The sequence below is a fragment of the Aeromonas salmonicida genome (genome assembly GCF_028355655.1).
GTDB classification, from domain to species: Bacteria; Pseudomonadota; Gammaproteobacteria; order Enterobacterales; family Aeromonadaceae; genus Aeromonas; species Aeromonas salmonicida.
Map to the genome: position 1 here is coordinate 3,695,798 of NZ_CP110645.1, position 113,301 is coordinate 3,809,098.

Sequence of the window (113,301 nt, forward strand, 5' to 3'; positions counted from 1 at the left end):
CAGCGACGGATGAAAAACCTAAACTATTGACACCTAAATACGCAAGCTGGATGAGGAAGATGCCACCTTGCCCAAATAACACCCCTGCTTTCATCTGCAAGAGTGTTTTTTCCATGCCACTTATCAGTGGATCTTGGCTAGCCTGCCAACTGTCCAAGGCTTCAAGCCCTGCCGCAGCCAAACCTAGACTAGAAAACGCCAGCATCCGTAAAGAGAAGGCTTTAACCCAGACCGCATGCTCACCATCTTTTATCGCTGCTTTTATCGAGATTGCTGTCAGGGCTCTCTTACCTCCATCGGCAGTGAGTGGCTTTAACTGCCCCCACGCAGCCCCCTGGTAGAGCGCGGCGATGGCATTGCCCGTCCAGGCAAAGGCCGAGCCCAGCTGCATATTTGCCCGTCCCCGACCGATGGACTGGGCGTTTTGCGCCGTCCCTGCAATGACCACAGTCAGGTTCCAGAGATTGAGCAGGGCCACCAAGCCACCAAAGGTCGCTAGGTTGGGGACTCTCTCGTTCATGGCAGTGATGCGTTGATTCACTCCACTGCGCACGCTCGCCAGATAGTCACCGACATATTGTCTGGCCTGCTGCTGGTAAAGATCGCCTTTCAGTTTGACCAGCATGGGCATCTCGCTGGCAATCAGGGTATCCAGCCGTTGCTGCAGGGTTTTTAGCTGGCCATTGATGGCTTGCACCGTGGTATTGCGCCCGGGTGGTGGCGAGCTGATTGCCGACATCTCTTTGACAATGGACCAGACCCTCTGCTGGAAACTGTTGTGGAGCATCCGATAGCCGCTGTTGACCTGCAGCGGCTGGTCGCCGAGCAACGACTCCAGCAGCACCAGCCTCAGATTGCCTGCCAGGCTGTTCTTCCAGGCGTGGGGCAAGATAGCCGCCATGATCTGGGCGTGAGCCCCCTTGGCCATGGATTTTCCCGCCACCTTCATGGCCTCGATCACGGCTTCGGCAGTCTGGAACCAGGATTTCTGCTTGAGCCTCTCATCCCCTAATAGCGTTTCCAGATCGGCCGTTCTACCAAAGAGGGCCGTCATGTCGCCAGACGAAGTGCTGAGCCAGGCATTGTCTACCGTCTGTTCGCTCAGTCCCTTGTACAGCGCAATATCAAAACCATAAGGGGCCAGCGCCAGCAAGTTGTCACGGCTCATTTCGCCAAGCAGTTTTTCCAGCGCCTTTTTCCTGGTCTCAGTGCTGCAACTGAGGGAGAGCGCCTGCCCAGCCTCGGCAAACAGGGTCTGCAGATAGGCTTGCCCTTTGGTCGTTCTGTTGTCCAGACCAAAGGGCAGCGGCTCGGCCTTGAGGCGGGTCACGCCATTGAACAAGTCCTCATGGGCTCGACCCAGAGCCAGTTCCAGCTCATTGAGTGGCACCTGATACTGCTTGATAAACGCATTGAGCCCAGTCCAATTGACCTCATCCTGAAAGGCGGCGCGCTCTTTCCACTGCCTTACCTGCTTTTGGGATGGGTTGAAACCATATTGTTCCCGCAAGAGTTTCAGCTTGGCATCTGCTTGCTTCTCCATGGGGGAGTCGAACCTCACCACGCCAGGCTCTGCTGTCATGCTCTCCATATCCGCGAGATAACGATCCCCAAGATAATCATCCAGCGCCTCTTCAAAGGCCTGGGTCCTGGCCACATTGCCCCTGACGGAGGCGGGCAAATCTTTCTCATCAAGTCGCACCCTGGCCAGATTGCGCGTCACCTCGGCCATCATCAGCTTGTGCGTGTTTACCTTGCGTAGTTTCTCATCTTCACCCATCAAAGCTTCCCGCTTGGCCAGCAGTTGATTGACCTTCATGGAAAGGTCGGCAAGATCGGCCAGCGGATCCTCCAGAGCGACCACCATGGCGCTTTGGGGATCTGGCATTCCCGCCTTGTAGGCGGCGGGTGAAGCCGCAGGCTTGTGTGCCAACAGTTTGATCCCTTGCTGATCCTCTTCTGTCGGCTTGGCCAGTGGAGCACAAGAGAGCACGAATCCCTGATTCGACATCCCCAGATCCGCGACTTTGTCGAGTAAATCAGGCAGGCCGCAATGGGGTGCCTTCATGGAGCTGGCAAAGCTGCCCAGCTTGACTTGTCGCATCCAGGCACTGCGCAAGCTGCTGCTCTTTTCCATCTCTTTCTTGATGCGCCCCGTCCAGCGCTGGGGAGAATAAATGAGGGAGAGAGTGTGACTCGCCGGGTAGAGCAGATGACCCTTGCTCCCCTTGCTTTGACTGATGAAAGTCGCGCCCTTTATTTCATATTCATCGAACGTCTTGGCCTTTTCGTCATAAACATAGAGCCAGCCATCACGCAGTTGGCGCAAGGCATAGTCGCTCTCTTTAAACTTGAGCGGGGCCATAAAGCCAGCGCCGGCAGGCACTGGATGGGGCTGCTTTTGTGGCAGGGAAAACGGCTCATCGAGGGCGTAACGCACAGGGATGATGGCAATCTTCTTGTTCTTGAGCGGACAGACTCCTGCCGGGCTCTTGCTGTTGTTTGGACTTGCACACTGGGCGGCTTGATTGGGCGTACTCATGCGTCTTGATCCTTTTTGCTCAGTGCTTCCGCCAGCTCAGCGGCTTGCTCAATACGTTGCGATGGGGTTTGTGCCGAAGGCTGAGTGATCAAGGCCTTTATACGGGGATATTCATCCTGCTCAAACCAGCCACTGCCGAGGTAGCCAAGCACATTGAAAAACAGCAGCAAATCCCGTTCACTCTCGAACCCCTTGCCATAGGCCTGTTCGGCCCAACGGGCAATCCATGCTGCAGGCTCAATTTGTTCCTGCAAACGGGCCGGGAACCAGCTGGCCATGTGTTGCCGGATCACATCCAGGGTGTGCTGCCAGCTGACTTCCCCCAGCCGAGTCCACTGCGCATCCGAGAGTCTGAACCGTTTACCAACCGGCTCACCCAGCTCAGGTGACACTGTCTTGTGCCACCACACTGGCTGGTTGGCTTGCCGCACCGGGATCCAGACCTGCTCAACGTCTTGCCAGAGCCAGGGCTCGTCATCCATAAACAAACGCCACATGGTTTCAGGCATGGCAAGTTTGAGCAGGATCCGGCTGCCGTAAGGGCTTTCGACTTCGATTAGCGCTCTCAGTCGCTCAGCAAGAGGCAACAAGCCAAGCTGGGACGATAGCAGGTAACCCCATGATGGTTCACGGTTTTGCATAAACCAATCGAGCAGATTAGGCGTTGCACACACCAGACAGGGGCTCACCTCTCGCAGGCTGTCCCAGGGAGCATAAAGATAAATAGGCTGATAAACGGGAGCATCATCCTGTTCGAACAAAACCCTTTCCAGCTCGGGAATACGGGCACCATCGAGCAGCAAATAGAGCCGCTCAGCGTTGGCCAGCTCAATATCGGGCGTCATCTCGAGTGGGATAGCTCCCATCAATCGCCCCCTTCCTGCCCGGCCAACTGCTCACAAATTTCACAGACCGGCTCTGCCGATTTCAGCGTCGCAATCTGACGCACAGGCTCCATCGGCGGCGGCGGTGCTACCACTTCAACCTCACCGGGCTGGATCGGCATCTGGCCACCCCAGCCGGAGCCGGAACCCGGGCTGCCACCGGAGTTCATCTTGATGGAACCGCCGCTGAGGGTGACGCCGCTTGGGTCTATTTTGACGAAGCTGCCGCCCACTTTCAGGGTCAGCTCGGCGCCCGCTTCCATCACTATTTTCATACCCGCCTTGTGGTGTACCTCGCTCCCCGCGTCCACCAGCAGGGACTGACTCAGCTTATGGTGCATGCTGGCATCGGCGGTCAGCGACAGGTCACCCTTGATATGGTCCCGCTTCTCACCTTCCACGCTCAAATGGTCGTTGGCCTTGATGCGGGTGACTCGCTCGTTGTCGATGTCGGTGTGCTGGTCGTGCTTGATGTGCCAGGCCGCATCGTTTTCGATGAGCACGTTCAGGTCTTTCTGGCCATGGATATAAATCTCTTCCTTGCCTGCCTGGTCTTCAAAACGCAGCTCGTTGAAGCCCTCCCCCTGGTGGGTTTCGGTGCGCAGCACGGTACGGGTCTTGTTGGCAGGCAACTCGTAGGGCGGCCGGTTGGTGGCGTGGAAGGTGCGACCGGTGACGATAGGCTGGTCGGGGTCCCCTTCCAAAAATGAAACGATAACTTCATGGCCGATACGGGGGATGGCCATCATGCCGTATTGGCCACCGGCCCAGCCCTGACTCACCCGCACCCAGCAGGAGCTCTGGTCGTTGGAGCTGCCATATCTGTCCCACGGGAATTGCAGTTTTACCCGGCCATGTTCGTCGCAGTAAATCTCCTCCCCTTCCGGCCCCACCACGATGGCAATTTGCGGGCCGTCCACCATGGGCTTGTGGGGGGCTTGTTGGCTGCCAATGCGGGCACGCCAGGTGGTGCTCGCTTTGACCACCCCAAACTCGTTGTGGTAGACGGTCGGGCCGCTGCCCCCCTCCTCTTCCAGCGCCTGCGGCTGCAAACCGGTGTGGCTGATGCGCACGATTTGCCAGTCGGTATTGAGACTGCCGTTCGGATGCTCGGTCAGCGAAAAAAATTGGCCCGGCAGCAGGGCTGCACTGTTGGATTTGCCGCTGCCCGCCACTGCGTCATTGCGCAGCGCATCGAGCCTGTGCTGGGCAAACGCCTTGCCGCTGCCGTCCTGCTTGTAACGGCCCGGGTAGTCAAAGTGCTGGTAAGTGTCGCGCTGGTGCTCCAGCTCGCTGCCCTGCTTCTTGTGGGAGAGCCCGTAGGCCGGGGTCTTGAAGCTGTAGTCTTTCAGCTCCACATCGCTCGGGCGCACCGCCTCGCGGTAGTGGAACTGACGCACATAAGGGCCCTGCTCCAGCGAGCGGTTGCCGAGATTGAAAAAGAGTTCGGGGCCGGCGGTCAGCGCCGCCGCATCGTCGGCAAACACGATGCGGTGCTTGCCTGCGTCGAATTCATGGAAATAGAAGAGCCCCTCTTCGGCGGCAAGCCGGTTGACGAACGCAAGGTCAGTTTCCCGGTACTGCACGCAGTATTCCCGCTTAGCGTGCTCATTCTTGAGCGCAAAGGCGTAGTCGGTGATACCGTGCTCTTGCAGCAGGATGGAGAGGATTTCGTCGGGCTTTTGCGCCTGGAAGATGCGGGAATTGTGACGAAGCGAAAGCCGCCACAACGCCGGCTGCACCAGCAGCTGGTAGCGGGTGCGGCGAAAACCGCTGTCCCCTTGCGCAAAGTCACTCACTACCCCGCACACCCGCCGCTGCAACTCGCCGTTGTACCACACCAGGAGCTCGCACGGCTGGTCCAGCACATCGGCAAAGTCGACATCCGGCTGGGGGCTGGCCAATTCCAATCGCAACTGGAACGGGCTGTTCAGCGCCTCTTCCAGCGCAAACTCGGCCACCACGAAAGTGCTCTCGGGCAGCGCCCCTACCTTGACGGTAAATTGTAATCCTGTGCTGTCTGCCATAACGCTGTTCCTTATCCTGCCTGTCCGCTGCCCGAGCCAATCACAACCCCACCGCAACCGATGGCGGTACCGGTCACGGCGATGGGCTTGCCACTGCGCCGCAAAGAGCACAGGACAGTGCCGACGCCCCCCGAGATACTGCGCGGATGGGGGGGATTGTTTGGTTTGACGTGAGGGGCCAGCGGATCGCCCTGACGGGCTACCGGTTTGCCATCAAGGAACACATCGGGGCTGGCGGCAATCACGGGGGATGGGTGGAACCCATCGTGGTCGGTGCCTGTGTTACCGAGCACTGAAATAGTGGAACACATCTCGACTGGCCTCTGTTGTGCTTTGCAATAAGGCCGAGATCCTGGGCCATATGGCAAAACACAAAAGCTCCGACCACATCCAGATGAACAGGCCGGAGAAAATTTGCACGGGTCTGGCAACCGCTGACACTGCGAGTGCCAGAACCCTGGGTGTGCAACAAGGAATAACGTCAATAAGAGAACGGAGCTTACGCTTCGCTGGGTGCGCGCCAGTCGTCAGAGCCGGAGGTACCGGCAACTGTGTGTTCCCAGTCAATCTTGCGGTAGGCCAGAGAGACCTGGATTAGCTGGGTGAAGTCAGACTTCGCCGGATCCTGGCAGTGGGGCATCTGGCAGTCGATGTCGACTATGGTGGCATCGGTCAGCACGGTAGAGAAGAAGTGCTCCTGCTTGCCTTCCACGGAAGTGCGATACCACTTCAGGGTCACTTTCGGCAGCATTTCACCGGAGGCCAGGGCGTTGTACATCAGCGGTACGGCCTTGTTCAGGGCAACGGTGAATTTGAACGGCTTGTGGACACGCTGACCAGCCGGTTGACCGGATTGCGGGTCAGTCGGTACGGTCACAACGTGTTGGAACTCTTGTACCAGCATCTCGTCTTCGTGACCTTGCACGAAGATGTTGCCGACGGAATCGGAGGTGAAGGCACTCGCGGTGATGTTGCCCTGGGTTTTACCTTCGATGCTGATATAACATGGAGTTGGCATGTGTATGCTCCTGATTGGTTGAACGGTAATGACACTCGACCGAAACCATTAGCAGTGACCATGCCACTCTTTTTATTTCATATTTTTCAATGTATTAACAATATAGCTCTGCATTAGCCAGCTCACATGACGCAATAAGCTGCGCCCGACCACCGTTTACACCGGGAATGGTTGCCCAGCCAGCTGAATATTTCGCAGATTGCGCAATTTGTTGCGCGATACAAAGTGAATCACTGCCCTTCATCCACATTGGCAACCAATGCCATCTCTACATTCAACCTGACGACACCCTGCTTCAGGGCCCATGAGATGGCCTGGCTCTTGCTGCTGGCTCCCAGCTTGCTCACTACATTGTTCAGGTGAAACGTCACGGTACGAGGAGTGATCCCCAATATCTGGGCAATGTCACTCACCTGCTTTCCCTCCGCCGCCCATCGGCACACCTCCAGCTCCCGTACGCTCAGTGCATCCTGCGGTGACAGACCGGCCAGACAGACCCGGGCTACCGCCTCGAAGATATGCATGGAGAGCCAGCTGAGAAATGGCACAGCAGAGAGCCACTGTTGGCTACTACGTGGTGTACTGGTGATGAAGGAGAGCAGGCCCACATGGCCGTTGGCACCGTGCCAGGGAAAGGTCACGCCATCGCGAATGCCGAATTCGCTGGCCAGTTGCATCACCTCCCGGCCCTGCTCATCGCAACGCTCGTCATCGCGCGCCACATCGGCCCACAGAATGGGAGTGCTTTGGGTCATGCCGCGTTTGACGATGGGATCGATGGCAAAGAAGCCGCTGGCCGTGTAGGTATCTACCCAGGCTTGCGGGCAACCGTTGAAGATGATGACGTCGGGACGCTGGATGGTACTGGGGAAGATCAGGCCGAGCCTGAAATAATCGAAACCCATGCGCGCTGTCAGTTCACGCAACAGGGTTACTATGGTGCGCTCATCAGCGGCCGTCTCGAACTGGGCGATGAGATCCAGCGCATGCAGGGTGTTCATTTCTACGGTGTGAGGATCGTGCACAAGATAGGGTGGCCAAACATGGAAACGTATCGCATGTTAACAAGCGTCAACGGACGGCACACTTGGGCCTGTCACAAAATCGGAGATTGCCCACAGTTTATTCTGAAAATTCAGATATACCTGTATGAAAGTACCGTTGAAAGGGCACTGAGCACATAGCAAAAAGGCCATCCTTTCGGATGGCCTTTTTGGCTGAATAAATGGCGGAGGAGGTGGGATTTGAACCCACGGATGGTCGCCCATCGCCGGTTTTCAAGACCGGTGCATTCAGCCGCTCTGCCACCCCTCCGCGACAGTGCGGCGAATATTACCCATGGCGATCCGGCTTGTAAATCCCCTTTTAGTTCGTTTGCCGATTTATTGGGCTAAATGACGCATAAAGTCGATAAAACGGGCAGAAACAGCGCTTTTTCAACCAGATAACTTGACTTGAAAACAGACTCACCCACTATAGTGACCATCACGAAATTCCCATCAAGATGGACTTATGAGAATCAAACATGCCCTGCTTTGCGCCCTAACTGGCGCCACCCTGCTTGCGGCGCCGGTTCAGGCAAGCGAGCTGACCAAGAGCGATGTCGAGCAAATCGTGCGCGACTATCTGGTCAAGAATCCGGAGATCCTGGTCGAGATGTCCAATGCCCTGCGTGCCAAGCAGGAGAGCCAGCAGGCGGCCAACGACAAAAGCCTGATCGAGGCACACGCCAAGCAGCTCTATTCCAATAAGGATCCCGAGAGCGGCAACCCCAAGGGCAGCCTGACCGTGGTCGAGTTCTTCGATTACAACTGCGGTTACTGCAAGCGCGCCCATCCGCTGATCAAGCAACTGCTGGGTGACGACAAAGATATCCGCTACATCTACAAGCAGTTCCCCATCCTGAGCGAGACCTCCTACTTCGCGGCCCGGGCGGCGCTGGCAGTGCAACTGGGTCAGCCTGACAAATACCAGGCCTTCCACGAAAAGCTGTACGCCCATCAGGGCCCACTGTCCGATGAAGCCCAGGTGAAGCAGCTGGCGGAAGCGGCCGGGGTGAACTGGAGCAAGGTCGAGGCCAAGATCAAGGATGGCAGCATAGATCAGAACCTCGGCACCAACCGGGCGCTGGCCGAAGCCATGAGCATCTCAGGCACACCGGCCTTCATCATAGGTGACCAGATACTGCGTGGCGCACCCCGCGATCTGGCAAGTCTGAAAGGCTTCATCAAGGATGTGCGAGCGGGCAAGAGCATTCAGTAACCAGGCCCTTCGCACATAAAAAAACGCCCCGGCATTGCGATGCCGGGGCGTTTTGCCATTCAGGCTTTAGCCCTCAGAACTGATGGGCAGTCGCGAGGGGCTGTCAGCAAGGCGAAGAGCAACGCAGGGACCGGAGTTTATATGAATAAATGAGGCTCCCGAGCAGCGCATGATCCTTGATCACGGCTTCGCAGCAGGACCATAGCCATTCGGGTTCTGGCTTTGCCAGCGCCAGGTGTCGGCCATCATCTGCTCGAGCCCGCGCTCCGCCTGCCAACCCAGCTCGTCACGGGCCTTGTGCGGCTCGGCCCAGCATTCGGCTATGTCACCGGGGCGGCGCGGTTTGATCTGGTACGCTATGGTGCGACCGCTGGCCGCCTCGAACGCACTGATCATCTGCAGCACGGAATAGCCTTGGCCTGTGCCCAGGTTGTAGGTAAAGACACCGGTATCGGCAGCGATGCGGGCCAGCGCCTTGAGATGACCGAGAGCGAGATCCACCACGTGGATATAGTCGCGCACGCCTGTGCCATCCGGGGTCGGATAGTCGTTGCCAAACACCCCCAGCTCCTTGAGCTTGCCGACGCCCACCTGGCTGATATAGGGCAGCAGGTTGTTGGGGATACCGTTGGGATCTTCACCAATGAGGCCGCTCTCGTGGGCGCCGACCGGGTTGAAGTAGCGCAGCAGCACGATGGCCCAACGCGGATCGGATTTGGACAAGTCACGCAGTATCTCTTCCACCATCAGCTTGGAGCGACCATAGGGGTTGGTCGCGCTGGTGGGGAAATCTTCCCGCAGCGGCACAGAGGCAGGATCGCCATACACGGTGGCCGACGAGCTGAACACCAGCCGGAACACGCCCGCCTTTGCCATCTCCTCGCATAGCACCAGGGTACCTGTGATGTTGTTCTGGTAATAGGTGAGCGGGATCTGGCTCGACTCCCCCACCGCCTTGAGACCGGCGAAGTGGATCACGGATTCAATCTTGTGGGCGGCAAACAGCTGCTGCAGGCAGGCTCTGTCCAGCACGTCCCCTTCTACGAAGATGACCGGCTTGCCGGTGATCCGCTCGACCCGCTTGAGGGACTCGGGGGAAGAGTTGGACAGGTTGTCCAGCACCACCACCTGCTGCCCGGCACCCAGCAGCTCAACCAGAGTATGGGAACCGATATAACCGGCGCCGCCCGTGACCAATATTGTCATTTGTTATCCCGTGTTCTGGTGAAACTGGGTTGAGTCTACTCGCCAGGTTTCACCAGGAAAAGGCTGAGATACTCATGACACCATCAGTAATCGAGACTGATATCCCCCTTTGCTGTGCAGGAACAGGCCAGTGCGACGCCGCCCTCCAGATCCTGTGCACTCAGCGTCATCACGCTCTGGCGCTCAATTTCGCCGGTCGTGCTACAGCGACAGGCGCCACATACACCGGCGCGACAGGCGGCCATCATGGTCTCGCCAGCCCCCTCCAGTGCGGCCAACAGGGTCTGGCCCGGCAGTATCTTCACCTTCTTGCCGCTCTTCTTGAGGGTCAGCCAAAAATGGTCGCTGGCGGCCGCAACCGGCGCCGCACCCGATGTAACAGCAGGCAGGCCGAACGACTCCTGATGCAACTGCTCCGCCGGCAACCCCAGCTCCGCCAGCATGCTACTCACCGCCGCCATGTAAGGCGCAGGGCCGCACAGATAGACGTGGCGAGCGAGCAAGTCCGGCGCCAGCTCCTTGAGCATGGCGGGAGTGAGCCGGCCAACCCAGGGATGAGCCGTCGGTGCCTCTTCCAGTACTGTCTCCAGCACTAAAGCGTGGCGCACGCCGGGATGAGATTCAGCCAGCGCAGCCAGCTCATCCGCAAAGATCACATCCGCTGGCGAGCGGGCGCTGTGGATAAAGCGGATGTCCGCCTCAGGCCGTTTGGCAAGCTCGTCGCGCAACATGGCCCACATGGGGGTGATGCCGGAGCCTGCGCTGAGCAGCAGCGGCCGCTCGCAGGGCAGCGCAGTCAGGTTGAAGTCGCCAAAAGGGCCGTCGACCCGGATCTCGTCCCCCACCTGCAGACTCTGGTGCAGATGGTGGGAGACTAGCCCCACATCCTTGATGGTGACTTGCCAGAAATCATCCTGCGGGCAGGAAGAGAGGGTATAGGCGCGGCACATGGGCTGGCCATCTATCTCTGAGTGCAGGGTCACGCACTGGCCGGCCAACACGGGAGGCAGGCTGCCTGCGAGCGACATGAACTGCCAGCTCACCACATCATGGGTGTCGGCGCGACGACCGATGCAGCGCAGGGTGAGAGAGGTGGAGGTCATCACAAGGCTCCTCATTTTGAAAACATGCTTTTGACACACGAGTCTTTGAAAAAAGGCGAACCATCAGGCTCGCCAAAGGCTTACAACATGCTGAGATGATCAGGCCGGCACGGCCTGCGGTATCACCGGATTCAGGCAGCCAGGATCTCGGCCAAATCTGCCTCGGCCGTGGTGGTCCCTTTCAGGCCGAACTGCTCCTCCAGCACCTTGAGCAGGGCCGGGGTCAGGAAGGCTGGAGCGGTCGGACCGGTGCGAATGTCTTTCACACCGAGGGCCAGCAGGGTGAGCAGGATGACGATGGCCTTCTGTTCGAACCAGGAGAGCACCAGGGTCAACGGCAGGTCATTGACGCCACACTCGAACGCCTCGGAGAGCGCCAGCGCCAGCTGGATGGCGGAGTAGGCGTCGTTGCACTGACCCACGTCCAGCAAACGGGGAATGCCACCTATGTTGCCAAAATCGAGCTTGTTGAACTTGTACTTGCCGCAGCCCAGGGTGAGCAGCAGGCTGTCTTTGGGGGCGGCCTTGGCAAACTCGGTGAAATAGGCGCGCTCGGCCTTGTCGCCATCGCAACCGCCCACCAGGAAGAAGTGGCTGATTTCACCCGCTTTCACCTTCTCAATCACTGCCGGGGCGGCCTGCATCAGGGCATTGCGGGCAAAGCCGATGGTGATGAAGTGCTCGAGCTCTGTGTGCTTGAAACCGTCCAGCGACAAGGCTTTTGCCACCACTGCGGAGAAATCGTCCCCTTCGAGGTGAGTCACGCCCGGCCAGCCGACGATGGAGCGGGTGAAGATGCGGTCGCTATAGTCGCCCACGTTGGGATCTATGATGCAGTTGGAGGTCATCACAACGGCGCCGGGGAAGTTGGCAAATTCCTTCTGCTGGTTTTGCCAGGCGGAGCCGTAATTGCCCACCAGGTGCGGGTACTGCTTGAAGAAGGGGTAGGCCAGCGCCGGCAACATCTCGCCGTGGGTGTAGACATTGATGCCAGTGCCTGCGGTCTGCTCCAGGATCAGCTTGAGATCCATCATGTCGTGGCCGGAGACCAGGATGCACTTGCCCGGCACAGGGGTGACCCTTGCTTGCGTCGGTTCCGGGTGGCCGAAGGCGCTGGTTTCGCCCAGATCCAGCATCTCCATGACACGGAAGTTGAGCAGACCAATCTCCATGGCGCATTTGAACAGGGGATCCAGCTCGCTCGGGTCAGTGCTGAGCCAGCTCATGATGCGATGGAACTCGGCGGCTACCTCGCTATCCTGCTGACCCAGTACCCTGGCATGTTCCATGTAGGCGGCAGCCCCCTTGAGGCCGTAGAGGCAGAGCAGACGCAGTCCCATGATGTCTTCGTGCACCTCGCTCTTGCCGCGATTGACCGCGGTTTGCGACGCATGGGCCAGCTGGGCGAGCAGCTCGTCACCCGGCTCGAAGCCGGCGGCCTCGGGCAAGCCGGTGACTTGCACCGCCAGTGTAGCCAGACGGTCGGCCAGCTGCTGACGATGAGCCAGCACCTGGTTGACATAGCCAACGATGCGGGCGGAGTCGAAGTTGACGTTGGTGAGGGTGGCGAAGAAGGCCTTGGGCACGAAGGCATCGATCTCGTTGTCGATGACGCCATGTTCGCGGGCGGCCAGCGCCCAGGCGCTGAGGCCCTGCAGCGCATAGATCAGCACATCCTGCAGATCCGAGGTTTCGGCCGTCTTGCCGCACATGCCTTGTGCATAAGCACAGCCATTGCCTGCCGGGGTACGAATTGTCTGTTCACATTGCACACAAAACATCATGCCTCTCCTAATTGGACATTTCAGTTGCTTGTTTTGTGGCGATTCTATGCCCCTCGCCAAAAACTTAATAGGCATTAAATTTGCCAATTAAGTTTTCATTGATGCAGATCAAAAACAAAAAAGCCGCCCAAACAGGGCGGCAAGCGGGTGGATAAAAGGAGAGACAACTCAGGTTTACGACAAAGGTTTACAACAAAACTCACATCAACAAGCGGTCAGGCCAGATAGGCGCGCAGCATCCAGACCAGTTTTTCCTGCTGCTGCACATAGTCGGAGAGGATGGATGCCGTCCCCTCGTCACCGGCCTCGGCGGCTTGTCCCAGGATCCGGCGCTGGGCGACCAGCAGCTCGCGGAAGCTCTCGAGCAGGGATTCGACACAGGCACGACCGTCATGCAGCCCCTTCTGCTCCGGGATGGCAGAGACTTTCAGGTAGTCGCTGAAGCTGTGCATGGGTACCCCATCCAGGGTGAGGATGCGCTCAGCCAGGGCATCGACCTTCAGCAGCAGATCGTTATAGATCTCTTCAAATTTCAGGTGCAGTTCGAAGAACTGGTTGCCGCGGATATTCCAGTGGAAACCACGGACGTTCATGTAGAGGATCTGGTAGCTGGCCAGCAACTTGTTCAGCTCGGCGGCCAGGGCTTGTGATTGAACGGTATCAAGACCAATCGGACTTTTCATGTTTCACCTCCAGATTTGACAACGAAGCCAGATTAACGCCATTCAGACTCAAGAGGTAATCGTTGCTACCTGAGTGATTGATAGGGCATGGCTATCGCCTGGTGTGACAACCCGCTGATTATCCAGATTTATCACCCTTGGATGCGTTCTATATAGAGGATCACCTCGCCCAGATGAATGCCGAACTTGCTGATCTCGGCCCGATTGATCAGGCGATCTTCATCAAGCAGGTACATCCAGTCATCAAAGCTCACCCTCACCACCTGCTCATCCGGCAGTACCAGATCGAGCTGGTAGCGCCAGTTGAGAGCAAAACCTTCCGTCTTGCCTACCGCCTCCCCCACTACGTCGGATGCGGTACCGCGCCAGTGACCATCGGCCCCCTTGCTCAAAAACCAGGTCCGGGTCTGCTGACGGCCGTCATCAAAGTAGAACTGCTCAAACAGTTCGCCCTTGCCATCCTGCCAGCGCCCCATCATCTCGACCCGAAAGCGACTGGTCACTTCGCCGCTGCGGTCTGTCACCAGGCCATGAGCCACCAGTTTGCCATTGAAGAAACGGGCGAGATCCCAGTTCGGCCCCTGACCACGATAGTCATCCAAACTGGCACCACAACCAGTGAGCAACAGGAGTGGCAACAAGAGCAGAAAACGACAGCAACGATAGAAAGACATTGAGTACTCCAGCATCAGAGTTGGCCGCGCAGGCGGCGGGTAAGGGCAGGATCGCGACTGTTGTCGGCAAGCCAGATGGCCAGAAAGGCGACCGCAAATTGTGGGTCAGGAAGAGTGCCGAGGGGTTTGTCCTGCCACCAGAAGTGGCCAACCCCGGCTTCATCCACATAGAAGGTCAGTGTGTCCCCCGCCGCCACATCGGGCCAGAAGACTGCCAGTTGCCCAAGCCACTGCTGGCGCTGCGTCTCGCTGCCAAGCCCCAGCCGTTGCCACTCCTCTGCGGTGGCGGTCAGCAGGTCATCCCGTTCGATATCTCTGGCGTAGGTGAGGGTCAGTGCCTGAGGATAGTGGCCAGGCTGATAGCGGCCACTCTGGCTGTAGAGGGTGGCATCATAGAGTTTGAACCAGAGCCAGTTCATCTCCCCCTGTCCGACCGGACGCAGCTGTTGCCAGGGGGCGGCAGAGGCCTGTGCAGAGGGTGCCATCATGGCGCCAAGCGCGGCAATCAGGAGGCTAATTCCACCCCATGTGCCAATTCGCGGGATCTTCCAGTTCATGCCAATCCATCTCCTGTTCCAGCAAGGTGTTGATATCCTGCATCACCACACGAGCCAGTCGCCCCTGCGCATCACGCTGGCAGGCAACCACCAGATAGTAACGCTCGGTCAGCTCGTGCTGGCTCTCTTTGGTCCACTTGGAAAACAACAAGGCGTCGGTCGAAAAGGTGTTCATCTTGATTCACCCTCAAGCTTGACCGTTACCCACAGGAGTACGGGTAACCACCACATCCAGATCACCGCCAATAGTGCTGTGCTGATCCAGATGCCCCAGGGTAAGTGTACTGCGCCCATGGCCGCTCCCGCCACATAGGAGGAGGCGCCACCCGCCATGCCAAACAGCGCCTGCTGCCAGCGGGGCAAGGGGCGCAACCAGCGCAGTCCATGGCTGAGACTCAAGGCAAATCCCAGCCACAGCAGCACCAGCCAGAGAGGAAAGCCGGCCGGGAATTGAAACAGCCCCAGTTGCCAGAGCAGGCCATCAAGCAGACAGCCAGCCAGAGCCACCGGCAATAGCCGCAGATCCCCCTTGCGGCTTGGAGAGAAGATGAAGTGGAGCAACAGCATCAACAGCAGCGGACCCGGCTGCTGCCATTTCACCGCCAGCAGCCAGTAGAGGTTGAACCCCAGCAGATGGGCCCACTGCCACATGGTCAGTGACCGCTCACTGGCACATCACCCCGCCAGCCCGTTGGCCCTGGTTTGGCCGCCTCCAGCTGGACCAGACTGATGGCCCGCTCCCAGAAGCCCCCCTCGCAATAGGCGAAATAGAAGTGCCACAACCGGATGAAATCCTGGCTGTAACCCAGCTTGGGCAGCTCGGGGGCCAGCGCCAGAAAGCGCTCGCACCAGTGCGCCAGGGTGCGGGCATAGTGATGACCGTGATCATGCAGCCGCACCAGCTGCATGTCGGTCTCGCGGGCAATCAGTCCCGCCATCTGGGAGACACTCGGCAGGCAGCCGCCCGGGAAGATGTAACGCTGGATGAAGTCGACACTGCGCACATACTGGGCGTGGCGCTGATCGGCAATGGTGATGGCCTGAATAAGCAGGCGGCCACCGGGTTTGAGCAAACGTGACAACTGGCGGAAGTAATCGGGCAGGAAGGCGTGGCCCACCGCCTCTATCATCTCGATGGAGACCAGCTTGTCGAAGGTCCCCTCCAGCTTGCGATAATCCTCCAGCAGCAAGGTGATGCGATCCCCGAGTCCCTCCCGCTCGATCCACTCGCGCGCATAGTCATGCTGGGCCTGGGAGATGGTCGTCGTGGTCACCCGGCAGCCATAGTGACGGGCTGCATAAATGGCCAGCCCGCCCCAGCCTGTGCCTATCTCCAGCAGGTGATCGTCCGGCCCCAGCTCCAGGCGCTCGCAGATGGTATGCAACTTGGCCTGTTGTGCCTCCTCCAGAGTGGACTCTGTCCCCGGATAGATGGCACTCGAATACTGCATATGGCTATCGAGAAAACCCTGATAGAGGGTATTGCCCAGATCGTAGTGGGCGGCGATGTTGGATCGTGAACCTGTCAGGGTATTGCGATTGAGCCAGTGGCGCGCCTTGTTGAAGGGGAAACTCAGCCAACTGAGCCGCCGCTCCAGACTGTCGAGCAGTGTCATGTTGCGGGCCAGCAAGCGCACCAGCGCCACCGGATCCGGGCTGGTCCAAAGCCCTTCTACCCAGGTTTCACCGGCTGCAATGCTGCCTCCCAGCAGCAAGCGGCGATAGAAGGCCGGATCCTTTACCACCACTTCGGCGTGCAGGTCAGTGCCCGCCACCCCGAAACTATGACGATCGCTGCCGTCCCGCAGCAGCAGTTGACCGTGCTCGAGGCGCCCCAGCAGCTTGAGCAGCAATTGCCTTGCGCCTTTATCGATGAAAGAGGCCGAACTTGTTGATTGCACCAGTTCCATTAGCGAGTCTCCGGATGGCTGAAGAATAAGTGGCAGAGAGTCTGAATTGAATCTGCCTCATGAATTGAGCTGGCCTCCGGATAGAAAATTGAGGCTGCGGAAGTGGATTGTATCTGCTCCATTAGCGAGTCTCCGGATGGCTGAAAATAGGTGTTCGCTTGATAAAAAGACGCAGGGCCTGCCAGTAGATACCGAGCAGCACCTTCAGGGTCATCCAGGGCCAGCGAGCGAGCAGCGCCATCAGTCCCTTGCGGGACAGGGGCTCGCGGCTCAGCGCCAGGGTGGCGTCAAACAACTTGGCCTCGCCGGACCTGGGATGACTCTCGATATGGATCAGCGTCTCCTGCTCCGGTGGGCGAATGCGCCAGTGGTAGCGCATGGCCAGCCCCATAAACGGGGAGACGTGAAAATCCTTGTCGTGGGGCGTCAGCGCCGCCAGATCCAGCAGGTAATAGTGACGCTCATTCCAGGGGGTGTTCGACACCTCGGCCAGCAGGTAACGCGCCTCACCCTGCCGGTAGCAGAAGTAGAAGTTGACCGGGCTGAAGTAAAAGCCCATGCAGCGTACATTGCCGAGCAGCAGCACTCGCCCGTCCTGCTCGGCTGTGCCCCCCAGCTCTGCCACCTTGTGCCACACCGCCTGCTTGAGGCTCCCCTCGCTGCCTTTGAGATAGTCTTTGCGATGAAAGGAGAGCAACCCGGCCCGCTCCACGCCGAACCAGCGCCCCTGGCTGAGGCTCGGCAGCTCATCCAGATCCAGCCCCAGCATGAAGAGGCTGTAGGAGAAGGCGTGGGCCCTGGGTGCGAAGCGGCGATGGCGCACAGAGCCCTGCCAGATGGCGCTGACTGTCTGAACCATGGTGACAGTACTCATAGCTCGGCTCCGAAGCGTCTGGCAACGTCCAGTGCGCTGCGCACCCCGTCTTCATGAAAACCGTTGTACCAGTAGGCACCGCAAAAGTGGGTGTGATGCTGACCACAGATCTCCAGACGTGCCTGCTGCGCCTGGATGGATGCCTGATTGAACACTGGGTGGTGATAAACGAAGCGGCGCAGCACCTTGCTCTCGTCCACCTTTCCTTTGGGATTGAGGCTGACGCAGAAGGGCTGCGGTGAGTTCACCCCTTGCAATATGTTCATGTTGTAGCTCACCAGCGGCCGCGCCTCGTCGTCCCCGTCCAGCTGATAGTTCCAGCTGGCCCAGGCCTTGCGGCGAGTGGGCAAACAGCTGACATCGGTATGGAGCCAGACATCGTTGGCCTGATAGGCCATGTCGCCCAGAATCGCCTGCTCCCGCTCGCTGACATCCTGCAACAGAGCCAGCGCCTGATCGCTGTGGCAGGCGAGGATCACCTCGTCAAACTGCTCCTCGCCATAGCTGCTTTGGATCAGCACCCCCTCGGCCAGGCGCCGGATCCCCTGCACCGGGCAGGCGAGGCGGATCTGCTGTTGCCAACCTGCGGTCAGCGGGCCTATGTACTCCCGCGAGCCGCCCGGGATCACGTACCACTGAGGGCGATTGGCCACATCGAGCAGGCCATGGTTGGCAAAAAAACGCAGGAAAAAGCCAAGGGGAAAGGCGCGCATGTCTGCCAGGGTGGATGACCAGATGGCCGCCCCCATGGGCAGAATGTAGTGGCGGGCGAAGTAGTCACTGAAATCCCCCACCTGCAAGAAATCCCCGAGTGTCAGCTCAGGACTATCTTGCTGCCGTTGACTGTCGGCCAGCCAGGCGCGCGCTTCCCGGTTGAAACGCAGGATCTCGGCGACGAAGCGGTAAAAACCCGGGCTCAACAAATTGCTGCGCTGGGCAAACAGGGTATCCAGGTTGTGGCCGTTGTACTCGAGCCCCTCCGGGCTTTTCACCGAAAAGCTCATCTCGGCGTCCTGGCGCGCCACGCCGATCCGCTCCAGCAATTTGAGGAAATTGGGATAGGTGCGATCGTTGAATACGATAAAGCCGGTATCGATGGCATAGCTGCGGCCACCCTGGCTCACATCGACGGTCGCCGTGTGGCCACCCAGAGTAGGCGCGGCCTCAAACAGGGTCACGTCGTGCAACCTGTGCAGCAGAAAACCGGCGGTGAGGCCCGAGATACCCGAGCCGACGATGGCAATCTTTTTCTTCATGAATGGCGTCCTTTCGAAACAAGCGAGCTGCCAAGGCGCAGCCACAACCACACCGGCAGCGCCCCCAGCGCGCGCAGCAGCCAGATAAAGCGGCTGGGGAAGTGGATCTGATGCCGACCCGCAGCAAGCCCGGTCATGATGACCCGGGAGGCTTGCTCCACCGGCACCAGACAAGGCATGGGAAAATCATTCTTGGCGGTAAGCGGCGTCTGTACAAAGCCGGGGCGGATCAGGGTTACCGCTATTCCCCTGGCCTTGAGATCGAGTCGCAGGGTAGCGGCCAGATAGTCGAGTGCCGCCTTGGAGGCCCCATAGGCTTCGGCCCTTGGCAGCGGCAACCAGCTCACCGACGAGCTGACGATGGCGAGCCGCGCGCCCTCGCCAAGTAGCGGCAAAAAGGCGGCAAGCGCATGGCCGGTAGCGATGAGGTTGGTCTCGATCACTCGGGCAAACAGCTCGCCGTCAAAGCCGTCAGCCACATCCATGTATTCGCAGTTGCCCGCATTGAGGATCAGCAGATCGAGGGCTGGCAAGCTGGCCGCCACCTCTGCCATGGCAGCCGCATCCCGTGCATCGAACTGCAAGGGGGTGATGCCGTCCCGGGCCAACTGCGCCAGCCGCTCGCCATCGCGACCACAACCCCATACCTGCCAGCCCGCCTGCCGGTAATCCATCGCCAACTGGCGACCCAGCCCGGAGCTGGCACCCGTGATCAACACACGTCCGCTCATGATCCCAACCTCCCCTTGATGGTGCGCACCAGGGCGCCCAGCAGCGGCAACTGCTCGTAGAGCATGGCGCCGAGATCGAAGTAGTCGCGATGCAGACACACCTTGTCTGCGTCGTCGAACTCAAGCCGGGTGGCCCCCTCAACCCTCACCGGCTGACCCGAGGCCAGTCTTGGGTGAGAGAAGGTCATGACCCAGCTGATCCAGGCCTCACGACCCTGTTGCTGCTGGCTGGTTATCTCGAAGCGGCAATAAGCGAGGCGCTGGTACATGGCAGCAAAGTAGTCGGTGAGCGCGGCCAGCCCGTCGATGCGGTGCGCCGGATCGATGAAGATCACCTGCTCGGCATAAACCTCTGGCAAGCGGTGCAGTTGCTGCTTGTCCAGTTGCTGGTAAAGGGCAATAAAGCGGGCCAGCGGCTCCTTCATCCTATTTCTCCAGATTTCGAAACATCTCGATGGCTTTCACCCGTGCAAGGGCGTGATCCACCATGGGTGCCGGATACCCCCTTCCTCCTTTGAGTCGCAACCAGTCATGGGGCTGATGCACGTAGGCGGCGGGAATATCGGCCAGTTCAGTTACCCAGGTACGGATAAAGTCTCCTTGTGGATCAAATCGTTGCCCCTGAGTGGTGGGATTGAACACCCGAAAGTAGGGTGCCGCATCGGCGCCCGTGCCTGCGGCCCATTGCCAGCCACCGTTGTTGGCCGCCAGATCCCCGTCAATCAGCTGGCTCATGAAGTAATCTTCCCCGAGGCGCCAGTGGATATGCAGATCCTTGGTGAGGAAGCTCGCCACTATCATCCGCAACCGGTTGTGCATCCAGCCGGTGGCATTGAGGCAGCGCATGGCCGCATCGACGATGGGATAACCGGTACGTCCCTCGCACCAGGCGGCAAAGGCCACGGGATCCCAGCTCCAAGGCAGAGCCGCGGTCTCGGGTTTGAAGGGCAGGTTCATGGAGAGGGTTGGTACCAGTACCAGCAGATGACGATAAAATTCGCGCCAGACAAGTTCGTTGAGCCAGACGAAACCGGGTTGTGCCTTGGATTGAGGCCGGTGGCCGAGCCGTTGTTGTAGCGCCCCGACGCACTGGCGCGGACTTATGATGCCAGCGGCCAGATAAGGCGAGAGGATGGAGGTGCCTGCCTGCGCCGGAAAGTCCCGGGTCTCCTCATAGTCAAGCACCGCCTGTTCCAGAAAAGCGTGCAGACGGCGCTGAGCTTCCGCCTCTCCCACTGGCCAGCGGGGATCCGGCGTTACTTCGCCGAGCGCCCCATAGCTCCATTCCCTCTCGGTCAACGGTTGCCACGGCAGCGGCTCGGCGCGCGGAGCGGGAGCGCGATGAATGACGAAGCCATCCTCCTCCAGCGCCTTGAGCCAGGCGCGGCTGAAGGGGGTAAAGACCTTGAACATCTCCCCCGACCCGGTCAGCACCCGTCCCGGTGGCAGCACGCAGCAGCCGTTGAACCAGTGGCAGCTCACCTCCTGTTCGGCCAGCATGGCGCTGACGGCCAGGTCGCGGCGCTGCTCGTCGATCTCGATGGCCTGATTGGCATACAGCTGGCTGACACCCAGCTCGCGGCTGAGGCTCGCCAACGCCGTTGGCATCTCGGCAAAGGTCTCCACTCGCAGCAGATGGAGCGGGATGCCGAGCGCCGCCAGCGCCCTGCCCAGCTCATCCACCTGCGCCAGCAGGAACTGCTGACGGATAGGGGCCATCTTGTGCTGCTGCCACTGGGTCGGAGAGATGACAAACAGGGCGGCCACCTCTCCCGCCTCGGCGCAAGCGTGTCGCAAAGCCGGATTGTCGGCGAGGCGCAAGTCATTGCGAAACCAGACCAGCTTCATGATGCCTTCCTCCCGCGAGTGCGCTTGCTCTGGACTGGCGTCTCTGCCGACTGTGCAGCCAGCCAGTCGGCAAGGGTGGGCTGCCACCCTTGAGTCGCCAGCCACTGGGCGTCATAGAGACTGCCCAGCTCACCAAACAGACAAGTACCATCGGGCCAGCTGGCAGTCAGCTCCTGCTTGCCAAGTCCAGCCCCCAGCAACACCAGCCAGGGCGTCATGGCACGTCCTTCGAGCAAGGTGGCCAGCCTGGGCTCGACGGCCCCCAGCAGTTGCACCTCATAACCCTGGCTTACCAGCTCATAGGCGCTCCAGACCAAGTCGAGGGGACCAAGCTGCCCCCAGCTTGCGAGGGTAACCGGGCGTCCCTTCTCTTGTTCGATGAGGTGGCGAGCGAAGCGGGTATGGAGCCAGCCCAGCCAGACCTGTTGCAGCAGCTCGCCATCGGGCCGCTCACGCCACAGGCCGAGCAGTTGATCCACCAAGGGTTGCAGCACCCGGCTGCGCACCAGCTCGAACGGGTAGCTCGCCAGCAGTTCGTTAAGCTGCGCTTCGACCTTGCGCTGATTGAAACCAAGCACAGCCTGACTGATCTGCTCCAGGGTCTGCTGCCAGTGATCGCTGACCAGTTGGGTCTGAGGATCACTCAACAGTCCCTTGACCTGACCTATGCTCACCCCCCGCTCCAGCCAGCTCAGGATCTCGCCAATCTGGCGAATATCCTGCTCGCTGTAGAGGCGGTGCCCCTTCTCGGTACGGGCCGGTTGTACCAGACCGTAGCGGCGCTGCCAGGCACGCAGGGTGACTGGGTTGACACCGGTCAGGCGTGAAACGTCGCGGATGGGATAGATCCCCTCATCCGGTTGGGTGACATCATCTTGTTTGGGTAGGTCAGACATAACGACTTCCATTCAATCTATGGGGCGCCCCGGCCCAGGGGGCCGGGGTCGCAAAACAGGGATCAGAGCCCGTAGCGCAGCTTGAGCGTATCGGGATGCAGGTCGGGATAGACCTGCTCGACCATACCAAGCCGCACTTTCAGAGCCCGTAGCGCAGCTTGAACGTATCGGGGGGCAGGTCGGGATAGACCTGCTCGACCATACCAAGCCGCACTTTCAGAGCCCGTAACGAAGCTTGAGCGTATCGGGATGAGGATTGAGATAAACCTGCCCGGACAGATAGGGATTGGGGTATTCGCGGAGGTAGTGGCGGATCAGGGTCAGCGGCACCAGCAGCGGGAAAATGCCGGTGCGGTACTTGTCGATGGTCTCGGCCAGCTCCTGCTTCTGGGAAGGAGTCAATACCCGCTTGAAGTAACCCTGCAGGTGCATGAGCACATTGGTGTGGCTGCGGCGATTGGCTCTCAGGGTCAGCGCTGTCATCAGCCCCGTGATGTAACTGTCGGCCACCTCCTGCAAGTTGGCCTTGCCGAGGTTGCCAAGCAGTTTGCCCAGCGCCCGATAGTGGGTAGTGGCGTGAGATAGCACCAGATACTTGTAGCGGGAGTGGAACCGGATCAGCGCCGCGGCCGTCAGCCCCTGAGCACAGAGTTGCTGCCAGTCGTGGTAGGCGAAGACCCGCAGCACGAAATTTTCCCGCAGTATGGGATCGCACAGCCGACCGTCTTCCTCCACCGGCAGCAGGGGATTGGCTTCCATCAACGCCTTGGCAAACAGGCCAATCCCCTCCTTGGCACTCCCCTCGTTGTTGGCGCCATAGATGCGCACCCGTTCCATGCCACAACTGGGTGACTTGGCGCAGAGGATATAGCCGGAGATGAAGTCAAGCTGGCGAGCCTTCTGCTCGCTGAAGGCGATCAGCTGCTCGGTGACGTCGAAGCTGCCGTTGCTCGCCTCGGCGCGTATTTCGCCGTTGCGCTTGACCAGACGGATGGCTGCGCGGGGCGATCCCAGACCAATGGCCATCTCGGGACAGACGGGGTGATAGTCAAAGTGAGCGCCAAGATCCCGTTCGCAGAAACTGGAGCGCTTGTGACCCCCATCGAACCGCACTTCCTGTCCCAGCAAGCAGGCACTGATACCGACTTTAATCTTGTACATGTTGGCGCTCCTTGTATAAGCCTTGATTCAGTTATAGCAGTTATACAAAATAATGGAAGCTGTATAACTATTGCGGACTGAATACGGCGCAAGGGCGACATCTGGATCACCAGAAACCAAAAAGCCCATGACTGACGTCATGGGCAAGCAATCAAGACACTAAGGGAGGGAAGATCAGAAGCTGTACTTCACACCCAGGCTGGAGATGGAACCTTTTTGCAGATCCCAGTTGCGATAGGTGTAGTCGGCGGTGAGGGCCAGGTTCTGGCTCACCTTGTAGGCGGCGCCCACTTTGAAGTCCTGCATGTCGTCGGTCATGTTGGCGTAACGGTAGCCGGTGGAGAGCTCGACGGCGCCAATGTCATAGCGCAGGCCCACTTCACCATACATGCTGCCGCTGTTCTTGCGGGTGATCACGTCCCAACCGCTGTCCTTCACGTTGGCGGCCACTTGGCGCTCCATGGTGTAACCCATCAGACCCGCTTCACCGTACAGGTTCAGACCTGTGCTGAGCGGGGTGTAGACACCCAGACCCAGGCTGGAGATGCCCATGCTGTCATTGCCGTCGTTGCGGGAGGTGTATTCACTGCCCATGCGGCCATAGAAATTGGAACCGAAGCTCTTGGAGACGTCCAGGTTCAGACCACCGAAGTCGCGGTTGTTGCTGTCTTTGCCACCGATGTAGTCGGATTTGGTGTGGGCCCAGGTCAGGCCGCCCTTGGCGTAGCTGAAGGCATCCTGTGCCAGAGCGGAAGTAGAAGCGAAACCGGCCAGAACCAGAACAGAAAGTGCAACTTTTTTCATTTTGATGACTCCTCGTGTTGAGCTAGTTGAGACCTAGCTGGAATGGAGTCATTGTGCCGAGGGGCGTGCAGAATGCCGAGCGGCAAGCTGTTGCCAAATCATGTCAGATGTAAGCAACTGTTGCTGGCGGTTACCGGGTTAACAATTGAACTGAAACAGGCTCCGTTATGGAGCCTGTTTGGCAAGGGCTTAGCGAAACTCCACTTCCTCAATCTCGACCCGCACCAGGGGTTTGCCGGTCAGGCCGGCCGGGCGCGACATCTCGAGCACCAGGGAGGGGCGCTGCTGCCCCTTGCGCAGATAGGATTCCGGCAGACGGTTCTCGCCGACCCAGAAACGGGCCTCCTGTCTGGCCAGCTGCGCACCCTGTTCGCTGAACAGGGTGACAGTGCCACGAACCCGCACCACGCTGCGGGTGCCGGTGTTGCTCACAGTGAATTGCAGCAGCAAGGGATCCGAACCCTCAACCTTGTCGAGCTTGACGCCGATGCCGTCCTTGACCGCCTGAGCCAGCAGATCCGGATTGGTCATCGCCTGCTCGGTCAGCACAGGCACGGCCACCGCGCCCGTGGCCCTCTCGCCGCTCGCCGTCGGCTTGATCAGCAGATATTCCCAGGTGAAGTCATCGTTGAGCTGCACCTGGCGGCCATCCGGCAGGGTCACCTGGGTCATGGGGGCGGCCTGGGCCAACACGGGGGACAGGCAGAGGGCAACCAGCAGGCGGGACAAGGGTTTCATAGGGTGATGGCTCGGCGTCGATGGAAAAGGGCGTCAGTATAAAGAGTCGGCTCCAGCTTGCCTATGACCCGACTCACGTTCTTGCCCTCTGCCGTGGCGCTCGTCTCAGCGCAGAGACTCCTGTCGATCCTCTTCCTGCACCATGTCCAGGGTCACCAGATCGAACTCTGTGCTCTTGAGGGCATTGAGGATATCCGGTTGCAGGTCAAAGGCCTGAGCACGAAGCTTCGGTGGCACTCTCACCCGCGCCAGTGTGGTCGCCTGATCGGAGAGGGTATGAAAGAACACCTGCGCCTCCTCTAACCCCATGTCGGCCAGCATCTGCTCCGCCATGTCCACCATCCGCAGATGATGCTTGTCCACCAGCTCGGGATCGGAGAAACGGCGGCTCAAACAGCCATAGGCACTCTTGCCCCAGCGCCCCAATTGTCGCTTGTTGAAACCATAGCGAAAATCCCTGTGGGTCATGCCCTGCTCGGCAAACAGCCAGAGGGTGTTGGCCGGCAGGCTGCCAAAACGACGCAGGTACTCCTGTTGCTCCTCGACGGGTGCGGGCAACAGCATGGGCAGATGGCTCCAGTCGGTTTCCTGCGCCATGAGGTGGCAGATATAGCGCACAGGGTCGATGACCTCGTTGAGGTGACGCAAATGATCGCAGAAGATCATCTCGTCGGTCTTGATGACGATCTGCTCGATACTGTAGCGCTGGCAATAGCGCTTGGCCCGCGCTATCTCCTTGCGGTGGCGGGTCGGGCTGTCCAGGGTGATGGCCCGGATCCGGACGCCGCTGGCACGGCACAAATCCATGCTGTAGCAGGATTCCAGTCGGCCAGAAAAGGAGACCACCAGCTCGCCGTAACTGGCCAGAGTCTCGATAAGTGACTGTTCCCTGGTCTGAAAGGTCTGATCGTATCCTCGATTCAGCACAACTATATTGGCAGCCATAACGACAGCACCGGATGATGAATTGGCGGCCATTGTGCCGGTGCAATCCTGAATACACCCTTAAAAAACAAGTTTAATCAGAATTTAATTATAATTTCATGACAATTATCTTCATTTTCATCTTGGATGGAGTCATAAATCCGCAGTTTCGCCTGATGCACTCTGTGTGCTCGCAAAAAGCCTTCGGCCTGTTCGAGGGAGCCGAATGTCAGCCGTGCCCCCTCACTGTCGGTGAGACATTGCATCTCGCCATCCACATCGACGCAGAGCTGGTAACCGCTGCCATCCTTGCAGGCAATCAGCAAGCCGGCATCCGGATAGTGACTCAACCAATTGCGAAACCGGCCATGCTCCATGACTTCTCCTCGAGCATTCCTGACAGTCAGCTCAACCGGGCAGATAGCCCAGTGATAACAGCTGCTGACGACAGCTATACGCATCGGTAAACAGCATACACCTGATCCCCAGCGCTTCGGCAGCGGCCACATTGGCGGGGCTGTCATCGATAAACAGACACTCGTCGGCCTTCAAATCAAACGACACCAGCAGGTAGCGGTAAATATCCGGCTCCGGCTTTATCATCCGCACCCGCGCCGACACCACCTTGCCGCTGAAGAAGCGCCAGAACGGCTGCTGCTCCAGCCAGTCGATGCTGGCATGACCCATATTGGAGAGCGCATAGAGAGTGTGGCCTGCGCCATGCAGCTCGGCTATCAGGGTCAGCATAGCGGGATCCGGCAAGAGCGAAGCGGGCACAGCCTGCAAAATGGTGAGATTCTCTGCCGCTGACAAACCTGTACGCTCCTGCGCCTGACGGGCCATGGTATGCAGTGACAGCGTGCCCCTGTCTACTTCCAGCCAGTCCGGGTGGTTGAACAGCCGCTCCGCCAGCGCCTCAGCGCCGCCCGGCCCTCGCACCGAACTCACTATGGCCACAGGATCCCAGCTCACCACTACCCGCCCCAGATCGAAAATAATCGCCATGTTCACTTCCTCCATATGCCTCTGCCGCCAGGCTGACAGTACCAATCCAGCTCTTTAGCGCCCCGGCCAGCGCCAGCAAATACCCTGCTCCGTTCGCACCCCACGGGCAAGTTTTACTTGCATCCCGGGTCCAAATCCCTTAATGGTTATGACGATATTTTCAGGACAAGACCCATGCACGCACCATTCTTCTTTGCTTTCTCGTTTATCCGGCCCACATGAGGGAAGGCCCTGTCGTCGCGTGAACAGCAACCAAAGACGAATCGAGCCTCCCCTAGTGGAGGCTTTTTTTTGCAGCTACAACAATCGATTACTTGGATAGGGAACAATCATGGCTACGCTCGACGAGATCAGACAAGACATCACCCGGTTGGATCAGGAGCTGCTTGCCCTGCTGGCCAAGCGCAAGACTCTCAGTATCGAGGTCGCCCGTGCCAAGCAGGCCAATCCCCGTCCCATTCGCGATACCCAGCGCGAGCAGGACTTGCTGGTCGCCCTGATCCAGCAGGGCCGGCTGCTGGGGCTGGATGCCCAGTACATCACCCGCATCTACCACACCATCATCGAAGATTCGGTGCTCTCCCAGCAGGCCTATCTGCAGAGCCTGCTCAACCCGGAGCAGCAGGAGCCCATGACCAGCGTCGCCTATCTAGGCCCGCGCGGCTCCTACTCCAGCCTGGCGGCCCGCAAGTATCTGGCCCGCTACAAGGATCAGGTGATAGAGGTGAATTGCCAGAACTTCCGCGAGGTGCTGGATGCGGTGGAGTCAGGGCGCGCTGCCTTTGGCGTCTTGCCCATCGAGAACACCAGCTCGGGCTCCATCAACGAGGTGTATGATGTGATGCAGCACACCAGCCTCTCCATCGTCGGTGAGCTGACCTATCCCATAGAGCACTGCATCCTCACCGCAGTGCCGACAGAGCTGGGTCGCATCAAGACTTTCTACGCTCATCCCCAGGTGTTCCAGCAGTGCTCCCACTACCTCAGCAAGCTGGAAGGGGCGCGCCACGAGATCTGCGATTCTTCTTCCAGCGCCATGATGAAGGTGAAAGAGCTGGCCAGCCCCGATGCCGCCGCCATCGGCAGCGCAGCCGGCGGTGAGCTCTATGGCCTGAACGTGCTGGCCGAACAGCTCGCCAACCAGAAGGAGAACTACAGCCGCTTCATCGTAGTGGCGCGCAAGCCCATCGACGTAGCGCCGCAAATTCCGGCCAAGACCACCCTCATCATGTCCACCTCCCAGAAACCGGGTTCCCTGGTGGAGGCGCTGCTGGTGCTGCGCAACAACGAGATCAACATGACCAAGCTTGAATCCCGGCCGGTACAGGGCAACCCCTGGGAAGAGATGTTCTATCTGGATGTCTCCGCCAACCTGCAGACGCCGGCCATGCAAGCCGCATTGATCGAGCTGACCAAACTCACCCGCTACATCAAGGTGCTGGGCTGCTACCCGAGCGAAGACGTCAAGCCGACCACAGTGCCGCCGGTCCTGATGGGCAACTGACCGTAACTGCAAACAAAAAAGGCGAACATGATGTTCGCCTTTTTGTTTTTACCTCAGCTCGGCACGTCGTCAGAACTGACCCGCCATCAACTGGTTGATGTTGTAGAGGGCACGGGTATCGAGCTCCATCTCGGTGGCATAGGTATTGCCACGGGGATAGGAGGCCACCACCCGGGCGCCGCGCACCATCCCGGCCACGGACACATCCAGCGAGTTGGAGGTCTGGGTCAGGTCCTTGTAGCTGCTCTGCCCCCGTACCTGCTGGCCATTAAGCTGTTCAGCCAGCTCGCGGTAGGCATCCATCTTGGAAGCCCGGATGGCTTGCAACATCTTCTCTGACTGGGACGGGCCGGGCTGGATATCGATCACCGCATAACCGACCGCCTTGAGCACCGGGAAGTCATCGGGCTTGTTGTTGCTACCGTAGTTGACCACCCGATTGCCACTGCATGCGGTCAGCAGCAGGGCCAGCAGGCATCCAAACAGGATTTTCATTGTAATCACTCCTATATCAGGGCGTCAGGTTGACCAGATGGCCGCCGGGACGCGCCTGACTATCGCGCATCAGATAACCACGGTTGATGGAGGCCCGGCCGAACGAATTGTTGGCGCCAAACAGGTATTTTTGCGGTATCAGGCTCTGGGCTGTGGTCTCCACCATCTTGGTCCGCAGATCTATGATGCGGGCATTGACCAGGATCCCATTGCCATTGCGGCTGAAGGTGCCGGTCAGGATGCGGGAGATGGGCAGACGGGGGGAAAGATCCTTGTAATTGCGGCTCATCACGAAGTCACCCTGAGGGGTTACCTTGATGCTGCCGGTCATCTTGAAGTCCACCACCACTTCCCCACGGCGGTTCAGCTCGTAAATAAAGCTCTCCTCAATCTGCTGCCCCATCCAGTTGGTGTCCTGCAGGGTATCGAGATCGACGAAGGAGGAGACAGCGATGGGCTCGGTCAGGGTCGTGAGCGACTTGCGCTCCATCAACTGATCGGTCATGCGGGCCACCAGCCAGTTGAGCTCCATGCCAGCAGCGGCCTGGCGAGGATCACCCTGATCCCGATTGATGGGGTCGGAACTACAGCTGGTCAGGGCCAGCGCAAGGGCCAACGCCGTGATGAGTTTGTTCATGGATACCTTTCCTGTATCTACACCTGATTCGTTATCGGTTCGACCGGCCAAAGCTTGAGTCAGGAATGAGGCATGAATCTTGCTTTTGATTTGCAGTGTGCTGTGCAACTGACACGGTTCTGTGGTCTGTATCGGCCGGCGCCGTCACTTCGACAGGAGTGAATGCGCCGACCCGCATATTCAAGGTGTTTGTCATGAAATTACCGCTGCTGTTAATCCTGCTGCTGGCCAGCCTGTCAGCCCGGGCCGAGCTTATCGAAGCCCAGGGCAGTGCCGCCATTTTGGGGGGCGACGAGGCCTATGCCCGTGAGCAGGCGACCCGCGACGCCCTGCGCCAGGCCCTGCTGGCGAGCGGTGCTGCCGTCTCCAGCATACAGCGCCTGGAAAACGGCAGCCTGCGCTCCGAGCAGATTCAGATCCGCTCCGGTGGCGACATTCGCCAGTACCGGCTCAAACGGGAAGAGGTGCGCAACGGCCGCATGTACATCACGGTACAGGCCGATATCCAGGCCGAACGTCAGATCTGCCAGACCCAGCATTACGCCAAGGATTTGACACTGGTCAGGCTGCGGCTGCGCTATCCGGATCAGGCGAGCTATGGCGCCCTCGATGACATGCCTGCCAACCTGTCACGCCGCATGTTCGAGACCCTGGCCAACGCACCGCAAGGCGTGGCAGCCCGTCAGTGGCTGGACGAGAACCTGCGCATCGACCCGCTCCACCTGCAACAGGGGGATCGCAGCGCTCTGGAGGAGATCAAGGCCCTCAGCCTGCGCACCGACAGCCAGTATCTGGTGCTCGGCAGCATAGATGACCTCTCCCTCGAGCCTCAGGGCAACCAGCTGACCAGCTGGTATGAAGACCCTATCCGCAATTTTCGCATGCAGCTCTACCTGTTCGATGGCATCAACGGCAGCCTGATCAGCCGCAAGGAGTATCAGGGGCGTGCCAACTGGACCTTCGGCAAGCGGGATCAGGTCGGCAGCAGCAGCGGCCAGTTCTGGCAATCGAGTTATGGCCAGGAGGTGAATTATCAGTTGCAGGAAGCGGTGCAGGATCTGGTTGCCCAGCTGAACTGCGCCCCGGTTACCGCCCGGGTGATAGGCCAGAACGAGCGGGGCCCTCACATCAATCTCGGCCGGCGCAACGGTGTCAGGCTGGGGGATCAGTACCGGATCCAGCACAGCGCCGACTTCATCGATCCTTACGGCAAATCCCGCATGATGCGCAACCCGGCCGATGGCCTGTTCGAAGTGGTACAGGTATTCGAGGATGGCGCCATCATCAGCAGCCAGAACAAATATTCACCGTTTAACATCCAGATCGGGGATTTGGCAGTATTGGAATAAGAATCAAGGGTTTAAAAGGGAGCGGCTTCTTGTATAATGCCCGCCACAAGGCTCCCGTAGCTCAGTAGGATAGAGCGGTCCCCTCCTAAGGGACAGGCCACTGGTTCGACTCCAGTCGGGAGCACCATATAAAACAAGGGGTTGGCATCGTCATGGTGCCAACCCCTTGTTGTATGAACTCTTCATCGTCAACCCAAAAGCGCAAACCTTTCACTCCCCTTCTTCGTCAACACACACCAGAACACACCAGACATCTGACAGACACTCCCGAATCCCGGCTCGTACAGGGGCACATTACTCCCGATGCTTCTGTCACGTCTCTCTATACTTCAGCGATCTTCAGCGATATTGACCCAATCCGGAAACTTGTATTTCGACCGCTCACTGTAGAGGAGGCCCACATGTTCAGGCTGCTGGTAGTGTTGCTCTGTCTGATAGCGCCTGTCCGGGCCATCACCCTGATCCCGCTGGTCGAGGGGCTTTCCCATCCCTGGGGTCTGGTGCTGTTGCCGGGTGGGGAGTTTCTGATCAGCGAACGGACAGGCCGTTTGCTGCGCATCGACCGGCAAGGGAAGCACCATACGGTGCAGGGACTGCCGCCCATCGCCAGTGCCGGTCAGGGAGGATTGCTCGACCTGGCCCGGGACAAGGAGGGCTGGATCTATCTGAGCTACAGCGAACCTGGTCAGGGCGGTGCTGGCACGGCAGTGGCCCGTGCCAGATTGCAAGATGACCGGCTGCACCAGTGGCAACAGCTGTTTCGCCAGCAGCCGAAAATGGGCGGGAGTGCCCACTTTGGTTCCAGGCTGCTGACGGGGGACGATGGCTACCTCTATATCACGCTGGGAGATCGCTATCGGGGGCGGGATCAGGCCCAGTCCCTCGATAACCACCTGGGCAAGACCATACGCCTGCATCTCGATGGCCGGGTGCCACAAGACAACCCCTTTGTGCAGAAAGCCGGGGCCCTGCCCGAGATCTGGAGTCTGGGTCATCGCAACATGCAGGGGGCTGCCCTGCACCCCGTCACAGGGCAGTTCTGGGCACACGAACACGGTCCCCAGGGCGGCGATGAGGTAAACCTGATCCAGCCCGGCCGCAACTATGGCTGGCCCAGCGTCAGTTTTGGCGAAGAGTATGGCGGCGGCAAAATTGGTTCGGGCACTGCGGCCCCTGGCATGGTGCCGCCGAAGTGGATCTGGGTCCCGTCCATCGCCCCCTCCGGCATGACGTTTTATCAAGGCACCCTGTTCAAGGAGTGGCAGGGGGACCTGCTGGTCGGTGCCTTGCGGGGTCAGGCCCTGTTACGCCTGAAGATGGAGGGAGACAAGATAGTCTCGCAAGAGCGTTTGCTGACCGAGCTGGGTGCCCGGATCCGCACCGTCAAGGAAGGACCGGATGGCGCCATCTATCTGCTAACCGATACCCCTGACGGACGCTTGCTGAAACTGATGCCCTAGCTCACCCGGGAGGAGTCAAGATGAAACAGATGAAATATGGGCTGCTGCTCTGCTGCGCCCTCTTGATGGGCTGCAACACCGTTAGTGGTGTCGGCAGGGATATCGAAAAAGCGGGGGAAGTGATCCAGCGCTCCGCCAGTAAATAGTCGACAACCAGACCAAAACAGGGATGGTCAGGAGGGAGGGTCGGTCTGCTAGACTGGCCCTCTTTTTATTCATCTTATTCATCTTGCAAAGGAGTGTTGGATGTCGGGTTCTTCGTGGTGGGACAAGTCCACCGGCCTTGCGCTGTTGACCATACTGCTGTGGGCCTCGCTGGCGGCGCTCACCTCCCGGGTCACCAGCGTGTCGCCACTGGTGCTGGTGGGCCTGGTGCTGTTTTTCTGTGGCGTCGGCGCCCTGCCGTTCTGGCGCCAGTGGCGGGCCCGTCCGGTCAGCTGGCTGGTGACCATCACAGCGCTGCTGCTCTATCACCTGCTGCTGTTCATGAGCTTTCGCCACGCCCCCGTGCTGGAGGCGAACCTCATCAACTACCTCTGGCCCCTGTTCATCATATTGTTCACCCCCTTGCTGCTGCCCGGTCACCCGCTGCTCAGCCGTCACTTGCTGGCCGGCGCGCTCGGTCTGGCCGGATCCGTACTGGTGATGGTCAACGGCGAGTTGCAACTGCAGGTCGCCTATCTGCCGGGCTACTTGCTGGCACTGGGTGCCGCCATCATCTGGGGGGCCTATTCGGTGCTCTCCCGCCGTCTGCCACCTGCACCGGCCGTGGTGACGGCGGCGGCCTGCCTGCCCGCTGGGCTACTGGCGTTGCTGCTCGCCTGGTGGCTGGAAGGGCCGCTGCCCATTGCACAGATCCCCGCCGACGACTGGTGGCTCATCGTCGGGCTCGCCCTCGGCCCCATGGGTGCGGCCTTCGTTACTTGGTATCTGGCATTGCGGGACGGGGATCCGCGCCGCATCGGGGCGCTTGCCTACCTGACACCGCTGCTGAGCACACTGTTGCTGGTGCTGCTCAACGGAGAGGAGCTGACTTCCCGCCACCTGCTGGCCGGGGCCTTCATCATGGGTGGGGCCCTGCTTGGCATGCTGGGCAAGTCACCTGCGGCCCGCAAGCAGGAGGAGCCCGCTGCACCGTCATTGTCATGACTTCGCAGTCATGAACCGGATGTCATAAAAACGCCATCTTTCCTGCTTAAGCTCACGGCGACTTCCAGTCCCCTGGCTCAAGCAGGAATTCTGACGTGAAAATTGCCCACTATGCCTCCCTCTCCTCCCTGGTACTGCTGCTGGTCGCTGGCGTACAGGTCGGCGCCCTGTTTCATGGCTGGCAACAGCTGGATCAGGCCGAGCAAGCCCAGCATCAACATGAACGGCTGCAACAACGGCTGACCGATACCCTGCAAGGCACCTTGCGCGACTACCTGAGCAGCGGCGATCCCCTGCGCCTGGCCGAAGCCCAGACGGTGCGCCAGCTGGCGCTCGGCCAACTGGCACAGCAGGACGAGCAGCTGACAGCCCCGCTGCGCGCCCTGCTCGAGAAGATGGGAGAGCGTATCGATGGCGATTATCTGGCGGCGGGCAAGCTCTCTGGCAACAGCCAGTGGCTGTTGCAAAATGCCGAGAACGAACTGACCACCCAGGCCAGGGCGCTGCTGCGCTACGGCCAGCAGGGAGCCATGGATCCGGGTACGGATCAGGCCAGTGCCGAGGCTTACCGCAAAGGGGCGGCCGATCTGCTGGCTGCCCTGCCGGGGCTGGGCCACCTGCGCCAGAACTACATGGAGCAGGCCAGCCCCAAACTGCTGGAGGGGCTGCAATTCGAGCTCGCCGCCTTGCAAAAACAGGCTGAGCAACTGGCCGCCCTGCCGCTGCTTGGCCTGTTTGAGGCCCCCCCCGCCGACGAGTTCACCCTGGGCGAGCCGGTGCGCAAAGAGCTCGGCGCCCAGCCGCGCAGCGAACTGCTCTCCCTGCTCAAGCGCTATCCGCAAGAGCTGGAAAACAGCCGCAAGGCGCTGCAACAACAACAGGCTGCCCACCAGGCGGTGCAACAGGACATCACTCGCATGCTGCAAGCAAGCGGGGAGATGGGAGAGCAGCTCACCGCAGGGCGGCAGGCTGTCAACCAGGAGCTGGCTCTCATCCTCGGCAGTCTGGCGCTCTGTCTGGTGCTGGTCGCCCTGCTGTTTGCACTGGTGCAGCGTCGCTGGCTGGTCAAACCGCTGCTGCGGCTGCGCGGTGCTTTTCTGCAACTTGACGAAACAGGCCAGGCCGAAACCCTGCCCCCGGGGCGCGAGCGCAACGAACTCAGCGACATAGTCGAGAGCTACAACCGGCTTATCGTTCGCCTGCAACTGGATCAGCAGCAGAAAGAGGGCCAACTGTCGGCGGTCTCATTGAGCCTGCAGGGCATGGTCAATCAGGTCGAAGAGATCCACCACAGCACCCGCACCACCGAGCAGGCGGTGGACGAGAGCGACCTGATGATGAGCGAGTTGAACCAGCTGGCCGGCGAGGTTCATCAGGTGGCCGCCGAGATAGCACAGCATGCCCAGCACAACGAACACTCCATGAGCCAGAGCGAGCTGCTGGTAGGGGGCATGTTGCAGGCCACCGCCCAGACCGGTCTTGCCATCGATGAAAGCGACGTCGCCCTGACCCAGCTCAAGCGTTCGGTGGATGACGTCACCGCCATCGTCGACGTGATCGGCCACATCGCCCAGCAAACCAACCTGCTGGCGCTCAATGCGGCCATCGAAGCGGCCAGGGCGGGCGAGCAGGGGCGCGGTTTTGCGGTAGTGGCCGACGAGGTACGCCACCTCTCCGCCGATACCCAGCGCTCCCTTGGCCAGATCACCGAGATCCTGGTGCGACTCACCCAATCCGGCGATCAACTCGGCACTGTGCTGGCGCGGATCACCACAGAAGCAGCCGCCCAGCGCCAGCAGGCGGAGCAGTTGCGCCAGACCACCCAGGCGGTGAGAGAGATGGCGCGCAGCACCGCCGTCATCGCCCTGCAGGGGGCGGACAATGCCAAGAGCCAGGAGCACAAGCTGGCCAGCTTCGCCGACCTGATTGCTCGCATCAGCCAGCATGCCCGCCAGGGCAGCCGGCTCTCGGTTCAGGTGTCTGAACACATCCATCATCAAGCCAGCCAGATCCCCCGTATTCTCGGCCATCAGGCCTGAATCAGCCGCTGGACTCCCCTCCCAAACGCCCTGCCCCTGCGTCCCGACGTGGGGGCATATCTTTTTTTGTGCCACAAAATTATCTGTTGCATACAGGTTAACGAAAAAAGTTATGCCCCTTGTAAGAGATCCGCCCTCATCGGCAGGTCATTTCACTTGAAAACGCTATCAGCTGCGATATGAGTGGGCTGGGAGTGTCCACACCAAGATCCATGATTATTTGCACTCGGTCATATTTTTGAAACTTGGTGGGAACTTTCCATTGATATTTCGCACCGCGAACGTACTCTTGGAATTGTCCGATAGCCAAGAATCGGAACATAAAAAATAAATGATGTGATGAACAGAACTGCACCACCGCAGATGTGCCAAGACGTCGCGGCCGCAGCCGACATAGAAAGAATTTTTTGCCCTACGGGGTCTTGATTGCAATGCCAATACCGAGCGGCGGGCCCTTGCCTGACTGCCGGACAAAAAGCTAAGTCCATAAAATCAGGAGCAATACAAAATGGAAAAAGTGATCTTCAAGCGTGCCGCATTGAGCGCAGCTGTTGTTGCCGCCTTGGTCGCCCCCGGTATGGCATTTGCTGCCGACGAAGCCGGTCCTGCCTATGCCGCCGCCGCCAGCAAATTCTATGAAGAAGGCAAACTCAACGGTGGCCTCTTCTACTTCCAGCGTGATCGTCAGCGTATCGATGGTGACCCGACTGCCGCCAAGAAAGAAGGCAAGTACCAGTCCAACCTGAGCCACGCCACAACTCAAGCCGCTCTCAACTTCAACTCGGGTTATGCTTGGGATATCGTCGGTATCGACGTGGGCGGTTTTGGTGCCTATGACCTGGCCGTGACCGAGAACCATGCGGTCAACCAGGAGAACGAATTCTCCTTCGCCGGTAACAAATGGGGCGAAAACTACAAGGATGGCTCCCCCAAAGGTGGCTTCAGCCTGGCCAATGCCTCCCTGAAACTGAAAGCGCTGGACGGTGCCGTCACCGCCAAGGGCGGTCTGACCCAGCTCTACGTACCGGGCGTGATCGGTGTGAACTGGTCCTATCAGCCGGGTACCTACCGTGGCGGCCAGATCGAGGGTAACGTCGGTGGTCTCTACCTGACCTACGCCATCGCCGACGAATACAAGTCCCCCTGGTACAAGGAGACCCAGAAGTTCTCCCGTGCCAAGGCATGGATGGATCCGTTCGCCGATGAAAACGTCATCGACTACATCCAGGGTGTAGCGGCACGTTATACCTTCGAAAATGGCACAGCCGTGACCGGTTCTTACGGCAACTCCGAAAACTACATGGACAGCTACCACTTCAAGCTGGCCCACAAGTTTGACGTGCTGAACGGCCTCTCCACCAGCTACCAGTTCTACGGTTCCGAAACCGACACCTATCAGAAGGGTGGTGCCGACATCGAAACTTATGACGGCATGGCATGGCAGCAAGCCCTGACCGCCGCCTGGGGCATGGGTCCGTACGGCTTCCGTGTGGAAGGTCTGTGGACCAAGGCCGAGGGTAGCGAAGGCAACTACCTGCCCCGTCTGACCCGTGGCTACGGCAACTCCCAGGGCGCGAACGAAATCTGGTGGGACTCCCGCTCCGACTGGAACGCAAACAACGAAAAAGCGCTGTTCTTCGGTGTGACCCGTTCCCTGGATGATCTGGTGGGTGCACCAGGCTGGTCCGTCGGTGTCTCCGGCGCCTACGGCTGGGATATCCAGAAAGGCGACGGCACCAAGGCCACCAACGGTGAAGATACCGAATGGGCAGCCAACTTCGACGTCATGTACACGGTGCAAGATGGCAAGCTGAAAGGCACCCTGTTCAAACTGCACTACACAGATTACAACAACGACATCAGCCAGGGCGGCGGTTGGACCGAATACCCCAACATCTTCGCCTCCGAGCATGACGTCAAGTTCCACATCATAATGCCGTTCACCATACTGTAAGCAGGCGGTGCAACCTCAGCAAACCGGGCCCCTTGGCCCGGTTTTCTTTTTGGTCGCACTCAGGCTACCATGCCCACCTTGGCCACACTCAGGCCGCCACCATGGATGATTTTTATGCCCAACCCCTTCGTGCTCATCACCGGCTGTTCCAGTGGTATCGGCCTCGCCGCCGCCAAGGCGCTCGGTGACCACGGCTTTACCGTGATCGCCTCCGCTCGCAAGGCCGACGATGTAGCACAGCTGCAACAGCAGGGTTTACTGGCTGTACAACTGGATCTGGCCGATACCGCCAGCATTGAGCAGGGTGCCGCCGAGGCACTGGCGCTGGCCGGAGGCCGTCTCTACGGCCTGTTCAACAACGGTGCCTATGGCCAGCCTGGCGCACTGGAAGACCTGCCCACAGAGGCGCTGCGTGCCCAGTTCGACACCAATCTGTTTGGCTGGCATCACCTGATCCGCCAGATACTGCCGACCATGCTGGCAGCCCGGGAGGGGCGCATAGTGCAGAACAGCTCGGTGCTGGGGCTGGTGGCCATGAAGTATCGCGGCGCCTACAACGCCAGCAAGTTTGCCCTTGAAGGCTATACCGACACCCTGCGCCTCGAACTTGAGGGAAGCGGCGTGCACATCAGCCTGATCGAACCTGGTCCCATCGATACCCGCTTTCGTGCCAATGCCCACGCCGCCTTCGTGCGCCATATCGATCCGGCCCAGAGTCGTCATCAGGGCGCCTATCGCCAGACCCTGACCCGGTTGGAAAAAGAGGGGGCCACCAGCGGCTTCACGCTGCCAAGCGATGCCTGCATTCCGCCACTGCTCCATGCACTGCAGAGCAAGCGCCCCAAGCATCGCTACCCTGTCACCTTCCCGACCCGGTTGTTTGCGATACTGCGCCGCCTGCTGCCAAGCAGCTGGCTTGACCGGATCCTCTCCAAGTCGGCCTGATCCTTGATTCACACAGGGTGAGTGGCACCGCCTGCTCGCCCTGCAGTTGATGCTGTGACCCCCGTCTGCCGCTCGCCCGCCATCTGTCCCGCAGCCAGGATGAACGTCGATACTCTCCTCAATAGTGCTGACCGTTGCTGTAATAGTGACTTTTTACGATGGGCAGCACCTGCACCACCACATAAGTTTGCTCCCCCAGCACCGCCTTCAGATGGCGGGTGATGAGCGCCGCGGCGGCATCTTGCATCGCCTGCGACCGCTCGAACCAGACCAGCTCCACAAACGGGAAGCCAGCTTCGATCGCACCATTGCGCACCCAGCTGCTGTCGACACACTCCAGGGTGACAAATTCAGGCTTGCCGCCAGTGAGGGCGCACAGCTCAGCCAACAAAGGGGTGCTGATCTGCTGGAGGGTATCGACTGAAACGGCCCTAAAACGAAGATGGGGCATGGGAAACCTCTTGGCTGTGACGAATGAGGACTTATCATAGAGAACTCAATCCGCTCACATAAGGTGCCTCATGAGATTTCATCGCACGCTGATTTCCTTCCTGCTCTGCCTGTTGCTGCCTTTGACCGCCTTTGCCGATCCCGCCTTCTATCGGGTGAACAAGGGCGACCAGCAGCACTGGCTGCTGGGCTCCATCCATGCGGGCAAACCCTCCCTCTATCCGCTGCCCGACCCCATAGAGCGCGCCTGGCAACAGAGTCATGCCCTGGTGATGGAAGCTGACCTGACCCACATAGGTGAGGAGCAGTGGCAGGATATGGGCACCATCACCCGCCTGACCGATGGCAAGACGCTCAAGGATCATGTCTCAGCCGATCTCTACCGACGCACCATCATAGCCGCCGGTCAGAACGGCCTGACCGAGACCATGCTCTCCCCGCTGCGCCCCTGGTTTGCCGCCATCACCCTGACCCAGGCCGCGCTCGAGCGCACCGGTTTCAGCAGTGCACTCGGGGTGGATCAGCACTTTGCCAAACGTGCCACCGAGAGTGGCAAGCCCATAGTGGGCTTCGAGACCCTGCTCGAACAGCTCGGCTATCTTGCCAGCGTCGGCGACAACCAGACGCTGATGCTATCCACCACCCTGGATGAGCTGCCCCAGCTGGAAACTGGCTTTCGCGATGTGATGAAAGCTTGGCAGGACGGGGATCAGGCCGCCCTCGTCAGCCTGCTGAAAGCAGAGATGGCGCCGCCCAAGCTGCAAGCCTGGCTGGAGCAAACCCTGCTGGCGGAACGCAACCACAACTGGCTGAAAAAGTGGCCAACCCTGCCAAACGAGAGCTTTATCGTGGTAGGCGCCCTGCACCTTTACGGCGACCAGGGCCTGATCGCCCTGCTGGAGCAGCAAGGGTGGCGCGTCACGCCGCTCACCAATCCAGCCGCTAAGTAAACGACCAGGGTATGACGTGAAGGCCCTGCCAAACCGGGGGACTGTCCCCACACGCACTGGGCCGAATGGGAGGCGGCTCACAGATCAGGCTGCCGATTAAATAACCGCAAGGGGACTTGATCGAGATCATCCCATCAGGCCCAAAGAGGTATCTATCATGCCTGTCATCAATGGGATGACAGGAGTGTGTGAGATGGAATTCTGGATGAACCTGATGTTCGGCAACAGCGTGGGACTCATGTCCATGTTGGTGATTATCGGCACCTTCCTGCTGATCAGTTCCTATGCGGTCTATTTCATCTACAAGGTGATGAGCGCCAAGCCGCCGCAAGAAGAGCAGTAACGCCCCTGCGTCAGGCGATCCCACCGATCGCCTGCCCATGTCTCCTGGCTGGCATTGTCTATCGGCCAATAGTGCCTGCCTGTCAGCCGGCTGATGCTGGCTGCCATTTTCTGACTCGCCCCCGCCCGCTATAATGCTCGCTCATTCCAATGCGGGGAGCCTGCCGTGTCTTGCAACGACGAACTCTCACTGTTTCGCAATGAAGTGGCCGATGTGCGCCCCATTCGCAGCGACAATATCCATTCCCCTGCGGGCAAACCCGTCCCGACGGAAGCGCAACTGGCCCGCCGTCAGGCGGCTACCGCCGAGCAACTGGCACTCGACCACCTAACCATGGAGGCGGTGGAGATACGCGATCCCCATGACATCATCGGCTTCAAGCGCGATGGGGTGCAAGAGGGGGTCTACAAGAAGCTGCGACTCGGTAAATATGAGTTGCAGGCGAGCCTGGATCTGCATCAGAAGACCCTCAATGAGGCGCGTCAGGCGCTGGTGCATTTCATTGCGGATTGCGAGGCGCGGGACATCCGCTGCCTGCTGATCCTGCACGGCAAGGGGGAACGCAGCACGCCGCGTGCCCTGCTCAAAAGCTATGTCAGCGCCTGGTTGCCGCAACTGCCCGCCGTCATGGCCATCCACAGCGCCAAGCGCCGCCACGGCGGCAGCGGTGCCCTCTATGTGCTGCTGCGAAAAAGCGAGCGCCAGAAGGCGGAGAACCGCGAGCGACACCAGAAGCGGCTCGGCTAGTCAGCAACCGTCATCTGGTCAGGCCCCTTCAGCCAGGGTGGTAAAACGCGCGATGGCAGTGTTAGCATCGATCGGCCCCGATCATGCCAGGTACGGGGTGCATACCATCAGGGACGATAACAAGGACAATCCCATGTCATATCAAAAACTTGAACAACATCAGCAACAGCTGCACCGGCTCTCCCACCTCAGCGCCATCTGCGGCTGGGATCAGGCAGCCATGATGCCGGAGGGCGGCAACGAGGCACGCGCCGAGGCCATGGCCGAACTCGGTGTGCTGATCCACCACAAACGCACAGCCCCCGAGCTTGGCGACTGGATAGCCAAGGCCGAAAGCGAGCCGCTGGATGCCGTTCAGCGCGCCAATCTCGCCGAGATAAAACGCCACTGGCAGGATGCGAGTCTGCTGCCCACGGATCTGGTAGAGGCCTTGTCCCTCGCGGGCAGCAAATGCGAGCACGCCTGGCGCAGCCAGCGCAAAAACAACGACTGGGCAGGCTTCGCCCCCAATCTCAAGGAGGTGGTGGCCCTGTCGCGGGAAGTGGCGCGCCTTCGCGCAGAGGCACTTGATGTGCGCCCCTACGACGCCATGCTGGCGCTGTACGAACCCGGCATGACGAGTGCGCGGCTCGATCAGATCTTCGGCGATCTCACCGGCTGGCTGCCCGGCCTGATCCAGCAAGTGAGTGAACAGCAGAAGCATGAATCCATCTTGATCCCGCAAGGTCCCTTCCTCATCGCAAATCAGCAGGCGCTCGGCCAGGAGGTGATGGGGCTGCTCGGCTTTGATTTTGCCCACGGCCGGCTCGATGTGAGCAGCCACCCCTTTTGTGGCGGCGTGCCGACCGACGTGCGCATCACCACCCGCTACAACGAGCAGGAGTTTGTCTCCAGCCTGATGGGCATAGTGCATGAAACCGGTCACGCCCGTTACGAGCAGGGGCTGCCGCGTCAGCTGCTGGGCCAGCCGGTGGCCGAAGCGCGATCCATGGGCATTCACGAAAGCCAGAGCCTGTTTTGCGAAATGCAGCTCGGCCACGATGCAGCCTTCCTGGCTCTGCTGGCGCCGCGCATTCGCGCCCACTTTGGCGAGCAGGCAGCACTTGACCCAGCGAACCTGGCCAAGCTCTACAACCGGGTCGAGCCCGGCTTTATCCGGGTCGATGCGGACGAGGTGACCTACCCGGCTCACGTGATCCTGCGCTACGAGCTGGAGCGTGACCTTATCGAAGGGCGCATCGAAGTGGCGGATCTGCCCGAGCTGTGGGATGTCAAGATGCAGCAGTGGCTCGGCCTCTCCACCAGGGGCAACTACCAGAATGGCTGCATGCAGGACATTCACTGGACAGACGGCTCGTTTGGCTACTTCCCGAGCTACACGCTCGGCGCCATGTACGCGGCGCAGTTGCGTTTTGCGCTCGAGAAAGAGCTGGGGAACATGAGCAGCGTGATCGAGGCGGGCCGCCTGCCGGAGGTGCTCGCCTGGCTTGGTCGCAACATCTGGTCACAGGGCAGTCTGCACAGCACGGATGAGCTCATTCGCCGTGCGACTGGCGAGGCGCTGAACCCGCGCTGGCTGCGCCAGCATCTGGAGCAGCGCTATCTGAAATAACGGATGCGGCGACAGCGAATGAAGAGGGCAACGGGGCAGCGAGACTGTCCCGTTTTTATGGGCAATCCATCACAGCGGGTCGGGGGTGGTGAGAAGCTCGCGCAATTGCAGGATATTGCCTTCCGGATCGAACGCATTGCGCAGCACCAAACCAGGTCCCGGCCACTGCTGCGGCAACAGGCCGCCACCGAGGTCGGCCGCCTTCGCCTCGGCCCAGGCGAGGCTTGGCACGGTAAAGAACAATTTGATCGCCCCCTCTTCCCGCAGGATCGGTGGCACCTGGATATCGATATCGCAGGCAATCGACTCGGGGATGGCGTGGATCAGCAACTGGATGTCGTGATTTTCCATCACCACGAAGCCGGCTTCCTGACTGCGAATGTCCATCTGCAGCAAGGTGCGGTAGAAATGGGTCAGCAGGCCGAGATCCTTGGCGTAGATCAGGGCGCCGGCGCGAGCGGGTCCGGGCATGGTGCAATCCTCCTTGGATGTTGTCACCCCAGATTCTCACACCTGCCCGCCCGGTTCGACCGCTTTCAACCTCGTCATCGGCTCTCTCCCGACAACAATTTTATTTCAATTCCTGTCCGTTTCTGGCTAGTCACTGCGCCCCCTCCCCCTTACTCTCAGCCATACACCCAATGCAGAGCTTGCATCCCATGACCCCACAGCCCGTCAGTGACAACCCTCAGGATGAGGGGATCCCGAGCCTCAGCCGCGAACAGTGCCATGCAGCCCGCCTCGCCCGCGATGCGCGCTTCGATGGCCGTTTCTTTACCGGCGTGCTCTCCACCGGCATCTACTGCCGCCCCGTCTGCCCCGCGCGGCCACCGCACGAGCACAACGTGCGCTACTTCCGAAGCGCAGCTGCCGCCGAGCAGCATGGTCTGCGCCCGTGTCTGCGCTGTCGCCCCGAGCTGGCCCCTTCCGCCAGCGGCGATCTGCCGTCCCAGCTCACCCGAGTACTCACGCGGATCGAACGTGGCGAGCTGGCAGACATATCGCTCGCAAAGCTCGCTCAGCAGGCCGGGATCACGGAGCGCACGCTGCGCCGCCAGTTCGAGCAGCACCTTGGCGCCTCGCCAAAACAGGTGGAGCAGACGCGCCGCCTGCTGCTCGCGAAACGGCTGCTGACCGAAACTGCACTGCCCATCACGGATATCGCATTTGCGGCAGGCTTTGCGAGCATCCGCCGCTTCAACGATGCTTGGAGCCAGGCCTATGGCCTCGCGCCCCGGGCACTGCGGCAGCAGCAAGGGAATGAGGCGGCGGCAGAAGGTGGCGCTGCACTCACGCTGCAATTGCCGTATCGCCCGCCCTACGATGTGGCGGCCATGCTGGCGTTCTACCAGCTGCGCGCGATACCCGGGCTGGAGCGGGTTGATGGAAATGTGTATGAACGGCGCCACAGGGTCGGCGATCAGTCTGGATGGATCCGCATCGAGCAGGGCAAGGGCCATAGCATCAGGCTCACAGTGCATGATCTGCCGCCCGCGGCACTGCCTGATCTCTTGTATCGCGTGCGCCGCATGTGGGATCTCGATGCCGACATGCAGCGCATCGGCGAGCGGCTCGGCCAGGATCCGCTGCTGGCCCGTTTGCAGTCACGCTGGCCCGGGGTGCGATTGCCCGCCGGTTGGGATGAGTACGAAGTGATGCTGCGCGCCATCGTTGGCCAGCAGGTATCGGTCAAGGGCGCCATCACCATCATGGGTCGGCTGGTGGCGCGTACCGAGGCGCAATTCGGTGTGGCCCAGCTGCCCACACCTGCGCAGCTGTGTGCACTGGATTTGGATGGCATCGGTATGCCCGGCAGTCGCATCCGCACGCTGCAAGGGCTCGCCGCTGCGCTCGCGAGCGGTGCGCTTTCCCTGACCACGGCCAGCGACGATCAACTGCTGGCCTTGCCGGGCATAGGCCCCTGGACGGTCGCCTACTGGCGGCTGCGCTGCGGGCAGGATCCGGACGCCTTCCCCGCCTCAGATCTCGTGCTGCAAAAGGCGCTGGGGGGCGGCGACAAGCTGCCGGTGAAGGAGGTATTGGCGCAAAGCGCAGCATGGCAACCCTGGCGCGGCTATGCCGCGAGCTGGCTGTGGCACGCCATGAGCGAACAACCGGCACTGCTCATCAAGCAGCCATCGACCCCCACTGCGAGCCTGGTTTCACCCACAACGGGGAGCAATCCGCCCCAAAGCCATGACGAGGAGATAACCCATGATCCGCTATGACATGTTGCCAACAGACTGCGGCGATCTGCTGGTCGCCATCAACGCCCGCGGCTTGGTGCACGTTGACTTTGTGGCTGGCCTGCGAACACTGCCCGATATGAGCGGCTGGCAACAAGACAGTGAGGCGCTCGCCCCTTATCTTGCCGAATTTGCCGCCTATTTCGCCGGGCGTCTGCAGCGCTTTACCCTGCCACTCGCCGCCCACGGCACGGCTTTTCAGCAGGCGGTATGGCAGGCGCTGTGCGACATTCCCTATGGCGAGACTCGCAGTTACGGCGATATCGCCCGCGCCATCGGCAAACCGGCGGCGGTACGGGCAGTGGGCGCGGCGAACGGTCGCAATCCGCTCTCGATCATAGTGCCGTGCCATCGCGTGATAGGCCAAAACGGCAGCCTGACCGGTTATGCGGGCGGACTGCCTATCAAGCAGCAGTTGCTGGCGCTGGAATGTGATCAGTCACGTTCAGCCAACCAGCCATGAAAACCGAGCGCCTGGAAATAGCGCCAGCCAGTGCCAAACCCGGCGGCCCCCAGCAGTTGCCGGGTTTGGTCCTCATTCAAAGGGCAAAAGTCCCGATCCAGACGCTGTATCATCTGCTCGCTGGCCGAGAGCGGTAAACCGGCCAGATGGGCCTGTAGGCCCATAACCGCTCGCTCGGTGTCATCTTGCGCCGCCATCAAGTCGGCCATCAGCAAGGGAGATCCCGCCCGGAGCTGACGGGCAATATCCAGCAGTAGCGCCGTTTTTTGCTCAAAGGGAAGGAAGTGCAGCACCAGCAGACAGAGCGCACCGTCACACCCCAGGCTCTGCGCCGGTAGCGGCCCCGCCCACCATGTGACCCGCTCGGCCATGTCTGCCAGCTCCGCCCGCTGGCGGGCCTGGGCCAGCATGTCCGTCGAGATATCCTGGGCAATAAACTGCCATTCGGGACAGGACTGTCCCAGCAGCAAGAGTTCACTGCCGGTGCCGACCCCCACCAGCAGCACACGGGCGCGAGGGCCCAGCCTCGTCATCAGCTGGGCCGCACTGAGCTGATGCAGCAGCGCATAACCGGGTACCAGCCGCGAGATGCGCTGATCATAATCTTGTGCCCCGTCACCTTTGAATCGTTCCACCATCTGCTCCTCCTTGCTCGTTGAAACCCTTGATACGGGCTCCTGTCGGGAGAAGGTAAAGCGCCATGATGATGCCAGGGTTCAGGGCTTGTACGCCGCCCACGAGACGACCCGAGAACGGCGACCAGGAGTGCAGCTAGCTATCTCTCTTGTTTCTCAGGGCCGGATTGAATATTCGCTTGATGGAAGCCGGACTGTTCGCCAGCTTGGCCGTGGGGCGGCGGGGACGCCTGACCAGTTCGCCGCCGCAGTTGGGGCAAGTCAGTTGCAGATAGTGCTCGCTGCAATCGGCGCAGAAGGTGCACTCGAAAGAGCAGATATAGGCAAGCCCGGTGTCGGCGGGCAGGTCCTTGTCACAACATTCACAGTTGGGCCTGAGTTCGAGCATGGTGGTTGGCCTCAGTGGCAGCGGAAGAAGGTGAGCGGCTCAGTCGACGATAAAGAGCCTGGCGCCCTGCTCGGTGAAGGATCTATGGGGCTCGGCGTTGTCGGCCACCTGATAGCTCATGCCCGCCGTCAGGGTGAAGACGCGGCCATCCTGCAGCTCTGTGTGCAGCTCCCCCTCGATGCAGAGCAGGACGTGGCCCTTGCTGCACCAGTGATCCGCCAGATAGCCGGCAGAATATTCCACCATCCGCACCCGCAGCTCACCAAAGGTTTGGGTATGCCAGCGGGCGACGCCGGTTTCCCCCTTGTGCTCGGTCGGTTCGATATCGGCCCAACGGGTCGTGCAAAACGGCAGGTCTTTGATTTCCATCACAACTCCATTTGTCGAAAAAACGGGGATCCCAAGGACGACTCGCCTGCCCCCACAGAAGGCATCGCCATGCCAGCTGTTGGCCGTGGCATCCAGGGCAAGCCAGCCCTCTCTCGCGCGTCTTATACTGCCATCAAACCCACTCCTGTGGCATGCCCCGTCTGGTCCCTTGATGGGCCATTAACGCTTGAGGCTCCCCATCACCTGCATTTCGCAGCGGTGACAGTCAAAGCGCAGGCGGAAGGTATCTTTACCCATCTTGAGCTCCAGCGGTTCGGCCTTGAGACCGGGCACCTCTTTCGGGCAGAGGTTCTGGCTGTAGCGGATGCAGTGCTTGGTGATCATCAGCACCACTTCTCCCTCCTCCTTGTTCGCCTCATAGGCGGGAGCGATGCGCTCGACCCCGTGCTCGCGGAAGAACTGCTCGGCGGCACTGTTCAGCACATTGCCAAGGTAGGAGAGACGGTGCTGGGGATAGCTGACATCCCGCAGGGCGATGCGCCGCTCGGGCCTCTGGTAGCTGGCAAGACGAGCCTCTTCCAGCGCGGCTATGCCGTCCCGACGCAGACCGTTGAGCATGGACGCGGCGATGAATAGCGGGTAAGTGAATGCCAACTCAATCTTGCGTGCCACAAACAGGGTATTGCCGAGTTTGCCAAGCTGGTCGTGCGCCTGTTGCAACGCCCGCTCCGGATTGTCGGCAGGCTGTTTGTCGCAGGCAAGCCGGACGGTGGCGCTGATGTTCTGCTCGTCGGTGAGCATGAGGCACAAGCCTTCATCGCACTCAGAGAGCTGCATATCGACCCGGATACGGCGATCCGCGCTCGCCTTCTCCAGCATCTTGCTGAATGCCTGATCGTGGTTGCGATATATCTCGGTGCCTACTTTCAGACCAGGAATGGACTCGGAGAAGAGTAACTGCTTACGTCCAGCCCTCTCTTCCACCTTGTTGAGGCGCATCCCCACCAGCTCCTTGTTCGGCTTGAAGAAGCCGAGACCGTCGCCGTTGTTGAGGGTGACCTGCTTGCCGTCTATCTCGATACCATCTCTGGTGATCTTCGTAACGCGCCCCAGCGGCTCGCCCACGTATTTCGGACTTTGGGTGGAGTCGATCCCCGGTTGACGACCATGGAGGAAATAGTCGGTGCTGCCACGGTTGAAGCTCTTTTTCGGCTCCGGCTCGAAGCTGTAGCTGCAACGACCCGCCGAGGCAGCCACCAGATCGGAGCGGCTATCGAGAATGGCGTCGAGCTTCTTGCGATACCAGGCGGTAACGTTCTTGACGTAATCGAGCCCCTTGAGGCGCCCCTCAATCTTGAAGGAGCGAATGCCCGCCGCGATCAGCGCCTCCAGATTGTCGGTCTGATCCATGTCCTTGAGCGACAACAGGTGACTGTCGGCCACCAGCACTTCCCCATCGGGCTTTTGCAGCGAACAGGGCAGCCGGCAGAGCTGGGCACACTCGCCACGATTGGCGCTGCGGCCGGTGCGGGCATGGCTGATATTGCACTGGCCGCTGTAAGAGACACAGAGCGCGCCGTGGATAAAGAACTCCAGCTGTACATTGGTCGCTGCGCTTATCTCGCGGATCTGCGCAAGGGACAGTTCGCGCGCCAACACCACCTGAGAGAAGCCCACATCCTGCAGAAACTTCACCTTCTGTGGCGTGCGGTTGTCGGTCTGGGTACTGGCATGGAGCGCTATGGGCGGCAGATCGAGCGCCAGCAGCCCCATGTCCTGCACGATAAGTGCATCGGCCCCCGCTTGGTAGATCTGGTGGGTCAGGCGCCAGGCCTGCTCCAGTTCGTGATCGTGCAACAAGGTGTTGAAGGCGACAAAGACCTGGGCGCCGAAACGGTGGGCATGGCGCGCCAGCGCTTCGATATCGTCGAGGGAGTTGCCCGCCGCGCTGCGGGCACCAAAGGCAGGGCCGCCGATATAGACGGCATCGGCGCCATGGTTGATCGCTTCGATGCCGTAGGCGAGATTCTTGGCCGGAGCCAGCAGTTCGAGGCGCTTCGGTGTGTGGTGATGAGTCTGTGGATGCATAGTCTCTGAATCTATCGGCAGACAGAAAATGCCCGTCACTCTAGGCCAGTCACCCTGGATTTGCCTTGATCCCGCTTAAGATCACCGCGAAATACAGGATTGAACGTCTGGCGCTCGCAGTCCCGCCTGTGAAGCCGGGAATTCGTTCAGCGGCCCTGCCCTCATGGCACGAGCCGCTGACAAGCGAACCTCAGAGCACCACTTTGAGCGCCAGTCCCAGCAGCACCAGACCGCTCACCTTGTCGATGACAACGGACTTGGCCTTGAGCCAGGCCAGCACTGGGCCTCGAGAGAGTACCTGCGCCACCAGCACGTACCAGACAGCATCTATGCCGCCTGCGGTGAGCATCATGATCCCCCCCTCGTTCCAGCCAGTGTCGGCCCGCACAAACTGGCTGAACAGGGCGATAAAGAAGATGGCGAGCTGGGGGTTGAGAAAGGCCACCATAAAGCCTTCGAATGCCCCCTGACGGCCACGCAATTGATGAACCACCTCCTCGGTCTTGGCGCTGACGGGCCTGGCAAGCAACGCCTTGATGCCGAGCCAGGCGAGAAACGCGGCGCCGCCGTAGCGGATCAGATCAAACAGCAGCGGCGTCTGGGTGATCAGCACCGACAGCCCCAGCGCAGTAATAAGCGCATAGATCCCCACCCCAATGCCGTGACCGAGGGCGGTCGCCACCCCGTGCCCCTGCCCACCCTGCACAGTGTTGCGAATGATCAACGCCAGACTCGGCCCCGGGCTGATGGCCCCCATTACACAGATCGCGGCCAGTGCCAGCCAACTCGTCAATTCCATACCCTTTCCTTGTCTGCACGCTGAATGTAAATACCTGGGCTCAGGGTAAGGGGCGGCTTGTTATGCCAGAAGTGAAAGTTGTGAATAGATTCCATAGCCAATGGCTATAGCCTGGTACAACTGACTGGGCTAGCGGGCGCGAACCAGCAGCCTGCGGCTCTCGGCAATGGTGCGCTGCAGGTGCTCCCGCAAGAAGGGGTAAGCCAGCTCGCGAAACCACTTGTGGGCAGGATCCTGATGATGGCGCTGATGCCACAGCAGATGATACTGCTGGGATCGAGTCGCAAACGGCAGATCCTGAAAGGTGAGCCCGTTCTCGCGGGAGAGCTGCCAGGCAATATGGGCAGGCGTCGTCATCAGGCAATCTGTGCGCAGCAACACCTCCACCGCAGCCTGAAAGAAAGGCACACGGGCAAACCAGCGCCGAAGCAGCCCCTGCGGCGCCAGCACCTGCTCTACCGGGCTGTCCTTGTCTCCGCCGCCACTCACCTGCAGATGGGGCCAAGCGAGATACTCATCCAGGCCTAGAGGATTGCCCGCCAACGGGTGGTGGCTGCCCATCAACACCACCAGCCGATCTTCTCCCTGATGCAGACCACGGATCTGCTCCGGCACCAGATCCGTGATAGTGGAGACCAGATCCAGCTCGGATTGCCACAACTGTGGCAGCTGGCGCTTGTCCCACAGACTGTATTCCAGCGCAGCCATGGGCGCTTCCCTGGCCAGTGCTGCACAGATATCCGGCAGAATATGCTGGGCCACGTAATCGGACGAGGCGAGTCTGAATACCCGCTCGCAGCGGCCAGGGTCAAACCCGGGCGCCTCATAGAGCCGCTCCAGCGCACAGAGGGAGTCAGACAGCTGAGCCGCCAGCGTCTCGGCCCTGGGCGTCAGCAACCAGCGTTGCCCTTCACGCACCAGCAGTTCATCACCAAACTCGTTGCGCAACTGGCCGAGCTGCTTGCTGATGGAAGGTTGGCTCAGGTGCAACAGCTCCGCCGCCCGGCTGATGTTGCGGGTCTCCAGCAACACCTTGAGGGTCGGCAACAGGTTGAGATTGGCTTTGTGCAAGGGGTGACCCCATCCGTGGTGGAAAGCCCTATCTTAGGGCAGAGGCGTCTTTCGTTTTAAGCAAAATTTCCCGCTATTTTCGGCCACAGACGCCACCTGTCGAGCCGCCTTGCAGCCAGATGACCACTCAGGTAACCCTTCAGATAACGATGACCACAAGATGACAGTGGTTGTCTCGTGCGGCATAATTGCGCGATTTTCCGCCCGCGGGCGATCCACTTTGAGAAGCGGTAACAAGATGAAATACGCCAATATCACCGGTTGGGGCAAATGTCTGCCTCCCTCTGTGCTGACCAACGATGACCTCAGCACCATCATGGATACGTCGGATGAGTGGATCTATCCGCGTACCGGTATCAAGGCCCGCCGGATCTCCCATGTCAGCACCTCGGATCTCGCCACCCTGGCCGGTCGTCGCGCCCTCGCCTGTGCCGGTCTCGACGCCAGCGATCTCGATGGCATCATACTGGCCACAGCCACCCCGGATAATCTGCTGCCGAGCGCGGCCTCTGCGGTGCAGAAGAAGCTCGGCGCCGTCAACGCCGCCGTGTTCGACCTCAACGCCGCCTGTACCGGTTTCGTCTACTCCCTCTCCGTCGCCACCTCTCTGGTGCAAACCGGCATGATGAAGAAGGTGCTGGTGATCGGCGCCGAGCGCCTGACCTATCTGCTGGACTGGGCACGCCGGGACACTGCCGTGCTGTTTGGCGATGGCGCAGGTGCAGTAGTGATCGAAGCAAGCGAGCAGGAGTGCGGCCTTATCGCCAACAAGCTCGGCTGTGACAGTGAAGCGCGAGAAATCTTGCACGTCCCGAACTTTGGTACCGATCGAGTGCGTTTTGCCGATGTCGATGGCCTCTTTACCTTCAACTTCGAAGGGCCAGAGATCTTCAAACGCGCCGTGCGCGGCATGGGTGAAGCCACCAGCTCAGTGCTGGCTCAAGCTGGCATAGACCCTGAACAGGTCGATCTCATAGTGCCGCACCAGGCCAACATCCGCATCATCGAGACTCTGGCCAAGCGCATGAACGCCCCCATGGAAAAGGTGATGGTCAACATCGAAAACTACGGCAATACCTCCGCCGCTACCGTGCCCATCGCCCTGTGCGAAGCGCTGGAGCAAGGCCGCGTCAAGCCGAACTCCTACCTGCTCACCGCCGCCTTCGGTGCCGGTCTGACCTGGGGTGCCGCCATCATCAAATGGGGCGATCGCGTTACTCCTGTCGGCCAATGCGATGCCGAACTGCCTCCATGCAACAAGAGTGCGCTGGAGCTGATTGCCCACGCCGTCGAAGGCTGCCAGAAGGCCCACGCCAACCAGGCCTGATCCTCATCGGGAGCCTGATCATCAGGCTCCTCTCTTCTCCCTTTACCGCCTTCCCGCTCGTGAGATCATCACCACGCTACCGCATCCATATTCCAGTTTTCTCAGTACTCCCCCCCGAATAAGACCAATTCGCAACCAAGTACTTTTTTTGCGCTAACCTTACTGAGCCATTTGTAACTATGGGTTCAGGCGCAGCTCATCCTTCTTGTCACCAGCGGGAGGGCGGCGGGTTCCCATCTCAACTCACGTGCAGGGATGAGTTCGCGTATGACAGATCACAAAACGGCAGAGACCACTGCATTCTGGGACCCGGTGAGCTGGGCATCTTGTCTGGGCATAGGCCTGCTCAGCACCCTCTTGCTGGTGCTGGCCGGCAGCCCCCTGCCTTATCTGCTTGCCAACGGCGCGCTAGCGCTGGGCGCCGCCGTGTGGAACTCACACCACTATCACAACAAGCAGGAGTCAAGACCCCACGAAGAGGAGCAGGCTCATACCTGGTCAGCAGCCCAGCTCAACCATTCCATCATCGGGCTCGAGCAGGTGTGTGAAAAGGCCGTCCCCATCTGGTCACAACAGATTGAAAACTCTCGGCTGCAAACCGAAGAGGCCATGATCGATTTGACCCAGCGCTTTGCGGGGCTCACCACCAAGCTGGAAGAGGCAGTAGCCGCCTCACACGATGCTGCCGGGGATCTGGGGGGGGCAAAGTCGGCAGGCATGGCCGCCGTACTGGCCGAGAGTCAGGCCCAGCTCAATCAGGTGCTCACCATCATGCATTCGGCGCAGGCCAATCGCGACGCCATGCTGGCAGAGATCAAGACCCTTACCGCCTACACCATAGAACTCAATACCATGGCGCTCGACGTGGCCAAGATAGCCTCCCAGACCAACTTGCTGGCGCTCAATGCCGCCATCGAAGCCGCACGGGCTGGTGAGGCAGGTCGTGGTTTTGCCGTGGTGGCCGACGAAGTCCGCACTCTCTCACGCCTCTCCAGCGAGACGGCCCAAAAGATGACGGACAAGGTCGACACCATCAACACAGGTATCGGCCGCGCCTTCCAGATAGCAGAAAGCGCCGCCGCACGAGACCAAGCCGCGGTCAGCGACTCTGAGCGTGCCATCGAGCAAGTACTGGAGCGCTTTCGTATGGCTACCACCAGCCTGTCGGAATCAGCCGCCTTGCTGCAGAGCGAGAGCGCAGGGATCCACAGGGAGATCTCCGATGTCATAGTGTCGTTACAGTTCCAGGATAGGGTCAGTCAAATACTCAACCACGTACGCCAGAACATGGACAGTCTCTATGACCACCTGGTTTCTTCCCGCAACCGGCCCCATCAATCCGGCCCCCTCCAGATCGATGCAGACAGCTGGCTGGCTGAGATGGAGCTCTCCTATGCCACCGATGAACAACGCAACATTCACCACGGCCGCCGCCAAGCCACTGTGGTCAACGCATCCAGCAATACAGACGTCACTTTTTTCTAGGAGACAACTATGCCCAAAACAGTCCTGATCGTGGATGACTCGGCAACTATTCGCCAAGTGGTCGGCATGACACTCAAGGGAGCCGGATACGAGGTGATGGAAGCCTGCGATGGCAAGGATGCCCTCAGAAAACTCGACGGCAAGAAGATCAATCTCATCATCAGCGACGTCAACATGCCGAACATGGATGGCATCAGCTTCGTCAAGGAGGCCAAGAAACTGGCCAACTACAAGTTCACCCCCGTCATCATGCTGACCACGGAATCCCAGGACAGCAAGAAGCAGGAAGGGCAAGCAGCCGGGGCCAAAGCCTGGGTGGTCAAGCCGTTCCAGCCAGACCAGATGCTGGCGGCCGTCGCCAAGCTCATCATGCCCTGAGCCTGGAGGCGACCATGCCGCTGCACATAGAGACAGGTGAGCACAAAACCCTGGTCAAAGTATCGGGGGAGATGACCATCTATACCGCCGCCGAGCTCAAGCAGGCGCTCACGCCCCTGCTCTACCGCCAGCAGGCGCTGGAGCTGGATCTTTCTCAGGTATCCGAGATGGATAGCGCCGGACTGCAACTGCTGCTGGCCGCCAAGAAAACGATGCAGCAAGGGGGTTATCCGCTGCATCTGGTCATGCATAGCCATGCGGTGCTCGATGCGCTGGAGCTGTGCCAGCTGGCTGCTTTCTTTGGCGATCCCACCCTTATTCCCCACGCAGATCACGCCTAGGCAGTCCCAGTGACAAGGAGGCATTCGTGAGCATCAATCTTGATCAGGCCCTGCAAACCTATATAGCCGAGGCACGCGAACTGCTGGAAGAGATGGAGTCTTCCCTGCTGACCCTGGAAAACGACCCGGAGAACAGCGAGCTGATCGGTGCCATCTTTCGGGCGGCACATACCATCAAGGGCTCCGCTGGTCTGTTCGGCTTGCAGCCCATCGTCAGCTTTACCCACATAGTCGAGGATCTGCTCGATCAGGTGCGCAATCAGCAACTGGGGATCACGACTGCGCTCATCAAGGATCTGCTGGAGAGCCGGGATCATATCGAGCGGCTGGTCTATCTGGTTGCAGAGCTAGGGTCGGCGCCAGGGGACGATGAACTGGCGCAAGACGCTCAGCTGAGGCTCAACTTGGCCAGACATCAAACTGCCAGCCAGAGCCAGCTGCCGGAGCGCACTGCGTCAACCATCCCAGACCCGGTCAGCAAGGAGGAGGGGCACACCAGCGCCACTTCCCTGTGGCACATCTCCCTGCGCTTTGGCCCGGATGTGCTGCGTAACGGTATGGATCCCACCTCGTTTTTACGTTATCTCGGCACCATGGGCACCCTCTGCGCCATCGAAACCCTCCACGATGCCCTGCCCGACTGGGAACATTTTGATCCGGAAACCTGCTACCTCGGCTATGAACTCGATGTCGATACCCAGGCCGACAAGAGCACCCTGAGCGATGTGTTTGAATTCGTACGTGACGACTGCCGCATCACCATACTGCCCCCGCATAGCAAGATTGCTGAATACATAGACCTCATCAATGAATTGCCGGAAGACAACGACATGCTGGGGCAACTGCTGGTCAAGACAGGAGCGTTGACGGCTAGCGAACTGGCACTGGGCCTGCAAACTCAGCATGACGACCAGCGAACAGAGAACAGTAAGCTGGGAGAAATACTGGTCGCTCAGGGCGCAGTCGACGGAGTCGTGGTGGATGCGGCGCTCAAGAAACAGAACCAGAACAAGGAGAACAAAAACAAGGAGGGACGCTATGTTCGGGTGCACGCCGACAAACTGGATGAGCTGATCAATCTGGTCGGCGAGCTGGTGGTCGCCAGCTCGGGTGCCAGCCTGCTGGCACAGCGCTCGCGGGACAGCCAGCTGCAGGAGGCCAACTCCACCATTGCCATGCTGGTTGAAGAGATCCGGGACGGAGCCTTGCACCTGCGCATGGTGCCCATCGGCGACACCTTCAACCGCTTCCAGCGGGTCGTACGGGATGTCAGCCACGAGCTGAACAAGGACATTGCGCTGGTCATCACAGGCGGAGATACCGAGCTCGACAAGTCTGTGGTGGAGAAGATTGGCGATCCCCTGATGCATCTGGTTCGCAACTCCATGGATCACGGCATAGAGTCGGCCGAGCAGCGCCTCGCGGCAGGCAAACCGGCAAGAGGCACCTTGACCCTCAACGCCTATCACGACTCCGGCAGCATCGTCATCGAGATCCTGGACGACGGTGCCGGACTCAACAAGGCAAGGATCCTGCAAAAGGCGCAGGAGCGGGGGCTGGTGGCCGCCGGCGCAACATTGACGGATCAGGAGATCTATCAGCTCATCTTCGAGGCAGGCTTCTCTACCGCCGAGGCCGTTACCAACCTCTCGGGCCGGGGCGTCGGTATGGACGTGGTCAAACGCAACATCACGGCCCTGCGCGGCAGCGTCGAGCTGGACAGCAAGCCGGGACAAGGCACCCGGGTTCAAATCAGGCTGCCACTGACTTTGGCCATCATCGACGGCTTTCTGGTTCGAGTCAGCACCACCCATTACGTCATCCCGCTCGACATGGTGATCGAATGCGTGGAGCTGACCCAGAGTGCACTGGATGACACCCAGGGACGCAACTACATCAATCTGCGTGGCGAGGTACTGCCATTTGTCCGGCTTCAGCACTACTTCGACGTCGAGGGGGCAAGAGGACGCAGGGAAAACATCGTCGTCGTCAGTCACGGCGGCAAGAAATCCGGGCTGGTGGTCGACGAGCTGCTGGGGGAGTTCCAGACCGTCATCAAGCCGCTCGGCAAGCTGTTTCAGCGCCTGCAAGGGATCAGTGGCTCCACCATTTTGGGGGGTGGCGAGGTCGCCCTGATCCTGGACATCCCCTCCCTCATTCAACATGCCATCGATCAGGAGCTGGGCCAGCTGAGCCAGTACGCCATTCCTCGCATGCAAACCCAACCAAGAGCCAATTAACGCCAGGAGCCAGTCATGTTCAAAAACTCCACCATTAAAATGCGCCTCACCATCTTGCTCTGCCTGTTATGCGTGCTGCTGCTGGCGGTGGGCGGGCTGGGACTTTACAACATGCAGAGCAGCAACAAGGGTCTGCAGCGGGTGTATAACGACCGGGTGGTGCCGCTCAAGCAGTTGAAAACCATCTCCGACAATTACGCCGTCGCCATCATAGACAACGTCAACAAGGCCAATGCGGGTCTCACCAGTGCCGAAGAGGCGCTGCAACATATCCAACAGGCCCAGCAGCAGATCAAGCAGGAGTGGCAGCACTATCAGTCCACCGAATTAACGGGTGCAGAACAGAAACTATCAGCAGAGGCGGGCAGCCTGTTCAGCGCGGCGGATCGCGATATCTCCCAGCTGGAGCAATTTCTTTCGACCCAACGCGGTGTCATCACTGGTACGCTCAATGACTTTGACGGCAAACTTTATGGCTCCATCGACCCCATCGGCAACAAGATAACCGAGCTGGTCAACCTGCAACTGGATGTCGCCAAATCCGAATATGAGCAGGCCCAATCCTGGTATGACACCATGCTGCTCACCATGATGGGGGTGATAACAGCAGGCATAGTGGCAGCTGCCTGGTTTGGCATCGTCCTCATTCGCAGCATCATTGCCCCCATCAATCAGGCGCTGCAGGTAGCCAACCACCTGGCAGAAGGCAATCTGGATGTCACCATCACCATTGGTGCCCATGATGAAGCAGGCCAACTGCTGATGGCCATGCAGAACATGGTCAACAAGCTGACCTCTCTCATCAACGACATTGAAACCCTGGTCACTGCGGCCGTCGAGAAGGGGGATTTCAGCTACAAGATAGCGCTGGACAACCGGCAGGGGTACATCAAGCGCCTGTCCGAATTGCTGAACCAGTTGTCCAATGTTACTGACACCAGCCTCAAGGATGTGATGCGCATCGCCACCGCCCTGTCTCAGGGAGACCTGACCCAGAAAATTGAGCAACCCTACCCGGGCATTTTTGGTCAGACCAAGGATGGCCTCAACAGCACCATAGACGCCTTGACCGCCATTATCGAAGAGGTGCGCAACGCCGCCGACAACCTCACCAACGCCTCCAATCAGGTCAGTACCACGGCCCAATCCCTGAGCCAGGCCACCAGCGAACAGGCCGCAAGCGTCGAGGAGACCAGCGCCTCCATCGAACAGATGAGTGCCAGCATCAACCAGAATACCGACAACGCCAAAGTCACTGACAACATGGCGAGCGGCGCCGTGCTTGAAGCCACCGAAGGAGGCCGCTCGGTGCAACAAACCGTGGCGGCGATGCAACAGATCGCCCGCAAGGTGAGCATCATCGATGACATCGCCTACCAGACCAATCTGCTGGCACTCAATGCTGCCATTGAGGCGGCACGGGCCGGTGAACACGGCAAGGGATTTGCCGTGGTGGCCGCCGAGGTGCGCAAACTGGCCGAACGCAGCCAGATAGCGGCGCAGGAGATAGGCGAGCTCTCTTCCAGCAGCGTCGATACCGCGGAAAAGGCAGGCAGCCTGCTCGACAAGATAGTGCCTTCCATTCGCAAGACATCCGATCTGGTGCAGGAGATCAATGCGGCATCCGGCGAACAGGCCAGCGCCGCCAACCAGATCAGCATGGCCATGAGTCAACTTAACCAGGTGACCCAGCAGAATGCGGCCAGCAGCGAAGAACTCGCCGCCACCGCCGAGGAGATGAGCTCCCAGGCCAATGAGCTGCAGCAAACCATGGATTTCTTCTCGCTGGCAAACCTGGCCAAGCCCTCAAAGCCGAGTGACAACTCACACAGAGGCTCGGCCCCCAGAGGTAAGTTTGTGATGCCCGCCCAACACCCGCTGCACGGCAACACGGCGCCGCAACCCCAGGTTGACGAAGCCGACTTTGTCCGCTTTTAACCGGAGAGACCCATGAGCATGTCAACCGAAGTGGCCGCGCCCCCCAGCACACTGGCCCATGACAATCAGGGCGACGCCCAATACCTGACATTCCTGATCAATGGCGAGATGTTTGCCATCAATATTCTCGGGGTCAAAGAGATCATCGAGTACGGCAACATCACCCCTATCCCCATGATGCCAAGCTTCATCCGGGGCGTGATCAACCTCAGGGGAGCTGTGGTATCAGTGGTAGATCTCAACGCCCGCTTTGGCAACGCCCCCTCCAGCATCACTCGCCGCAGCTGCATCGTCATCATCGAAGGAATACACCCGGACGACTCGGAGCATGGCAATCAGGACATCGGCGTCGTAGTGGATTCGGTATCTGAGGTGCTGACCATTCCCTGCGACGAGATAGAGCCGCCCCCCAGCTTCGGGGCTCACATCCGGGCCGACTTCATCAGCGGCATGGGCAAGGTGAATGGCAAATTCGTCATTCTCATCAATACCGAGAAGGTGCTCTCCATCGACGAAATGGCACAACTCAGCGAACTGACCCAGCAGCAGGAACGGCAGCTGGAGCACAGAGTGAAAACCCCTTAAGCAGGGTATTAAAAACAGCAAGGGTGACGCTCACACCACACAGCAATGGCATGTCGCACAAGGATAAGGCTCATGACTCAATCATTCTTTGGCAATCTCTTCGGCAACGGCAGCGCGCATGCCTTGCTGCAAACAGAACTGACCCAGCTGATAGGCGCCACACGCACCCTGCAGCAAGGGATAGCGCAGGGTGACCTGCCAACCCAGCTTGAACCGGGCACACTCAGCGGCCCACTGCGGGAGCTCTGTCAGGAGTTCAATGCCGTGATCACGCTGCTGGGGCAGCGGCTCAGCAGCAGCCTCACTACCATCAGTGACAATCAGGCGCTCTATGACGAGAACCTGCGAGTACGCAAGGCGCTGGATGGAGCCTCGACCAATGTGATGATCGCCGATAACAACCTCGACATCGTCTACATGAATGAAGCCGTGCTCGCCATGCTGGGGCAGGCGGAATCCGACATCCGCAAGGATCTACCCAACTTCGACACCAGACAACTGATGGGCAAGAACATAGATACCTTTCACAAGGATCCGTCCCACCAGCGCAGCATGCTGGCCAAGCTAGACAAGACCTACCGCGCGCAGATCTCGGTCGGTGGCCGCATCTTCTCCCTCATTGCCAACCCTGTCTTCAACGACAGCGGAGAGCGACTCGGTTCAGTGGTGGAGTGGGCCGACCGGACCAAGGAAATCGCCATCGAAAACGAGGTGAAAGCGGCAAACACAGCGGCCAAGCTCGCCGCTGCCGAAAGCCTGCGGGTCAAGAAGGCGCTCGATGGTGCCAGCACCAACGTGATGATTGCCGACACAGACCTCAACATCATCTACATGAACGAGTCAGTCAGGGCAATGCTGAGCGAGGCCGAATCCGACATTAAAAAAGAGCTCTATAGCTTCAACTCCGCCACCCTGATGGGTGCCAACATCGACAGCTTCCACAAAAATCCCGGCCATCAACGCAGCATGCTGGCCAAGCTGAACAACACCTACCAAACCCAGATACTGCTCGGCGGGCGCACCTTCTCCCTCATCGCCAACCCTGTGTTTGGCGACGATGGCGAGCGGTTGGGATCCGTAGTCGAGTGGTCGGATCGCACCAAAGAGGTCTCTATCGAGCGGGAAATGTCGGAGATAGTGCAGGCAGTGATCAAGGGCGAGCTGCACCGCCGCATGGATCTGACCGGCAAGAGCGGCTTCTTCCAGACACTGGGGGAAGGCATCAATCACATTGCCGAGGTAATAGACACCAGCCTCAACGACGTCATCAGGGTGGTGCAATGCCTGGCCAGGGGCGATCTGACCCAGACGATAGAGGCTGACTATCCTGGTGTGTTCGGCACCACCAAGGACTCCCTCAATCAGACCATAGTCTCGCTGACCAACATAGTCACAGAGGTAAGAGGGGCTTCTGACAACCTCTCCAGCGCCTCTGAGCAAGTCAGCGCCACCGCCCAATCCATCAGCCAGTCGAGCAGCGAGCAGGCATCCAGCATGGAGCAGACCAGCGCCTCCATAGAGCAGATGAGTGCCAGTATCAACCAGAACACAGACAACGCCCAGATCACCGATGGCATGGCCAGCAAGGCCGCCAAGGAGGCGATGGAAGGGGGGGAAGCGGTCAAGCTCACGGTCGATGCCATGAAGCAGATCGCCAAGCGGATCGGCATCATAGATGACATCGCGTACCAGACCAATCTGCTGGCCCTCAACGCCGCCATCGAAGCGGCGCGGGCGGGAGATCATGGCAAAGGCTTTGCGGTGGTTGCCGCCGAGGTACGAAAGCTGGCGGAGCGCAGTCAGGTAGCCGCCCAGGAGATAGGCGAGCTGGCTTCCAGCAGCGTCGACATGGCGGAAAAGGCAGGTCGCCTGCTCGACCAGATGGTGCCCTCCATCAATAAGACCTCGGATCTGGTGCAGGAGATCAGCGCCGCCTCCGCCGAACAATCCACCGGCGTCAGCCAGATCAATATCGCCATGAATCAGCTAAGCCAGGTAACTCAGCAAAATGCCTCCTGCAGCGAGGAGCTGGCCGCCACCGCAGAGGAGATGAGCAGCCAGGCAGAGCAACTGCAACTGGCCATGGAGTTCTTCACCCTGGAGCAACACAAAAGCGGCGCGAGTCAGAAAGCCGCGCCCCCCCGTGCTGCTACGCGAGGACGATTCGTGACTGACGGCAATGGGCAGGATGGATTCGGCACCTCCCCTCGCCCCCGCAACGATGGGGATTTTGTCCGGTTTTAATCGAGGGGCCGGGTGAGCATGGCTCCCCCGCCCCAACCCTATCGCCACAGGGAGTCCGACCGTGTATCAGACCCAGTTGCATGATGATGAATTTGCGCAGTTTCAACGCTGGATCCACCAGACGGCGGGCATTGATCTGTCACCGGCCAAGAAAGCCCTGGTCGCCAGCCGGCTGTCAAAACGGCTCTGCCACTATGAGCTGGAGAGCTATGGTGACTATTTCAGCCTGATCATGAACCAGAGGGGGGCAGAGCTGCAGGTCGCGCTGGATCTGCTCACCACCAATGAGACCTACTTTTTCCGGGAGCCAAAGCACTTCGAGTTTCTCAGCGAGAAGGTACTGGCACGACTGCCAAAAGAGAGGGGAGTGAGAGTCTGGAGCGCGGCCAGCTCATCGGGCGAAGAGCCTTACAGCCTGGCCATGACCCTGGCCGAGACATTGAGCCAGGGCAATTGGGAAGTAATCGCCTCGGATATTTCGACCAGGGTGCTGGAACAGGCGAGAGCGGGGCAATATCCCATGGAGCGAGCCCATAATATTCCGCTCTCCTTCCTGATGAAGTACTGCCTGAAGGGCGTGGGGTTTCAGGAGGGAACCTTCATCATCGATCGCAAGCTCAGGGACAAGGTACAGTTTCGCCACATCAATCTGAATCAGGAGCTGCCCGACATCGGCATGTTCGACATCATTCTGATCCGCAATGTGATGATCTATTTCAACCGGGACACCAAGGGACAAGTGCTGCAGCGTCTGGTGCCGCGCTTGAAGAAGGGGGGCTACCTCATCGTCAGCCATGCGGAAAGCCTGAACGGCCTGCCCCACGGTTTGCAACTGGTGTCGCCGTCCATCTATCTGAAACCATAAGGGTTTCAGAATGAAAGAGATCATGTTGCAACCAGGAGAGTTCTTTTTTGGCCAGGATGACACCATCATTCGCACCCACTTGGGCTCCTGTGTCGCCATTACCATGTGGCATCCGGAGCAGAAACGGGGTGGCATGTGCCACTACATGCTGCCAAGCCGAGCTCGCAGCGATGACCCACTGGATGGCCGCTATGCCGATGAAGCAATCCAGTTATTTATCAATGAAATAAGCAAGTACCCCGCCCCCATTCACGACTATGAGGTCAAACTGTTCGGCGGCGGCAACATGTTTATCGAACAGCAGACACTCACCACCATGAATGTGGCCATCAAGAACATCAAGGCAGCCTGGCAACTGACGCAGCACCTGGGCCTGACCATCAAGGCCCATCATCTCGGACATGCAGGACACAGAAGCCTGATCTTTGAACTGGCCAGCGGCAATGTCTGGGTTCGTCATCATCGGCTGCCACATCGTTAAGGGAACGGGAATGAAACAGATCAAGGTCATGCTGGTGGACGACTCCGCCGTGGTCAGGCAGGTGTTACAGGCCATTCTAGAACAGGAGCCGGATATCAAGGTGATAGCCACCGCCTCGGATCCGCTGTTTGCACTGGAAAAACTGAAAAAAGAGTGGCCCGACGTGATAGTACTGGACGTGGAGATGCCACGCATGGATGGCATCACCTTCCTCACCAAGATCATGGCCGAACACCCTACCCCGGTAGTCATCTGCTCGTCCCTGACAGAGAAAGGCGCGGAAACCACGCTGCAGGCCATGGCCGCCGGAGCGGTGGACATCATCACCAAGCCCACTGTCGGCCTCAAAAGCTTCTTGCAGGAGTCGGCACAAGCCTTGGCCATGGCGGTACGCGCCGCCGCCCAAGCCAATGTCAAACGGCTGGGCAAGGCGCCCCCGTTAATCGTGGCGGCCAAACTCAGCGCCGATGCCATCATGCCGCCGGCAAGCCAGCATGCCATGGCCCAGACCACGGAGCGGATCGTGGCGATCGGTACCTCTACCGGCGGTACCCAGGCACTGGAAGCCGTGCTGACGAACCTGCCGCGGGTCTGTCCCGGCATCGTCATAGTGCAGCACATGCCGGAGAAGTTCACCGCCTCCTTTGCCGAGCGGCTCAACAGCCTTTGCCAGATCGAGGTGAGAGAGGCCAAAAGCAATGACAGGGTCATTCCGGGTCTGGCACTCATAGCCCCCGGCGGCAAGCACATGCTGCTCAAGCGCAGCGGCGCCTATTATCACGTCGATGTCATGGATGGCCCCCTCATCAACCGCCATCGCCCCTCGGTGGACGTACTGTTTCGCTCGGTCGCCAAGTTTGCCGGCGGCAATGCCACCGGCATCATAATGACGGGCATGGGAGATGACGGCGCTCGCGGGTTACGGGAAATGCTGGAGGCGGGGGCCAATACCTTCGCCCAGGATGAGGCATCCTGCGTGGTGTTCGGCATGCCCAAGGAGGCCATCAAGCTCGGGGCCGCCCGTCACATACTGCCGCTGCAGGATATTCACCACGCCATAGTGGGTCGATAAAGCGCGCGTTCAGCCACTTGCGAAGTGTGCCCGGCCTGCCGGGCACAGCTGTTTCAGGCGGGCATGTCGTCGAGCAGGGCAAACAGCCGGTCGACCTCGGCCGACGTGTTGTAGTGCATGCAGCCTATCCGCAAGACTCCCTCGCTCACCCCCAACTGTTCCACCAGGGCCAGCGCATAGAAGTGGCCCGCCCAGCTACAGACCTGATGCTGACCGAGAAATTCCGCCATCTCGACCGGCGTATGACGGTTCGAGGTGAGGGCGAAGGTGGGGGTGCGCCCCTTGCTGTCGTTGATGCCATGCAGGGTCAACCAGGGACGCTCGGCCAGCTTGGCCAGCAGATGGGCGCTGAGCTGTTGCTCATGGGCATGGCTGCGGGAAAATGCCAGATCGAGACGGGCCTCCAGATCATGTTCGGCCGCATCCAGCCCGGAGAGGGAAGCCAGATACCCGATGGTGGCCTCGACTCCGGCCAGCGCTTCCCAGCTCTGGGTGCCGGTTTCCCACTTGCCGGGTGCCACATTCTTCGCAGGCTCCACCTTGTAAGGGGTGAAATGCTCCAGATGGCGGTGCTTGCCATACAGGATACCAAGGTGCGGACCGAAGAACTTGTAGGCGGAGCAGCCGAGAAAGTCACAATCCCAGGCCTGCACGTCGATGCGCTCGTGAGGGGCAAAATGAACAGCGTCCACATAGAGCAGCGCCCCGACCCCGTGCACGGCATCGGCGATGCGAGGGATATCGACCAGAGTACCCGTCGTATTGGAAGCCGCCGTCACCGCGACCAACCGTGTCTTGGGGCCCAACAGGCTGAGCAGATGCCCGTAGTCGAGCCCGCCGTTCGCCACATCCACCCGCACCTGATGCACAACAACACCGCGATCAGCCGCCGCCTGCTGCCAGCTTGACACATTGGAGTAGTGATCCAGCCCGCTGACGATGATTTCGTCCCCCGCCTGCCACTCACGTGACAGAGCACGGCTGACCGCAAACGTCAGGGTGGTGAAGTTGGCGCCAAAGACGATCTCCTCAGCTCTGTCCGCCCCAAGCAGGGTCGCCACTGCCTCTCTGGCTCGCTGTGCCTGCTGCTCCGTGGCTCGGGCCGAGAAAAAAGGCCCCCCCAGATTGGCGTTGAAGCGGCCGAGATAGTCAGTCATGGCGGTGAGCACAGAGTGAGGCACCTGGGCGCCGCCCGGGCCGTCGAAGAAGATGGGGGTCTTGCCATCAACCAGTTGATTGAGGGCGGGAAACTGGCCGCGCAACACGGCAATATCGAGAGGCTGCATAGAAGAGTCCACAGTCCATGTTAACAGTTGAATAACATGGTGAGAGTAAAATGGCGCAGCAGCAATGTCCATCTGTGAACCGGTCAGCCATCACAGTTACATGATGAGGCCATATTTTCAGTATAAAATGCTGGGAAGCTCTCCATGGCATGCTTCTCCATCAAGGCTGGGACGCGCGGGCGACTTGCCGCTTTCATGCCGGCAATCAGCGTAGAAGTCGTTGATAAGGATGAAAAATGAGCGAAAGATATCAAAAAATGACCGACTCGCACTTTTTTGTCGCCAGATATCACCAGAAGGGGTTCACAAAGCTGCCGGATCTGATAGTATGCGCCTCGCACTTGGGGAGGGGTTCCCGAGCGGCCAAAGGGATCAGACTGTAAATCTGACGGCTCTGCCTTCGAAGGTTCGAATCCTTCTCCCTCCACCATTCAAGTGCAAATGTAGTGACAATCAGGAAATACCCCGTGGAGGGGTTCCCGAGCGGCCAAAGGGATCAGACTGTAAATCTGACGGCTCTGCCTTCGAAGGTTCGAATCCTTCTCCCTCCACCATTTTCCCGATTGAAATGGCTGAATAACCTATGCTTTACCCCTGTGGAGGGGTTCCCGAGCGGCCAAAGGGATCAGACTGTAAATCTGACGGCTCTGCCTTCGAAGGTTCGAATCCTTCTCCCTCCACCATCATTTAGAAGACCCGGCCTGGTGCCGGGTTTTTGCTTTTTAAAATTGCATCCATTTGACACTGTCAGATCTGACAATTGCATCATCCGCTACTTTTAGAAACAGTAGCCTTCATACCTTTCAGGGACATAGCACGCCATGTTTGAGATTTGGGATGAAACAGGACAAGCAAGCGGCTTGACCTTGCCACAGCTGCAACAGCGGCTGGTCAGCTATCAGGGCGACGTCATGGTGCGCTACACCAACCGCATCGGCCTGCCGACCACGCTGTTCCTGACCATAGCCAAGGGTCAGGCCTACCAGCGCTTCAAGGCGGATACCCCCCTGCTCGACTGGTCGTGGCTGGCGCAAGCCGTGCATTCGAATGCCATCCGTGAGCCCCGGTTCTCCTATCTCAGCTCAGTCTCTTCCTGATCCCTCTTCCCGGGGGCTGGCAAGCAGCAGAGTCAACTCATCGACTATCTGCTGCAACACAGCTCTGAACCCGGCCAATTCGGCCCCACACAGCTCGGCCCCCTCCTCGCGGATCTTCTCCTCCAGATGCCAAGCCTGCTGCGCCAAGTCATCTACCATCATCATGGAGATGGTGCCGGCCTGACGATGCACCCAGTTAGCCAGCCCCTTGTCGTCGTCATGTACCAAAGCAAGGGATTGTTCCAGCTCCTGACCAAACAGCGTCATCATCTGCTCAAAAGGCTCTCCAACTCCGAAAAACGTCTGCAGGGATATCACATCAAGCAGTTTGGGGACGGACAATATGCGCCACTTCATCAATATCTGGCGAAGCCCGTCCAACAGCACGGGTTTGCCCAGCACATCATTCATGCCTGCCGCCAGGCAGCGCTGCGCCTGTTCCGGCATCACATTGGCCGTCATGGCGATGATGGGGAGCCGCGCCAGTCCCTCGACAGTGCGTACCTGGCGGGTAAAGTCGTAGCCATCCATCACCGGCATCTGGCAATCACACAGGATCAGGTCGTAACTGTGCTGTGCCAGCATGGCGAGCGCCTGCTGGCCATTCTCGGCCAGATCGCACACCAGATTGAGCTGCTTGAGCTGGCGCTGCACCAATACCTGATTAAGATGATGATCCTCGACCACCAGCAGCCGGTATGGCAAAGGCCGGGAAGTTGGCGCCACGGGAATAGGGTCGGGCAGCAGTTGCTCACCCTGGCCCAGCTGCCGATAGCACACCTCACGCACCGCTTGCCAGGTCAAGGGATTGCTGTTGAGCCAGTAACGCCCTTCACGCAACTGATAACCCAGCGCATTGCCCAGTGGGGCAACAGAGATACAGGGCTCCGAGTGATCCGCCCCATCGACAAATAGCAAGTCGGCCCCCTGCCGTTCATCGCTTGTCTGCACGCCCAACGACAGCAGGTGCAGTCGCAAGGTATGGCGCAGCTTGCCATCCTCCAGTGCCATAAAGGCACGCAACCCCATGAGGGTGGGGTCATATTCACGGCGCAGCTCAAGAGGTAACGTGATCGAGAGCCCGATGAAAGTCCCAAGCCCGGGGGCGCTTTCCAGCCTGATCTCTCCCCCCATCAATTCGGCCAGGGTATGACTGATGCTAAGACCAAGCCCGGTCCCGCCATAACTGCGGGTGGTGGCGCCATCTGCCTGCTCAAAGGCATCGAAGATACGGGCCTGCGCCTCGGTACTCATGCCGATGCCGGTATCCTGCACCCCGATCAGCAACCGCTGCTCCCCGTCTGTTTGCGCCTCCAGCTTGATGGAGAGTTCGATAAAGCCGCGCTCGGTGAACTTGATGGCATTGCTGACCAGGTTGAACAACACCTGCTTGAGTCGCAGCACATCCCCAGTGAAGCGGGCGCCCACCTCATCATCGACACGCAGGTAACACTGCAGACCCTTGTGTTGTACCTCGCAGCTGATCATGGTCAACACGCTGTCGATGAGTTCGCGCAGCAAAAAAGAGCTCGGCGCCAGCGCCATCTTGCCCACATCCAGCTTGGAGTAATCCAGCACATTGCCGATCAGTTGCAACAGTCCCTCGGCCCCCCGGTTGATGATGGCAACCATCTGCCGCTGCTCCAGGTCGAGCGACGTAAAACTTAGCTGCTCCGCCATGCCGACGATGCTGTTCATGGGGGTACGGATCTCATGGCTCATGGTGGCCAGAAATTCAGCCTTTTTGCTGGCCGCATGCTCGGCGCACTCCTTGGCTCGCGCCAGAGCCTCCTCCACCTGACGGCGGTGCAGGATCTCCTGGCGCAAACGCCAGTAGGCGATGGAGAGCGAGAGAATAAACAAGGTGACACCCGTGCCAACGGGGATCAGGGTTTGTATCAGCTTTTGCCACGGGATCCCTTCGCTGTAGTTCACCGCCAGCCAACTATTGCGGATCTGCTGCTTCTCCTTGTCACTCATGCTGGCCAGGACCCGATTGATCAGCGGCAGCAGGGGAGCATAGGTGTCACGCACTGCAACAGCCAGTTCATCCTTGAAGGGGGTGGGCGCCACTATATGCAGGCTGTCATCGAACCGCTCATTGATAAGCCGTGATATGACGGCCAGATTGCCCATATAGGCATCCCCTGCCCCAGCTGCCACCATGGCCAGCCCCTCTTCCGGACCAGGTACCACTGTGATCTGGATATCCGGGATACGCGCCTTCAGCCCGGCAGTCAGCATGCTGTCGGTCACGATCAGATGCTTGCCAGCCAGTTCTGCAAAGCCACCGATAGTGTTGCTACCACGGGCCATGGCAATCACCACGGGAAAGGAGGTAATGGGCTGACTCAGCTGCCAACCCACCAGCTGTTGACTGATGCGGGTGGGAATGATGGTCAGATCGACCTCTTGATGGAGCAGCGCCTGCAGCAGCTCGGACCAACTCTGGTCAGCGTGGTAGAGATAGGCCAGCCCCAGCTTGTCCTTGAACAGCGCAAGATAGTCACCGATAAGGCCGGTCAGTTTGCCACTGCTGTCGGCGTAGGAAAAAGGTACCCAGCCAGGGATCAAACCCAGTGTCAGCGGCGGTAATCGGGAGAGCCATTCCCGCTCATCGGGCCGCAGCAAAAAAGCACTTTGGCCCAGAAAACTCAGGCTGTTGTCACCCAGCCAGCGCTGCTCCAGGGTGCTGCGCTGCTCCACCGTCAGCGCCTGAATGGCAGTATCAAAGCGGACCCCCAACCTGGACTTATGGTTGCTGATACCCAGATAGAGACTCTCCATCAGCAAAGGGGACTGGGCCACCACGGCCAATTCGGGGTGCAGGGCAATAAATTGATTGGCAACATGCAGGTTGCCGATATAGGCATCGGCCTGCTTGTCGAGCACAGCCTGCAAGGCAGCACCGGAGTCCTGAAACAGGATACGGGAGACATCAGGATAATGGAGCCGGACCAGTTTTTCGGTCAGAAAACCGGCTTCGATGGCAAGACGAGATTGATTCAAGCCACTGACATCACGAAAGAAAGGAGAATCATGGCGCACCACGACCACAGTCGGTGACGAATAATAAGGGCGCGTGTATGAAATACATTCCCGTTCTTCCGAGCGAAAGGCATCCAGCAAAATATCGACCTCACCTTTGCAGCTGGCCGCATATAACCGGTTCCAGTCGGGATATGCTTTCCACTCAATCTGGTAGTCAAGGTTCTTGGCCAAGATACTTATCAGCTCGACACTGAAGCCGCTGCCATTATGACCATCCCACTGCTGAAATGGCCCCCAGCCGCCCACCAATAACCCGACTCTTATTACCGGTATGGGAGATTTATTTGCGGCGAGGAGTGGCTGACAGAATATACACATATTAAATACCGATATGACGACCATGCATCGAAATATCGCCACGAGAGGACACCTCATCGTGCCAATCCGGAAGGAAATGACATCATATTAACGCTCGAAAAAATGCGGTGCGCAAAGTAGTATAGAAATGAGATGTTTGATAGTTTAAATATTATTCGCTGTTTTATATGGGGCTCACCTATGTCTTTCAAGATCATTCTTGCCGATGACCATCCACTCATACTGACCGGGATCCGCAGCCTTATTGCACACAACCAACCTGGTTGCGAGGTTGTTGCGGAGGCGCATCAAGTCTCCGAACTATTAAACACATTGCAGCAACATAGTTGCGATCTGTTGATCACTGATTTCAGCATGCCAGGGGATGAACGCAGCGATGGCTTGAGCATGATCCAGCAATTAAAACGAGATCATCCCACCCTGCCTATTCTGGTGCTGACCCAGATCCACAATGCCGGTATCTTGCAGTCGCTGCTCCAATTGGGGGTGAGCGGTGTCCTGCTCAAAAAAGCGGTGATCAGCGAATTGTCCGATGCCATTCGTCAGATATTATCCGGGCACAGCTATATCGGCAGTTCGGTGAAAACTCTGCTGGCCGAAGCCGGGCTGGATCATCACACCACCTCGATTCAACTCACCCCCAAGGAGAGCGAAGTGGTACGACTCCTCGCCAGCGGCATGTCAGTCACCCAGGTGGCCGAGTACCTGCACCGCAGCGTCAAGACCATCAGCACCCAGAAAAAGAGCGCTATGCTGCGGCTCGGCCTGCAAAGCGATAGCGCCCTGTTTCACTATGCCAAGGAACAAGGGCTGGCCTGACCCTTGACCAGAATGAACCACCTGGGCTTTAAATCGCTGCATCATAAATAAGGGTCACATTGCCTTTATAAGTGCTCCCCGGATATTCCATCATCAAGGTCAAGGCAGGTTTCCCCACTTTAAATATGATGCTTCGTTCTTCATTTATGAAATATGGGCCTCCTAAACTTGCAGAAAATAGCCTCTTGACGCCATGTTTCAAGGGGAACTCTCCTTTGGATTTATTTACATAAATCACCTCAAGTCTGACTTGTATCCCGAGTCTTTCATTATTCAGCATACAGACTTCACCATAGGCATACTGGCAGTTCAGCCAGACATTATAATCCGAACTTACCCATAGTCGATATGGCAATTCTGCAATCAAATAGGGAGGTTGATGTGATTTACCACGATAAATCCAGTCATGCCATCCACCAGGTGGTTGTAATACAACTTTATCGCTACCAGGGGGAAACTCCATTTTTATTTGATGACGAACTGTCATGGTAAAATTAATAGTTAGCTGATTGTCTGAGTAAGTGCCATTGCCAAAATCTAGATCCTTGTTCCGACCAATCGATAAGACCAAACTTCCTTTATAAACACCATTCTCCATTTTCAATGGATCAGGTGTATGTAGTTTATATCCAAGATATATCTTTGATAAAGCGGTCCTCTTGCTGGAAAAAGTAGTTTTGAATTTATTGTGGTAGCATTTCCCACCAGCCAACTGATTTTCAGGCTTTATATCATAAAGATAATGAACCCTAGATGGACTAGCCCAAGAATTCAGCGTTCTTTGACAATCTCCATCAATGTGATCCAACCAGTCTGAGTTATTTACAAGCGCTTCTTTTGCAAGGTTAGGGCTCATCAAAGCACCAATCTTAGTAAAAAGAAACTTCATCGAATATGATTTATTACTGCCCTGATTAACAAGAGATACATCACGAGCACCAACAAACCCCAGATAAGTAAGAGCATCTGCCAAATTATTATTATTATTTACCACACGATCTATTGTTATAGATATAAATAATGGTTGCGACTCGTCTACTGTCGAAGTGCCACTACACCAAAATCCTGGCAAAGGCTCACCATTACAAGGTGTTGTATTTATAAATTTTCCCCTACCTACTTCATAAGCCGCTGGCTTATATTCTGCGGTCACATTGATAGATGCAGCCTGCACCGGCAGCCCAAATAGCACGACCAACCACAACCAATAATACATCACACCGGCTTTCATTATCTCTTCCTGCTTAAGCTCTTATTGACTGGCCCAGGCCTGGGCACTGCAGACCAGATCGCCCAGTAGCAACACTTCCTGCTGGCGTTCGGCTCGGACCGTATCCAGCGCCAGATCGCACTGCTGAGAACCCTGATACTCCACCTGCAAGCTGGGATTGTGCTCGCTCATCTCCACCGCAAAGAAGCCATCTGCCTCGCTGACGGTGCGGCCCGCATGGTTGACCACCATGGCCCCTTTCAATGGCACCCCCTGCCCATCCAGCAGGCGGCCTATCACTGTCACTGTCTTCATCACACGGACCTGGTGATAGGCCACGCCGCCCTTGTTGAGGTGATAGGGCAAGACGTTGGGACGAATGGTCATGGAAGGGGCATTCTGCCCGGCCATATCCAGCTGCACGGCGCCACTGCGATAGGCGGTGACGGGCACCAGATTTCGACCTGGCCGTAACCTGATATTGCCCCCCTGATCGTCATCGGCGCGCAGGGTCAGCTCGGGTATATCGGACTCCACATCCACTATCATGCCCGCTTCCTGCCCTTGCGACTGGCCTGTCATGATCAGGCGGCCCTCATCGCCAAACGCCAGGGTACTGTCAAGGTTGATCCCCCCGCTCAGGGCCCGGTTATAGGAAGACGACTGCAGGTGAGCATCACCGCTGACCAAGGCCCCCTGAAACTTGGCGTAGCCCGCCGTGCCGACACCATAGCTATCGGTGGTCAGGTTGGCCCCCACGCTCTGCAGGGCACCCCACTCCAGCAACTGCTGGTAACTGAGGGAGGCATTGCGCTCCTGGCCGCCGGAGCGGGAGGTCCGGCTGCCGATGCCGATGGCCAGCAGGCTGCGATCTCCCCCCAGGTTCATGCTCAGGGAGAGCATGCCCCCCCTGTCCCTCGCATTATCGGTACTGATGCTGCCCGGGCGGTCAAACACCGTCAGGTTCCAGCTCACCGTCTGACCAAGCAGATCGCCGTTGTAGCGCCAGCCCAGATCGGCCCCCAGCCCGCGACCCACCTGATGGGCCAGATAGAGGTTGGCGGAGTGGCGCTCATCGAGCCGCTGCTGCAACGACAGGTTGCTCTGCTTGAGGTCGCGGCTCTCCCCGTCGACTTGCCCCTGCTGGCGCTGCTGCTGATGGCTCAGCACCAGACTGCCCTCACCATAGTGATACAAGGCCTGCAGATCGAAGCCGCTGCCCAGGCCTTGCGTCGCCATCAGGTTGCCAAACAGTCGCCACTGGCTATCCAGACTCCAGTCGGCCGAGAGGCCATGCTGCCAGCGCTGGTCGATATACTGGCTGGAAGCCCCGACGATCACCGAGGGGGTGAGCAGATGGTTGAGCATGACGCCGCTGCTCAGAGGCCGGACCGTCTCCTCTTCCCAGTTGCTGAACAAGCGGGTCTGCTGGCCCACAAACAGGTTGAAGCGCCAGCTTTCATCCGGGTTTTGCCAGTTCATCGGCTTGTAGATCATCTCTCTGCGCCGCTCGGTCACCTGACCATCTTCCAGCACCCGCAGCTCCACCTCGTAGATGCCGGCGGGCAGCACCTTGGTATCGAGGGCCTGCAAGCCCGAGATCACCTGCTGCGAGTTGATGAGCTGCCCATCCCGATAGATCTCCACCATGCCGGGCCGGCTTGGGGTGACATAGAGCGGCGTCGTACTGGCCTGGCCTTGCTCTATCAACAGGGTGTCAGAGTCCCCCAGCATGACCCCCAGCACGGTCGGGGTTCCGCCGCCAAACAGGGTGGGCTGACGCACCAGACCTTGGGCATAGGGCGAGAAGTAGCCCAGCCGGTAGAAACGCCCCTCTCCCTCACGCTCGGCATAAAGTTGCTGCACATGGTGCTGCGCCGCCTGCCCGTTGCCGGACTGGCTCACTTCCCCCTCCAGCAGCGGGGTCCACTGGCCTATGCTGCCCTGGGCCATCAGGTTGTAACGGCCACTGCGCTGCTCCCCTTCCCCCTGGGTCAGGTTCAACTGGTGGCGCAGCAGGGCGCCATAGCTGCCGGTTGTGGGCAAACTGTAATAGCGGCTAGCGTGCACTCCCTTTTCGGCCCCCGCCGTCAGCACCGACAACTGGGAGTTTTCCAGGCTGTACTCCAGCGCCAACACCTCGTCAGCGCACCGATTCTGGCAAGGGCCCAGCAAGTGAGGCTCGCTCAACACCTTGCTCCATCGCTGGCGGTCTCGTTCTTCCAGCTCGCTCTCGTGGCTGTCGGTCAGAGCCAGCAGTTGCACGCTGGTGTCTTTGCCCAGCACTATCTCGCCTTCCCCCAGCAGTTGCCCATCCACCAGGATGCGCACCGCCAGCGGGACGCCGAAGAAGTGATCGGCAAAGCCATCAGGCAAATCTTCTGCTTGTTGCAGCAGATCAAGGGGTTGTGCAACGCGCCCTCCCGTGGCCCAGGCAGGTACGCACAACACAACCAGGATCAACAGGAAAGAGAAATATGGCACGACCTGTCTCACTCTTCTAAGCGCAGACAAAAAGGCTCCCCGTAACAGGGAGCCTCCACCAATCGGCTTATGCGCCGCCTTTGGGGGCTTCCGATTCAAATATCATGTTCACCACCCCCTGGTAGTTGCCTGGCTTGTAGCCGGCGGCCGGGGCATCCGCCGGGATCACTTCCAGCCCCAGCAACTTGCCGGTCTTGGCATCATCGGCCTTCATCACTTCTGCCGAGGTGGTCCCCAGAGTGACGCCACCAATCTTGACGGTCAGGGGGATGTTGTCATTGCCGCTGGCCATCACGGCCGGGTTGGTCAGATAACCGGTGATGGCGCCTATGGTGCTCTTGGCATCCAGCTGCTTGCTCAGCTTGTCCAACTTCTTGGTATAAGGGTTGTAGGCCAGTTTCTGTGGCGTACTCATCCAGTTGTCCCCGCCGGTCGGCTGGATATAGAAAGACTCGGTCGGGATCTGGGCGGTCACGGTGACCTGATGTTCAACCCGTTCCGCCGCCATCAAGTTGGCCGACACCAGCATTGCCAGAGGCGCAGCTATCCATACTTTCATCACTCTCTCCTCTCTCGGATATAAGAAACATCAGTGACCAATCACCATGTTTCTGCTCTTGTCACCTTCGATCAATTCGAACCGATAAAGGTGATCGCTCTTTTTCATCAATTGCTTTTTCATATTCGGCAATAGATGAATTTTTCCGGGTGTTGAACAGTTTTTTCCCCGTCCATCACACTCCTCAAAAAAATCCAGCACTATGGTGGCATTGCCTTTATTCACGACAGTGGTCATGGTATCGGTCTTGATCAACTTGGTATCAAAGCGACTCTCTTTTGGCATCACAAAAATAATGGCACCGAAACCGGTCAATATATTTACCCCGGCCGAGACTTGCTGTTGATTCTCCTGAACCGTATTGGCATCCAGATCGAACCCGTCCTCCTGTTTTGGCAACACAGGAATAAAACGGACTCTGAAATAACGCTCATTGTCCCGTTCCCCCGTATACAACAGCCGTGTTGCCTGCACCCCATTGGCCGGAATAATCATGCGGGAAGGGCTGGCGATCAGCGCCCGGCGCCCCTCTGTCAGCTCCGGCAACTCATGGGGTTGACCGGCCTCGTCATAAGTTATTTCGTGAATCGCCACCTTGACAAAGGCGGTAGCGTCACCCTGATTTCGAATGCGTTTTAAATAGGTGCTTTGCTGGCCTGACATATAGTCATAAAGCGTCCCTATGCTGATCTCAGCCGATGCAAACAGGTTACCGCTGAACATCAGCAGCAGGATGAGATATATTCTTTTCATTTTTATTCCAGACTGGTTTTCACATGCCGACGTTCATTTAATGAATGCCATTTATTAAAAAAGGAGTCAGTTGCATATCGCTGGAGCCAGTCTAGGTAGAATGACGGGGGAAGTTAATCGGAATAGTCCTATATTGACTACGCAAAATCACGTCAATTATCAGACTATTCCTACGGTGTTTTGATCTTTTCCTCCTGTATTATGCGCAGCCATATCCGTCTATCAGGTGAGTGCCATGTTTGCGTTCAAAGAAGAGTATCCGATGAGTGACATGGCAACCGTGGCGGTGGCCGAGGTGGCCGTGCCCTTTTACCAGCCGATCATAGGTCGCGACCGTCAGGTCAAGGGTTATGAAGTTCTGGCCCGACGTTGGGATCCACAACGTCAGAGCTATCAGGGCATCGACTTTCTCTCCCTCAGCCAGGATGAGTCCCTGCATGTTGATATCGTCATGCTCAGGGCCATCATGCGTGATCTGCCTACGCTGGCGAAGGGCGGTCCCTATGCCCTCTCCATCAACCTCAACCCCATGCTGTGCAGCCCGACCTATCAGAATCTCTTGCTGCTGGTGCTGCTCCAGGCGAGCAAGGCAGGGATCGAGATCTGGTTCGAGGTGCTGGAACACGCGCCACTGCACAGCCAGCACAGAGCCTTGATCGAAGTGCTGCGGGATCATGGCGCCCATATCGCCTGCGATGATTTCGGCACTCTGGAATGCAACTTCCAGCGGGTGATGGCGTTGCCTTACGAGATCATCAAGCTGGATCGCTCCCTGCTGCTGCAGGCGGCGCGCACGCCCCATGCCCTCAAGATGTTGACCGGTCTGGTGGAATACCTGCAGCGACTCGGCATGAAAGTGGTGTGTGAAGGGGTGGAAACCCTGACCCATATCGAGGTCGCCAACCGGCTCGGCTGCGATTATCAGCAGGGCTACGCCTACGCCATGCCCTCCCCCCTCTCCCGCTGGGCCTGATCGGGCCCACACATTCATTGCGACTCGCACTGGCATCAGCTACCTGCCAAATTGCATGATGGCGTGGGGGCGAGTACAATCTCGCACCCCGTATATCAGGTGCATCCCCTGTGATCCTGCATAATGATGTACGCCATCGGGTAGTTGTGACGCGAGCGCCGTCTCGCACCACGGCTCAACCAATCCGGCGCCATCAGGTGGCGTCGTCCTGATTTGCAATCAGATACTAAGAGTCCAACATGTTCAGACCAGAATTGCTCTCCCCCGCCGGGACCCTCAAGAATATGCGTTACGCCTATGCCTATGGCGCCGACGCCGTCTATGCGGGTCAGCCACGCTACAGCCTGCGGGTGCGTAACAACGAATTCGATCACGAGAATCTGCAGCTCGGCATCAACGAGGCCCACGCGTTGGGCAAGCAGTTCTATGTGGTGGCCAACATCCAGCCCCACAACTCCAAGCTCAAGACCTTTATCCGCGACATGCGTCCCGTGGTGGAGATGAAGCCGGATGCGCTGATCATGTCAGACCCGGGCCTCATCATGATGATGCGCGAAGCCTTCCCGGAGATGCCCATTCACCTCTCGGTGCAGGCCAACGCGGTCAACTGGGCGACGGTGAAGTTCTGGCATCAGATGGGCCTGACCCGCGCCATCCTGTCGCGCGAGCTGTCACTTGACGAGATCGAAGAGATCCGCATGCATGTGCCGGAGATGGAGCTGGAAGTCTTCGTCCACGGCGCCCTGTGCATGGCCTACTCGGGTCGCTGCCTGCTGTCCGGTTACATCAACAAGCGCGACCCCAACCAGGGCACCTGCACCAACTCCTGCCGCTGGGAGTACAAGGTGCACGAGGGCAAGGAAGATGACGTGGGCCAGATAGTCCACCGTCAGGAGCCCATCGCAGTGCGCCCGGACAATACCCTGGGGCTCGGCAAGCCGAGCGATGCCCTGGTGCTGCTGGAAGAGTCCAACCGTCCCGGTGAATACATGACGGCGTTCGAGGACGAGCACGGCACCTACATCATGAACTCCAAGGACTTGCGCGCCGTCGAGCACGTCGAGCGCCTGACCAAGATGGGGGTGCACTCGCTCAAAATTGAAGGCCGCACCAAGTCCTTCTACTACTGCGCCCGCACCGCCCAGGTCTATCGCAAGGCCATCGACGATGCGGTTGCCGGTCGTCCGTTCGATCCAACCCTGATGGGCACCCTCGAAAATCTGGCTCACCGCGGCTACACCGAGGGCTTCCTGCGCCGTCACAACCACAGCGAGTACCAGAACTACGATTACGGCTACTCGGTCTCCGACACCCAGCAGTTCGTCGGCGAGATCACCGGTCGCCAGGGCGACATGGTGGAAGTGGAAGTGAAGAACAAGTTCCTGGTGGGCAACAGCCTGGAGCTGATGACGCCGCAGGGCAACGTCAGCTTCAATCTGGAGCAGATGCAGAACCGCAAGGGCGAGCTCATCGACACGGCGCCGGGCAACGGCCACGTTGTCTATGTGCCAGTCCCCAAAGAGATCGACATCAACTACGGCATATTGCTGCGCAACCTCGGCGATCGCCAGGACACCCGTCAGCCGCACTCGGCGGCCTGATATGTCCCTGCTCATCACCGACAAGTGCATCAACTGCGACATGTGTGATCCCGAGTGTCCGAACCAGGCGATCAGCTTGGGTGAGGAGATCTACGAGATAGACCCCAGTCGCTGTACCGAGTGCGTCGGTCACTATGAGAAGCCGACCTGCATCAGCGTCTGCCCCATCGATTGCATCATCTGGGATCCCGCCCACGTGGAAACCGAAGAGCAGTTGCTGGAGAAGTTTGTGCGGATGCACAGGCAGTAGCGTCTGCGTCTCACAGACTGCATCATCCGGGATCCCGCCCACGTGGAAACCGAAGAGCAGTTGCTGGAGAAGTTTGTGCGGATGCACCGGCAGTAATTGCTGGCATGTTGTCGAAAAAAAAAGCCCCTGACGGGGCTTTTTCGTACCCTGTGCAGCTATCGGCCGCACAGGGTATCAATCACTTAGCTACCACTATAGCCCTATATCACAGGGCAAAATGCCCCTAAACGTGGACACCTTGTGGTCACTCAATGCCAGCCCCTCCCCGTAGTGGATTGAAGGTGATCGCATCCTGCAAGTAGTCAGGTGCAAAGTGCGCATAGGTCATTGTTTGCTGGATGTTCGCATGGCCCAAAATCCGCTGTAGTGTGATGATGTTCCCCCCATTGGCCATAAAGTGTGTGGCGAACGTGTGGCGCAACACATGGGATGCTTGCCCTTGTGGCAAGTCCGGCTTCACCTCTCGTAACACCTGCCGCACCGTCAGGTAATCCACTCTCGGAAATAGCAGCCCTGACTTGCCATCAACCAGCCGTGACGATAGCTCTGCCGAAATAGGCACCACGCGAGTTTTGCCATTTTTGGTGGCCACAAACATGACCCGCTGATTGATAATATGTTCGGCCCTAAGTTCGGCAGCCTCTCCCCATCGAGCCCCAGTGCTCAAACACAACACAGCCAGATTGCGGTTATCACCCTCTAACCTTGCCAGTAAGCCTGTAATCTCGCTTTGGGATAAATAGCTCATGGCGGTGGGAGCCTCTCTGAGCTTCTTCATATCTCTCAATGGATGAGGTGCGTGATACATACCTGCGCTAATCAAGAAACTGAACATTCCCCCCAAGGTGATCAGCCGCCGATTCACCGTTGAGGCTTTAATCCCCTGGCTGAGTAGGCGAGAGCGAAACACGGCAATCGCACGATCATCAATCTGGAAAGCACAGGGATCCCCCATTAGCCGTTCCACAAGATTTAGGGTTTGGCGTGCAGTGCCCCCCCACTTCATATTCTGCCCGTGGTAGATCCACCAGATTTTGATGAGTTCGGACAATGGCCGAGCATCCTTTGGTTTCTCTATCCACGCCTTGTCATGCTGGTTTGCCAGCACATACCGCTCAAAGGCGGTTGCTTCATGCTTCTTGGCAAACTTCCGCCGGATGCGCTTTCCATTGCGCCCCTGCGGCCTCATGTCCACTTCATAACGACCATCATCGAGCTTCTTAATCGACATAGCGAAGCCCTCCGATGTAACCCAAACATAATGTTTCTATTTCGCTGAGAAATGCCTCATGCAGGGTTAGCCAGTTTTCTGGTCGGAGCGGGATGAATCCCCGCTTTCTTGCCCAAAGTGTGCGAGAGCCGGTGCTATCTGACCGGCTTCCGGAGCGACCTTATCGGTCATAAACCAGAGCGTGTATTTAGTGAATAAAGGGATGTTGAGAATCCTCATGGAAACGTCTGTCGGTGGCGTGGACCTCCCAGTTTCATAATAATTTAGAGTCCCAACAGGAACCCCCGTCGCTTCTGAAAACTGCTTTCTCGTCATGTATTCAGACTTTCGAATCAATACAAGTTTTTCACTTATGCTCGTTGACATAGTGATTTGATCTCCATAGCATGGTATCAAGATGTAAATAGTTAGCTACCTACAGGTAGTCAACAAACCATTATGATGCACTAAGGCCCATTGAGGCCCGCGAGGGAGAATATCAGATGACAGCAGCAAGCCAAACCCAACCGCCGACCGAGACAGACCCGCGTGTGTCGCTGGTGCTCGAACCGATGATAAATGCCTCTGATGCCGTGCCCGTTGAGGTGTTCGCCAAGATGATAGGTAAGACCAAGGGCGCGGTGCGGGGAATGATTGAAAAGGGCAAGGTGCCTGTGGTGCCGATGCGCAACCCGCTTAACCCGAGCGCCCCCGCCGAATACTGGATTTACCTTCCGGCGTGGAACGAGGGAATGAAGCTGGCTTTCGAGAGCCGCCCCCGTGAAATCCGTGACGGCTGGTTGTCCTGGCTGGGGCTGGGGTGTCCGGTATGAGCCAGACATGGGATGAACAAGCGGCCCTGAACATGGCGGGAGCGCAGTTGCTGCGCGAAACCGTGGAGCAGGTAAACCGCCGCCAGCAACGGGCCTGTCATGAAAAGGGGGCGCAGTGCCTGTCGCGCAAGCTGGCAGTGCTGCAAACCCTGAATGGCGGACAAAGAAAAACCCCGCTTAACGGTGTTGCAGCACCAAGCGGGGTTAGTAAATCAGCTTTCGAGAGCACGATTTAATGAGCATCTTATCTATCCCCTGCGCGTTGCGCAACCTGCGGCTACAACGCCGCAAGCTGGCGGGTTCTGCCTGCCAGCGCTTCATACACCTGCCTGACTATGTCGCCGCCGTTGAGCAGCCCAATGCTATCGCTTGGGGTGCCCTGTGGCAGCGCTTATCCCATCCCATCAACCCACATCATCAGGGGGACATATGCGCGCTCAGCGAGTGATGTGTACCGAGTGCGGCGGCAAAGGCCGTATCCAGAAAACCTATCGCATGAGCGCAGAGGTGGCGAACCTCTATTGCCAATGCATGGACCCGATGTGTGGGCATACCTGGGTTTCCACCCTGTCCTTTAGCCACACCTTGACCCCTTCCGCCAAACAGTGCGGCGAGATGGTGGCGAGCCTGTCTCGTGGCCTTTCACCAGATGCACACCGCAAGTTACATGAGTCAGTCGTCGAGCGGCAAAAAGTGCTCGACACCGAAGCCGAAATCGCGCGGCAAAAGCCTGTTGTGACCGTCAGGAGAGCACTATGACTACCCCCGTTAAAACTGGCTGGGTCTGCATCGCCTCGGCGGGGCCGACCGTTGATGGCCAACAGATAGCGCCTGAGTGGTTGCGCCAGATGGCCGAGAGCTATGACCCCGATTTCTATACCGCCTGCCTATGGCCCGAGCATGGCCGTAGTCGCCCGGTCGGGCATGTGGAAGCGCTCAAGGTAGATACCGAGCAAGGCATCCTCAAGCTGTTTGCCGTGCTCTGCCCCACGCTGGAACTGATAGCGCTCAACGCTAACGGGCGCCTGCAATTTTGCTCTATCGAGCCCAAGCCGGACTTTGCCGGAACGGGTAAGTGGTATCTGGGGGCGCTGGGCGTCACAGATGAACCCGCCAGCACAGGCGTTACCCGCCTCAAGTTCAGCCAAGCCCGCCCGCTTATCGGTCAGTCTCACCGCTGGGCGGCGCCAAGCCAACCCACCACTCAACAGTTCAGCACCCTGCATGACCACGCGATGCGCTTGGCAAGCGACCTTGACCGCATGCAGCAAACCCTCGACCGCGTCACCACGGGCGCTCACGCCACCCCCTCCCGAGTATGTTAAGGAGCCGTTCCCCCATGCTGATTTCTGACCTGTTGCGCGACATGCGCATGAGCTTTGTTCCCGCGCCTCAAGCCTGTTTTGGCACCCTGGACCCCACCGCCAGCAGCGCCTTGAGCGCCGCCATTGTGCAAGCGACCCCCTTTCTTAGCCTGCTGACCGTCTTAGGCGTCGACGACCCCAACGCCCCCCTGTTTGACCCCATTCAGGCCAAGCTGCGCACCGGGCGCAAAGCGCAAGGGCGTTTCCTTGTTCCGGCCTCGCCAACCAAGCAGAGCCATGATTATCAAGACTTCGACAGTAGCGTTATCTGGACATGGCAACAGTTATCGCAACTGCTGGCAGGGATGAACCAGCAGCAAACCAACAAGCTACTGGAGGGGCTAGCCCTTGCGGCCTTTGGGGATGACATCCTGCGGGTGGGCTTTCGTGGGCAACGTGCGGCCACCAATACCGACCCGGTCACAAATCCAAACGGCGAAGATGTGGCGCCGGGCTGGCCAGCACTGGCCAAGGTGGCTGACCCGGAGGGGAAACGGGTACTCAACCGGGCGGTGGTGTTCGATACCGCCGGGGGCGGCGATTATGCCGACCTCGATACGATGGCGTATGAGTTGGTTGCGCTGCTGCCAGAGGCCTACCGCAATGACCCTCGCTTGCGAGTGCTGGTCGGTTCCGACCTACTGCGCGCCCACAAACAAGCCTATCTGAAGCCCGGCGCCGTGCGGGATAAACAGCAGCGCATGAAGATTGCCGACCTGCCCACCCTGACAAGCCAGCACATGCCGGGCACCTATTTTGCGCTGACCTTCACGGAAAACTTGCAGGTGCTCACGGTCAACCATACCCACCGCCTGAGCGTAAGCGACCTCGGCGACGATGCCGCATGGGGAGTGCGCTACAACCGGGCGCAAGCTTATGGCTTGGGCGAGCCGACCGCCTATGCCGCCTTTGATGCCATCACCCTGGCCACTACCGAGGAGTAATCAAGATGTCGCAATCCACCTTGCAAGTTGTGTCTACTACCGCCGCCCCGATGGCATCTATTCCCACCAAAGCCAGCCGACTGGATGACCACATCGCCCAGTTTGTGAATGAGCGCGCCAAGCTGATGGCGCTCGATGATGAAGTCATGACCCTGCGCGAGCAGCGCAAGCACCTGCAAGAGCGTATCCCGCCCGCCAAGGCTCGCCTTGAAGAGCTGCGCCAAGGGCGGATTAACCAGCTGATGGGTGGGGCCACCTCGTTGGATTCGGCGCGGGAGTATCTCGAATTCAAAGAACTGCTGGGGGATGCCAAAGAAGCGCTCGCCCTGTCTCAGAGCCAAGAGCGGCGGCTAGCGCTGCCGCTCTATCAGGCACAACTCGCGGTGAACAACGCCCAGAGCATCGTGGCCGGATGTTATGAAAGCTACCTTGACCACAAGGTAGCGCCTCTCACCTTGAATCCCCTTAAACAGCAGCTGGCTGCTCTGGCCGCCCTGACCCACGCCAAGGCCAGCATCATGGGGCCGGAGGGGGCGCTACGCTGGGCGCAAAACGAATTAGCCCGCGCCCTCAAAGAGGCCATGAGCGGTGTGGCAGCCCCACTGGATGGCGACCACCCCGCCGCCCGTGATGCACTCAGCCCCCTCGCTCGACCACGGGCAAGTGACCTGTTCGCGCTGTGTGACAGTCCGGGCAAGCGTTACACCTTGCGCCAAGAGCTGGGCGAGTGACGAGGGCACATGAAAGAGGGGAGCCGATAACGGCTCCCCTCAGTGCTCACACGCTTATCACAACAGAGCAAGCGGGCGCAGATTAGCAAAGCTGACCGCGCCGAACAAATGGCCGGACGGGAGAGGCAAACAAGGAAGAGGAGAGCGAGAGAGGCAGAACGCCAGAAAAGACAAAGGGAGCCTCTGCGGGGCCCCCTTTAGCTAACCCATATCAAGCACGACAAGAGATAGCCAATGAACATTATCAAATTCAATGCCGCCCAGCAAGCGGAGGGACTCGCTTTATCCGCATTCTGGGGTGAGTCCCTACGCCAAGACCATCACCGCCTCTACATCCTGCAATCACGCCTTGCCGTGTTGCGTATCCGGCGACGGGTCAGGGGCCTACGTGACAGGGGCCAAGTGCGCACGCTGCTACACATGTGCAGGCTGACCCGCGCCACCTTGCGCCAAGCCCACACCAAGGCCACCGCCCACGCCAGGGCGCTGCGGGCAAGTGTAGAGGGGCTGGTATGAATAACCCCCTGAGCACCTTCACCGACAAAGGCCGCCCCCGCCGCAACCAGTCCGCCGCCGTCTTGCGAGCGCGGGTTACCAAGATGACCCACATCTTGCGCTTACACCGCCTGCCGTTTTACCCGCTCGACGAGGCCAATAAGCCCCTTCGCCAGCGCAACCACAACACCCCAGCCAGTGAGGAGGTGATCCGCTCCTACTTCATCAGTATTCCAGGTGCCTATGACCTTGATTGGGCGCTCGACCTGCTGATGTTCTCCATCAAACGCGGCAAAGGTGGATCAGTACAACTACCCGACGAGCTTATCGGCGAGCTGTTCGCTGGCTACTGTGTGCGTCGAGTGCCAGCCATCTTAAAAGGGAGCGCTTGCAAGGACGCCAATATCTGGTTGTCCGACCGAGTGAAAGTGTTCCGGCAGGTGCAAGCCGACTTCCCCGAACCGTTGGAGCTCTTGCAACGCAAAGAGCACCGCGAACGGTTGGCCATGAACTACGTGGAGCGCGTCCAGCGCCTGCTGGATGCGGCCACCAATGGCCATGCCGACACCGTCCCCGCAACCTACCTTTGGCGGGTCTGTGGCCAGCCGCTTAAACCCTGGGGCTTCTTGCCCACCCTGCCGCGCTTCAAGAGCATCGAGGCCCGCGATACCTTCATTGCGGCCCACCTTATCCGCTGGCTTGACCCGCAATGGTGGGCGCGCAAACTGCGCAAGCTCTGGGAACAATATCGGGAGCACTGCGCCATCCTGCTTGGCAAGGTGCGGCGCGGTGTCTCGCCCTACGTCTCTAGCTACGCCCTGCGGGCCTTCAACGAGCGCCAGTTGGCCGCCGAGCAGTGGCTCAAGAGCATGGAGGCGCACAACGAAGAACACGACATTACTATTTCCCTGGCCGATGCCGTGGCCAGCTCGATGGCCAACCCGTCAAACCGCCGTGATGAACTGGTGGTCAGGGCGCGGGGCTTCTCCGATGCAGCGGACGAAATGGGCTATGTGGGCCTGTTCTTCACCTGGACAGCCCCGAGCCAATATCACCCGTGGAAGACAACCCCCCAGGGATATGGCCAACCCGCCAGCACCACTGAAAATCCCAAGTATCTTGGCCACACACCCCGCGACACCAACACCTATCTCGGCACCCTCTGGAAGCGCTGCCGCGCGGCCCTTGCCCGCCGTGGTATCGAGTATTTCGGCTTTCGGGTAGTCGAGCCCCACCACGATGGCACCCCCCACTGGCACTTACTGCTGTTCGTCAATCCTGCCCAGCAGCATGAACTGATAAGCACGATGCAACGCTACGCCCTGAGCCATGACCAGGGCGACCTTGAGCGCAAGCGCCATCCGGTGAGCAAGCGGCCCTATAGCGACATCACCCCGCGCTTTGACTGGAAGGTCATGGATCCGGCCAAAGGTGGGGCCGTGGGCTACATAGTCAAATACATCGCCAAGAACATAGACGGCCACCAGATAGGGGACGAAGGCGACCTTGAGGCCGAGACCGCCGCCAGTGAAGGAGCAAGGCGGGTCAGGGCGTGGGCGTCCCTCTGGGGCCTGCGCCAGTTTCAGCAACTGGGCGGGCCGTCTGTGAGCGTATGGCGAGAGCTGCGGCGACTACCTGGGCGAGTGCAAGAGAAGGAAGGCCGCACGGTGGCACCGCTTGAAAGCGAAATCATGGAAGAGTGCCGCCGCTATGCGGACGCGGCGAACTGGAAGGAGTTTACCTATTCGATGGGCGGCCCCGTGTGTCCACGGGATGCGCGACCAGTACGGCTGCATCACCTGATAGACCCCGCCAAGAACAAGTACGGGGAAGACGTGATCCGGCTTGTGGGTGTGGCTGCTGGCAGCGCCGTTAAGGCCACACGCCTTGATGGCTGGGTGCTACGCCGCAAAGCGAGCGACAAGCCCGCAGAGAGCGCCGAGGAGGTGTTGAGCGAGCGAAGCGAAGCAGGGTTTGGCGAGCGTAGCGAGGTGCCCTCAAGCGGCGCCAGCTGCGCTCCTTGGAGCTCTGGCAGTAACTGTACGGCCTATCATCAGATTGATCGGCACGTTCATATAATGAACTTCAAAATACAGCAACTATGGGATCTAGAGCACAACAGTGAGTGATACCCAATTGACGCACGCTGCTTGCTATTGACATAATGCATCCTTTAAGATTTTAGGGGGATGTATGGATACACTTATTGGATTAATACTCAAAGCTAGTACCGGTTTAGCTGGTATATCAAGTGCAGTTTTTTTAATGGTTCATGCTGAATGGTTAAAGTTGCCAATTTTTTCAAAGTTATCCCAAGCTCAGACTTTCTATATATTGATTCTATCATTGGCGCTGACCTTTGTTTTTTCTCTAATTTTGCTTATTGCGCACTTAAGGAAATCAAATTTACAGAGCGGTTCTGCGACTGCAAATGGCAATGGTGTTGCAATTGTCAGCTCAGGTAGCGGCAATGTACAAGTTAACCAGTCCAGTAAGTAGGTATGGGTATGTTTCCAATAGGCAGCGCAAGTGCCAATGAAGATGGCGTTGCAATTGTTAGTAACGGTGCTGGCCCTGTAACAGTTAATCAAAATATTTATCATCAGACTCAAGCAGTCACTTCTCTTTTGACACCAATAATGGTGAGGATTATAGACGTCTATAACCCGTCTTGTGATGTGTCAGACTTAAGTATTGGTATGCCAGGGGTCGAGGATAAAATAAAATTCAATGCAGTCAAGGCATATGCGTATAACATAATAGAGTACTGTAATTACATGTCAGTAATCGAAATGGTCATTGATAATATTGATAGTGAAGAGCCTGGTTCTAAAGAAAAATTCTTATGGACCATAAATAAAAAATATAAAGATGTTAAGCGCAAAATAATTATGGAAAGTGGCATTGATCCATTTAGCGACGATGTCAAAGCGTTAATAAATAGTCATGCTGATAAAATCATAAGCATTGTATCTGAGAACATAATATCAAGTGCTACATCAGCGATATCTGCCCCGATAGAATTAATTGAAGCGGCACAAGAGCTCATTGTTTGCTACGGTTTTATCAATTGTCAGATCCTTGAGGCACCACAGTGATCTTATCGAAAGCATCCCCGCCAAACAAATATTTATATATTATCGGGGCGAATATAATTTCAATTTTAAACGACAATGAGAACAGGGCTATGCCTCCGATTTCATTATATGAAAGATACAATTCACAATATAAACCTATATCACTTTCATATATTATCTACGGTTTAGACTGGTTATTCATAATTAGCGTTATTTGTCTCAGTGAAACTGGCGATGTGAAACTATGCAACTAATTGAGCTTAATGTCTACGATCTCGACAAAGTCATTAGACATATCCCTTTTAGAGAAGGGATAAATATAATCACTCATGATGGCGACAATGGGAACCAAATAGGAAAGAGTACAGCATTAAGGGTAATAAATTTTTGTTTAGGTTCTGATGGTAAATCTATTTGGAAAGATCCAGAAAATAATAAAGTAAACCTTGATGTTGAATCCTATGTTACCTCAGGACGAATTACGTTTGAATTAATAATTAAAGTTGGCTCATTTACTCACACAATAAAACGAAATTGCACACTAGTAAATGAACGATTGAGATATGATAATTATATTGATGGAGAGCGCATTAAATCACAGTCTGCATTTCTTTCTGCAATTAGTGGTCTGTTTGGTCATAATGCAGAAAAGCCAACTTTCAAAATGATAAAAAGTAAGTTTTTTAGAATTTCTAAGCAAACTGTAAATAACGCTTATAGGTTCCTTGATATTTATAGTCGCGATGATGATTATGTCCTAATATATGCTTATTTATTTGATTTTTCTGAGTTAGATAAACTAAAGGCCAGTTTTTTCTTAAAAAAAGATATACAGAATTTGGATGCGAGGAGGCTTGCACTTCTTAATGGAAATACTCTGCTTGAATTCAAAGAGCGACTGGCAGAAATTGATCTAAAAATACAAGACCTGAAAGATCAAGCAGAGAGTTACAATATCGGCTTCTTCCAAAACAAATCAATAGAAACTCTTCGTAAATCGAGAGAGATCGGAGCTTCTTTGACAGAAGATATAACTAGAATAGAAACTAAATTACTCTACAGCAAAAAGACGATATCTGTATATGAAGGAAATATAACTGATGTTGATACATCAAAAATTGAAGCAATATATAAAGAAGCGAATATATTCCTACCAACAATATCAAAAAAACTATCTGAGGCCATAGATTTTCACAATTCAATTTTTCTAAAAAAAGCCGAGTATGTGAAAGAAAAAGTGTCTTTATTGGAAATAGATCTACAAAATAAAAAAAGTAAATTAGATAAGCACTTAGAAAAAGAAAAGGAAATAGTTAAGGTTTTATCAAAAGATGGGCATCTGAGTGGCTTCATTCTTATAGATAAAGAAATAGAATCTCTGGCTGAAATCAGAGGTAATGCCTCTTATGTTGTTCAGGAGGTTAGCAATATACTTGAAGAGATCTCAAATAAAGAATCTGAGCTGGCATTAATAAATAGAAAAATCAATGTGGGCCTGGCAACCTTAGATAGCAATATAAATGCATTTAATGTTTTTTATGAACGAATTACGCATAAAATATTTAAGACTTATAAAAACACATTTAAAGCTAATGCAAATGACCGTGGCGAGGTTGCATTTTCCATTATCAACGAGCATCTAAACACCGGAGATGGTGTTCCTCGTGTTGGAGCATTTGCCTTTGATGTTGCGATGGTTGAGTATATGAGGGAGAAGAAACTTAATAGCATCCATTTCACTATGCAAGATTACTTAGAAGCAATAGATGAATCTTCTTTGAGCACATTAATTGAATATGTTGAAGACAGGAAAATTCAAACTATTATATCTATCTTATCTGATAAATTATCCGCCCTAGAAAAGCCTAATGATTTTATCGTTGTGGAACTGTCAAAACAGAACAAGTTCTTCAAACTTGCATAGTTTATATTAAAATTTGAAGATAATAGTGCCAGACATGTTTATTCGGTCGACAACCAAGAGAGGATGTTCTATCCCTCTTGGCTGTACAGATGTTTGCATAACAGGCTCCTCTCTCACCTACATGCTGTGTTTATCACCTATCATTGCAAAGGCTTGAAGCTTACAACCAAGATGGTTTGAACGTGCCGAACTGCATGGGTTACACACCCTGCAGGGCCACTCAGTGGCCTTTACTAGTCAAGTTCAGGGCATGCATACACTCACACGACTTCTGAGATCGTAGAAAGGGATGCGGACGGAGTGATGTCACGGAATCCGCACTCCTCCCCCCCCACCTCCGCGCTAAAAATCTTGCGTTTTGTGAAATTTTTTTATGATGAAGATCTCTTATCCAGGCCGCGCCATTACTGGGGTCTTGGGGGTAAATCAGAATTTCACAAAATTTCATTTTGTGATCGTTTTCGGCTCAAATATTCACAAGACAACTCATATAGTAAAAACATAACACATTGAAAAATAATGATTAAATTAATTTTCCGTGGGATTTTATCAGCAAGCCACTAATCTGGCATGACCTCTCTGTAAGTCTTAAAAAACATTAATAATCAGGTGGTTAGCGTAGTTTTTCACGCCAGCAGATGAATTCGCGTGTGAACTTTTTAAGCCTCTTATGTTGTCCGTCATAGCTTGTCACAAGTAGGGGTTAAGGTGTGTGGGAGGTATAAAAATGCCGCCCGTAGGCGGCATCTGGCAAGACTCTGATATTAAATCAGGAAATCATCAAGGCTCTTGCCTTGCTCAACTTGCTCAGCGATTGCCTTTGGCATACGGCCCTGACCAGTCCAGGTTTTCTCCTGGCCATCTTCTTGATATTTGTATTTAGCTGGGCGTGGTGCTCGCTTCACCTTATTGTTGGCCTTGGTTGAAGCGGCAGGGGTTGAGCCGCTGATTAAGTCACGGGGGTCTACACCAGCTTGTTTCAGCATCTCAGAGAACTCAGTAAGCTTACGCTGATGCTCTACTTTCTCGGCCCGTTCTTTTTCAGTAGATTCAAAGAGTTCCGTATAGACCTGCTCGAATTTTTCTTTCGCCTCTTCCAGTTGTGCAAATGGAAGTTCGCGCAGGGCCACGCGAAGACTACGAATATTCAGTAGTGTTTTAAGAAAATCGTTCATGGTGTCCCCATTAAATGACAAATAAAGGTGTTCATCAATTTCATTGATAAACATATCATAGAACGCTGGGCTGGATATATAAATATCCTTCGGATAATTGGAGTAATAAAAAATAATAGCCCCGTGGAATGGGTAAGATAATGTTTGTTCATCTTGCCCATTCCACAGGGTGGCAAGCGTAGCGCGGCAGCATTGGTGGCCAAATTTATGTTTATGAGAAAAGCCCCGACTATGCGGGGCTTTGGTCATTTTCTCTCAATGTGGTCAACGTGTGGACATTGACTGAAACAAGTCCTTTTGTTTCATGTACTTACTTGCCTTATAAAAAAGACCTGACGGGGCTTTTTTACGTTTGGTGCTGACCGAGCCTAGACGTATTCCATAAACACGCGGGAAGTAAGCTTGGTGATGAGCTCGTAGGGGATGGTGCCAATCTCGTCTGCGACCCGCTCCACCGGCAGTCCCTCACCCCAGAGCACGGCTTCGTCACCGGCCTTGTCGGTGGCACCCGGCCCCAGATCCACTGTGGTCATGTCCATGGAGACACGGCCCACCAGCGGCACTATGCGGCCATTGACCAGCACAGAAGTGCCGTTGGGCGCCATGCGCGGATAGCCATCACCGTAGCCGATGGCGATGACGCCGAGCCGGGTATCCCGGTCCGACACCCAGTTGGCGCCATAGCCTACAGGCTCGCCCGCCTTGTGATCCCGCACCGCAATGAGCTGGGTCTTGAGGGTCATCACAGGCTGCAGGTCGTAATCCGCCGCCACCGTATTGGGGAAGGGGGATACGCCGTACAGGATGACGCCGGGGCGCACCCAGTCGCAGTGGGAATCGGGCCAGGCCAGAATGCCCGCCGAGTTCGCCATGGCCCGCTCGCCCAGGAGCGGTGCAGTCAACTTGCTGAACAAGTCGATCTGCTCGCGGGTGGTCGATTGTTCGAGTTCATCGGAGCGGCTGAAGTGAGTCATGATGTTGAACGGCTGCACCACGTTCTTGCACTTGGCCAGACGCGCGATAAAGGCGGGCATCTCGTCGCTGCGCACCCCGAGCCGGTGCATGCCGGTGTCGAGCTTGAGCCAGGCCACCACGGGAGCCGGCAGTTCGGCCTGCTCCAGCGCTTCGAGCTGCTCCCAGGTGTGCACCGCAGTTTGCAAATTATTGGCCGCCAGCACCGGCAGATCGGCGCTCGAGAAGAAACCCTCCAGCAGCACGATCGGTTTGACCACGGCGCAGGAGCGCAACATCAGCGCCTCTTCGATACGGGCCACTGCGTAGGCATCCGCATCCACCAGGGTGCGGGCGACCGGCAGCAGGCCATGGCCATAGGCGTTGGCCTTGACCACGGCAATGATCTTGCAATCGGGGGCATGCCGTTTGACCACGGCGAGGTTGTGGCGCAGGGCCGCTGTATTGATTTGGGCAATTGCCGCTTTCATCTGTTTTCCCTTACGAGGGCATGATGGCGCGTGAATGCGCCAGGCACCGTGTGGTGTCAGCCCTTAATTGTCATCGTCTAAGGCCGGACCGGCATAATTGTCGAACCGGGAAAACTGTGTCTTGGATCTGGGGGGACCCAGGCACCGATATGGGTGCGCAGACCGACCCCTACTTAGTAATCGTCATCAAACGCCGGACCGGCGTAGTTGTCGAACCGGGAGAACTGCCCCTGGAAGGTAAGGCGCACGCGGCCCTATTGGCACCGTTACGCGGTTGACCGATGAGAACTCGGCTACCTTTCAGGGCTTTCGTGGTGGTATCTAATCCGCCATCACCACGGGTTTTCATCAATAGTCGTCATCAAACGCCGGGCCGGCATAGTTGTCGAACCGGGAGAACTGCCCCTGGAAAGTAAGGCGCACACGGCCGATGGGGCCGTTACGCTGCTTGCCGATGATGATCTCGGCAATCCCCTTGTCGGGACTGTCATCGTGATACACCTCATCACGGTAGATAAACATGATCAAATCCGCGTCCTGCTCGATGGAGCCGGATTCCCGCAGATCCGAGTTGACCGGGCGCTTGTCCGCACGCTGTTCCAGGCTACGGTTGAGCTGGGACAGCGCGACCACGGGGCACTGCAACTCTTTTGCCAGCGCCTTGAGGGAGCGGGAGATTTCACCTATCTCCAGGGTCCGGTTGTCGGAAAGCGCTGGCACCCGCATCAGCTGCAGGTAGTCGATCATGATCATGGAGAGGCCGCCGTGCTCACGGGCGATGCGGCGCGCGCGGGAGCGCACGTCGGTCGGGGTGAGGCCGGAGGCGTCATCGATATACATCTTGCCCTTCTCGAGCAGCAATCCCATGGTGGAGGAGAGGCGTGCCCAATCCTCGTCGTCAAGCTGACCGGTTCGCACCTTGGTCTGGTCGATGCGCCCCACCGAGGCGAGCATACGCATGATGATCTGCTCGGAGGGCATCTCCAGCGAGAAGATGAGTACCGGTTTCTCGGCGGTGAGCGCCGCGTGCTCGCACAGGTTCATGGCAAAGGTGGTCTTGCCCATGGAGGGACGGGCCGCCACGATAATCAGATCCGAGCGCTGCAGACCGGCGGTCATCTTGTCCAGATCCCCATAACCGCTCGACACCCCGGTCACGCCGTTGTGAGGGGTCTTGAACAGCTCTTCAATCTTGTCGACCGTCTGCTCGAGGATCAGCTTGAGCGGCTGCGGCCCCTCGTTGGCGCTGGTACGCTGTTCGGCGATCTGGAACACCTTGCTCTCGGCCAGATCGAGCAGATCGCCCGAGGTGCGCCCCTGCGGCTCGTAGCCTGCTTCGACTATCTCGTTGGCGACCGAGATCATCTCCCGCACGACCGCCCGCTCACGCACTATCTCGGCGTAGGCATTGATGTTGGCGGCACTCGGGGTGTTCTTGGCGATCTCCACCAGATAGGCGAAACCACCGGACTCCTCCAGCTGCTCCGAGCGCTCCAGCTCCTCTTGCAGCGTGATGAGATCGATGGGATTGCCCGCGTTGGAGAGGCGGGTCATGGCCTGGAAGATCAACCGGTGAGGGCGGCTGTAGAAATCCTTGTCGATCACCCGTTCGGCAACCCGATCCCAGGCCTCGTTATCCAGCATCAGGCCGCCCAGTACGGACTGTTCGGCCTCAAAAGAGTGGGGAGGAACTTTCAGCTGTTGTGTCTTGGCGTCTTTTTTCGCCGTCACTTGCTCTGCCATACACATAAAAACCGCAGCGGGAAGGGGACGGGAATTTTACAAAAGAAACCCCGCCATCGCGAGTGCTAATGCACGCTATTCACTTCTGTCTGACACAAGCGCCCTCCTGATGGTCAATGGCGCCGCTTGCTGATGAAATATGCCGCTGTCTCATACCATGATGAAGGGCCAGACCAGGGTCTGATCCTGCTGCTTGGCTCTCGTTTTGTTGCGCAGCTTGCGCTCCTTGCGGCTTGGTCGTCGATTTTTCATTGCCATTCTCTCCTCTGATTGCCCCGGAATGGGGTGTAATCTGTTCATGAATAATTCATGCCAACGATGTTAATCATAGTCGCAAGCTGCACTACAACGAGGGACAGGCAGCCTGTCATGCACCTCGCTGAGCTTGCTAAAGCAGACCATGTCCCCATCCACTGATGAGAGTGAAAAGAGTCAAAATGAAAAAGATGCTGACCCTGTTTGCCGTGATCCTGGCCATTGGCCTGGGGGCACCCATTGCCGAGGCCAAGAAATTTGGCGGCGGTAAATCCTTTGGCAAGAGCTACAAAACAGCTCCGGCCCAACCGGCGGCCAAACCCGTCGACACCAAGAACCCGGCAGTCGGGGCTCAGGCCGCACCGAAGAAAGGCGGCATGATGGGCGGCCTGCTCGGCGGCCTGCTGGCCGGTGGTCTGTTCGCTTACCTGCTGGGTAGCGGCGCCTTCGAAGGTCTGCAAGGCATGGACATGCTGCTGATCGCGCTGCTGGCGCTGGGCGCCGTCTTCCTGTTCCGCGCCATGCGCAAGAGCAAGGCCCCCTCGCCTCAACCACAGACGGCCTACGCCGGCTATCAGCCGCCATCGGCTGCGCCGCAGCAGTTCGAACAGAGCAGCAGTGCGCCGCAAGCGACCGGCTTTGCCGACAGCGACGTGCCGTTCCGTCTGCCGCCAGGTTTTGACATGAACAGTTTCCTGTCCGGCGCCCGTGATCACTATCGCACCCTGCAAGAAGCCTGGAACACAAACGACTTGGAAAAAGTGCGTGAGTATGTGAGCCCTGAGTTGTTCGAACAGCTCAAAGCCGAACGCGCAGAGCTGACCGGCGAGCAGCATACCGAAGTCATGTATGTGGATACCCAGCTGGTGCGTGCCGACTACGGCAGCGACTGGGCCCAGGTCAGCGTACGCTTCAGCGGCCGCTACATGGACCGTCAGGAGCAGGTCGAGGAAGACATCAAAGAGGTGTGGCACCTCGAGCGTAACCTGGCCAAGGACAATGCACCCTGGCACATTGTCGGTATCGAGCAGCTGTAAACGCTCTTTAATCCTGCGAAGACAACAGAGGCGGCCCAGAGCCGCCTCTGTTATTTTTGACTCCCTGCGTGCCCTCTCCCACCCCTCCCCCTGCAAGTCCAGCCACAGCCCCTCAATATGGTCGCTATGAGAATGGTTCGTGATTGTGTAGTATGGCCGCCCTTTTTTTGTTCAATTTCCGTTCACCGAGGCGTGGTTCATGGCTCTCTCTTTTCTGCGTAGCGGCAACATGCCTCGTTTGCTGGCCAGCCTGCTGTGCTGCGCAACCCTGATCCTGGTTTCCCTCGCCACTCTCTATTGGCAGACCTGGTCCATGACCCGCCAGCAGGCGCAAAATGCCGCCGAGCGTGCCATGGTGCAGATAGACAGCGCCCTCTACCACTCTACCCAGGCGGCCCGGGCCGCACTGCCGCTGGTGGGCCGCCCCTGTCACGAGGTTGCCCGCGAGCTGAGAGTACTGGTTGCCACCTCCCCCTATGTACGCTCGGTCAACCTCTCACGCCATGGTCGCCTCTACTGCTCTTCCATCTTCGACGAGATCAACCTGAAAGATGAGCTGCAAAACGGCCAGCACCAGCAGCTCAAGCTCAAAGCCGTCACCCGGCTCGGACTCAAGCCCTCGCTGCTGTTCTATCGCCTGAGCGAAGGCGATCATGGGGTAGTGGTTGCCATCAACCCCTACCACCTGAGCAAACCGCTGCAATGGCGACTCGGCGGGCCCAACAGCTGGGTGCAGATAGGTGAGCAGTGGCTCGATATCAAGGGCCGGATCCACGACGGTGTCGCCCCTGTTTTTCGGGGGTTCAACTACCCGCTCAGTTCGACGGCATTCGGCTACAGCCTCAATCAGGGATTCCCGCTGGAAGCCGTGTTGCTGCTCACGCTGAAAAAGCAGAGCACCGTCATCATCTTGATCCTGACTCTGGGCGGACTGGCCGGCCTTGCCACCTATCGCTGGTGGAGCCATATCTCCACCCCGACCCAAGAGCTCAAGCGCGCCATCATCAAGCAGGAGTTCATTCCCTACCTGCAGCCCATCGTTTACAGCAAGAGCGGTCAGCTCCATGGCTGCGAGGTGCTGATGCGCTGGCAGCACCATCGTCAGGGGTTGATCCGGCCGGATCTCTTCATCCCTCTGGCGGAGGAGAGCGGCCTCATCATACTGATGACCCAGACCCTGATGCAGCAGGTTCGTCTGGAGTTTGCCCCCCATGTGGCGCAACTGCCGCCCCGCTTTCACTTCGGTTTCAACATCTGTGCGCAGCACTGCCAGGAGATGAGCCTGATCGACGACTGCCGCCGATTCCTGGCCGCCTTCGCCAGCAATCCGGTCACGCTGGTGCTGGAGCTGACCGAGCGGGAACTGATCACCCCCTGCCAACTGACCGACCAACTGTTCGGCGAGCTGCGCCAGATGGGGGTCAAGATAGGTCTGGACGACTTTGGCACAGGCCACTCCAGCCTCACCTATCTGCAACAGTTTCACGTGGACTACCTCAAGATCGACCAGAGCTTCGTCGCCATGATAGGCACCAATGCCCTCTCTCGTCATATTCTTGACAGCACCATCAGTCTGGCCACCCGGCTGGGACTGGAAACCGTCGCCGAAGGGGTCGAAACCCAGGAGCAGGCTGACTTCCTGACAGAGCGCAACGTCAACTACCTGCAAGGCTACCTCTATGGCCGTCCGCTCACCCCGGCCCAGTTCCTGCGACTGCTGCCCGCCCCGGTGCCGGAGCAGACAGACCCCCATCAAGCGGCATGATCCCTCAGCGACGCTCGGGTGCCGATACAACAATGTGAAACTTGTCATTAGTCTGTGGTGATGGCGTTAAACAATCTAGCAAACGTTTGTTTGCTTTATTAATGTGCAGTAGCTCAAAGGAATCAGCTCTCTTTATTTCCAATTACTGCTTTTTGCCTAGAATCGCCACACTCCTGTCATACAGGAACGATATACAGGACAATAACAACAAGAGGATTATTACCAATGAAGAAGACGTTACTGGCCGTCACCGTCTCTATTACTCTGCTCGGGCTGACCGCCTGCAATTCAGAAAACAGCAGCAAGGAGCATATTCCGCTGGATCTGACCATTGCCCATATCAATGATACCCACGCCCACCTCGACCCGACCGAAAATGCGCTGGCCATCCAGCCCACCGGCCAGGAGCTGTTCAAATTCTACGCCAAACTGGGCGGCTATCCCCGTCTGAAGTTCAAGCTGGACGAGCTGCGCAGCCAGGCCGCCAATGAAGGCCGCAACTTCATGGTGCTCAACGGTGGTGATGCCTTCCAGGGCACCCTCTACTTCACCCAGTTCAAGGGGGAAGAGGAGTCTCGCCTGCTCTCCGACATGGGTATCGATGCCATGGTGCTGGGCAACCACGAATTTGATTTGGGCAATCAGGCCATTAAAGATTTCGTCTCACGGGTGAATTTCCCTGTATTGGCTTCCAACATGGTGAAATCCAGTAGCGCCACCCTGAAAGACAGTGAAAATATTCATGAATATGTCATTAAAGAAATAAATGGCGAGAGCGTGGGTATTTTCGGGCTGGTGCTGGAAAATATGCATGATATCTCTTCACCGGATACCGATACCCAATTCCTGCCGATGATTGAAACCGCCCAGAAAATGGTCGACACCCTCAAGTCAAAAGGCGCCAACAAGATCATCATGGTCACCCATATCGGTCTGCAAAATGACCAGGCCGTCGCCAAGGCGGTCAACGGTATCGACCTGATTGTCGGCGGTCACTCCCAGACCTTCCTCGGCGACATCAACGAGATCAACACCATAGGCTACACGGCCCACAACCAGAATCCGGACGACGACAACACCTATGCCCAGCTGGTCGGCAATCCGGACGGTGGCAAGACCTGTATCGTGCAGGCCGGTGAATGGGCCAAAGGCTATGGCCTGGTCAATGTCTCCCTGAGCAAGGAAGGCCAGATCACCAAGTGTGAGGGGCGCAATACCCTGATGACGGGCGACGATTTCACCAAGGACGTGGCCAAGAAGAAAGAGCCCCTGAGTGGCAGCGAGCAGACCAATGTGGTCGACTTCATCACCAAGTCACCCGTCATCGAAATCGTGCCGGAGAACACCGCCATGCGCGATGTGATCGACACAGAGTACAAACCGGCCGTGGCCGAGCTCGAGGCCAAGATCATCGCCGACGTGCCGACCAAGTTGCCCCATGTGCGCGTGCCGGCCACCCCGGATGGCGCGGGTCTGATCGATCCCCTGGTGGCCGAATCCCTCTACTGGAAGCTCAACAAACTCAATACCAAGGTGGACTTCACCATCCAGAACGCCGGTGGTGTGCGCGCCGATGTGAACGCGGGCCCGCTCTCCGTCGGTTACGTGATGGGCACCTTGCTGCCGTTTGGCAACAAGATCGCTGCCTTCAACCTCAAGGGCAAGGACGTGCGCGCCACCCTGGAGTACGCCGTTGACTATTCCATCGGCCACGAGACCGGGATCGGCGCCTCCAGCGGTGCTTTCCCTTACGTCGGCCACCTGAGCTACACCTATGACGGCAAACTGGCCAAGGGTTCCCGCATCACCAAGCTGGAGCTGCTGGACGCCAATGGCCAGTGGCAGCCGCTGGACGACGACAAGGTATACCGCGTAGGTGCCAACACCTATATCGCCTCCGGCAAGGATGGCTACAACGGCCTGCTCAAGCGCGAAGAGCTGCCCAACAAGGGTGACTATGTCGATTCCGGCGTCGGTGAGAACGAGATGTTCATGGAGTATGCCGAGTCCCAGGGCACCCTCAATCCACTGCCCTATGCGACCGTGACCTACTTCAAGCCCTGATCAGGCTCACACGCTATTGCAACGGCGCCTGAGGGCGCCGTTTTTATGGCATACTCCCCGCCCATCGATGCCGAGGAGAATGTTTGATGGCCAAATACGACAAGATTTCCCCCGAGACCCAGCAAGAGGCGCAGAAAATTGCTCGCGCCAACCAGAAACCGGGACAGACCAAAGAACAGACCCAGCTGATCGCCCAGGGGATCCAGAAAGGCATAGACGAATACAAGAAGCAGATGAAGGCGCGGGCTCGCGAGGCCAGTCGCCAGAAGAAGTTGCAAACCAAGGCAAAACAGCAGCCGCAAGCCGGACATGAGGAGGAGGGCGACATTGAGCTTGTCGAGGTTTCCCGCCAGCATCCCCTGCCCTGGATCCTGTTGCTGCTGAGCTGGGTTGGCTTTGCCACTGCCTGGCTAGGGCTGCACTGAGCGCGCAAACCTTTACCTGGGATCCTCTTCACAGGCTGGGGACAGCATGCTGGTCATCTCCCCTTCCGACTGATTAAATCCCGCCTCTTGTCGTCTGGAGACTTGCCATGAACCCGGCACCCTTCTATCTGCTGGCACCCCTGGTGCTGTTTATCGTGACCCTGGTGCTCTATCGCATCTCTCCGCTGCGAGCCGTCGCCGCCGGCAGTGCCCGCTGGTTTATCCTGCCCGCCTTCACTCTGTTCATCCTGCTCATAGTGATCAACGGCGCCGCCGATCCCGCCCTTCGCAGCCCGGCCTTTCACTGGCTGATGCCGGGGCTTGGCTTTGCCCTGACCCTGTTTCCGGCCCTGCCCAAGGCGCTGGTGCCGCGTCTTGCCATCAAGGAGGGTGCCTTCGCCGCCCTCGGCCTGATGCTGATGAGCCTTGCCATGGTTTACTGATCGGCTGGCCGCTGGCGTTGACATGACTCAAGGGTCGCTCTGTGACGGGCGTCCCTTGTACAAACAATGGCCCGTAGGCATATTGGTGACAATATCACCGGCAAGGAGGCCAGATGGACAAGTCACCCGATTTCATGGCGCAGTGGAATTATCAGGATCCCGCCGCCAGTGCCCTGCGTTTTCATGCACTTCTTCCCGAGGCGCGTACGGCAGCCAACCTGCAACTCGAGCTGGAGTTGCTGACCCAGATCGCCCGCACCTATTCCCTGCAGCGCCAGTTTGCCGAAGCCCACCAGCTGCTCGACGAGATAGAACCCCGCCTCACCGATGCCACCCCGCGAGCACGCCTTCGCGCCCTGCTGGAGCGCGGCCGCACCTTCAACTCCGCCGGCGACAAAGCCACTGCCAGAACCCTGTTCGAACAAGCCTGGCAGTTGGGGCTCAAGAGCAAGGAGCTCTATCTGGCCATCGATGCGGCACACATGATAGCCATAGCCGCGCCACTGGAGGAGCAGAGCCGCTGGCATCAGCTGGCCATGGAGCTGGCGGAACGCAGCCAGGATGAAAAGGTGCGCGGTTGGCTCGCCAGCCTCTACAACAATCAGGGCTGGACCCTGTTCGAGCTGGGACGCTTTGATGAAGCCAGAGTATTCCAGCAAAAGTGTCTAGCCTGGCACGAACAACATAGCAATACGGCCAAGGCCTTCATCGCCCGCTGGAGTCTGGCGCGACTGACACGGGCACAGGGTCGGCATGAACAGGCGCTGGCCGAGCTGAAGCAGCTGCAGGTGGAGATGGCAGAGGCCGACGAGCCGGAGGATGGCTATCTGTTCGAGGAGCTGGGGGAGAATGCATTGGTGCTGGACGATCCGGCTGCGCCCGAATACTTCTCCCGCGCCTGGTTTCTGCTGTCACAGGATCGCTGGTTCAAGGCCAACGAGGCGGAGCGACTGGCCAGACTCAAGCATCTCGCCAAGCTCTAGACAGGCGCGGCCTCAGTCCCCTGCTCAGGCCAGACTCGTCTCTTCCCAGCCCTGCTTTTTGCGATAGATGGTGGAGGGACTGATCTCCAGCAGTGCCGCTGCCTTGGGGATGTTGCCGTCACAACTGGCGATAGCCTGCTCTATGGTCTCTTTTTCCACCAGCCAGAGCGGACGTATCGGCGCGTTGAAAGAAGGCAAGGTGGCACTGCCAGCCGTGGCCAGCGGCGCTGTCGCGGCCAGCATGCTACCCCGACTGCCATTCAGCGGCGGTGGCAAGATGTCAGGACTCACCAGCTCTCTGTCGTTGAGCACCACTATGTTGCGCACCACGTTTTGCAGCTCGCGCACGTTGCCAGGCCAGGGGTAATCGAGCAGCACCCGCGCCGCCTCCACATCGAAATCCTTGAAGCGCTTGTTCTCTTCCTTTGCGTAGCTCTGCAACAGGTTACGCGCCAGCAGCAGTATATCCTCGCCGCGCTCGCGCAGCGGTGGCAGGCTCAGCGGGATCACGTGCAGGCGGTAGTAAAGATCTTCACGAAAACGCCCCGCCTTCACCTCCACCAGCGGATCCCGGTTGGTGGCGCAGACAAAGCGCACATCCACCGTCTCCAGCTTGCCGCTGCCGACCCGTTGCAGGGTGCCGGTCTGGATGAAACGCAGCAGCTTGCTCTGCAGGTCGAGATCCATCTCGCAGATCTCGTCCAGGAACAGGGTACCGCCATCAGCCAGACTGGCCGCCCCCTTGCGATCCCCCTGGGCGCCGGTGAAGGAGCCTTTGACGTGACCGAAGATCTCGCTCTCCATCAGGTCATGGGGAATGGCGGCGCAGTTGAGCGCTATGAAGGGTTGCTCGCTGCGGGGGCTGCACTGGTGAATGGCCTCTGCGCACACCTCCTTGCCGGTGCCGCTCTCCCCCGTGATGAAGACGGTCGCCTTGCTCGGCGCCGCGCTCTCTATGATGCGATAGACGGCCTGCATCGGCATGGAGGCACCGATAAAGCCGGCGAACGAGCTGCGTTCGAAATTTTCCCGATACTGGGCCACCAGCGAACTCAGTTGCTGATGTTTCAGGGCATTGCGGGCAGTGGCACAGAGCCGCTTGCCATCGAACGGTTTGGTCAGGAAGTCGAAGGCACCGAGGCGCATCGCCTCCACCGCCACATCCACCGAGCCGTGAGCGGTGATCACCACCACGGAACAGGGCAACTGCTGTTCGGTGATCTGCTGCAAAATGTCCATGCCGGACATGTCGGGCAGTTCAAGGTCGAGCAGTACCACAGGTGGCGGGCTGGTCAGCAGCTGCGCCAACGCCTGCTGACCACAATCGGCCAACAGCACCTCATAGCCATCCTGGGCCAGATACTGTTCATAAACCACCGCCAGACTGCGGGTATCTTCCACCAACAGGACTCGAGGTTTGCTTTCAGCCACGGGAGCCATCCTTGCGATTGATTTCGTTGTCTATTTCAGGTCTTGCCCGCCATGTTACCACAGCTGGCGCGGCCTCTCTTTTATCCCGCCATTCGCAGGGAGATACAAGTAAAAACGGCTCCCTAAGGAGCCGTTTTTTCAACGATGGGCGCTTACTTCTTGGCGTTGTCGCCATCAGCAGCCGGCTTCTCGATAGCCAGCAGCTCAACATCGAACACCAGCACGGCATTGGCCGGGATGGAACCTGCACCGTGCTCGCCATAAGCCAGCTTGGACGGCAGGAAGAACTTGAACTTGGAACCGACTGGCATCAGCTGCACGCCTTCGGTCCAGCCAGGGATAACCTGGTTGAGCGGGAAGGTAGCCGGCTCACCGCGATCGACGGAGCTGTCGAACTTGGTGCCGTCGGTCAGGGTACCGGTATAGTGAACCTTGACGATGTCAGTGGCTTTCGGCTTGGCGCCGTCACCCATCTTCTCGACCAGATACTGCAGACCAGATTCGGTGCTCTTCACACCTTCTTTCTTGGCGTTGGCAGTCAGGTACTCTTCACCCTTCTTCTGGTTATCCACGGCATCCTTGTCAGCCTTGGCCTTGGTCAACTCGTTGATCTTGGCATCGTACTGCTGCAGAACCTTCTGGATCTCCTCGTCAGTCATGCTGGCTTCTTTACCCAGACCATCGGTCACACCCTTGAGGATGACGCTGTTGTCCAGTTTGATGCCGAGTTCCTGCTGACGTTCCAGGGTATTGGCGATATAACGACCCATGGAGAGGCCAATTGCATAGCCGGATTGCTCTTCAAAGCTCTTGGCATCAGCCTTGGGGGCCTCTGCCGGCTTGCTGGCTTCTGCCTTGACCTCTGCGTTGTTCGCAGCCGGCTTCTCATCTTTTTGGCAAGCAGTCAGACTCACGGCAACCGCCGCAGCCAACAGGGACACCTTCAGAAAATTGTTCATCAGTTTCTCCAAAACTCTAAATACCGCTCTCGGTTCCTTCGTGAAATGAGAGGTTTATCGTGATAAGCGCCTTATACTAACGCCGTGATCGCAGGTAACGAAAGCATGAGACAGGAAAAATGATAAAAAGTGCCATTTATCTCATCGGTATTTGTCTGATACTGACCGGTTGCGAGCAGAGCTCCCAGCCGGGCCAACAAGTCACACTCGCCAATCAGGGTCTGCTGAGTGCAGACCTTGCCAGCGATGGCAAGCAGGCCATCGTCTCCAGCCTGGGACAGGGCACTGTCGTGTGGGACCTGGAACAGGGCAAGGAGCGCTGGCGCCAGTCAGACAATCAGGACAACTTCGTCATCGTTACCCGCTTTTCGGCAGACAACAGCCACGCGGTGACCGCCACCCTGGATACCTTCGCCATCTGGCGCCTGCAAGATGGCCAGTCCCAAGGCTACTACTCGCTACCTGAATCCAAACTGAGGGACATAGCGCTGTCGGCCAATGGCCGCCAGGTGCTGATCGGGCGTGAAGATGGCAAGGCGGAGGTAGTCGATACCCAGAGCGGCCGCCGGCTGCAATTTCTCGGCCACACCGAGCAGGTCAATACGGTGGATCTCTCCGCCAATGGTCGCTACGCCCTCACCGGCGGCAACGACTACAGCGCCTATCTGTGGGATACCCGCTCAGGTCAGGTGGTATGGCGTTTCAACCACGCCGGTCGGGTGGTGATGGCAAGGCTCGATCCCCAGGGCCGTTTCGCCTTCACAGCGGACAGCCGCCAGGCCAGCATCTGGGATCTCAAGACAGGCAAGGAGGTGAGCCGATTGCAGTTCGCGCACCGCTTCGAGGTCTACACCAGTGCCCGCTTCGTCAACGACGGCAAATGGCTCATCACGGGTGCCCCCTCCCGCCAGCTCTCCCTGTGGCAGGTGAGCGATGGCACCCAGCTGCAAAGCTGGCTCGTCTCACCCCATCCCAAGGTGAAACCGCCGAGTGCAGTGGTCTACGGCGTGGCTTTGCGCGACAATAGTCACCTTGTCAGCGCCAGTTCCAGTGGTCTGGCCGAAATCTGGACTATCAAGTAAGGACCTAAAGGCCCATGAGTCAGCAACTTAACGATCGCATCGAAACCCTGGAAAGCCGTCTCGCCTTCGCCGAATACACGGTGGAACAGCTCAACGACGAGGTCACCACCCAGGGCCGTGAGCTGGATCGACTCAAGCACCAGATCCAGCTGCTGGTAGATAAACTGCAAAGCGTACAACCTAGCCAGATTGCCAGCATGGCCGAAGAGACGCCGCCCCCTCATTACTGAGTGGTTGTCTCTGCACCATAAAAAAACCCGCGATAAACGCGGGTTTTTTTATCGGGCCAGGCCCGGGGCACAGATCAGTGCTGGTGACCCTTGCCACCGCAGCCGCCGCCACCGCAGCAACCGCCATGACCCTGCTCATCGCCGTGGTCATGACCGTGATCGTGACCATGGCCACCACCGCAGCAACCACCGTGCTCATGGCCGTGATCGTGGTCATGGTCGTGACCATGATCGTGACCGCAACCACCGGCACCGTGAACGTGACCGTGAGCCAGCTCTTCGGCAGTGGCGGCACGGACGTCCTTGATCTCGACCTTGAAGCCCAGGGTCACACCAGCCAGCGGATGGTTGCCATCTACCTTGACGAACGCTTCGGACACTTCGATAACGGTCACCGGGCGGTGACCATCGTCAGTCTCGGCCACAAAAGTATCCCCTTCAGACACTTCCATGCCGTCAAACAACTCGCCAGGTACTTCTTGCACCAGGGTTTCGTCGTATTCGCCATAGGCCTGGCTCGGTGCCAGAGTAAGGTCGAACGCCTCGCCCACGCTACGGCCTTCCAGCTCGGCTTCGAGGCCGGAGACCAGATAACGGGTACCGTGCAGATACACCAGAGGCTCTTTACCGACAGTGGTGTCGATGACTTCACCATGTTCGTCAGTGACTGTGTATTCCAGCGTAACCACGCTCAGGGGAGCTACTTTCATGTCAGGGATCCTGCGGATAGAAAAAAACGGGCTCAGAATACCTCAAAAAGGTGGCCAAGCATATGGTCGGGCCCCCTCCGTCATGATGAAAAAGTCATCACTGCGAAACGGGATGAGCCTGACTTACGCCCCTTTTCTGGTACTGCTGATAACCTCACTCGGGACGAAACACCCCTATGACCTGTTCGGTCTCACGGGTTAGCTTGTCCACCTCGGCCTGAGTCTGCACCTGGGTATCCCCGCAGTCGACACAGGTCACCTTCTCGACTCCATGCTCCATATACAGCATCATGGTGTCCATTTTGCCGCATGCTGGGCACACAGCGCCGGCAATGAAGCGTTTTTTACGTCTGGTTTCCATTTTTGTTACCTCCAGGCAGCATCATATCAGGGTTTTTACATGCATCACGCCATCGAATGTCAGCATTTTTCCTCCCCTCACCTGCAGGTTGGCGGCCGCAAACGCGCGCCGTTGGGCCAGTTGCTGCGAATAACCCGGGGCGGGGCGCTGCTGCGACTCGGCCAGTATGAATTGCTGCTGACAGCGGGCAACAGTTTCTGGCTCTGCGCCGATGCCCTCGCTGCCTTCAGCCCGCTGGCAGGCTGCCATTATGATTTGCTGACTTGTTCCCCGCGGGTTGCCCAACCTGCACAGGCAGGCTGGTTGCACCCGACACCGCTACTTGATGCCCTGTTCGACAGCCTGGCCCAGTGGCAACGCCCACGCGACTGGCAAGGCGCCTATGGTTATCGCCTGCAGGTGATGCTCGACGAGCTTCAGGCCTGTCCTCTCGCGCAACATGGTGACCAGATGCTGCAAGGCGCCTGGCGGGCACTGGCAGGCCAGCAAACGGGCAGTGACGCCGCCTGGCAGGCGTGCCTCTCCCAGCGAGGCATGACAGATCCGGGCCTAGCGGCCGATGCCCTGAGCGCCCAGTGGCAGCTGCTGCAAGCTGTGCGCCTGCTCAAGAGCGGCAGCAAACGGGAACTGGTGATAGCCAAGCTCGGCTACCGGGACGAAGAGGCTCTCGCCCTGGCGTGTCAACACTGGCTTGGCGCCAGCCTGGACCAGCAAGTACCCGCCTGATCGCCCCTGATCGCCCCTGATTGCCATGACCCGCACAAACACGCCATAGGGTCAGCAAGGTGAATAAATGGGTGAAATGAGTCCAGTTTTACGGCGCGCGGTCGCTAATAACGGGAGGGCCATTTCGCCTATAATCCTTTATGCTAGGGGCCTGAATTGACTGATACCGTTTTGACTCACAGGACATCTGCCATGAAAAGCAAGGCCAACCAATCCCAGGGCATGTTGCTGTTTCATCTCTCGGCCAAACAATCCTTTGCCATCGGCACCCTCAAGGTGAAGGAGATAGTGCCTTACACCCAGCTCACAGCCATGCCGCACTCGCACCCGACCGTGCTCGGCGCCGCCAGCATGCGGGGCACCACAATCCCGGTGATCGACATGGCCATGGCGGTGGGTTATCGCCCTATCAGCAAGGAGGAGATGCCGAGCTGCTTCATCATCATCACCGACTGTCGCCGCACCCTGGTGGGCTTTCTGGTGCGCGGCATCGACAAGATCACCGAGTGCAACTGGCGCGATATCGAGTCCCCTCCCGCGGCTCTCGGCCATAACGTGTTCGTGACCGGGGTGACCCGGGTCAACGACCAGCTGATCCAGTTGCTGGATGTGGAACTGATACTGTCACGGGTCTACCCGGACGACCCCAGCCACCTCTATCCGGTGCTGACCGATGTGCAGCGGGAGCGGATCAAGCCGATGCGGATCCTGCTGGTGGATGACTCCTCCGTCGCCCGCCGCCAGCTGATGGCCGCCCTCGACTACATCAATATTCCCTACGAAGTGTGCACCAACGGCAAGGATGCACTGGCCCTGATGCAGGCTCGCGCCAGCCAGAAGACTCCCATCGACATACTGGTGAGCGACATAGAGATGCCGGGACTCGACGGCTATGAACTGGCCTTCGAGGTGCAAAGCGATGCGACGCTGGCGGGTGCCTACATCATCCTGCACACCTCGCTCTCCAGCGAGATTAGCGTGGAACGTGCCCATCAGGTGGGTGCCCACGAGGCGCTGACCAAGTTTGAGGCCAACGAAATGGTCCAGGCCATGTTGCGCGGTGCCGAGCACCACGACAGCCTGCTGGCCTGACCAAAATCGGCGAGAAGCGTCCCTTCTCGCCGTGCTTTTCATTGCCCTGATACCTGCTTCGGATCCCCATCATGCTCATAGAGAGTCACTTCCATGCCCCCTGGTGGGCGCGCAATCCCCATCTGCAAACCATATTGCCAAAGTGGCTGCGACGAGCCCCCGTCCGTTTCGTGCCAGAACGTTTTGAACTGGCAGACGGGGACTTCGTCGATCTCGCCTGGAGCGGTGACATCAGCCAGGGGGAGCGGCCACTGATAGTGCTGTTTCACGGCCTGGAGGGCAGCATTCACTCCCACTATGCCAAGGGGTTGTTTGCCCATCTGCAGCGCCAGGGGGACGAGGCGGTACTGATGCATTTTCGCGGCTGCAGCGGCGAACCCAACCGCCTGCTGCAGGCCTATCACTCCGGTGCCATCGAGGATGCACAGGCGCTGATCGCCGAGCTGGGGCGGCGTTTTCCCGGCAAGCCGATGATCGCCATCGGCTATTCACTGGGGGGCAACATGCTGGTCAATCTGCTGGCGCGGGCCTGCCCGAAGGAATTGAAGGCAGCCGTGGTGATCTCGGCACCGCTACAGCTCGACAGCTGCGCCGATCGGGTCAATCAGGGATTCTCGCGGGTGTACCAAAACTATCTGCTGCGCACCATGCGCCATAACCTGCAAAGCAAGATCCGTCGCCAGGCCGAGGCGGGCAAACGCTGGCAGCACCAGCAAGTACAAGCGATTGCTACCCTGCGCGACTTCGACGAGCAGGTCACGGCTCCCCTGCACGGCTTTGCCAGTGCAGACCACTATTACCAGAGCTGCTCGGGTCTGGGGCTACTGACACGCATCCCCATTCCTACCCTGGTGATCCACGCCGCCGACGATCCCTTCATGACGGATGCCGTGATCCCGCTGCCGGAGCAACTCTCACCCATGGTGCGTTACGAGTTGAGTCGGCGGGGAGGCCATGTGGGCTTCCTGCACGGCACGCCTTGGCGCCCCCGCTTCTGGCTGGAGGAGCGCATCAGCCAATGGTTGCAGGAGCAGACTCAGGAGGCTATCAGGTAGCCGTTGCGGCCCGTTTCCTTGACCCGATAGAGCGCCTCGTCAGCCCGTGCCAGCATGTCGGCAACCGACTCATCCTCACGCCACAAGGCAATGCCCTGACTCACAGTCACATTGGGGGAGACCTCTGACTGCGCATGGGGAATGGCACGGGCCGCCAGGGCGGCGGCGATCCGCCTGGCAATGTCTGCGGCGAGCAGGGCATCGGCGCCGGGCAGCAGGATCACGAACTCCTCCCCACCATAGCGAGCCACGACATCGGCCGGCTGTCGCACCGCCTCACGCAGGCAATCCGCCACCGCAATCAGGCAGTTATCCCCTTGCAGGTGACCGTAGTGGTCATTGAAGCGTTTGAAGAAATCCACATCCAGCAGCAGGATGGCAAAGTCACCATGCTGCTGGCGCACCTCGGCCAGGATCTGCTCGCTGACCCTGGTAAAATGGCGCCGATTGGCCAAGCCGGTCAAGGGATCCTGTTTGGCCATGCCATCGAGCTGACGGGCCAGCGCCAGATTTTCGTGTTCCCGAGAGACCGCCAGCACGAACCAGCCGTTCAGCATGCGCCGCCCTGTCTCCAGCAGTATGACGAGGCAGCCTACCGCCAGTCCGTGCACTATGGGAAACGGCACCCTGACAAACAAGGCTTCCAGCAACAGAAAGAGCAAGGGTGGAACGCTGAAACAGTAAAACAGCCGCGCCTCGCAATAGAGGGCGATCAGCGCCGTCATCAGCAGCAAGCTGATAAGGTCGAACGCCAGACTGAAGCCTCCCCTCAGCTCAACCAGGGCGATGGCATAGCCAAACAGTGCCCAGGCAAGGCCCCACAACAGCGCCCCGGCGCACAAGCAGGGCCGCCAGAGCGCCAGCGGCTGCCTCGACAACCAGCGCCAGCACAGGGGAAACAGCAGGCAGGCCAGGGTAAGCTGCATCTCATAACGCCAGGGCAGTATGCGAGCAACCACCAGATGGGCATCCTGATAGACATAGAAACGAGCAAGCAGGAACAGGAGTGCCAGCTGGTTGACGGCCCAGAACCAGAACAGCCCCTTGCTCAGGGCGTGGCGGCGCGATTCACACAGATGGTGATCAAAGCGAGTGGAGAGGCGACGTTGTTCATCAGTCAGCATGATCACACCCGCTTGCAGCCCGATAAACTCCTTGCGCTCGCTGACAACCAATAGACAATATCCACACGTTCGTAACTGAAGATGACCCCATGATTATCCCCTGGCAAGACTTGGACTCCGATACCCTCAACAACCTGCTCGAACACTTCGTCCTGCGGGAAGGCACCGAGTACGGTGAGCATGACGTCAGCCTAGCTGACAAGGTCGACGAGGTCAGACAGCAGCTGAAGCAAGGTCTGGCCGTTATCGTCTACAGCGAACTGCACGAGAGCATCAACATAGTGTCAAAAGCGACCTTCAGCAGCGCACCGATGGACGATATACCGGAATAGCCAGGTGATTGCCATCCCAATCTGGGCCTTGCCAGCGCAACTGGCATGATGGCGCAACAAACCTGACAGTTCCCGCCTGGGGTCAGGCCTTTATACCGGACATAAAAATGGCCCGCCGAATCATCGACAGGCCATTTGGGGCAAGTATGAGTACCTTTATAAGCATGTAATTAAGCGAACCACACCTTCCGAATAAATAAATTCGTACTGATGAAAGTCAGATAAATAAGATGCCGGTCATCCCGGGATAAACCTGCCCTCATATTTCCCGGTCAGGGGATAATCCATAGCAATTACATGAGTATAAAAAAGGCGTTCATATCACCCTATTTACAAGATGTGACCATGCCATAACCGCATAGAGTTTCACGCTCATAGCGTTATTAATCCAGGTCAGTTCAAGGTGCGTCTCTATTTATTTTTGACGGTAAAACCGACTCTGCTGGTTGGTAAAAAGACATGGGTGAGATGAGCGATAAATTTTCATTCAACGCCCGCCTCCATTATCTATTTACCGACTCGCCCCGCCCAATACCATAGTAATGAAAGCCATGATCCCGCATGCGACCCGGATCAAACAGGTTGCGGCCATCCACGATCAGCGGTTGCTTCAATGCCTGCTTGATGGTGGCAAAATTAGGGGCTTTGAAATGGTTCCACTCGGTGCAGATCACCAGGGCATCTGCCCCAAACACGGCGGCCTCCTTGGTCCCCATCAGCCTCAGGTTGTCACAATAGCCATAGAGCTGCTGGGTCTCCTGCATGGCTTCCGGATCATAGGCCTGCACTGTGGCGCCGGCGCGCCAGAGGGCCTCCATCAGGGCACGACTCGGGGCCTCGCGCATGTCGTCGGTATTGGGTTTGAATGCCAGCCCCCACAGAGCGATCGTCTTGCCTGCCAGGGATTCCCCCTGGGCGCTGAAGAAGTCTGACAATATCTCGTAGAGTCGCGATTTTTGCTGCTCGTTGATGCGCTCCACCGCCCGGATCAGCGGCGTGTCATATTGCAGTTCCTGGGCTGTTGCCAGCAAGGCTTTGACATCCTTGGGGAAACAGGAGCCGCCGTAGCCACAGCCAGGGTAGATGAACTGATAACCGATGCGCTGATCCGACCCTATCCCCTGACGTACCATCTCGATGTCGGCCCCGACCCGCTCGGCCAGGCCAGCCATCTCGTTGATGAAACTTATCTTGGTGGCCAGCATGCAGTTGGCAGCGTACTTGGTCAGCTCGGCACTGCGCACATCCATGAACAGGATGCGATCATGGTTGCGATTAAACGGCTCGTAAAGCTCGCGCATCAGCTGGCGGGACGCCTCGTTGCGAGTGCCGACCACGATGCGATCCGGTCGCAGACAGTCCTGGATGGCGGAGCCCTCCTTCAGAAATTCGGGGTTGGAAACCACATCGAAGGCAAACGACTTGTCCAGTTGCTGCTGAACCAGCTTCACCCTGGCTGTCACCTTGTCGGCTGTGCCCACCGGCACGGTCGACTTGTTGACTATGATGACGGGCTCATCACGATGACGAGCTATGGTGTCAGCCACCTCCAGCACGTGGCAAAGATCGGCAGAGCCATCTTCTCCCGGCGGGGTGCCCACCGCCAAAAACTGCACCTCACCGTGCTTGACAGCCAGGATTGCATCCGTGGTACATACCAGGGCACCACTCTTGATATTGCGCTGGAGCAGCGCCTCCAATCCGGGTTCATAGATGGGAACCTGACCAGCCATCAAGTCAGCCACCTTCTGTTCATCGACATCGACACAGATAACCTGATGCCCAATATCGGCCAGTACAGTGGCCAACACCAGCCCCACGTAACCACTTCCAAATACAGTAATGTTCATATTGATACAACCAGAATGTCAGAGATGATGCAGCGTTGAAAAATGAGCATTTTTCGGATTTTAAATATTTACCACACCCCTATAAATGGTCGCAGCGTTTAATTGTTACCAGCTGTTTCTGCCCCCTTGTCACCCCGCTTTTATATGGATTTTGACAGTGAATTGTTACCAGCTGTTGCTGAGCCATTGCGGAGCCATTTTTATATACGCTATGTTGAAATTAATGTTTAAAGCCGCCTGTTCTGATGGGCACTGATTAATATTCATTGTTGGATCTCTTATGCAAGACTTTCTGCCATTTTCGAAGCCAGCCATCGGCGACGCCGAAATAAGCGCTGTCTGTGAGGTGCTGAAATCGGGATGGATCACCACGGGCCCGAAGAGTCACGAACTGGAACAGCAATTCTGTGACACATACGGCTGCCAGCATGCCGTTGCGCTCAACTCTGCCACCGCTGGCATGCACGTCACCCTGATGGCGCTGGGCATAGGCCCGGGGGATGAGGTGATTACCCCGTCACAGACCTGGGTGTCCACCATCAACCTCATCACACTGCTCGGCGCCGAACCCGTTTTCGTCGACGTGGACAGAGACACACTGATGACCAGCGCAGAGCTTATCGCGCCGCTCATCACAGTCAACACCAAGGCCATCATTCCGGTTCACTACGCCGGCGCCCCCGTCGATTTGGACCCTATTCTCAAGCTGGCCAGACAATACGACATCCCCGTCATCGAAGACGCCGCCCATGCCATTGGCACCCGCTATCGGGATCGCTGGATTGGCGCCACCGGCACCGCCATCTTCTCCTTCCATGCCATCAAGAACCTGACCTGCGCCGAAGGGGGCATGCTGGTGACCGATGACAAGGCGCTGGCGGACAAGGTACGCATGCTCAAGTTTCATGGTCTCGGGGTGGATGCCTTCGATCGCATGACGCTGGGCCGCAAACCGCAGGCGGAGGTAATAACGCCGGGCTTCAAGTACAACCTGACCGACATCAACGCCGCCATCGCCCTGATCCAGCTGGCACGCCTGCCCGAGCTCAATGCCAGGCGCACCGGGCTGGTCGCCCGTTATCAGGAAAAACTGGCAGGGCTGCCGCTGGCGCCACTCGCCATCCCAACCTATCCCCATCTGCACGCCTGGCACCTCTTCATGGTGCGGGTCGACCCCGAGCGCTGCGGTCTCGACAGGGATCAACTGATGCAGGCGCTGCAAGAGCGCGGCATCGGCACCGGCCTGCACTTTCGCGCCGCCCATACCCAGAAATATTACCGCGAGCGCTACCCCGCCCTCAGCCTGCCTCATACCGAGTGGAACTCATCGCGCCTGTGCACACTGCCACTCTTTCCTGACATGACGCTGGCCGACGTTGACCGTGTGGTCGCGGCACTCACCGACATATTGGAGTAACGACACGTGAACAACACAGATATCAAGCTGGTTTCGGTGATCATCCCCGTTTACAACGAGGAGGCCAGTCTGCCCGTGCTGCTGAGCCGGGTCACCGCCGCCTGCGAGCTCCTGCCCCAGGATTACGAGGTGATCCTGATCGACGACGGCAGCCACGACGGCTCCACCGAGATCATCAGCGAGGCCGCCGCCAACAGTGACGGCAAGCTGGTCGGCGTGTTGCTCAATCGCAACTATGGCCAGCATGCCGCCATCATGGCCGGCTTCGAAACCGCCAAGGGAGATCTGGTGATCACCCTGGATGCGGACCTGCAGAACCCGCCGGAGGAGATCCCCCGTCTGGTGGAGGCCGCCATGCAGGGCTATGACGTGGTGGGCACAGTGCGCCGCAACCGCCAGGACTCCTGGTTTCGCAAGACGGCCTCCCGCCTCATCAACAAGTCGGTGCAAAAGGCGACCGGCGTCCACATGAGCGACTACGGCTGCATGCTGCGGGCCTACCGCCGCCACATCATAGACGCCATGCTCTGCTGCCAGGAACGCAGTACCTTCATCCCCATCCTGGCCAACAGCTTCGCCCGGCGCACCATAGAGCTGGAAGTCGGCCATGCCGAGCGGGCTCATGGCGAATCCAAATACGGCCTGATGCACCTCATCAATCTGATGTATGACCTGGTCACCTGCATGACCACCACACCGCTGCGCCTGCTCAGCATCGTCGGCAGCCTGGTGGCGGGGCTCGGCTTCACCTTCTCCATACTGCTGGTCCTGATGCGCCTCGTCATGGGCGCCGACTGGGCCGCCGATGGCGTCTTCACCCTCTTTGCCATTCTCTTCACCTTCGTCGGCGTGCAACTGCTGGGCATGGGGCTGCTGGGGGAATACATAGGCCGCATGTACACAGATGTGCGTGCCCGCCCCCGTTACTTCATCCATCAGATAGTGCGCACCGCCACCCCTTCGCAACAGGAAACTGAACAATGAAAGCTGTCGTCTTTGCTTATCATGATATCGGCTGCACCGGTATCGAGGCCCTGCTCGAGGCAGGTTACGAGATCCAGGCCGTCTTCACCCACGCCGACGATCCGGGCGAGAACCGCTTCTTCGGCTCCGTGGCCCAGCTC

Annotated in this window: 112 protein-coding genes, 5 tRNA genes, 1 pseudogene and 1 other annotated feature (2 of these 119 only partly in view); of the genes and pseudogenes, 62 read left to right on the forward strand and 56 right to left on the reverse strand. The window is 58.2% G+C overall.

From position 1 onward, the window contains the following. From ONZ54_RS17090 to ONZ54_RS17120, 7 genes are all read right to left on the reverse strand, one after another. Positions 1-2,542, reverse strand: partial view of a T6SS effector BTH_I2691 family protein gene (locus tag ONZ54_RS17090; RefSeq protein ID WP_271786752.1) — the 5' portion only. The gene continues 638 nt to the left of window position 1, outside the view; the window shows 2,542 of its 3,180 coding nt (coding positions 1-2,542); it begins with the start codon at positions 2,540-2,542; the stop codon falls past the left edge of the window. Next, on the reverse strand, positions 2,539-3,408 hold the full coding sequence (locus ONZ54_RS17095) for a DUF4123 domain-containing protein (protein WP_249276931.1): 870 nt from the start codon (positions 3,406-3,408) through the stop codon (positions 2,539-2,541). The genes ONZ54_RS17090 and ONZ54_RS17095 overlap by 4 nt, the downstream gene beginning before the upstream one ends. Beyond that, positions 3,408-5,453 carry a type VI secretion system Vgr family protein gene (locus tag ONZ54_RS17100; RefSeq protein ID WP_271786753.1) on the reverse strand — a complete coding sequence of 682 codons (2,046 nt, stop codon included), beginning with the start codon at positions 5,451-5,453 and terminating at the stop codon, positions 3,408-3,410. The genes ONZ54_RS17095 and ONZ54_RS17100 overlap by 1 nt, the downstream gene beginning before the upstream one ends. 11 nt (positions 5,454-5,464) lie before the next feature. Then, on the reverse strand, positions 5,465-5,764 hold the full coding sequence (locus ONZ54_RS17105; RefSeq protein ID WP_271786754.1) for a type VI secretion system PAAR protein: 300 nt from the start codon (positions 5,762-5,764) through the stop codon (positions 5,465-5,467). Between the two features lie 188 nt (positions 5,765-5,952). Next, positions 5,953-6,471, reverse strand: a complete 519-nt coding sequence (hcp1, locus tag ONZ54_RS17110; RefSeq protein ID WP_021140316.1) for a type VI secretion system effector Hcp1 — start codon at positions 6,469-6,471, stop codon at positions 5,953-5,955. Between the two features lie 230 nt (positions 6,472-6,701). Continuing rightward, on the reverse strand, positions 6,702-7,472 hold the full coding sequence (locus ONZ54_RS17115) for a LuxR family transcriptional regulator (protein ID WP_265431623.1): 771 nt from the start codon (positions 7,470-7,472) through the stop codon (positions 6,702-6,704). Positions 7,473-7,697: 225 nt separating this feature from the next. Beyond that, positions 7,698-7,785, reverse strand: a tRNA-Ser gene (locus tag ONZ54_RS17120). 198 nt (positions 7,786-7,983) lie between these two features. On the opposite strand from ONZ54_RS17120, the gene ONZ54_RS17125 reads away from it, so the two are divergent. Next, a complete protein-coding gene (locus ONZ54_RS17125; protein ID WP_271786755.1) occupies positions 7,984-8,733 on the forward strand; it encodes a DsbA family protein in 750 nt (249 codons plus the stop codon). A gap of 180 nt (positions 8,734-8,913) precedes the next feature. On the opposite strand, the gene galE is transcribed toward ONZ54_RS17125, so the two are convergent. From galE to ONZ54_RS17230, 21 genes are all read right to left on the reverse strand, one after another. Next, positions 8,914-9,939 carry a UDP-glucose 4-epimerase GalE gene (galE, locus tag ONZ54_RS17130; protein WP_271786756.1) on the reverse strand — a complete coding sequence of 342 codons (1,026 nt, stop codon included), beginning with the start codon at positions 9,937-9,939 and terminating at the stop codon, positions 8,914-8,916. Positions 9,940-10,022: 83 nt separating this feature from the next. Next, positions 10,023-11,042 carry an FAD-binding oxidoreductase gene (locus ONZ54_RS17135; RefSeq protein ID WP_271786757.1) on the reverse strand — a complete coding sequence of 340 codons (1,020 nt, stop codon included), beginning with the start codon at positions 11,040-11,042 and terminating at the stop codon, positions 10,023-10,025. A 131-nt stretch (positions 11,043-11,173) separates the two neighbouring features. Continuing rightward, on the reverse strand, positions 11,174-12,823 hold the full coding sequence (hcp, locus tag ONZ54_RS17140; protein ID WP_271788300.1) for a hydroxylamine reductase: 1,650 nt from the start codon (positions 12,821-12,823) through the stop codon (positions 11,174-11,176). A 218-nt stretch (positions 12,824-13,041) separates the two neighbouring features. Continuing rightward, complete coding sequence (locus ONZ54_RS17145; protein WP_021140949.1) at positions 13,042-13,509, reverse strand: Dps family protein; 468 nt, start codon at positions 13,507-13,509, stop codon at positions 13,042-13,044. Positions 13,510-13,640: 131 nt separating this feature from the next. Next, entirely contained in the window at positions 13,641-14,183 is a 543-nt protein-coding gene (locus ONZ54_RS17150; protein WP_271786758.1) for a DUF3833 domain-containing protein, read from the reverse strand. 14 nt (positions 14,184-14,197) lie between these two features. Further along, positions 14,198-14,740, reverse strand: coding sequence for a chalcone isomerase family protein (locus ONZ54_RS17155; protein ID WP_212541046.1), 543 nt, complete (start codon positions 14,738-14,740; stop codon positions 14,198-14,200). Further along, the gene (locus ONZ54_RS17160) at positions 14,697-14,915 is read right to left on the reverse strand and encodes a TIGR02450 family Trp-rich protein (RefSeq protein ID WP_005311934.1); all 219 of its coding nucleotides are present in this window, start codon (positions 14,913-14,915) and stop codon (positions 14,697-14,699) included. Before ONZ54_RS17160 ends, ONZ54_RS17155 begins: the two co-directional genes overlap by 44 nt. Next, the gene (locus ONZ54_RS17165) at positions 14,912-15,391 is read right to left on the reverse strand and encodes a DUF2878 domain-containing protein (protein WP_005311932.1); all 480 of its coding nucleotides are present in this window, start codon (positions 15,389-15,391) and stop codon (positions 14,912-14,914) included. Before ONZ54_RS17165 ends, ONZ54_RS17160 begins: the two co-directional genes overlap by 4 nt. A 2-nt stretch (positions 15,392-15,393) precedes the next feature. Next, complete coding sequence (locus tag ONZ54_RS17170; RefSeq protein WP_021140944.1) at positions 15,394-16,650, reverse strand: SAM-dependent methyltransferase; 1,257 nt, start codon at positions 16,648-16,650, stop codon at positions 15,394-15,396. Positions 16,651-16,771: 121 nt separating this feature from the next. Continuing rightward, a complete protein-coding gene (locus tag ONZ54_RS17175) occupies positions 16,772-17,524 on the reverse strand; it encodes a DUF1365 domain-containing protein (RefSeq protein WP_271786759.1) in 753 nt (250 codons plus the stop codon). Next, positions 17,521-18,780 carry an NAD(P)/FAD-dependent oxidoreductase gene (locus ONZ54_RS17180; protein ID WP_059112956.1) on the reverse strand — a complete coding sequence of 420 codons (1,260 nt, stop codon included), beginning with the start codon at positions 18,778-18,780 and terminating at the stop codon, positions 17,521-17,523. Before ONZ54_RS17180 ends, ONZ54_RS17175 begins: the two co-directional genes overlap by 4 nt. Then, positions 18,777-19,511, reverse strand: coding sequence for an SDR family NAD(P)-dependent oxidoreductase (locus ONZ54_RS17185; protein ID WP_271786760.1), 735 nt, complete (start codon positions 19,509-19,511; stop codon positions 18,777-18,779). Before ONZ54_RS17185 ends, ONZ54_RS17180 begins: the two co-directional genes overlap by 4 nt. Next, positions 19,508-19,936 carry a nuclear transport factor 2 family protein gene (locus ONZ54_RS17190; RefSeq protein WP_005311921.1) on the reverse strand — a complete coding sequence of 143 codons (429 nt, stop codon included), beginning with the start codon at positions 19,934-19,936 and terminating at the stop codon, positions 19,508-19,510. Before ONZ54_RS17190 ends, ONZ54_RS17185 begins: the two co-directional genes overlap by 4 nt. 1 nt (position 19,937) lies before the next feature. Then, a complete protein-coding gene (gene phrB, locus ONZ54_RS17195; protein ID WP_271786761.1) occupies positions 19,938-21,359 on the reverse strand; it encodes a deoxyribodipyrimidine photo-lyase in 1,422 nt (473 codons plus the stop codon). After that, positions 21,356-22,255 carry a MerR family transcriptional regulator gene (locus tag ONZ54_RS17200; RefSeq protein ID WP_271786762.1) on the reverse strand — a complete coding sequence of 300 codons (900 nt, stop codon included), beginning with the start codon at positions 22,253-22,255 and terminating at the stop codon, positions 21,356-21,358. The genes phrB and ONZ54_RS17200 overlap by 4 nt, the downstream gene beginning before the upstream one ends. 216 nt (positions 22,256-22,471) lie before the next feature. Beyond that, the gene (locus ONZ54_RS17205; RefSeq protein ID WP_087756312.1) at positions 22,472-23,416 is read right to left on the reverse strand and encodes a YbgA family protein; all 945 of its coding nucleotides are present in this window, start codon (positions 23,414-23,416) and stop codon (positions 22,472-22,474) included. Positions 23,417-23,590: 174 nt separating this feature from the next. After that, the gene (locus ONZ54_RS17210) at positions 23,591-24,220 is read right to left on the reverse strand and encodes an outer membrane beta-barrel protein (protein ID WP_125606225.1); all 630 of its coding nucleotides are present in this window, start codon (positions 24,218-24,220) and stop codon (positions 23,591-23,593) included. A 189-nt stretch (positions 24,221-24,409) separates the two neighbouring features. Beyond that, complete coding sequence (locus ONZ54_RS17215) at positions 24,410-24,958, reverse strand: DUF3157 family protein (protein WP_271786763.1); 549 nt, start codon at positions 24,956-24,958, stop codon at positions 24,410-24,412. Positions 24,959-25,063: 105 nt separating this feature from the next. Beyond that, entirely contained in the window at positions 25,064-25,936 is an 873-nt protein-coding gene (locus ONZ54_RS17220; protein ID WP_265431610.1) for an adenine nucleotide alpha-hydrolase family protein, read from the reverse strand. A gap of 44 nt (positions 25,937-25,980) precedes the next feature. Further along, complete coding sequence (locus ONZ54_RS17225; RefSeq protein ID WP_005311907.1) at positions 25,981-26,259, reverse strand: DUF6482 family protein; 279 nt, start codon at positions 26,257-26,259, stop codon at positions 25,981-25,983. A gap of 31 nt (positions 26,260-26,290) precedes the next feature. Beyond that, complete coding sequence (locus ONZ54_RS17230) at positions 26,291-26,887, reverse strand: HAD family hydrolase (RefSeq protein WP_271786764.1); 597 nt, start codon at positions 26,885-26,887, stop codon at positions 26,291-26,293. A 170-nt stretch (positions 26,888-27,057) separates the two neighbouring features. Further along, positions 27,058-27,180, forward strand: a sequence feature (Phe leader region). 38 nt (positions 27,181-27,218) lie between these two features. Here ONZ54_RS17230 and pheA point away from each other — a divergent pair. After that, a complete protein-coding gene (gene pheA, locus ONZ54_RS17235) occupies positions 27,219-28,391 on the forward strand; it encodes a prephenate dehydratase (RefSeq protein WP_021141201.1) in 1,173 nt (390 codons plus the stop codon). 69 nt (positions 28,392-28,460) lie between these two features. Here the strand turns inward: pheA and ONZ54_RS17240 are convergent, their stop codons facing one another. Then, on the reverse strand, positions 28,461-28,886 hold the full coding sequence (locus ONZ54_RS17240; protein ID WP_271786765.1) for an LPP20 family lipoprotein: 426 nt from the start codon (positions 28,884-28,886) through the stop codon (positions 28,461-28,463). A 16-nt stretch (positions 28,887-28,902) separates the two neighbouring features. Continuing rightward, a complete protein-coding gene (locus ONZ54_RS17245; RefSeq protein WP_271786766.1) occupies positions 28,903-29,523 on the reverse strand; it encodes a FlgO family outer membrane protein in 621 nt (206 codons plus the stop codon). 194 nt (positions 29,524-29,717) lie between these two features. Here ONZ54_RS17245 and ONZ54_RS17250 point away from each other — a divergent pair, with 194 nt between their 5' ends. From ONZ54_RS17250 to ONZ54_RS17285, 8 genes are all read left to right on the forward strand, one after another. After that, positions 29,718-30,872 carry a flagellar assembly protein FlgT gene (locus ONZ54_RS17250; RefSeq protein ID WP_021140531.1) on the forward strand — a complete coding sequence of 385 codons (1,155 nt, stop codon included), beginning with the start codon at positions 29,718-29,720 and terminating at the stop codon, positions 30,870-30,872. Between the two features lie 50 nt (positions 30,873-30,922). Then, positions 30,923-30,999, forward strand: a tRNA-Arg gene (locus tag ONZ54_RS17255). A gap of 274 nt (positions 31,000-31,273) precedes the next feature. Then, a complete protein-coding gene (locus ONZ54_RS17260; protein WP_271786767.1) occupies positions 31,274-32,332 on the forward strand; it encodes a PQQ-dependent sugar dehydrogenase in 1,059 nt (352 codons plus the stop codon). A gap of 20 nt (positions 32,333-32,352) precedes the next feature. Beyond that, entirely contained in the window at positions 32,353-32,478 is a 126-nt protein-coding gene (locus ONZ54_RS17265; RefSeq protein ID WP_021140529.1) for an entericidin A/B family lipoprotein, read from the forward strand. Between the two features lie 100 nt (positions 32,479-32,578). Next, positions 32,579-33,481, forward strand: a complete 903-nt coding sequence (locus ONZ54_RS17270) for a DMT family transporter (protein ID WP_271786768.1) — start codon at positions 32,579-32,581, stop codon at positions 33,479-33,481. A gap of 95 nt (positions 33,482-33,576) precedes the next feature. Beyond that, entirely contained in the window at positions 33,577-35,520 is a 1,944-nt protein-coding gene (locus ONZ54_RS17275) for a methyl-accepting chemotaxis protein (protein ID WP_271786769.1), read from the forward strand. Between the two features lie 508 nt (positions 35,521-36,028). Further along, positions 36,029-37,474 carry an OprD family outer membrane porin gene (locus ONZ54_RS17280; RefSeq protein WP_021140526.1) on the forward strand — a complete coding sequence of 482 codons (1,446 nt, stop codon included), beginning with the start codon at positions 36,029-36,031 and terminating at the stop codon, positions 37,472-37,474. Between the two features lie 114 nt (positions 37,475-37,588). Then, positions 37,589-38,419: an SDR family oxidoreductase gene (locus ONZ54_RS17285; RefSeq protein ID WP_021140525.1), complete on the forward strand. Its 831-nt coding sequence runs from the start codon at positions 37,589-37,591 to the stop codon at positions 38,417-38,419. A 118-nt stretch (positions 38,420-38,537) separates the two neighbouring features. Here ONZ54_RS17285 and ONZ54_RS17290 read toward each other — a convergent pair whose 3' ends face one another. Continuing rightward, positions 38,538-38,870 carry a DUF1904 family protein gene (locus ONZ54_RS17290; RefSeq protein ID WP_271786770.1) on the reverse strand — a complete coding sequence of 111 codons (333 nt, stop codon included), beginning with the start codon at positions 38,868-38,870 and terminating at the stop codon, positions 38,538-38,540. A 70-nt stretch (positions 38,871-38,940) separates the two neighbouring features. On the opposite strand from ONZ54_RS17290, the gene ONZ54_RS17295 reads away from it, so the two are divergent. From ONZ54_RS17295 to ONZ54_RS17310, 4 genes are all read left to right on the forward strand, one after another. Then, a complete protein-coding gene (locus ONZ54_RS17295) occupies positions 38,941-39,819 on the forward strand; it encodes a TraB/GumN family protein (protein WP_021140524.1) in 879 nt (292 codons plus the stop codon). A gap of 157 nt (positions 39,820-39,976) precedes the next feature. After that, the gene (locus ONZ54_RS17300) at positions 39,977-40,162 is read left to right on the forward strand and encodes a DUF3149 domain-containing protein (RefSeq protein WP_416995594.1); all 186 of its coding nucleotides are present in this window, start codon (positions 39,977-39,979) and stop codon (positions 40,160-40,162) included. A gap of 165 nt (positions 40,163-40,327) precedes the next feature. Then, complete coding sequence (gene smrA, locus ONZ54_RS17305; protein ID WP_271786772.1) at positions 40,328-40,909, forward strand: DNA endonuclease SmrA; 582 nt, start codon at positions 40,328-40,330, stop codon at positions 40,907-40,909. A 133-nt stretch (positions 40,910-41,042) separates the two neighbouring features. Next, positions 41,043-42,521: a carboxypeptidase M32 gene (locus ONZ54_RS17310; RefSeq protein ID WP_271786773.1), complete on the forward strand. Its 1,479-nt coding sequence runs from the start codon at positions 41,043-41,045 to the stop codon at positions 42,519-42,521. Between the two features lie 69 nt (positions 42,522-42,590). On the opposite strand, the gene ONZ54_RS17315 is transcribed toward ONZ54_RS17310, so the two are convergent. Further along, positions 42,591-42,992 (reverse strand): VOC family protein, encoded by a 402-nt coding sequence (locus tag ONZ54_RS17315; protein WP_059169596.1) that lies wholly within the window; start codon positions 42,990-42,992, stop codon positions 42,591-42,593. 170 nt (positions 42,993-43,162) lie between these two features. On the opposite strand from ONZ54_RS17315, the gene ONZ54_RS17320 reads away from it, so the two are divergent. Continuing rightward, a complete protein-coding gene (locus tag ONZ54_RS17320; protein ID WP_416995595.1) occupies positions 43,163-44,749 on the forward strand; it encodes an AlkA N-terminal domain-containing protein in 1,587 nt (528 codons plus the stop codon). Continuing rightward, on the forward strand, positions 44,736-45,230 hold the full coding sequence (locus ONZ54_RS17325; protein ID WP_021140519.1) for a methylated-DNA--[protein]-cysteine S-methyltransferase: 495 nt from the start codon (positions 44,736-44,738) through the stop codon (positions 45,228-45,230). Before ONZ54_RS17320 ends, ONZ54_RS17325 begins: the two co-directional genes overlap by 14 nt. On the opposite strand, the gene ONZ54_RS17330 is transcribed toward ONZ54_RS17325, so the two are convergent. The 6 genes from ONZ54_RS17330 to ONZ54_RS17355 form a co-directional block, all read right to left on the reverse strand. After that, a complete protein-coding gene (locus ONZ54_RS17330) occupies positions 45,203-45,868 on the reverse strand; it encodes a class I SAM-dependent methyltransferase (protein WP_271786775.1) in 666 nt (221 codons plus the stop codon). The two genes, ONZ54_RS17325 and ONZ54_RS17330, sit on opposite strands and share 28 nt — an antisense overlap. Positions 45,869-46,001: 133 nt before the next feature. Further along, positions 46,002-46,253 (reverse strand): DUF1272 domain-containing protein, encoded by a 252-nt coding sequence (locus ONZ54_RS17335; protein WP_058393546.1) that lies wholly within the window; start codon positions 46,251-46,253, stop codon positions 46,002-46,004. Positions 46,254-46,292: 39 nt separating this feature from the next. Further along, positions 46,293-46,622 (reverse strand): DHCW motif cupin fold protein, encoded by a 330-nt coding sequence (locus ONZ54_RS17340; RefSeq protein WP_096118880.1) that lies wholly within the window; start codon positions 46,620-46,622, stop codon positions 46,293-46,295. 180 nt (positions 46,623-46,802) lie between these two features. After that, positions 46,803-48,671 carry a peptidase U32 family protein gene (locus ONZ54_RS17345; protein ID WP_271786776.1) on the reverse strand — a complete coding sequence of 623 codons (1,869 nt, stop codon included), beginning with the start codon at positions 48,669-48,671 and terminating at the stop codon, positions 46,803-46,805. Positions 48,672-48,861: 190 nt separating this feature from the next. Next, entirely contained in the window at positions 48,862-49,470 is a 609-nt protein-coding gene (locus ONZ54_RS17350) for a LysE family translocator (RefSeq protein ID WP_271786777.1), read from the reverse strand. Positions 49,471-49,599: 129 nt separating this feature from the next. Then, a complete protein-coding gene (locus ONZ54_RS17355; RefSeq protein ID WP_271786778.1) occupies positions 49,600-50,541 on the reverse strand; it encodes a LysR family transcriptional regulator in 942 nt (313 codons plus the stop codon). A gap of 238 nt (positions 50,542-50,779) precedes the next feature. On the opposite strand from ONZ54_RS17355, the gene ONZ54_RS17360 reads away from it, so the two are divergent. From ONZ54_RS17360 to ONZ54_RS17410, 11 genes are all read left to right on the forward strand, one after another. Continuing rightward, entirely contained in the window at positions 50,780-51,868 is a 1,089-nt protein-coding gene (locus ONZ54_RS17360; protein ID WP_271786779.1) for a ketoacyl-ACP synthase III, read from the forward strand. Between the two features lie 267 nt (positions 51,869-52,135). Continuing rightward, the gene (locus ONZ54_RS17365) at positions 52,136-53,353 is read left to right on the forward strand and encodes a methyl-accepting chemotaxis protein (RefSeq protein WP_271786780.1); all 1,218 of its coding nucleotides are present in this window, start codon (positions 52,136-52,138) and stop codon (positions 53,351-53,353) included. A 9-nt stretch (positions 53,354-53,362) separates the two neighbouring features. Beyond that, positions 53,363-53,731, forward strand: a complete 369-nt coding sequence (locus ONZ54_RS17370; protein ID WP_017412489.1) for a response regulator — start codon at positions 53,363-53,365, stop codon at positions 53,729-53,731. Between the two features lie 14 nt (positions 53,732-53,745). Then, positions 53,746-54,072, forward strand: a complete 327-nt coding sequence (locus ONZ54_RS17375; protein ID WP_059113103.1) for an STAS domain-containing protein — start codon at positions 53,746-53,748, stop codon at positions 54,070-54,072. Between the two features lie 26 nt (positions 54,073-54,098). Then, the gene (locus tag ONZ54_RS17380; RefSeq protein ID WP_271786781.1) at positions 54,099-56,312 is read left to right on the forward strand and encodes a chemotaxis protein CheA; all 2,214 of its coding nucleotides are present in this window, start codon (positions 54,099-54,101) and stop codon (positions 56,310-56,312) included. A 15-nt stretch (positions 56,313-56,327) separates the two neighbouring features. Then, positions 56,328-58,250 carry a methyl-accepting chemotaxis protein gene (locus ONZ54_RS17385; RefSeq protein WP_058393554.1) on the forward strand — a complete coding sequence of 641 codons (1,923 nt, stop codon included), beginning with the start codon at positions 56,328-56,330 and terminating at the stop codon, positions 58,248-58,250. Positions 58,251-58,262: 12 nt separating this feature from the next. Next, the gene (locus tag ONZ54_RS17390) at positions 58,263-58,835 is read left to right on the forward strand and encodes a chemotaxis protein CheW (protein WP_265467375.1); all 573 of its coding nucleotides are present in this window, start codon (positions 58,263-58,265) and stop codon (positions 58,833-58,835) included. 72 nt (positions 58,836-58,907) lie between these two features. Continuing rightward, on the forward strand, positions 58,908-61,079 hold the full coding sequence (locus ONZ54_RS17395; protein ID WP_271786782.1) for a methyl-accepting chemotaxis protein: 2,172 nt from the start codon (positions 58,908-58,910) through the stop codon (positions 61,077-61,079). Between the two features lie 61 nt (positions 61,080-61,140). Beyond that, complete coding sequence (locus ONZ54_RS17400; RefSeq protein ID WP_021140865.1) at positions 61,141-61,944, forward strand: CheR family methyltransferase; 804 nt, start codon at positions 61,141-61,143, stop codon at positions 61,942-61,944. Positions 61,945-61,954: 10 nt separating this feature from the next. Then, on the forward strand, positions 61,955-62,425 hold the full coding sequence (cheD, locus tag ONZ54_RS17405; RefSeq protein ID WP_005311846.1) for a chemoreceptor glutamine deamidase CheD: 471 nt from the start codon (positions 61,955-61,957) through the stop codon (positions 62,423-62,425). A 10-nt stretch (positions 62,426-62,435) separates the two neighbouring features. Continuing rightward, positions 62,436-63,497 (forward strand): protein-glutamate methylesterase/protein-glutamine glutaminase, encoded by a 1,062-nt coding sequence (locus tag ONZ54_RS17410; RefSeq protein ID WP_058393557.1) that lies wholly within the window; start codon positions 62,436-62,438, stop codon positions 63,495-63,497. A gap of 53 nt (positions 63,498-63,550) precedes the next feature. Here ONZ54_RS17410 and ONZ54_RS17415 read toward each other — a convergent pair whose 3' ends face one another. Then, complete coding sequence (locus ONZ54_RS17415) at positions 63,551-64,783, reverse strand: cysteine desulfurase-like protein (RefSeq protein ID WP_271786783.1); 1,233 nt, start codon at positions 64,781-64,783, stop codon at positions 63,551-63,553. A 345-nt stretch (positions 64,784-65,128) separates the two neighbouring features. Between ONZ54_RS17415 and ONZ54_RS17420 the strand changes: the two genes are divergently transcribed. The 4 genes from ONZ54_RS17420 (at position 65,129) to ONZ54_RS17435 (ending at position 65,880) form a co-directional block, all read left to right on the forward strand. After that, positions 65,129-65,213, forward strand: a tRNA-Tyr gene (locus ONZ54_RS17420). A gap of 39 nt (positions 65,214-65,252) precedes the next feature. Next, positions 65,253-65,337, forward strand: a tRNA-Tyr gene (locus tag ONZ54_RS17425). Positions 65,338-65,381: 44 nt separating this feature from the next. Next, a tRNA-Tyr gene (locus ONZ54_RS17430) sits at positions 65,382-65,466 on the forward strand. Positions 65,467-65,604: 138 nt separating this feature from the next. Further along, positions 65,605-65,880: a hypothetical protein gene (locus ONZ54_RS17435; protein ID WP_271786784.1), complete on the forward strand. Its 276-nt coding sequence runs from the start codon at positions 65,605-65,607 to the stop codon at positions 65,878-65,880. Here ONZ54_RS17435 and ONZ54_RS17440 read toward each other — a convergent pair. Further along, the gene (locus ONZ54_RS17440; RefSeq protein WP_271786785.1) at positions 65,866-69,306 is read right to left on the reverse strand and encodes an ATP-binding protein; all 3,441 of its coding nucleotides are present in this window, start codon (positions 69,304-69,306) and stop codon (positions 65,866-65,868) included. The two genes, ONZ54_RS17435 and ONZ54_RS17440, sit on opposite strands and share 15 nt — an antisense overlap. Before the next feature lie 123 nt (positions 69,307-69,429). Between ONZ54_RS17440 and ONZ54_RS17445 the strand changes: the two genes are divergently transcribed. Further along, positions 69,430-70,068 carry a response regulator gene (locus ONZ54_RS17445; protein ID WP_271786786.1) on the forward strand — a complete coding sequence of 213 codons (639 nt, stop codon included), beginning with the start codon at positions 69,430-69,432 and terminating at the stop codon, positions 70,066-70,068. A 28-nt stretch (positions 70,069-70,096) separates the two neighbouring features. Here the strand turns inward: ONZ54_RS17445 and ONZ54_RS17450 are convergent, their stop codons facing one another. From ONZ54_RS17450 to ONZ54_RS17465, 4 genes are all read right to left on the reverse strand, one after another. Beyond that, a complete protein-coding gene (locus tag ONZ54_RS17450; RefSeq protein ID WP_271786787.1) occupies positions 70,097-71,299 on the reverse strand; it encodes a hypothetical protein in 1,203 nt (400 codons plus the stop codon). Positions 71,300-71,320: 21 nt separating this feature from the next. Continuing rightward, positions 71,321-73,762, reverse strand: coding sequence for a fimbrial biogenesis outer membrane usher protein (locus tag ONZ54_RS17455; RefSeq protein ID WP_271786788.1), 2,442 nt, complete (start codon positions 73,760-73,762; stop codon positions 71,321-71,323). Between the two features lie 67 nt (positions 73,763-73,829). Further along, positions 73,830-74,321, reverse strand: a complete 492-nt coding sequence (locus tag ONZ54_RS17460; RefSeq protein WP_131731302.1) for a CS1 type fimbrial major subunit — start codon at positions 74,319-74,321, stop codon at positions 73,830-73,832. 30 nt (positions 74,322-74,351) lie between these two features. Beyond that, the gene (locus tag ONZ54_RS17465; RefSeq protein WP_271786789.1) at positions 74,352-75,074 is read right to left on the reverse strand and encodes a hypothetical protein; all 723 of its coding nucleotides are present in this window, start codon (positions 75,072-75,074) and stop codon (positions 74,352-74,354) included. A gap of 235 nt (positions 75,075-75,309) precedes the next feature. Between ONZ54_RS17465 and ONZ54_RS17470 the strand changes: the two genes are divergently transcribed. From ONZ54_RS17470 to ONZ54_RS17480, 3 genes are all read left to right on the forward strand, one after another. After that, positions 75,310-76,047 (forward strand): EAL domain-containing protein, encoded by a 738-nt coding sequence (locus ONZ54_RS17470; RefSeq protein ID WP_096120053.1) that lies wholly within the window; start codon positions 75,310-75,312, stop codon positions 76,045-76,047. Between the two features lie 239 nt (positions 76,048-76,286). Further along, complete coding sequence (trhP, locus tag ONZ54_RS17475; RefSeq protein WP_271786790.1) at positions 76,287-77,648, forward strand: prephenate-dependent tRNA uridine(34) hydroxylase TrhP; 1,362 nt, start codon at positions 76,287-76,289, stop codon at positions 77,646-77,648. A gap of 1 nt (position 77,649) precedes the next feature. Next, complete coding sequence (locus ONZ54_RS17480; RefSeq protein WP_021140912.1) at positions 77,650-77,898, forward strand: YfhL family 4Fe-4S dicluster ferredoxin; 249 nt, start codon at positions 77,650-77,652, stop codon at positions 77,896-77,898. 244 nt (positions 77,899-78,142) lie between these two features. On the opposite strand, the gene ONZ54_RS17490 is transcribed toward ONZ54_RS17480, so the two are convergent. Both ONZ54_RS17490 and ONZ54_RS17495 read right to left on the reverse strand, forming a co-directional pair. Then, a complete protein-coding gene (locus tag ONZ54_RS17490; protein ID WP_271786791.1) occupies positions 78,143-79,129 on the reverse strand; it encodes a phage integrase in 987 nt (328 codons plus the stop codon). Positions 79,130-79,195: 66 nt separating this feature from the next. Continuing rightward, positions 79,196-79,495, reverse strand: a complete 300-nt coding sequence (locus ONZ54_RS17495; protein WP_271786792.1) for a helix-turn-helix transcriptional regulator — start codon at positions 79,493-79,495, stop codon at positions 79,196-79,198. Between the two features lie 116 nt (positions 79,496-79,611). Between ONZ54_RS17495 and ONZ54_RS17500 the strand changes: the two genes are divergently transcribed. The 12 genes from ONZ54_RS17500 to ONZ54_RS17550 all read left to right on the forward strand — a co-directional run bounded on the left by ONZ54_RS17500 (position 79,612) and on the right by ONZ54_RS17550 (position 88,476). Beyond that, a complete protein-coding gene (locus ONZ54_RS17500) occupies positions 79,612-79,941 on the forward strand; it encodes a Cox family DNA-binding protein (RefSeq protein WP_241325099.1) in 330 nt (109 codons plus the stop codon). Continuing rightward, positions 79,938-80,177 (forward strand): hypothetical protein, encoded by a 240-nt coding sequence (locus tag ONZ54_RS17505; RefSeq protein WP_271786793.1) that lies wholly within the window; start codon positions 79,938-79,940, stop codon positions 80,175-80,177. Before ONZ54_RS17500 ends, ONZ54_RS17505 begins: the two co-directional genes overlap by 4 nt. Continuing rightward, the gene (locus ONZ54_RS17510) at positions 80,177-80,389 is read left to right on the forward strand and encodes a hypothetical protein (protein WP_271786794.1); all 213 of its coding nucleotides are present in this window, start codon (positions 80,177-80,179) and stop codon (positions 80,387-80,389) included. The genes ONZ54_RS17505 and ONZ54_RS17510 overlap by 1 nt, the downstream gene beginning before the upstream one ends. Further along, on the forward strand, positions 80,371-80,700 hold the full coding sequence (locus ONZ54_RS17515) for an Ogr/Delta-like zinc finger protein (RefSeq protein WP_271786795.1): 330 nt from the start codon (positions 80,371-80,373) through the stop codon (positions 80,698-80,700). The genes ONZ54_RS17510 and ONZ54_RS17515 overlap by 19 nt, the downstream gene beginning before the upstream one ends. Next, entirely contained in the window at positions 80,697-81,266 is a 570-nt protein-coding gene (locus ONZ54_RS17520) for a GPO family capsid scaffolding protein (protein ID WP_271786796.1), read from the forward strand. The genes ONZ54_RS17515 and ONZ54_RS17520 overlap by 4 nt, the downstream gene beginning before the upstream one ends. Before the next feature lie 14 nt (positions 81,267-81,280). After that, complete coding sequence (locus ONZ54_RS17525) at positions 81,281-82,249, forward strand: P2 family phage major capsid protein (protein WP_271786797.1); 969 nt, start codon at positions 81,281-81,283, stop codon at positions 82,247-82,249. 5 nt (positions 82,250-82,254) lie between these two features. Further along, positions 82,255-82,980 carry a hypothetical protein gene (locus ONZ54_RS17530; protein ID WP_271786798.1) on the forward strand — a complete coding sequence of 242 codons (726 nt, stop codon included), beginning with the start codon at positions 82,255-82,257 and terminating at the stop codon, positions 82,978-82,980. 512 nt (positions 82,981-83,492) lie between these two features. Then, complete coding sequence (locus ONZ54_RS17535; protein WP_271786799.1) at positions 83,493-85,604, forward strand: replication endonuclease; 2,112 nt, start codon at positions 83,493-83,495, stop codon at positions 85,602-85,604. Positions 85,605-85,668: 64 nt separating this feature from the next. Then, entirely contained in the window at positions 85,669-85,974 is a 306-nt protein-coding gene (locus tag ONZ54_RS17540; protein WP_271786800.1) for a hypothetical protein, read from the forward strand. A gap of 8 nt (positions 85,975-85,982) precedes the next feature. Further along, a complete protein-coding gene (locus ONZ54_RS17545) occupies positions 85,983-86,573 on the forward strand; it encodes a hypothetical protein (RefSeq protein ID WP_271786801.1) in 591 nt (196 codons plus the stop codon). Beyond that, complete coding sequence (locus ONZ54_RS23220; protein WP_334312713.1) at positions 86,570-86,806, forward strand: ABC-three component system middle component 6; 237 nt, start codon at positions 86,570-86,572, stop codon at positions 86,804-86,806. The genes ONZ54_RS17545 and ONZ54_RS23220 overlap by 4 nt, the downstream gene beginning before the upstream one ends. Further along, entirely contained in the window at positions 86,797-88,476 is a 1,680-nt protein-coding gene (locus ONZ54_RS17550) for a DUF2326 domain-containing protein (RefSeq protein WP_271786802.1), read from the forward strand. The genes ONZ54_RS23220 and ONZ54_RS17550 overlap by 10 nt, the downstream gene beginning before the upstream one ends. Before the next feature lie 764 nt (positions 88,477-89,240). On the opposite strand, the gene ONZ54_RS17555 is transcribed toward ONZ54_RS17550, so the two are convergent. The 4 genes and pseudogenes from ONZ54_RS17555 to dnaB form a co-directional block, all read right to left on the reverse strand. Beyond that, on the reverse strand, positions 89,241-89,651 hold the full coding sequence (locus ONZ54_RS17555) for an H-NS family histone-like protein (RefSeq protein ID WP_271788301.1): 411 nt from the start codon (positions 89,649-89,651) through the stop codon (positions 89,241-89,243). Between the two features lie 368 nt (positions 89,652-90,019). After that, a complete protein-coding gene (alr, locus tag ONZ54_RS17560) occupies positions 90,020-91,093 on the reverse strand; it encodes an alanine racemase (RefSeq protein ID WP_131731298.1) in 1,074 nt (357 codons plus the stop codon). Positions 91,094-91,266: 173 nt separating this feature from the next. Next, positions 91,267-91,413 (reverse strand): annotated as a pseudogene (locus tag ONZ54_RS23300) (replicative DNA helicase); the annotation flags it as partial. A 28-nt stretch (positions 91,414-91,441) separates the two neighbouring features. Then, positions 91,442-92,836: a replicative DNA helicase gene (gene dnaB, locus ONZ54_RS17565; RefSeq protein WP_021140911.1), complete on the reverse strand. Its 1,395-nt coding sequence runs from the start codon at positions 92,834-92,836 to the stop codon at positions 91,442-91,444. A 437-nt stretch (positions 92,837-93,273) separates the two neighbouring features. On the opposite strand from dnaB, the gene ONZ54_RS17570 reads away from it, so the two are divergent. From ONZ54_RS17570 to ONZ54_RS17595, 6 genes are all read left to right on the forward strand, one after another. Beyond that, positions 93,274-94,128 carry a Tim44 domain-containing protein gene (locus tag ONZ54_RS17570; RefSeq protein ID WP_087756369.1) on the forward strand — a complete coding sequence of 285 codons (855 nt, stop codon included), beginning with the start codon at positions 93,274-93,276 and terminating at the stop codon, positions 94,126-94,128. Between the two features lie 199 nt (positions 94,129-94,327). Then, positions 94,328-95,893, forward strand: a complete 1,566-nt coding sequence (locus ONZ54_RS17575; protein WP_169046671.1) for an EAL domain-containing protein — start codon at positions 94,328-94,330, stop codon at positions 95,891-95,893. 225 nt (positions 95,894-96,118) lie between these two features. After that, entirely contained in the window at positions 96,119-97,957 is a 1,839-nt protein-coding gene (locus tag ONZ54_RS17580) for a bifunctional metallophosphatase/5'-nucleotidase (protein WP_021140908.1), read from the forward strand. Positions 97,958-98,043: 86 nt separating this feature from the next. Continuing rightward, positions 98,044-98,382, forward strand: a complete 339-nt coding sequence (locus ONZ54_RS17585) for a DUF2956 domain-containing protein (RefSeq protein WP_212540420.1) — start codon at positions 98,044-98,046, stop codon at positions 98,380-98,382. 107 nt (positions 98,383-98,489) lie between these two features. Next, positions 98,490-98,825: a hypothetical protein gene (locus ONZ54_RS17590; RefSeq protein ID WP_017412614.1), complete on the forward strand. Its 336-nt coding sequence runs from the start codon at positions 98,490-98,492 to the stop codon at positions 98,823-98,825. A gap of 113 nt (positions 98,826-98,938) precedes the next feature. After that, positions 98,939-99,808 carry a tetratricopeptide repeat protein gene (locus ONZ54_RS17595; protein WP_271786803.1) on the forward strand — a complete coding sequence of 290 codons (870 nt, stop codon included), beginning with the start codon at positions 98,939-98,941 and terminating at the stop codon, positions 99,806-99,808. A 24-nt stretch (positions 99,809-99,832) separates the two neighbouring features. Here ONZ54_RS17595 and ONZ54_RS17600 read toward each other — a convergent pair whose 3' ends face one another. Further along, positions 99,833-101,239 (reverse strand): sigma-54-dependent transcriptional regulator, encoded by a 1,407-nt coding sequence (locus ONZ54_RS17600; protein WP_058393571.1) that lies wholly within the window; start codon positions 101,237-101,239, stop codon positions 99,833-99,835. Between the two features lie 152 nt (positions 101,240-101,391). Further along, the gene (gene fkpA / locus ONZ54_RS17605; RefSeq protein WP_011899028.1) at positions 101,392-102,198 is read right to left on the reverse strand and encodes an FKBP-type peptidyl-prolyl cis-trans isomerase; all 807 of its coding nucleotides are present in this window, start codon (positions 102,196-102,198) and stop codon (positions 101,392-101,394) included. A 119-nt stretch (positions 102,199-102,317) separates the two neighbouring features. Here fkpA and ONZ54_RS17610 point away from each other — a divergent pair, with 119 nt between their 5' ends. Both ONZ54_RS17610 and ONZ54_RS17615 read left to right on the forward strand, forming a co-directional pair. Beyond that, the gene (locus ONZ54_RS17610) at positions 102,318-103,280 is read left to right on the forward strand and encodes a WD40 repeat domain-containing protein (RefSeq protein ID WP_271786804.1); all 963 of its coding nucleotides are present in this window, start codon (positions 102,318-102,320) and stop codon (positions 103,278-103,280) included. A 14-nt stretch (positions 103,281-103,294) separates the two neighbouring features. Further along, positions 103,295-103,510, forward strand: a complete 216-nt coding sequence (locus tag ONZ54_RS17615; RefSeq protein WP_005311800.1) for a SlyX family protein — start codon at positions 103,295-103,297, stop codon at positions 103,508-103,510. 74 nt (positions 103,511-103,584) lie between these two features. Here the strand turns inward: ONZ54_RS17615 and ONZ54_RS17620 are convergent, their stop codons facing one another. Together ONZ54_RS17620 and ONZ54_RS17625 are read right to left on the reverse strand one after the other, a co-directional pair. Continuing rightward, on the reverse strand, positions 103,585-104,220 hold the full coding sequence (locus ONZ54_RS17620; protein WP_021138314.1) for an FKBP-type peptidyl-prolyl cis-trans isomerase: 636 nt from the start codon (positions 104,218-104,220) through the stop codon (positions 103,585-103,587). Between the two features lie 154 nt (positions 104,221-104,374). Next, positions 104,375-104,581 (reverse strand): YheV family putative zinc ribbon protein, encoded by a 207-nt coding sequence (locus ONZ54_RS17625; RefSeq protein ID WP_034523471.1) that lies wholly within the window; start codon positions 104,579-104,581, stop codon positions 104,375-104,377. Positions 104,582-104,620: 39 nt separating this feature from the next. Between ONZ54_RS17625 and ONZ54_RS17630 the strand changes: the two genes are divergently transcribed. The 3 genes from ONZ54_RS17630 (at position 104,621) to ONZ54_RS17640 (ending at position 107,454) form a co-directional block, all read left to right on the forward strand. Then, entirely contained in the window at positions 104,621-105,307 is a 687-nt protein-coding gene (locus ONZ54_RS17630) for a hypothetical protein (protein WP_271786805.1), read from the forward strand. A gap of 192 nt (positions 105,308-105,499) precedes the next feature. Further along, on the forward strand, positions 105,500-106,399 hold the full coding sequence (locus ONZ54_RS17635; protein WP_005311791.1) for a chemotaxis protein: 900 nt from the start codon (positions 105,500-105,502) through the stop codon (positions 106,397-106,399). A 71-nt stretch (positions 106,400-106,470) separates the two neighbouring features. Beyond that, entirely contained in the window at positions 106,471-107,454 is a 984-nt protein-coding gene (locus tag ONZ54_RS17640) for a hydrolase (RefSeq protein WP_271786806.1), read from the forward strand. Here ONZ54_RS17640 and ONZ54_RS17645 read toward each other — a convergent pair. Then, complete coding sequence (locus ONZ54_RS17645; protein ID WP_334312740.1) at positions 107,436-108,578, reverse strand: sensor domain-containing diguanylate cyclase; 1,143 nt, start codon at positions 108,576-108,578, stop codon at positions 107,436-107,438. The two genes, ONZ54_RS17640 and ONZ54_RS17645, sit on opposite strands and share 19 nt — an antisense overlap. A gap of 89 nt (positions 108,579-108,667) precedes the next feature. Here ONZ54_RS17645 and ONZ54_RS17650 point away from each other — a divergent pair, with 89 nt between their 5' ends. Continuing rightward, complete coding sequence (locus ONZ54_RS17650) at positions 108,668-108,910, forward strand: YheU family protein (RefSeq protein ID WP_021138320.1); 243 nt, start codon at positions 108,668-108,670, stop codon at positions 108,908-108,910. Between the two features lie 503 nt (positions 108,911-109,413). On the opposite strand, the gene ONZ54_RS17655 is transcribed toward ONZ54_RS17650, so the two are convergent. Continuing rightward, positions 109,414-110,760 (reverse strand): UDP-glucose dehydrogenase family protein, encoded by a 1,347-nt coding sequence (locus ONZ54_RS17655; RefSeq protein ID WP_021138321.1) that lies wholly within the window; start codon positions 110,758-110,760, stop codon positions 109,414-109,416. 280 nt (positions 110,761-111,040) lie between these two features. Here ONZ54_RS17655 and arnB point away from each other — a divergent pair, with 280 nt between their 5' ends. The 3 genes in view from arnB to arnA are tightly spaced (at most 6 nt apart) and all read left to right on the forward strand, a layout consistent with a single transcriptional unit that may run on beyond the window. Next, positions 111,041-112,177, forward strand: a complete 1,137-nt coding sequence (arnB, locus tag ONZ54_RS17660; protein ID WP_271786808.1) for a UDP-4-amino-4-deoxy-L-arabinose aminotransferase — start codon at positions 111,041-111,043, stop codon at positions 112,175-112,177. 6 nt (positions 112,178-112,183) lie between these two features. After that, the gene (gene arnC, locus ONZ54_RS17665) at positions 112,184-113,161 is read left to right on the forward strand and encodes an undecaprenyl-phosphate 4-deoxy-4-formamido-L-arabinose transferase (protein WP_059168506.1); all 978 of its coding nucleotides are present in this window, start codon (positions 112,184-112,186) and stop codon (positions 113,159-113,161) included. Further along, positions 113,158-113,301 carry the 5' end (the start) of a bifunctional UDP-4-amino-4-deoxy-L-arabinose formyltransferase/UDP-glucuronic acid oxidase ArnA gene (gene arnA, locus ONZ54_RS17670; protein WP_271786809.1) on the forward strand. Its footprint extends 1,848 nt past the window's final position, so 144 of the gene's 1,992 nt are visible here — the first part of the coding sequence; it begins with the start codon at positions 113,158-113,160; the stop codon falls past the right edge of the window. Before arnC ends, arnA begins: the two co-directional genes overlap by 4 nt.

Bases quoted from the DNA above. Each gene is read 5' to 3' on its own strand.
- ONZ54_RS17095 (WP_249276931.1), bottom strand. From the start codon at position 3,408: ATGGGAGCTATCCCACTCGAGATGACGCCCGATATTGAGCTGGCCAAC.
- ONZ54_RS17100 (WP_271786753.1), bottom strand. From the start codon at position 5,453: ATGGCAGACAGCACAGGATTACAATTTACCGTCAAGGTAGGGGCGCTG.
- ONZ54_RS17105 (WP_271786754.1), bottom strand. From the start codon at position 5,764: ATGTGTTCCACTATTTCAGTGCTCGGTAACACAGGCACCGACCACGAT.
- hcp1 (WP_021140316.1), bottom strand. From the start codon at position 6,471: ATGCCAACTCCATGTTATATCAGCATCGAAGGTAAAACCCAGGGCAAC.
- ONZ54_RS17115 (WP_265431623.1), bottom strand. From the start codon at position 7,472: ATGAACACCCTGCATGCGCTGGATCTCATCGCCCAGTTCGAGACGGCC.
- ONZ54_RS17125 (WP_271786755.1), top strand. From the start codon at position 7,984: ATGAGAATCAAACATGCCCTGCTTTGCGCCCTAACTGGCGCCACCCTG.
- galE (WP_271786756.1), bottom strand. From the start codon at position 9,939: ATGACAATATTGGTCACGGGCGGCGCCGGTTATATCGGTTCCCATACT.
- ONZ54_RS17135 (WP_271786757.1), bottom strand. From the start codon at position 11,042: ATGACCTCCACCTCTCTCACCCTGCGCTGCATCGGTCGTCGCGCCGAC.
- hcp (WP_271788300.1), bottom strand. From the start codon at position 12,823: ATGTTTTGTGTGCAATGTGAACAGACAATTCGTACCCCGGCAGGCAAT.
- ONZ54_RS17145 (WP_021140949.1), bottom strand. From the start codon at position 13,509: ATGAAAAGTCCGATTGGTCTTGATACCGTTCAATCACAAGCCCTGGCC.
- ONZ54_RS17150 (WP_271786758.1), bottom strand. From the start codon at position 14,183: ATGTCTTTCTATCGTTGCTGTCGTTTTCTGCTCTTGTTGCCACTCCTG.
- ONZ54_RS17155 (WP_212541046.1), bottom strand. From the start codon at position 14,740: ATGAACTGGAAGATCCCGCGAATTGGCACATGGGGTGGAATTAGCCTC.
- ONZ54_RS17160 (WP_005311934.1), bottom strand. From the start codon at position 14,915: ATGAACACCTTTTCGACCGACGCCTTGTTGTTTTCCAAGTGGACCAAA.
- ONZ54_RS17165 (WP_005311932.1), bottom strand. From the start codon at position 15,391: ATGTGGCAGTGGGCCCATCTGCTGGGGTTCAACCTCTACTGGCTGCTG.
- ONZ54_RS17170 (WP_021140944.1), bottom strand. From the start codon at position 16,650: ATGGAACTGGTGCAATCAACAAGTTCGGCCTCTTTCATCGATAAAGGC.
- ONZ54_RS17175 (WP_271786759.1), bottom strand. From the start codon at position 17,524: ATGAGTACTGTCACCATGGTTCAGACAGTCAGCGCCATCTGGCAGGGC.
- ONZ54_RS17180 (WP_059112956.1), bottom strand. From the start codon at position 18,780: ATGAAGAAAAAGATTGCCATCGTCGGCTCGGGTATCTCGGGCCTCACC.
- ONZ54_RS17185 (WP_271786760.1), bottom strand. From the start codon at position 19,511: ATGAGCGGACGTGTGTTGATCACGGGTGCCAGCTCCGGGCTGGGTCGC.
- ONZ54_RS17190 (WP_005311921.1), bottom strand. From the start codon at position 19,936: ATGAAGGAGCCGCTGGCCCGCTTTATTGCCCTTTACCAGCAACTGGAC.
- phrB (WP_271786761.1), bottom strand. From the start codon at position 21,359: ATGAAGCTGGTCTGGTTTCGCAATGACTTGCGCCTCGCCGACAATCCG.
- ONZ54_RS17200 (WP_271786762.1), bottom strand. From the start codon at position 22,255: ATGTCTGACCTACCCAAACAAGATGATGTCACCCAACCGGATGAGGGG.
- ONZ54_RS17205 (WP_087756312.1), bottom strand. From the start codon at position 23,416: ATGTACAAGATTAAAGTCGGTATCAGTGCCTGCTTGCTGGGACAGGAA.
- ONZ54_RS17210 (WP_125606225.1), bottom strand. From the start codon at position 24,220: ATGAAAAAAGTTGCACTTTCTGTTCTGGTTCTGGCCGGTTTCGCTTCT.
- ONZ54_RS17215 (WP_271786763.1), bottom strand. From the start codon at position 24,958: ATGAAACCCTTGTCCCGCCTGCTGGTTGCCCTCTGCCTGTCCCCCGTG.
- ONZ54_RS17220 (WP_265431610.1), bottom strand. From the start codon at position 25,936: ATGGCCGCCAATTCATCATCCGGTGCTGTCGTTATGGCTGCCAATATA.
- ONZ54_RS17225 (WP_005311907.1), bottom strand. From the start codon at position 26,259: ATGGAGCATGGCCGGTTTCGCAATTGGTTGAGTCACTATCCGGATGCC.
- ONZ54_RS17230 (WP_271786764.1), bottom strand. From the start codon at position 26,887: ATGGCGATTATTTTCGATCTGGGGCGGGTAGTGGTGAGCTGGGATCCT.
- pheA (WP_021141201.1), top strand. From the start codon at position 27,219: ATGGCTACGCTCGACGAGATCAGACAAGACATCACCCGGTTGGATCAG.
- ONZ54_RS17240 (WP_271786765.1), bottom strand. From the start codon at position 28,886: ATGAAAATCCTGTTTGGATGCCTGCTGGCCCTGCTGCTGACCGCATGC.
- ONZ54_RS17245 (WP_271786766.1), bottom strand. From the start codon at position 29,523: ATGAACAAACTCATCACGGCGTTGGCCCTTGCGCTGGCCCTGACCAGC.
- ONZ54_RS17250 (WP_021140531.1), top strand. From the start codon at position 29,718: ATGAAATTACCGCTGCTGTTAATCCTGCTGCTGGCCAGCCTGTCAGCC.
- ONZ54_RS17260 (WP_271786767.1), top strand. From the start codon at position 31,274: ATGTTCAGGCTGCTGGTAGTGTTGCTCTGTCTGATAGCGCCTGTCCGG.
- ONZ54_RS17265 (WP_021140529.1), top strand. From the start codon at position 32,353: ATGAAACAGATGAAATATGGGCTGCTGCTCTGCTGCGCCCTCTTGATG.
- ONZ54_RS17270 (WP_271786768.1), top strand. From the start codon at position 32,579: ATGTCGGGTTCTTCGTGGTGGGACAAGTCCACCGGCCTTGCGCTGTTG.
- ONZ54_RS17280 (WP_021140526.1), top strand. From the start codon at position 36,029: ATGGAAAAAGTGATCTTCAAGCGTGCCGCATTGAGCGCAGCTGTTGTT.
- ONZ54_RS17285 (WP_021140525.1), top strand. From the start codon at position 37,589: ATGCCCAACCCCTTCGTGCTCATCACCGGCTGTTCCAGTGGTATCGGC.
- ONZ54_RS17290 (WP_271786770.1), bottom strand. From the start codon at position 38,870: ATGCCCCATCTTCGTTTTAGGGCCGTTTCAGTCGATACCCTCCAGCAG.
- ONZ54_RS17295 (WP_021140524.1), top strand. From the start codon at position 38,941: ATGAGATTTCATCGCACGCTGATTTCCTTCCTGCTCTGCCTGTTGCTG.
- ONZ54_RS17300 (WP_416995594.1), top strand. From the start codon at position 39,977: ATGCCTGTCATCAATGGGATGACAGGAGTGTGTGAGATGGAATTCTGG.
- ONZ54_RS17310 (WP_271786773.1), top strand. From the start codon at position 41,043: ATGTCATATCAAAAACTTGAACAACATCAGCAACAGCTGCACCGGCTC.
- ONZ54_RS17315 (WP_059169596.1), bottom strand. From the start codon at position 42,992: ATGCCCGGACCCGCTCGCGCCGGCGCCCTGATCTACGCCAAGGATCTC.
- ONZ54_RS17320 (WP_416995595.1), top strand. From the start codon at position 43,163: ATGCAGAGCTTGCATCCCATGACCCCACAGCCCGTCAGTGACAACCCT.
- ONZ54_RS17325 (WP_021140519.1), top strand. From the start codon at position 44,736: ATGATCCGCTATGACATGTTGCCAACAGACTGCGGCGATCTGCTGGTC.
- ONZ54_RS17330 (WP_271786775.1), bottom strand. From the start codon at position 45,868: ATGGTGGAACGATTCAAAGGTGACGGGGCACAAGATTATGATCAGCGC.
- ONZ54_RS17335 (WP_058393546.1), bottom strand. From the start codon at position 46,253: ATGCTCGAACTCAGGCCCAACTGTGAATGTTGTGACAAGGACCTGCCC.
- ONZ54_RS17340 (WP_096118880.1), bottom strand. From the start codon at position 46,622: ATGGAAATCAAAGACCTGCCGTTTTGCACGACCCGTTGGGCCGATATC.
- ONZ54_RS17345 (WP_271786776.1), bottom strand. From the start codon at position 48,671: ATGCATCCACAGACTCATCACCACACACCGAAGCGCCTCGAACTGCTG.
- ONZ54_RS17350 (WP_271786777.1), bottom strand. From the start codon at position 49,470: ATGGAATTGACGAGTTGGCTGGCACTGGCCGCGATCTGTGTAATGGGG.
- ONZ54_RS17360 (WP_271786779.1), top strand. From the start codon at position 50,780: ATGAAATACGCCAATATCACCGGTTGGGGCAAATGTCTGCCTCCCTCT.
- ONZ54_RS17365 (WP_271786780.1), top strand. From the start codon at position 52,136: ATGACAGATCACAAAACGGCAGAGACCACTGCATTCTGGGACCCGGTG.
- ONZ54_RS17370 (WP_017412489.1), top strand. From the start codon at position 53,363: ATGCCCAAAACAGTCCTGATCGTGGATGACTCGGCAACTATTCGCCAA.
- ONZ54_RS17375 (WP_059113103.1), top strand. From the start codon at position 53,746: ATGCCGCTGCACATAGAGACAGGTGAGCACAAAACCCTGGTCAAAGTA.
- ONZ54_RS17385 (WP_058393554.1), top strand. From the start codon at position 56,328: ATGTTCAAAAACTCCACCATTAAAATGCGCCTCACCATCTTGCTCTGC.
- ONZ54_RS17390 (WP_265467375.1), top strand. From the start codon at position 58,263: ATGAGCATGTCAACCGAAGTGGCCGCGCCCCCCAGCACACTGGCCCAT.
- ONZ54_RS17395 (WP_271786782.1), top strand. From the start codon at position 58,908: ATGACTCAATCATTCTTTGGCAATCTCTTCGGCAACGGCAGCGCGCAT.
- cheD (WP_005311846.1), top strand. From the start codon at position 61,955: ATGAAAGAGATCATGTTGCAACCAGGAGAGTTCTTTTTTGGCCAGGAT.
- ONZ54_RS17410 (WP_058393557.1), top strand. From the start codon at position 62,436: ATGAAACAGATCAAGGTCATGCTGGTGGACGACTCCGCCGTGGTCAGG.
- ONZ54_RS17415 (WP_271786783.1), bottom strand. From the start codon at position 64,783: ATGCAGCCTCTCGATATTGCCGTGTTGCGCGGCCAGTTTCCCGCCCTC.
- ONZ54_RS17435 (WP_271786784.1), top strand. From the start codon at position 65,605: ATGTTTGAGATTTGGGATGAAACAGGACAAGCAAGCGGCTTGACCTTG.
- ONZ54_RS17440 (WP_271786785.1), bottom strand. From the start codon at position 69,306: ATGAGGTGTCCTCTCGTGGCGATATTTCGATGCATGGTCGTCATATCG.
- ONZ54_RS17445 (WP_271786786.1), top strand. From the start codon at position 69,430: ATGTCTTTCAAGATCATTCTTGCCGATGACCATCCACTCATACTGACC.
- ONZ54_RS17450 (WP_271786787.1), bottom strand. From the start codon at position 71,299: ATGAAAGCCGGTGTGATGTATTATTGGTTGTGGTTGGTCGTGCTATTT.
- ONZ54_RS17460 (WP_131731302.1), bottom strand. From the start codon at position 74,321: ATGAAAGTATGGATAGCTGCGCCTCTGGCAATGCTGGTGTCGGCCAAC.
- ONZ54_RS17465 (WP_271786789.1), bottom strand. From the start codon at position 75,074: ATGAAAAGAATATATCTCATCCTGCTGCTGATGTTCAGCGGTAACCTG.
- ONZ54_RS17470 (WP_096120053.1), top strand. From the start codon at position 75,310: ATGTTTGCGTTCAAAGAAGAGTATCCGATGAGTGACATGGCAACCGTG.
- trhP (WP_271786790.1), top strand. From the start codon at position 76,287: ATGTTCAGACCAGAATTGCTCTCCCCCGCCGGGACCCTCAAGAATATG.
- ONZ54_RS17480 (WP_021140912.1), top strand. From the start codon at position 77,650: ATGTCCCTGCTCATCACCGACAAGTGCATCAACTGCGACATGTGTGAT.
- ONZ54_RS17490 (WP_271786791.1), bottom strand. From the start codon at position 79,129: ATGTCGATTAAGAAGCTCGATGATGGTCGTTATGAAGTGGACATGAGG.
- ONZ54_RS17495 (WP_271786792.1), bottom strand. From the start codon at position 79,495: ATGTCAACGAGCATAAGTGAAAAACTTGTATTGATTCGAAAGTCTGAA.
- ONZ54_RS17500 (WP_241325099.1), top strand. From the start codon at position 79,612: ATGACAGCAGCAAGCCAAACCCAACCGCCGACCGAGACAGACCCGCGT.
- ONZ54_RS17505 (WP_271786793.1), top strand. From the start codon at position 79,938: ATGAGCCAGACATGGGATGAACAAGCGGCCCTGAACATGGCGGGAGCG.
- ONZ54_RS17510 (WP_271786794.1), top strand. From the start codon at position 80,177: ATGAGCATCTTATCTATCCCCTGCGCGTTGCGCAACCTGCGGCTACAA.
- ONZ54_RS17515 (WP_271786795.1), top strand. From the start codon at position 80,371: ATGCGCGCTCAGCGAGTGATGTGTACCGAGTGCGGCGGCAAAGGCCGT.
- ONZ54_RS17520 (WP_271786796.1), top strand. From the start codon at position 80,697: ATGACTACCCCCGTTAAAACTGGCTGGGTCTGCATCGCCTCGGCGGGG.
- ONZ54_RS17525 (WP_271786797.1), top strand. From the start codon at position 81,281: ATGCTGATTTCTGACCTGTTGCGCGACATGCGCATGAGCTTTGTTCCC.
- ONZ54_RS17530 (WP_271786798.1), top strand. From the start codon at position 82,255: ATGTCGCAATCCACCTTGCAAGTTGTGTCTACTACCGCCGCCCCGATG.
- ONZ54_RS17535 (WP_271786799.1), top strand. From the start codon at position 83,493: ATGAATAACCCCCTGAGCACCTTCACCGACAAAGGCCGCCCCCGCCGC.
- ONZ54_RS17540 (WP_271786800.1), top strand. From the start codon at position 85,669: ATGGATACACTTATTGGATTAATACTCAAAGCTAGTACCGGTTTAGCT.
- ONZ54_RS17545 (WP_271786801.1), top strand. From the start codon at position 85,983: ATGTTTCCAATAGGCAGCGCAAGTGCCAATGAAGATGGCGTTGCAATT.
- ONZ54_RS17550 (WP_271786802.1), top strand. From the start codon at position 86,797: ATGCAACTAATTGAGCTTAATGTCTACGATCTCGACAAAGTCATTAGA.
- ONZ54_RS17555 (WP_271788301.1), bottom strand. From the start codon at position 89,651: ATGAACGATTTTCTTAAAACACTACTGAATATTCGTAGTCTTCGCGTG.
- alr (WP_131731298.1), bottom strand. From the start codon at position 91,093: ATGAAAGCGGCAATTGCCCAAATCAATACAGCGGCCCTGCGCCACAAC.
- dnaB (WP_021140911.1), bottom strand. From the start codon at position 92,836: ATGGCAGAGCAAGTGACGGCGAAAAAAGACGCCAAGACACAACAGCTG.
- ONZ54_RS17570 (WP_087756369.1), top strand. From the start codon at position 93,274: ATGAAAAAGATGCTGACCCTGTTTGCCGTGATCCTGGCCATTGGCCTG.
- ONZ54_RS17575 (WP_169046671.1), top strand. From the start codon at position 94,328: ATGGCTCTCTCTTTTCTGCGTAGCGGCAACATGCCTCGTTTGCTGGCC.
- ONZ54_RS17580 (WP_021140908.1), top strand. From the start codon at position 96,119: ATGAAGAAGACGTTACTGGCCGTCACCGTCTCTATTACTCTGCTCGGG.
- ONZ54_RS17585 (WP_212540420.1), top strand. From the start codon at position 98,044: ATGGCCAAATACGACAAGATTTCCCCCGAGACCCAGCAAGAGGCGCAG.
- ONZ54_RS17590 (WP_017412614.1), top strand. From the start codon at position 98,490: ATGAACCCGGCACCCTTCTATCTGCTGGCACCCCTGGTGCTGTTTATC.
- ONZ54_RS17595 (WP_271786803.1), top strand. From the start codon at position 98,939: ATGGACAAGTCACCCGATTTCATGGCGCAGTGGAATTATCAGGATCCC.
- fkpA (WP_011899028.1), bottom strand. From the start codon at position 102,198: ATGAACAATTTTCTGAAGGTGTCCCTGTTGGCTGCGGCGGTTGCCGTG.
- ONZ54_RS17610 (WP_271786804.1), top strand. From the start codon at position 102,318: ATGATAAAAAGTGCCATTTATCTCATCGGTATTTGTCTGATACTGACC.
- ONZ54_RS17615 (WP_005311800.1), top strand. From the start codon at position 103,295: ATGAGTCAGCAACTTAACGATCGCATCGAAACCCTGGAAAGCCGTCTC.
- ONZ54_RS17620 (WP_021138314.1), bottom strand. From the start codon at position 104,220: ATGAAAGTAGCTCCCCTGAGCGTGGTTACGCTGGAATACACAGTCACT.
- ONZ54_RS17625 (WP_034523471.1), bottom strand. From the start codon at position 104,581: ATGGAAACCAGACGTAAAAAACGCTTCATTGCCGGCGCTGTGTGCCCA.
- ONZ54_RS17630 (WP_271786805.1), top strand. From the start codon at position 104,621: ATGCATCACGCCATCGAATGTCAGCATTTTTCCTCCCCTCACCTGCAG.
- ONZ54_RS17635 (WP_005311791.1), top strand. From the start codon at position 105,500: ATGAAAAGCAAGGCCAACCAATCCCAGGGCATGTTGCTGTTTCATCTC.
- ONZ54_RS17640 (WP_271786806.1), top strand. From the start codon at position 106,471: ATGCTCATAGAGAGTCACTTCCATGCCCCCTGGTGGGCGCGCAATCCC.
- ONZ54_RS17645 (WP_334312740.1), bottom strand. From the start codon at position 108,578: ATGCTGACTGATGAACAACGTCGCCTCTCCACTCGCTTTGATCACCAT.
- ONZ54_RS17650 (WP_021138320.1), top strand. From the start codon at position 108,668: ATGATTATCCCCTGGCAAGACTTGGACTCCGATACCCTCAACAACCTG.
- ONZ54_RS17655 (WP_021138321.1), bottom strand. From the start codon at position 110,760: ATGAACATTACTGTATTTGGAAGTGGTTACGTGGGGCTGGTGTTGGCC.
- arnB (WP_271786808.1), top strand. From the start codon at position 111,041: ATGCAAGACTTTCTGCCATTTTCGAAGCCAGCCATCGGCGACGCCGAA.